Genomic DNA, 112,490 nt, shown 5'->3' on the forward strand with positions numbered 1-112,490 from the left:
ACGATGACGAGACCGTGCGCTTCCGTCACCGCATCGAGGCTTGCAATCCGGTCCACCGCCACGCCGGCATTGGCGAGCACGCGGGCATATTCGCCATAGGTGGGGGAAAGCACAGCGGCGCGGCGGCCGGGCGAAACGAGGCGCGGCAGGAGCTGGATGGCTGACTGCGTACCGGGCACGGGAAGCGGAAGGGCTTGCGGCGTCGCATAATAACGCTGCGCGGAGATGCGGGCGGCATCCTGGCGGTGGCGATCCGGCAGGCGGTGCCAGGCGGCGATGTCCACCTCGGGAACGGCGACGGGATGGGGGTTGATGCCGGTCGAGAGGTCGAGCCAGTCCTCGGGCCTTCCGCCGTAGCGGGCGGCGGCGGCGGCGATGCCGCCGCCGTGGACGATACGCGGCGCGCTCATGCGGCCTCCGGTGCAAGGTCGATCAGGTGCATGTAGGAGCCGCTGACGGCATCCCGGCGAAGCCCGGCCATGCCGAGATCCTCGCCGACGGCATCCGTGACGGCGAAGAGCCGTTCCGCCTCCCCCTCATGCACGAGAGTCGAATAATGGAACTCGTGCGCCGTCATCGGCGCGGCAAAGCCGGAACCCGCCAGCGGCGTGACGCGGCGATAGCCGAGATGGCGGCGACGCTCGGCGAAGCTGGTGACGAGCGGCAGCAGGCCGAGCATGGCATGGCGCACTCCCGCCGCATCGACCAGCCCCTCCCCGAGTGTCATGTAGCCTCCGCATTCGCCATAGATGCGCGCGCCACGGCGCGCGGCCTCCAGCATGCCCTGACGGAAACGGCCGGCAACGGCAAGCGTCCCGGCATGCAGTTCCGGATAACCTCCGGGCAGGTAGACCGCATCGGCATCGGCCGCGGGCGCCTCGTCGGCAAGCGGCGAAAAGAACGAAAGGCTCGCCCCCGCCATGCGCCAGCCGAGCAGCAGGTGCTGGTAGGTGAAGGCAAAGGCCCGGTCCTCGGCAATCGCGATGCGCTGGCCGAGCGGCGGAAGGTGCAGGACGGCAGAAGGCGGCGGCGAAGCGGCGTGGCCTGCAGCAAGGGCGGCAAGACGGTCGAGATCGCAGTCACGGGCCACCACGCCGGCGGCATGGGTGATGAAGGCTTCCAGCGCCTCATGCTCCCCCGCCTGGACGAGGCCGAGATGCCGCTCCGGCAGGGCAAGCGCCGGGTCGCTGCGCAGCACGCCGAAAATCGCGATGCCGGCGGTTTCCAGCGCCGCGCGCAGCATCGCCTCGTGCCGGGCGCTGCCGACCTTGTTGAGGATGACGCCGGCGACATGCACATCGCCGCGATGATCCCTGTATCCCCTCGCGAGCGCCGCGACGGACTGCGACATGCGGCTGCAATCGATGACGAGCACCACCGGCAGGTCAAGCGTTGCGGCCAGATCGGCCGGCGCGCCCGTGCCGTCGGCCGCCCCGTCGAAGAGGCCCATCATCGCCTCGACGAGCAGAAAATCCCCCCCGCCCGCCTGATGGGCGGCATTGGCGCGGACGAGGTCCGGGCGCATGGCCCAGGGATCGTAGTTGAAGCAGGGGTTTCCGCTCGCCGCGGCATGGAAGGCCGGGTCGATATAATCCGGCCCCGCCTTGCCGGAAACGAGGCGGAGGCCGGCATCGGCCAGCGCGCGGGCAAGGCCGAGCGTCACCGTCGTCTTGCCGGAACCGGAGGCGGGGGCGGCAATGAGCAGTCCGCTCATGCCGGATCCTTCCTTTCGCGCGAGCCGAAGGGGTCGGGCGCGAGCCTGCGGCCGGCAGTCAGCGCGCCGATCCAGTCGAGCGAGGAGCGAAGGCGCACGACCTCGCCCACCACTACGATGGCGGGCGGCTCGATGCCGGCGGCGGCGACATCCGCCTCCGCGCGGGCGAGCGTCGTCTCCAGCACTGCCTGCTCGCTCGTCGCCGCATTGCAGACGAAGGCGACCGGCTCGTCCGGCGAGCGCCCGCCGGCGACGAGATTGGCGGCGATCTGGCCGATATGCTTCATCGCCATGTACATGACGATGACGGGAGACCCCTTGGCGATGCCCTCCCAATTGATACGATCCGGCACGAGCCCGGAGGAATCGTGCCCCGTGAGGAAGGTGACGGCATGGTTGACCTCGCGGTGCGTCACCGGAATGCCGGCATAGGCAAGCCCGCCGATACCCGCCGTGATGCCCGGCACGATGCGGAAGGGAATACCGTGCTCGACCAGCGTCAGCGCCTCCTCCCCGCCGCGCCCGAAGACGAAGGGATCGCCGCCCTTCAGCCGCAGCACGCGATGGCCGGCGCGGGCGAGCTCGACGAGCCGCAGCGAAATGTCCCGCTGCCTGTGTGAGGGCTTGCCGCCGCGCTTTCCGGCAAATTCCAGCACGGCGCCGGGACGCGCCAGCGACAGGCACTCGGCATTGACCAGCGCATCATGCACGACGACATCGGCCTGCTGCAGCGCATTGGCGGCATGGAGCGTCAGGAGGCCCGGATCGCCGGGCCCCGCGCCGACGAGCCAGACGGTGCCTCTTTCCATCGGCGGGAGGGCGGAGAACAGGGCGTGCATCAGATGTGCTCCCGGCTTGAATCGAAATGCGAGGACATGGAATCGCCTTGCGAGGAAACGGCGGCAAGGGCTTGAAAGGATTCAGCCACCGCTGCCGTGGCATGGGCGGATTTCGTCTTCTCCACGACCAGCCGCCCGCCCGCACCTGCCTGCGCCAGCGCCGCCGCCTCGGCAACGCCGTGGCAGCCCGCATGGGCGAAGACGAGGTCAGACGGATTGGCAAGCCGCGGCGTTTCGGTTTCGAGGCGTGCGGCGGAGAAGGTCACGAGCGGCACGGAGAAGTGCCGCGCGACGGCCTGCATGGCCGGCTCCTCGGCGCGCATGTCCAGCGTCGCGACGAAGGCGACATCCTCCGGGCGGGTCACGATGGAAATGGCGAGATCGACGAGTTCGCCCGGCGGCGTTCCGCGCTCGCAGCCAAGGCCGAGAACGAGCGGTCGTCGTCCGGTGTCGGGTGATGGGGCCTCGGCGCTCATGGCGGTCTCTTGCTAAATTCCACGCGAAAGAGCCCGGCCTTGCCGTTTCCGACAGCTCCGGATGAAGCCCCTCTGGGTCAGCCGCACCGGACACCGCTCGGCCCGCTCGGGGCACCGTCGCGTCTCCTTAGTATCGAAGGGCGAAAGGCCGGTCAAACCGGATCGGCGGATCGCCGGCAGGCTTTGCTTTTGTCATGCAGTCTGACAGAAGAACGGCAGACCCCTCGTTTTCCCGAGTCCCGCCGTGGCCGATATCGCCCTCCACCTTCTCGTCTTCCTGTTCTTCGCCGCCTTCCTCGCCGGCTTCATCGATTCGATTGCCGGCGGCGGCGGCATGATCACCATTCCAGCCATGCTGCTCGCCGGCATTCCGCCGCTGGAAACGCTCGGTACCAACAAGTTGCAATCGCTCTTCGGCTCGGGATCGGCGACGCTCGCCTATGCGCGCGCCGGCCATGTGCGGCTCACGGAGCAATTGCCGATGGCCGCGCTCTCGGCGTTCGGCGCGGTTTTCGGCGCCCTCCTGGCGACGGTGGTTCCGGGCGACGTGCTGAAGGCGATCCTGCCCTTCCTGCTGGTGGCCATCGCCGTCTACTTCGGGCTGAAGCCGAATATCGGCGACGTGGACAAGCACCGGCGCATGAGCGTCTTCCTCTTCACCGTCACCATCGTGCCGGCGATCGGCTTTTATGACGGCGTCTTCGGCCCGGGCACCGGCTCGTTCTTCATGCTGGCCTTCGTGACACTCGCCGGCTTCGGCGTCCTCAAGGCGACGGCGCATACGAAGCTCCTGAACTTCGGCTCCAATGTCGGCGCCTTCGCCGTGTTCCTGCTCTACGGCGTCGTGCTGTGGAAGGTCGGCCTCGTCATGGGCGCCGGCCAGTTCCTCGGCGCGCAGGCGGGCTCGCGCGTGGCGATGAAGAGCGGCGCGAAGATCATCAAGCCGCTTCTCGTCGTCACCTCCATCGCGCTCGCCATCCGCCTGATGGCCGATCCGAGCCATCCGCTGCGGGTGTGGCTCGGCTGGTAGGCCGCACGGCCCCTCACCTGCCTGCCGGCATCCTCTCCCCGCAAGCGGGGCGAGGAGCGCTGGGCTCATCGTTTTCCTCCACTTGATCGTAAGGAGGAAAACGGTGCAGCATATCCCCTTCTCCCCGCCTGCGGGGAGAAGGTCCCGGCAGGGGGATGAGGGGCAAGACCGTCCCTCAGTACTCCACGCCCTGCTGCGCCTTGATGCCCGAGCGGAACGGGTGCTTCAGGAGCTCCATCTCGGTGGCAAGATCGGCGATCTCGATCAGTTCTTCCTTGGCGTTGCGGCCCGTCAGCACGACATGGGTCATGTAGGGCTTCTCGGTCTTCAGGAAGTCGACGACCTCCCTGATATCGATATAATCGTAGCGCAGCGCGATGTTGATCTCGTCGAGCAGCACCATGGAATTGCGCTCGTCGCGAATGAGTTCCTTGGCCTTTTCCCACGCCTTCTGCGCCATCGCCACGTCGCGGGCGCGGTCCTGCGTTTCCCAGGTGAAGCCCTCGCCGAGCGTGAAGAACTGGCAGAGATCGGCAAAATGCGCCTCGATCAGGTCGCGCTCGCCCGTCACCATCGCGCCCTTGATGAACTGCACGACGGCGCAGGGCTTCCCGTGGGCGATGTGACGGAAGATCATGCCGAAGCCGGCGGTCGACTTGCCCTTGCCCTTGCCGGTATGGACGATGACGAGGCCCTTCTCGTCCGTCTTGGTCGCCATGATCTTCTCACGCGCCTGCTTCTTCTTCGCCATCTTCTCCGAATGGCGGGCAAGCTCGGCTTCGCTCATGCCGGCGGTTTCGTCGTGGTTGTCTGTCATGTCAGCCTTCCCGTTTCGGCAGGTCGTCCTGGCAATGCAGCCAGGAAACCCGCTCGTTCCAAAACCCGTGCTGGGTGATTTCGACGCCCGCCGCATCGTCCAGCGAGGCGACGTAGAGATCGACGATGCCGGGCCGCTTCTCGCTCTCGTAGCTCATCGGCGAGCCGCAATTGCCGCAGAAGCCGCGCCGCACACCGGGCGAGGATGCGTAGTGCCGCAGCGTCCCGCCCTTGAACGCGACATCGCCCGCCGCCACGCAAAAGAAGGTCGTGACCGGCGAGGACGTGGCGCGCCGGCAACTCTCGCAATGGCAATGGCCCGTGCTGACGATATCGCCGGAAACGGAAAACGTCAGCGAACGGCAAAGGCAGCGGCCGGCAAGGTTCATCACGACGCCCTCCTCTTTCCCAGCATGGCGAGCTCATAGCGCGCCGAGTTGGAGCGCGGCGTCCAGAGGCCACGGTCGATCGCCTCGGCAAAGCGCGCCGCCATCTCGGCGAGCGCCGCCGGGTTCTTTTCCGCAAGGAAATCGCGCACGCGCGGATCCTGCACATAGGCCTGGTAGGCGGCCTCGAAATGATGATCCTTCACCGCGCCGGTCGTCGCCGCGAAGGCGAACATGAAATCGACCGTCGCGGCGATCTCGAAGGCGCCCTTGTAGCCATGGCGCATGACGCCGTCGATCCACTTGGGATTGACAACGCGGGCGCGCACGACGCGGCCGATCTCGTCCTCCAGCGTGCGCACGACGGGTCTTTCCGGGCGCGACAGGTCGTTGTGATAGACGACGGGCTGCTGGCCGGAAAGGTGCTCGGCGGCCGCCGCCATGCCGCCCTCGAACTGGTAGTATTCGTCGCTGTCGAGGAGGTCGTGCTCGCGGCTGTCCTGGTTCTGGATGACCGCCTGAAGGCTCTTCATGCGCGCCTCCAGCCGCGCGCGCATCGGCACGCCGTCGCCTGCGCCGTCATAGGCATGCGCGCCCCAGGCGAGCCACGCCTCGGCAAGATCGCCGCGCTCGCTCCACAGCCCCTCGTCCATCATGGTCTGGAGGCCCGCGCCGTAGCCGCCGGATTGCGCGCCGAAGATGCGGAAACCCGCCTGCCTCGCCGCCTCGTCATCGGAAGCCCCCTTCGCCGCCAGCGCCGCCGCCTCGGCGCGCATGCGCGCGGCGATGGGATTGTCCGCATCATCCTCTTCCAGCGCGCCGACAGCGCGCACGGCGCGGTCGAAGAGCGCGATCTGCTCCGGGAAGGCATCGCGGAAGAAGCCGGAAATGCGCAAAGTCACGTCGACGCGCGGATGGCGGAGTGTGGCGGGCGGGATGATCTCGAAGCCGGTGACGCGGCGGGAGGCCATGTCCCAGGTCGGCTTGACACCGATCAACGCCATCGCCTGGGCGATATCGTCGCCGCCGGTGCGCATGTTGGAGGTGCCCCAGGCGGTGATGCCGAAGGAGGTGGGCCATTCGCCGTGGTCCTGCGCATAGCGCGTGATGATCAGCTCGGCGGATCTGCGACCGAGCTCCCAGGCGGCGGGCGTCGGCACGGCGCGGCTGTCGACGGAATAGAAGTTGCGCCCTGTCGGCAGCACGTCAGGCCGCCCACGCGTCGGCGCGCCGGAGGGGCCGGGTTCGACGAAGCGCCCGTCGAGGCCGCGCATCAGCGCCGAAATCTCCGCCGGGCCGCAGGCGGCGATGGCGGGGCGGATGGTCGTGTCGATGGTGTCGAGGACGGCGCGGGTAGCCTGCCAGCCGTCCGGGCAAGGCAGCGTGCCGTCCACCAGCCTTGCCGCCAGAAGCTCGATACGCTCCACCGTGTCGCCATTGCTGCGCCAGGGGGCGTCGGACTGGGAGGCGAGGATGTCGGTGCGCGGCCCGGTCCACGGGTCGGAGGCGATGCAGTCGAGGGGATCGAAGCGGGGCGCCACCGCAAACGCATCCGCCGCGATCGCTCGCTGAAGGCTCGCCTCGCCCCCTTCACCCAATCCACGCGGCACCCGGGCAAGCGCCACCGTCAGGTCGGTGAGCAAACGCCCCTCCGGCGAGACGCCGAAGACATGCAGCCCATCGCGGATCTGCATTTCCTTGAGGTCGCAGAGATAGGCGTCGAGCTTCTGCAGCGCCGCCGCCTCGCCATCGGACCTGGCGATGCCGGCATCACTGTCGAGACCGATATCGCGCACCAGATCGAGGATCTGCTTCGAGAGCAGCCTGATGCGCCGGGGATCGCCACCGGAGGCGTCGTAATATTCGTCGACCAGCGCTTCGAGGTCCTTGAGCGGGCCGTAGGTCTCGGCGCGCGTCAGCGGCGGCGTCAGGTGGTCGACGATGACGGCGGCGGAGCGGCGCTTGGCCTGCGTGCCCTCGCCGGGATCGTTGACGATGAAGGGATAGAGATGTGGCACCGGGCCGAGCACGGCTTCGGGATAGCAGGTCTCCGACAGCGCCAGCGCCTTGCCCGGCAGCCATTCGAGATTGCCGTGCTTGCCCATGTGCACGATGGCATGCGCGCCGTAGTGCTGGCGCAGGAAGGCGTAGAAAGCGAGATAACCGTGCGGCGGCACGAGGTCCGGCGAATGGTAGCTTTCCTTCGGATCGATATTGTAGCCCCGCGCCGGCTGGATGCCGACCAGCGTCCCGCCGAAACGGGCAAGCGGCAGGGCGAAGACATCGCCGGTGACGAAGGGATCGTCCTCCGGCTCGCCCCAGCGGCCCGTCATCTCCTCCTGAACCACTTTCGGAAGCGAAGAGAAGAAGGTCTTGTAGTGATTCAGCGAAAGCGTCTCGCGAATTTCTCGCCCGTCGCGCGCCGCATTGGTCGGGCCGGCCATGAGATGAGCGATCAGCGCATCGCCGTCCTCGGGCAGGTCGGCAACCGCGTAACCTTCCGCCGCCATGGCGCGCAGCACCTCCATTGTGCCGGCCGGCGTGTCGAGGCCGACGCCGTTGCCGAGGCGGCCGTCGCGGTTCGGATAATTCGCCATGACGAGGGCGATGTGGCGCTCCGCCGGCCTTGCCCGCCGCAGCCGCGCCCAGCCGGCGGCGAGTTTCGCCACGAAACGGATGCGATCCTCCACCGGATCGAGGCTGACAATATTGGTCTCGACCCGCTCGTCATAGCGCGCCGCCGCCTTGAAGGAAACGGCGCGGGAAAGCGCGCGGCCATCGACCTCCGGTAGGGAAACGTTCATGCCAAGATCGCGCGCCGTCAGCCCCTGCCCCGACGCCTCCCAGGCTTCGCGCGAGGAGCCGGAGAAAATGACCTGGAGAACCGGCGCGCCGGTCTCGTCGAGCACCGTAGGCTTGCGGCCCGCGCCGGGGGCGGAGACAGCGAAGCTGGTAGCATTGAGGACGATGTCCGGCCGGACCTCAGCGAAGGCGGCGCGGACCGCCTCGATGGAGGCGGCTTCCTTAAGGCTGGAGACGAAAAGCGGTAGAGCACGGATGCCCTCGGCCGCCAGCGCCTCGATCAGCATCTCGACGGGGCGCGTCTCGCCGCTCTGGACATAGGCGCGGTAGAAGCAGACGGCGGCGGTTGGGATACCCCCCTCTGGCCTGCCGGCCATCTCCCCCACAAGGGGGGAGATTGGCAGGCGGCACGCATTTGCTTCCGTAGAAGCGCCTGAATTCCGGGAAACCGTTCCTCCATCGATCTCCCCCCTTGTGGGGGAGATGGCCGGCAGGCCAGAGGGGGGTGAAACGCCGGCAACCTGCCGCCACGTCCCGATATCGATAACACCCTGCCCCGGCCACCAGATGCCGGCCTTGTCCAGCGGCGTCGCCGGTTCCGGCTTTTCGCCGCCGAAGACCACGGCATCCGCATAGGCGAGGAAGCGATCCGCGTTCTCCGCGCCGCCCTCGTTGAGATAGGCCCAGAGCCGCTGGCGGTCCTCGTCGTCGATGCGGTTGAAGGGGATCAGGCCGTCGTCCGGCCGGTCGTCGCCCGGCAGCGCGACGAGCTTGACACCATTGGCGACGGCGGTCGCCAGAAGAGCTTCCAGCACGTAGCGGAAATAGCTGGCTCCGCCGAGGGCGCGGATGACGATGAGTTTGGCATGCCGAGCCGTGCGCTCGACATAGGTATCGACCGACATCGGATGCGACAGCGTGGCGAGGCTTGCGAGGCGAAGGCGCGTATCGCCGCCCCGCGCACGGTGGGTGGCGGCGATGGTGGCGAGTTCCGTGTCGGCGGCGGAGAGGAAGAGGATATCGCCCGGCGTCTGGCCGAGGTCGATGGCCTCCTTGCCGTCAGCGATGGTGCCTTTCTGGGCTAGCAGGAGGTGCATGCGGCGCCTCCTGTTCTGTGGCGTACCGTGCCGGTGGATCCTCGGGCCGAGCCCGAGGATGACGGAGAGGAGGACAGATCATGGAGCCTGTCGACCGGTGCGGCATGCGGAACCGTTGCTGCTAGCAACCATCCCTTCCTTCTATCGTCATCCTCGGGCTCGACCCGAGGATCCACCGGCACGGCAGGCCGAAAATGGCCCTGCCGAACCCGACGCACCGAAGAGAGGAACCACAGCACGCTCATGCCGAAATCACGCCGCCGCCGCGATGGCGGCGCGGACGGCTTGCTCGTCCATGTCGTGCAGGCCGATGACGACGAGGCGGGTGCCGCGCGCCTCGCCGGGCGCCCAGGCGCGCTCGAAATAGCTGTCGATGCGGCTGCCCACGGCCTGGACGAGCAGGCGCAGCGGCTTGCCGAGAACGTCCGCGAAACCCTTGAGACGCAGCACGTCATGCTCGGCGATCACGCCCTTGAGGCGCTCGATGAAGGCGGCCGGATCGGCGACGGCGCCGAGCTCGACGACGAAGCTGTCGAACTCGTCGTGGTCGTGCTCCTCGCCGTTCTCGTGCTCCAGCTCGTGGTGCGACTTGCGGTTGGCGATATCGTCCTCCGTGCCGACGCCGAGGCCGAGCAGCACGGCGGCGGCGACCTCGCCGTTCCGCGCCTCGATCATCGAGGGCTTGCGGGCGATGCGCGAGGCGACTTCGTCGCGCACGGCCTGAAGGCCGGCGGCATCGATGAGGTCCGTCTTGTTGAGGACGATGAGGTCGGCGGCGGTGAGCTGGTCCTCGAAGAGTTCCTCCAGCGGGCTTTCATGGTCGAGATTTTCGTCCGTGACGCGCAGCGCATCCACCTTGTCGTGATCGTCGGCGAAGCGGCCGGCGGCGACGGCGGCGCTGTCGACCACCGTGATCACGCCGTCCACCGTCACCTGCGTCTTGATCTCCGGCCAGTTGAAGGCCGCGACGAGCGGCTGCGGCAGGGCGAGGCCCGAGGTCTCGATGACGATGTGGTCCGGACGGTTCTCGCGCTCCAGCAGCTTCGCCATGGTGGGGATGAAATCGTCGGCGACGGTGCAGCAGATGCAGCCGTTGGTGAGCTCGATGATGTCGTCTTCGGTGCAGGCCTCCGCGCCGCAGCCCTTCAGCACATCACCGTCGATGCCGAGGTCGCCGAATTCGTTGATAATGAGCGCGATGCGTTTTCCCCCGGCATTCTGCAGGAGGTTGCGGATCATCGTCGTCTTGCCCGCGCCGAGGAAGCCGGTGATGACGGTGGCGGGGATTTTCTGTTGCAGCATGGCTCAACCCTTCATTTTCAGCGGCAGTCCGGCCGCGATAAAATAGACTTCAGGCACGAGGGCGGCCACCTGCTGGTGCAGCCGCCCGGCATGGTCGCGGAATTCGCGCGCCATGCGGTTTTCCGGCACGATGCCGAGACCGACCTCGTTCGACACGAGGACCAGCCGGCCGGGTACGGCAGCGATCGCGGCGAGAAGGCCGGCGAATTCGGCGGGAATGTCGCGCTCCTCCAGCATCAGGTTCGTGACCCAGAGCGTCAGGCAATCGACGAGCACCGCGCGGTCTTCCCGCGCCACCTCGGCGATGCGCGCGGCAAGGGCCAGCGGCTCCTCATGCGTCCACCAACCGCCGCCGCGGTCTTCCCTGTGTTTCGCGATGCGCTGGCGCATCTCGTCGTCGAAGGCACGGCCGGTGGCGATGTAATGGCGTTCGAGGCCGGTCCCGGCGACCAGCCTTTCGGCGAATGCGGATTTTCCCGAACGCGCTCCGCCAAGCACGAGCACGGCTCCGCTTTCAGGAACCGTCATCGTCCGGCTTTCCGGAAATTCATGTCGAAAGTGACCGCCATCGCGGCGGCCTCAGGCGGGCGCGATGGCAGGAGGCGCACACGCGGCCCCGGCCGGACCGGCCCGGAGCCAAAGGGATGATGTGGATAGCGCCATGACAACCTCCGTTCAGGCACAGGGGAAAAACTCCCCGGATCGGGCGACATGCCCTCTGTCGGATGGCAGGTTTCCTGGCTCGCGGCGTCAGGTGCCGAGGCACCGGCGGAACGCTCTCACCTTCCCGGGCAGGCTTTGCGAAAGGCGGACGATTCGTAGAGATAGAGGCGTCCAACCCCGGCTTATCGCAGTGCAGCCCAGTGGCTTTTCCGATGGTTCGCCGGCGCCTTGCCCGGGGTGGCACCATGCCGCCCCGCACGCCGTCGGTTCCATCGGCCGATCGTTCCTCGCCACTCTACAGTCGCGGGGTCGGCCGTGATTGCGGCGCCCGGTCTGGGTCCACCGTGTCACGTTCCCTTCTCTCCCGGGCCGGTTTGCGGCCGTCGGGAACCATCCGATGGTCGGATGATTAAGCGTGCCCCGCCGCCAAGTCAATCGAGCGGCGGGCATAAGGAGGTCCTGCGCCCCGGCCTCAATAGCCGGGGATGATCACCACGCCGCCACGGCGATTGTAATAGCCGTCGTCGCGGTAATACGGCCCGTCATAGTAACCGTCGACGGGACCTTCCAGCACGTCGTATTCGCGCTGCCGCTGGTAGCGCCGCTGGCGGGTCTGGCGCGCCTCGGCATATTGCGCGGCCTCGCGCAGCACGCGGTACTGCTGGCGCGTGAGATAGCCGCTGGTGCGATAGCCCGATGCCCCTTGCCAGGCGGAGATCGCCGCGCGGGTGCGCGGACCGAAGACACCGTCGGCACCGTAGGTGTTGTAGCCGAGCGCGCTCAGCCAGCGCTGGGCCTGGGCGCGCAGCGAGCGGTCCATATAGGCCTCGCGCGGATCGACCACGGGCTGCTCCACGGCCTTGCGCTCGGTGTCCGCGGTCGCCGTGCCGGTTTCCGGCCGCTTGGCCTTAGGGAGCGCGGCAAGGCGCTCGCGGGCGTCCGCGAGGAAGCGGCCGTTCGGATAGGCCGCGATATAGGCGCGGAACGCCTTTTCGGAACCGTCGAGCACCGCCTTCTGGAACGTCTCCTCCTCGCGCTTGGCGTCCTCCGCCTTGCGGGCCGCGATATCGCCGTCCTGGCCGCCGGCGGCTTCAGCCTTGCCGGCATTCGCCGCGGCAGCGCCGCCTTCGGCCTGCTTGCGGGCGGCCGCGGCCTCTTCCGCGCGCTTTTCGGCTTCCTTGGCAAGGCGGGCGGCTTCCGCGGCCTTGGCCTCAGCATCCGCCGCCGCTTTCGCGGCCTCGGCCTTCAGGCGCTCCAGTTCGGCCGCCTTCTCATCGGCAAGCTTGCGGGCGGCGGCAGCCTCCTGCTCGATGCGCGCCTTCTCGGCGGCAGCGGCCTTTTCGGCTTCGACGCGCTTCGCCTCGGCGTCCCGGCGGGCGGCAGCTTCCTGCTCGGCGCGGGCCTTTTCGGCCGCAGCGGCCTCCTCGGCCTTCCTGCGGTCCGCCTCGGCCTTGAGGCGCGCGGCTTCCTCCGCCTTCGCCTTGTCGGCGGCAGCCTGCGCTTTCGCCTTCAGGCGCTCGGCCGCGGCCGCCTGCTCTTCGGCAAGCTTGCGGGCCGCGGCTTCCTTCTCCTCGGCTTGAGCCTTCAGGCGGGCAGCCTCCTCGGCGCGGGCCTTTTCCGCGGCAGCGGCTTCAGCCTTCGCCTTTTCGGCAGCGGCGGCCTTCTCTTCGGCGAGCTTGCGGGCGGCGGCCTTCTTCTCCTCAGCCTCGGCCTTCAGGCGGGCAGCCTCCTCGGTGCGGGCCTTTTCCGCGGCGGCGGCTTCGGCTTTCGCCTTTTCGGCAGCGGCCTTTTCTTCGGCGAGCTTGCGTGCGGCGGCCTCTTCCTCGGCCTTCTTCGCCTCGGCTTCCGCCTTCAGGCGCGCGGCCTCGTCGGCGGCCTTCTTCGCTTCCGCCGCCTTGCGGGCCGCTTCGTCCGCTTTCGCCTTCCCGGCTTCGGCAGCCTTCCTGGCCTCATCCGCCTTGCGGGCGTCTTCGGCCTTGCGCGCTTCTTCCTCTGCCTTGGCCTTTTCGGCGGCGGCCGCGTCCTCCGCCTTTGCCTTCGCGGCAGCGTCGTCGGTCGCAGCCTGCGCGTCCTTCGTCTTCGCGGCGGCCTGCAATTCGGCGATGCGCAGCCGCGCCATGGAGGCGAAGGTGCCGGTCGGATATTGCTTCAGGTAGCGCTCGTACTGCGCAAGGTCGTTGCCGGACGAGGCCTTCTGCCAGAAGGAGAACTCCTCCTCCCAGCGCTTTCCGGCGCTCGTGTTTTCCTGGGCGCTTTGGGCGAAGCCGGCGGCCGGAAGACCGGCCAGCGACAGCCCCAGCAGACTGGCCAGAACGGAACGTGCGAGAGGTCCAGAACCCATATATTCACCCTTTCGGATCGCGCGCAGGCGTCGGCACCCGGCATGCCGGGCGGATTTTCGTCACTCCTTGCACCCAATTCTGGCGCAACTTTGGTGCGGCAGGCGGATGCAGAAGGAACCCGATGGCTGTACGTTTCAGACGGCCGGTTTAATCAGCCGCGCCGAGAAGACCTTCGAGCCAGCGGCGGTCGAGGACGACCTCCAGCTCGGCCGCGACGCCATCGAGCGCCGCATCGACACTCGCGCGGTAATCGAACCCGCCGCCCGCGATGCCGAAATCGGCGAGCAGCCGCGCCCGGTAGGCGTCGCTGGAGAGCAGCCCGTGCAGATAAGTGCCCATCACCCGGCCATCGGCAGAGAGCGCGCCGTCCGGCCGCCCGTCGATGCTGACGGCGGGACGCAGCGCATCCGGCCCCGTCGTGCAGCCGAGATGGATCTCGTAGCCTTCCAGCGGCACGTCATATTGCAGCGAACGGGCGGCGCTGTTGCGCACGGTCTTTTCCGGCGCCATTTCCGTCTCGACGGCAAGCAGGCCGAGCCCGGCCACCTCCCGCTCGCCGCCCTCGATGCCGAGCGGATCGGTGACGCGCTCGCCGAGCATCTGGTAGCCGCCGCAGATGCCGATGACGCGGCCGCCGCGCCGCATGTGGAGGGCGAGGTCGCGGTCCCAGCCGGCGGCGCGGAAGGCGCGAAGGTCCGAAATGGTGGATTTCGATCCCGGTAGCACGACGAGGCCGGCATCGGCCGGCAGCGGCTCGCCCGGCCGGACGAAGACGAGATCGACCTGCGGCTCGGCCTTCAGCGGATCGAGATCGTCGAAATTGGCGATGCGCGGCAGGACGGGCACGGCGACCTTCAAGGCCCCCGTCCCGCTCCGCGCAAGCCGTTCCAGCACGACGGAATCCTCCGCCGGCAGCCTGCCGGCCTCCTTCAGCCACGGCACGACGCCGAAGCACGGCCAACCCGTGAAGCGCCCGATCTCGGCGATGCCGCTGTCGAAGAGCGTCACATCCCCGCGGAACTTGTTGATGAGATAGCCGGTGACCATGCGCCGGTCCTCCTCCGGCAGGATGGCATGAGTTCCGACCAGCGAGGCGATGACACCGCCGCGGTCGATATCGCCGACCAGCACGACCGGCACGCCGGCACGCGTGGCAAAGCCCATATTGGCGATATCCCCGGCGCGCAGGTTGATCTCCGCCGGAGAGCCCGCCCCCTCGACGACGACGAGGTCCGCGCCCGCGCAAACCGTTTCGAAGCTTTCCAGCACCGCGCCCATCAGCTTCGGCTTCAGCACCTGATAGCCCCGCCCCTTCGCCTGTCCGAACACCTTGCCCTGCACGACGATCTGGCTGCCGGTCTCCGACTGGGGTTTGAGGAGGACCGGGTTCATGTGGACGGAGGACGGCACGCACGCGGCGAGCGATTGCAGCCATTGGGCGCGGCCGATCTCGCCGCCATCGGCCGACACGGCGGCATTGTTGGACATGTTCTGCGGCTTGAAGGGACGCACCTTCAGCCCGCGGTTGGCGGCGATGCGGCAGAGGCCCGCCACCAATACCGTTTTTCCGACATCGGAGCCGGTGCCCTGCAGCATGATCGTCCTGGTCATGGCGTCCTTCCAACACTCCCTTTTGCCGCCGGAAAAGCCTGATTTACCGCAATATTGCCGCAATCCGGCCATGCCACCCCGGCTTTATTCGCACGGCCCCGCCATGCGTTTCGAGCATGCCTGCCTTGATATCCTGTATGCGACATTTTGCGCCGTCGGCGATGGTGACTTTTCCCGCGTTCGAGCCTATATCCAATATATCGCACAGCCGAGGCAAGTGGCTTCGGGTTTCAAGGATCAAGTCCATGCTGTATATCTTCAGCAAGCCGAATTTCGTTCAGATCGCCTGGAATGGCCAAGCCCCCAGAAGCGAATCCCGCGTGCGCAACGTCGTCATGGACGCGCCGCTCGGCCCGCTCGGCGTCATCCGCACCGGCAACGTCGGCTGATCCCTTCGAGCCACCGTCAGGTCCGCCCGCATCCCGCGTCGCCTTTCCCCGGAAGGCGGCGTTTTTTATTGCCCTGAAATGGCGAAAGCCGTGCATCCCGGAAGGATGCACGGCTTGCCAAAATACGCATGGCGGCTTCGACAAAAACGCATCGAAGCCCAGGCACCCCGGTACGCAAAACCTTTCCGGAGCAGGCGGCGGTGTCCCCCGCCGTGACAACACCAATAGCGGCACATCGTTACCGGACCGTTATCGGGACCTTAAGCAATGGTGAATCGCGAACTTTTTCGGGTGATTTCGAAAAATTCCCGCCCGGCGGGCCGCTGGCGCCATCCTCGGGCCGCTTGCGAGGTGCAGGAGGTTGATTTCTCAATAGGAACCCGTAGGCTTGTCGGGTGACGCACGAAGACGGGCGCCGGCAGCAGGGTTCCGGCGGCAAACATAAAAAGCGCGGCGTCACCGCAACAGGCAGACCGGCTCACCGATAGCGCCGTGCTTTCCTGTCGGGCAAAACGTTCGGGCAGTCGGGACCACGCAGTAACCTGCGCTGCCATCCGGATCGATCGCTGCATGCCGAGACTGGGAGGTCTCCAGCCCATGAAGAAGCTCCTCGCCGCCGCCTTGCTTGCCGCCGGACTCTGCGGCCTTGCCGGTCCGGCCCGGGCGGCGGAATGCGGCGCGGTCTCCATCGCCGAAATGAACTGGGCCTCGGCCGGCATCGCCGCCCATCTCGACAGGTTCATCCTCGAAAAGGGATATGGCTGCACTGTAACCCTGGTGGCGGGCGACACCATGTCGACCTTCACCTCGATGAACGAGAAGGGCGAGCCGGACCTTGCACCCGAAATGTGGGTGAATGCCGTGCGCACGCCGCTCGACAAGGCGATTGCCGAAGGTCGGCTGATGCAGCTTGCCCCTCTCCTTTCCGAAGGCGGCGTCGAGGGCTGGTGGATCCCGAAATTCATCGCGGACGACAATTCGGACATCAGGACGGTGCAGGACGCGCTGAAGCATCCCGAGCTCTTCCCCGATACGCAGGACCCGTCGAAGGCAGCGATCCACAATTGCCCGGCGGGCTGGAACTGCCAGGTCACGACCGACAACCTCTACCGCGCGCTCGGCGCCGACAGGCTCGGCTTCCGCCTCGTCGAGACGGACTCCGCCGCCGGCCTCGATGGCTCCATCGCCGATGCCTTCGAAAAGAAGACCGGCTGGCTCGGCTACTACTGGGCGCCGACCGCGATCCTCGGCAAGTACCAGATGGTCAAGCTCTCCTTCGGCGTCGAATTCGACAAGGCCGAATGGGACAGCTGCACGGCGGTGCCGGCCTGCCCTCATCCAAAGGTCAACTCCTACCCGACCTCGGACGTCTTCACCGTCGCCACGAAGGACTTCGCCGAAAAGGCGGGTGGGGCGATGGACTACATGAAAGTCCGCCAGTGGGACAACGGTACCGTCGCCAAGGTGCTCGCCTGGATGGAGGAGAACCATGCCTCCACGGAAGACGCCGCGAAGTACTTCCTCGAGACCTTCCCGGAGATCTGGACCCCATGGGTCGCGCCCGACATCGCCGGCAAGGTCAAGGCCGCGCTTTGAACACAGCCGCGGGCTCCGATGCGCGTCAGGAAACCGAAGAGGTCGCAAATAGCACAATATGAACCCGCGGTTCATGCAATGAAGAAGAGGCAAGCCGGGAACCATAAGAAGAATATCCCGCGCGCGCCGTTCCGTTCGCAAGGTCATCGCGCCCTGCGGTACGGGGCAGTCACTGCCGGAGAAGAGGGGAAACGGATGGCAGGCCTGCGCGAAGCATCGCCAGACTTACTTTGCAGATTTTCAGCCTTTCGCGACGCCCGCTTCCGCGCGGCGGACATCATCCAAGGACGGATATCCGCGGGCGCTTCGCGCGCGTGGTCATCGCCATCATTTTCGACCGCCGCAGCCATTCCCACGGCGCGCGGCGCCAGAAGCACTGGGAGATAATTCATGGTTAGTCATGCAATCGAGGTCCGCAATCTCTACAAGATCTTCGGGCCGCGCGGCAGCGATTACGTCGACGCCGTGAAGAACGGCCTCGGCAAGGCCGAGCTGAACCAGAAATACGGCCACGTCCTCGGCCTTCGCGACATCAACATCTCCATGCCGGCGGGCGGCATCATGGTGGTCATGGGCCTTTCCGGCTCGGGCAAGTCGACGCTGATCCGCCACATCAACCGCCTGATCGACCCGACGGCCGGCGAAGTGCTCTATGACGGCGTCGACGTCTGTCGGATGAACGAGAGCGACCTGCGCCAGTTCCGCCGCCACAAGACGGCGATGGTCTTCCAGAAATTCGCGCTGCTGCCGCACCGCACCGTTCTGGAAAACACCGTCTATGGCCTGGAGATCCAAGGCGTCGCCGCCGCCGAGCGGGAAAAACGCGCCGGGGAATGGATCGCCCGCGTCGGCCTTGCCGGCTTCGAAAACCACTATCCGAACCAGCTTTCGGGCGGCATGCAGCAGCGCGTCGGCCTTGCCCGCGCGCTGACCAACGACGCCGACATCCTCCTGATGGACGAAGCCTATTCGGCGCTCGACCCGCTGATCCGCGTCGACATGCAGACCGTCCTTCTCGACCTCCAGAAGGAATTGAAGAAGACCGTCGTCTTCATCACCCACGACCTCGACGAGGCGCTCCGCCTCGGCGACAAGATCGCGATCCTGCGCGACGGCATGGTCGTGCAGCAGGGCACCGGGCAGGAAATCGTGCTGAACCCGGCGGACGAATACATCACCGCCTTCGTCAAGGAAGTGAACCGCGGCCGCGTGGTCAATGTCGAGACGATCATGGCGCCGCTTTCCGGCAATCCGGAAGGCATGCCGCTTGCCAAGGGCACCGTGCTCGAAACCGCCGCCCGCGCCATGACCGCCGCCAACCAGACGCTCGCCCATGTGGTGGACGAAGCCGGCCGGCCGATCGGCGCGCTCAGCATCAGCACGATCATCGCCGCCATGGTGACGCAGACGAGCCACGAGACCAAAGCCGCCTGAAGTCCGGGGAATACCGAATACGACAAGGGCGCCGAACGGCGCCCTTTTTCGTTCCGGCGTTCAGCGGTCCGCCTCAGCCCTCGGCCAGGAATTCCCGCCACGCCGCAAGTCCCGCATCGATATTGCGGCGCCCGACGCCGACGCGGAAACGGTCCATCGGCACGGGCAGCAGGTCGGAGACGAAGAGGCTGGAGGGCAGAAGCAGGACGCCCTTCTCCTCGACCAGCCGCCGGCAATGCTCCTCCACGCCGTCCCTGCCGAGATAGCGGGCAAAGGCGACGCAGCCGCCATCGGGCCGCGTCCACTCGTAGCGATCCGGATGGTCGGCGAAGAAGGCGTCGAGCTTTTCCATGTTTTCCGCGCAGAGGGCGCGAAGCCGGGCGAAGATCGTCTCGCGCGCCTTGATCGCGATGCCGGCAAGCACCTCCGAGGGACGCGCGTTGCAGATGGAGAGGTAGTGCTTCATCCTTTCCATGCGCGACAGCAGCGCGCGGTCGCGGCTGGCGATCCAGCCGATGCGCAGGCCCGGCAGGCCGTAGGCCTTCGACATCACGTTGAGCGAAATGCCCTTGTCGAAGAGGTCCGCCGCCTGCGGCAGGCGCTTTGCCGCATCGATCTCCAGCCCGCGATAGACCTCGTCGGAAAAGAGATGGATGCCGCGCTCGGCGCAGAGATCGGCCAGCGCGCGGAAAATATCCTGATCGGCGATCGCGCCTGTCGGATTGTTCGGGAAGTTGACGGCGATGACCTTGGTTTCCGGGCGCAGGGCCGCGCGCAGCTCATCGAGATCGAGCTGCCAGCGGTTCTCCGGCCGCAGCGCGACGCCCGTGACATTGCGGGTGATGGTGACTGGCATCGTCTCCATCGACTGGTAGTTCGGCACGGTGACGATGGCATGGTCGCCCGGCCCGAGCAGGGCCAGCATGGCGCAATAGAGCCCCTCCTCCGCCCCGGCGAAGGTGAGGATATCGGCGTCCGAAAGCGTCTCGTAGGTCGAGGCGATGGTATCGCGCAGCGCCGGCGCGCCCCAGGTCTCGGTATAGCCGAGCGAGACCCGGTCCCAGGCATCGAGGTCTTCGGGGCCGGCGAGCGCCAGCAGGTCCGACATGCGCATGGTCTCGGCGTCACTCGCCGTCATGTGGTGGCGAGCCTTGAATTCCCAGCGCGAGAAATGGGTTTCGAGGCGGAAATCCGGCAGCGTGGTCACGAGATGTTGTCCTTCTTGTTCTGGCGCCGGGCGTCGGCGAGATAGTTGTAGATCGAGGCGCGCGAGGCGCCCATGAGGCCGGCGAGATGATCGACGGCGTTGCGGGTCTGGAACAGGCCGCGCCGGTCGAGCTCGGCGACGAGCGCCACCCGGTCGCCCTTGCGCATCGCCGTCAGGGCTAGACCGCGGGTGCGCAGCCAGTCGTGCAACGCGGTGTTGATCTCCTCCCGCCAGTCGCCGGCAAAGAGCGAGGGCGGCCGCGGCGCGATAGCGCCGGTGAAAGCCGCCAGCAGCTTGGCCGCGGCCTCGAAATGCGAAACGTCCATGTTGATGCACAGAAGGCCGACGGCCTGGCCGAAATCGTCCTTCAGCACCGCCGTCACGGATTTGAGGCGCCGTCCATCCTCGCCGGTCTTTTCATAGGGCCCGTAGACGCCGCCCTCGCCCGCCTGGTCGAGCTCGTCCTCGACAAGTGATTCGGAACCCGGCTTGCGGCCGGAAAAGGCATTCCAGATGCCAGCGATAAGCCCCGTTTCGAGGTCGTGCAGCACGACTTCGGCATGGGGATAGAAGAGCGTGGAGATGGCCGCGGCAGTCGCGGCATGGTGGCGCAGAAGCGCATCGGCATTTGCTGTATCGAACATGGCGACAAACAATCCAATATTGGATGATTTGTCAATATTGGATTTTCAATCCAATTCCGCCTTCCCCGCTTGCGGGCCGGTCGGGTGCGTCCTATTCCCAAGGGGCGAACGATTCCAGGGGGACACCATGAACGCCGATCTTGCAGCCTTTCCGGACCGGGAAACCGTCGCCGACAAGCTTGGCACGCTCGGCGAGGCAGACCAGGCCTATCTCGCCCTCCTGATGGAAAACCCGCAACAGGACGAGAACCTGCTCGAAGGCCTGGACCTCTATCTCAACCGCGCCGCGACCGCCCGCTTCCTCAATTCGCTGAAGCTGGAAAAGCTCGGCGAATGGCTTGGCGAGGCGGCGCCCGCGCGCCTGCAGATAAGGCTCATGGAAGCGGCCCGCTCCAGCCAGCACGCGGCCTACGGCGCCTTCCGCACCGGCCTCACGCGCTCCGGCGGCCTCGAGCGCGCCTATCCGAAAGCCTGATCGCCCGTGGCCGCGAGCGGCCCGAAGGATTTGCGAATCATGTCCGCCATGCCCTCGATGGCCGGCCCGCCGCGGCGCGGATTGCGCTTGAGGATGACGCGGGAGGAATCGATCGGCGGAAAACCGTCCGCGATCGTCAGCTCCCGCGCGCCGGGCGGAATGTTGCTGCGCGAGAGCGGCGCGATGGAGAGCCCGCTGGTCACGGCCGAGCGCAGGCCGCCGCTCGTATCGCAGGTATAGGCGATGCGATAGGGGATGGTGTGCCGCTCGAGCGAGCGGAGCGCAAAGTCCCGGCACCAGCTTGAGCGCCAGTAGACCGCCACCGGCACCGGCCGTTCCACATGCCGGTCATGCGTGACCGAGGCCACCCAGACGGTGGGATCGACCGCCAGCAGTTCGCCCGAGATCCCGTCGCACCAGTCGAAGATGATGGCAAGGTCCAGCTGATCCGCTTCGAGCGCCGCCAATTGCTGCGCGGTATAACCGCAAAGCACCGTCACTTCGATATTGGGATGGATTTCGGCGAAGGCGGCCAGCGCGTTCGGCAGGACCGTCTGGTTGTATTCCTCCGGAATACCGACGCGCACGGGCCCGTCGAGCGGCGCCGTCCGCATGACCGCCGTCGTCTCGTCGACGAGCCCGACGATGCGCCGCGCATAGGGCAGCAGCCGCTTGCCCTCCGGCGTCAGCGAAACGCCGCGCGGACCGCGCTCGAACAGCACGGCGCCGACCGAATCCTCCAGCTTGCGCACCTGCATGCTGACCGCCGACTGGGTCCGCGCCAGCCTTTCCGCCGCATGGGTGACATTACCGGCCTGCGCGACGGCGACGAAGATGCGCAGGAGATCGCTTTCAAGGGGTGGATACATGACGCACCATCGCTTTTCCTGATACCTGCCATCATCGCTATTCGTTTGTGAAATGTCTATCGCCTTGCTTGACTGATGCACAGAACGAAGGGCAACGGCCATGGGCATCCTGAAAAAAGCGCTGGAAAGACTGAGAGAATGGCGTCAACGGCAGGCGGAGCGGGAGGCCTTGCGGCTGCTCGTCGCCCGCAGGGACCGGCGCTTGCTGCGCGATGCCGGACTGAACCTGATCGAGGCGGAAAACGACGTCCTGCGCTGCGAGCCCCTGCCGCAAACGAAGGAAAGGCGCTGGACCGCCCCCCTCATCCGCCTGCTGCCGCCCTCTCCCCGCAAGCGAGACGCAAGGGATGGGGCAAGCGCATCTGCGAGCAAGTCAGGCAAGGAGCGGGAAAAGCCCGCCGCATAATCCTGTCCACCGCGAGCCGCAGGGCTATCGAACGAGTTCGACATTGTCACTTTCCCCTTTCTCCCCTCGGGGAGAGGTGGCCCGAAGGGCCAGATGAGGGTGCGCGGCACGGAAAGACTTTTCTTTTTGCCTCCGGCATCCCCCTCATCCGCCTGCCGGCACCTTTGTAACTTCCCTTTATCCGCGAAAGCCGGTGTATTTGGCATTGCGGTGGCGGATGGCATCCCGCAGCACTTTTGGGACACCAAGCCCGCGGGAGAGCCCGGGTCTCCATCCGCCGTTCCATCGAACCCGAACAGTCGCCAGGGCCGCTCGACATTGCGAAGCCCGCTTAGGCAAGGATGGGATCGGATGGACAAGGTTGTCGTCGGTATCGACGTATCGAAGGACTGGCTCGACGTGCATGTCGCACCGTCGGGTGAACATTTCCGGGTCGGCAACGATCATGCCGGCGTGGAGGCGCTGATAGCCCGGCTGTCGTCGCACGGCCCCGCTCTGGTGGCGCTGGAGGCGACGGGCGGCTACGAGCATGTGGCGGTGGCGGCGCTTTCGGCGGCGGGGCTTGCCGTGGTGGTCGTCAATCCGGCACAGGTTCGCGCCTATGCGAATGCTCTGGGCAAACATGCCAAGACCGATCCGATCGACGCGGCAGTGATCGCGGCCTTCGTCGAAGCGGCCAAGCCCGACATACGTCCCTTGAAGGACGAGGCGGCGCGGGCCTTCGGCGAACTGGTGACACGGCGGCGCCAGATCGTGCAGATGATGGTGGCGGAAGAGAACCGCGAGCGGATGGCCGCATCCCCGCCCGCCCGCAAGAGCATCCGGCGCGTCCTGACGGCGCTGCGGCGCGAGCTGGAGAGCCTTGATGCCGATATGGACGACCGGATCCGCAAATCACCGTTGTGGCGGGTGCGCGAGAGGCTGTTGACCTCGGTGCCGGGCGTGGGACCGGCGGTGGCGCGCACGCTTTTGGCACATATGCCGGAACTGGGCAGCCTCGACCGGCGACAGATCGCGGCGCTGGCCGGGCTTGCACCGTGGACGCGGCAATCGGGCAAGTGGAAGGGCAGGAGCTTCATCGGCGGAGGCCGGAGCAACGTGCGGTCCGTGCTGTTCATGGCAGCCCTCGTGGCCAGTCGCCACAATGCGGTGCTCAAGGCCTTCCGCGATCATCTCGTGGCGGCCGGCAAGCCGAAGATCGTCGCCATCGTCGCAACCATGCGGAAGCTGCTGACCATGCTCAACGCCATCATCAGGGACCAAAGGCCATGGCAAAACACTTGACAACAAAGACAGTCGCTCTCCCCGCAAGCGGGGAGAAGGGAGATGGGGCAATGCTTCCTTTCATGTGTGACAGCCTTGCAGCAAGATACAGCCCCGCAAGGTATTGCTTGAGGAAAGCGGCGCCGCATATCCCCTTCTCCCCGCCTGCGGGGAGAAGGTGGCCGGCAGGCCGGATGAGAGGCGACCTGTCCTACTGCGCCGTCTCGCCCGAAAGCCCCCGCGCAAGCTGCACGAGCTTCAAGAACTCCGCCCGATAGCCGAACGGATCGTTGCCGCGCGCGGCTTCCGCAAGGCCGAGGATCGAGCCATAGGCATAGTCCTGCAGGGCCGTCACGCCCTTGAGCTTCTGCCCGAAGGCCGCGACGGCGACCGAGAAGCGGACATCGGCGGAAGCGGCATTCACGTCGGCGACCGCATCGGCATCCGTCACCGGCATCGTGGCGAGCTCGCTGGTATCGCCGTCCGGCTTCTTCCAGCGCATCTTGAGGAAGGCCAGCTCGCCGCTTTCCGCCGCCGGCGTCGCAGCCGCCTCGCCCTTGCCGTAGCGCAGCGGATCGTTCAGCACGGCGGCGCTGCCCTTCGGCGTCACCTCGTAGATCGCGGTGACGCGGTGGCCGGAGCCGATATCGCCGGCATCCACCTTGTCGTTGTTGAAATCCTCGCGGTTGAGCACGCGGGTCTCGTAGCCGATCAGGCGGTATTCGGCGATACGCGCCGGGTTGAACTCGATCTGGAACTTGACGTCCTTGGCGATGGGGAAGAGCGAGGACCCCGCCTCCTCCACCAGCGCCTTCTGCGCCTCGGCGAGCGTATCGATATAGGCGGCCGTGCCGTTGCCGTTCTGCGCCAGCGTCTGCATCATGCCGTCATTGTAGTTGCCGCGGCCGAAACCCAGCACGGAGAGGAAGATGCCGCTCTTGCGGCGCTCCTCGATGAGGCGCTTCAGGTCTTCGTCGCTGGCCGGGCCGACATTGAAGTCGCCGTCCGTCGCCAGCATGACGCGGTTGACGCCATCCTTCCTGAACGCCTTTTCGGCGAGCTTGTAGGCCGTTTCGATGCCCGCCGCGCCGGCCGTCGAGCCGCCGGGCTGGAGAGTGTCGATGGCATCGAGGATCTTCTGCCGCTCCTTTGCCGCCGTCGGCTCCAGAACGACGCCGGCATCGCCCGCATAGGTGACGATCGAGACCGTATCGGTGTCCTTCAGCTTGCCGACCAGGAGGCGGAAGGCGCTTTTCAGGAGTGGCAGCTTGTCCGGCTCGTCCATCGAGCCTGAAACGTCGATGAGGAAGACGAGATTGGCCGAAGGCTGCTCCGCCGGCGCGGTGTCGAACCCCTTGATGCCGATATGCAGGAGTTCGGTGCCCTTGTTCCAAGGCGTCGGCATGACGGTGACGGTGGCGTTGAACGGCTTTTCCGCCGTTTCCGGCCCCTTCCAGTCGTAAGGGAAGTAGTTCACCATCTCCTCGACGCGCACCGCCTCGGGATCGGGCAGGCTGCCGCCGAGCAGCGACCGACGCATATAGGAATAGGAAGCCGTGTCGACATCCGCCGAGAAGGTGGAGACCGGATCGGTCGCAACGCTCTTCACCGGATTGGGATCGGCGGAGGCGAAGCGCTCGCGATCCTCCACCGGCATCGGCATGGCAACAATGTCCGAGGACGGCACCGCCATGCGGCTCAGCGCCTGCATATGCGCAGCGCCGCCGACGGCAAGCGATTCCGGCATGGCGGCGACGACCTCCTCCTCGCGGCTTTCGGCAAGCGGTGCGGGCTCGGCCGCAAGCGTGCCGGCGGCCGTATCGGCGGTGGCCTTCGCCTTGGCATCCGCTTCCGCGGCGACCCGGGCCTCGGCCTTCGCCGCCTCCTCGACCGGCTTGCGGGCGCGCTGGTCCGCATCGGCGGGCTTTGCGGCGATCCCGGTCTCGGTTGTCAGCGGCACCGTGCCGTTGCGCACCAGCTCATAGGTGACGAGGCCGGCGACGGGGACGACGAGCAACGTGGCAAGCGCCGAGCCGGCGAGAAGTCTGCGGTTCATGATGGGGCTCCATATCCGGTTGAAGATGGAGCTTCGACGCCCGCCATCCGCCGAACCTTGGGGAGCATCCGCATTTTTTTCCGCACCGTCGAAAGCCTGCATGGCGGCGGCGAGCGCTTCGGCGCGGGCAGCGGCGATTGCGGCCGGCGGGCGGCGGCGGGAAAGTCTGTCGAGGTCGAGATCGGTCATCGTCTGTCCTTCCGTCACGCGGCCGTGTCGCGCAGCAGCACCTTCAGGCGCTTGCGGGCCTCGTGCACATGCCAGGAAATCGTCGTTTCGGCGCAGCCGAGCACATCGGCCGCCGCCGCATGGCTGAGCCCCTCGCCATAGATCAGCAGCACGGCGTCGCGCTGCTTGTCGGGAAGCCGGCGCACGGCCTGCCAGAGTTCCTCGCCGCCGTCGTCGCCGGAGCCGCCTTCCAGCACCGCCTGCTCGCGCAGATAGGCGGCGTCGCGCCACTCGCTCCGCCGCCGCTTGCGCATCTGGTCGCGCGCGGCGTTCAGCGTCACCGCATAGAGCCACGTGCCGAAGCGGCTCGCACCCTTGAAGCCGCGGATGGCGCTTGCGAGGCGTATGCACACCTCCTGCGCCACGTCCTCGGCATCCTGCCGGTCGCCGCACCATCGCCAGGCGACGGCATGGATGAAATCATAGCGGCTCTCGACCAGCGCGGCGAATGCCTGCCGATCCCCCAAGGCCGCCTTTTCGACGAGTTCTGTTTCCACGGGCCCATCCCGATTGCGTGCACTATCCCTTCAGACGTGCGCCGGACCGCAATCCTTGGGTCGCGGCTGCAAATTTTTTCTCACCAGGGCAGATTTTTGACGACGGCGATGATCGTGCCCATGACGGCGCGGCGGTCGTGCCGGCGGATTTCCGGGGAATAGAGGCTGGAAATGCTGCCGTCGAGAAAGAGCGCGTTTCGGCATTGCAGCCGGTCGCGGAAGAGCGTCGCGAAGTCGTGGAAGCGCACCCGGTCGTTCGAGATGGCGAAGGCGACGCGCCCGTCCGGCAGGATGCCGACGCCGTTGCGGATCTGCAGGCTCGTGGCATCCGGCAGGAAGCGCGGATGGATCTTGCCGTCGATCACCAGCATGGGCCCGGATTGCGTCGCCTCCTGCGGCGAAAGCCCGGCCTTGGCATAGGCCTCCGTTTCCATCACGCCCGCCTTGCCGTCCTCGATGAAGAAGACGCCGTTCGGCTTCATGAAGAAATTGCCGAAGGCATCCTGCCTGTTGAGCGCACCCGTCTCCCGGCCACTCTCGACCAGCAGGCCGACCGGCCCGTAGTCCGGGTGGTACATGCCGCCGTTCATGGCGAAGCTCATATGCTGGCCGTTGCGCAGGAGATACGTGTTGAGCTGGTCGTAGGTCGCGCCGCGCACGCCGAGCGTCTGCGTGCCGAAGAGCCGGATCGTCTCCTTCGCGGGATCGAAGGTGCAGACGGTGTAGCGGCCGGACAAATGCTCGATCGCGGCGCATTTCGGCGGTTCGGCCATGGCAACGCTCCACAGGGCAGGCGTGAGAAACAGGAAAAGGACAAACAGAAGCGCTCGCATGACCCTCTGGCTCCGCCGGCAATGCGGCGAATTTAGCGGCGATTCCCGCCGAAAGGTCAAAGTGAGAGGGCTGCCATGTGAAAGCGGAGCTGGGCATCGCCGTAGCGATAGTCCGCTCCGACGGGACAGGCCGCACGGGCAAGACAGCCGAGCATCATGCAGCCGCCCCGCCCCTCCGGCCCGCGCAGATGCGACCGGCAGGCGGCAACGTCGAAGGCCTCGGGACGGACAGCGCCGGCCGGACAGGCTGCAAGGCACGGCTTGTCCGGACAGTGCTCGCAGGGATGCGGGCGCGGCGGCAAGGCCCCGCCCTCGACCGGCACGGAAAAACCGAGCGCCCCGCGATAGCCGTGCCAGAGGCCGTAGACCGGGTGGATCAGGATGCCGAGCGGCGAGGCTTTCAGCCCCTCCGCGCGCATCGCCCATTGCTGGAAGGGCTGCCATGGCGGATCGGAGGGAAACCATGCCGTCGCCCCCGCGGACATCGCGACGGCGCCGATGACCGTCTTCGACCAGGCATCGAGCGGATCGCTGCCGCCGCCGTCCGGCTGCGCGGCGCGCCAGCGGGAAAAGGCCGGCCAGATCGAGCCGCCCACATTGCCGACAAGCAGCACGCTTGCGGCGGGACGCCCATCCGAAAGGGCCGGCGCCGCCTCGCCATCGGCGAAATTCACGGCACCGCGCAAAAAAAGACCGTGCGGCTCGAGAACCGCACGGATGCTCTCACTGTCGGGATGGCGGGTTCTCACCGGACCAGATCCCCTTCATGCGCCGGGCCGGTCATGACCGATCCCCGTACGCCGCCTCCTGAGGCCGGCGGCGTCGGGGCTTGCCCTCAGGCGTCTCAGTTCGCGGCGCGCGCGATGCGGTGGCCGGCATCCTTGGTCGCGTCCACGGTGTTCGCCGTGTCCCGGCCAAGGCCGCGGATCGTATTCCCGCAGGCGCTGAGCACCAGCAGCGCGGCAAACACGGCACCGAGACGGGCAAGATTCTTTGCGGTCATGGAAGATTCTCCTCGTGAATCACATCGAATGGAAATCTAGACCAGCCCGCGCCGGAGGGGAACGGGATCGGCAAGCAAAAAGTGCACTAACCAATCCTTAGCCCTGCCCGGCGATTCCCGCCGGCGGTTACCGCTTCCTAAGGCACCCCGGCCATCATGCCCGAAGGCAACGATGGAATGACGGACATGACGGAACGCGACGCGAGGATGGAGACGGTGGCCATGCTGATCCAGCCGGGCACCAATCCCGAAATCGTCGTCAATGCCGTCAAGGCCGCCTTCCCCAACCTCGTCGTCATCGAGGAGCAGCCCGAGCCGAAATCGCTCTTTCTGCGGCGGAGGGCGAGGACGCTCGGATGGTTCCAGGCGCTCGGCCAGTTCGCGACCATGGCCGTCTCGAAATTCGGCAAGCGCTTCACCGAGGGCCGCGCCCGGGAAATCCTCGCGGCCCATGGCGCCGACGCCTCGATCGACCCTGCCGTCCGCCGCATCGCCGTTCCCTCCGCCAACAGCCCGCAATTCCTGGAGGCCTTTGACAGAATCCGGCCCGCAGCGCTGCTGCTCGTAAGTTGTCGCATGTTGAAGGCGGAGACCCTCGCGGCCATTTCCTGCCCGGTGCTCAATCTCCATGCCGGCATCAATCCACAATATCGCGGCCTGCAGGGCGGCTACTGGTCGCGCGTGCTGGGGGACGAGGCGAATTTCGGCACGACCGTGCATCTCGTCGATGCGGGCGTCGACACCGGCGGCGTGCTCTACCAGCAGCGGATGAAACCCGGCAAACGGGACACGATGCACACCTATCCGCTCCTGCAGACGGCGGCGGCGACGGGGATCGTCCTTACGGCGCTGACGGATGCCGTGAACGGCACCCTGGCGCCGCGGGAAATCGAGGGGCCTTCGCGGCAATGGTATCACCCACCGGTCTGGACCTGGCTGTGGAACGGCATCACGCGCGGCGTCTGGTAGCCGCGCGCGAAAGGAAGGCCAGGCTTCAGCAGGCGACCTGCAGCATGTCCATGGGCCGGCGCTCCATGCGGGCGAAGGCCGCGCGGATATAGTCGGCCACGGCCTGCGCCGGCGCCTCGGCCTCCTCGTTGACGACGAGGCCGATGAGATAATGGCCGAGGTCCGGCAGGCCGTCCTTCTCGCCGAGCGCCACCATGTCGTCCCCCACCAGGAAGCGGGCAAGCGGCGCGACCGCGAGATCGGCCCGGATCGCGGCGCGCTGGCCCATGTGATGGGCGCAGAAATAGGCGACGCGGAAATCCCGGCCCGAGCGGCTCAGTTCCTCCAGCGCCCGCGCGCGCCAGATGCAGCCCTCCTCCCAGACGGAGACGGGCAGCGGGTTCTTCAGATGCGCGTTGCCGCAATTCTTGCCGGCCCAGACGAGCTGTTCCTTGAGCAGCACCTCGCCCGGAATCGGGATCGTGCCGTCCGTCGCGTTGAAGATGGCAAGGTCGAGCCGGCGCTCGGCAACCGCGCGGCGCAGGTTGCTGCTCGTCTCGATCGAGACGTTGACGGCAATCGACGGATAGGTTTCCGCAAAGCGCCTGAGCACTTCCGGCAGGATGAGCTCGCCGACGTCGTCCGGCGCGCCGAGCCGCACGACGCCGTTCATTTCCGGCATCATGAAGCGCGAGACGGCCTCGTTGCTGAGGGCGATCAGCCGGCGGGCATAGGAAAGCAGCACCTCGCCGTGATGGGTCAGCACCACCGACCGGGCATCGCGGCGGAAGAGCGTGCAGCCGAGAAGCTCCTCGAGCTTCTTGATCTGCATGGAAACGGCGGACGGCGTCCGGTGCACCGTTTCGGCGGCCGTGGTGAAGTTTCCGGTCTCGGCGATCGCCACGAAGGTCCTCAGGATATCGAGTTCCAGCAGCGGGAGCGTCTGGCGCATCAGAAGGTTCATTGTCGCCTCCATGGATCAGAAAATCTGAAGCAAAGCGTCACTTCATTTCGTTTGATTGAAAACCGAGACGGGCGGATAGTCAACCTGCAAAGCAAACGAACGTGAGGAAAACGCCATGAAAACGCAAAAGTCGCTGACCGACGGTGCCGATCTTGCCGTGCTCGCCCGCGGAAACGGATTCTACTACGCAATACGGCGCTTCGTAGGCGAGGCCATCGAGGCCCGCCGCCGGCGCGCCGTTGCGCGCCACACGGCAGAGGAACTGGCACAGCTGCCGGACTACCTCAAGCAGGACATCGACTGGCCCGCCGTCACGAAGCATGAAGACCGTTGATCAGTTCGATCAGTTATATTCGTTTGATTGATGCGTGAGGTTGAGGAATAGTCACGATCAAGGTCGCGACCTTTCGATACCTCCCAAGCTCGAAAGGAACCCTGAAAATGGCAATTGCACTGGAACATCGTCCGGCACGCATCGGGCGTGCAGGTGTCCGGCAGCCTCGTCCACCTCCTGCGGACCGTCACCGGCCGGCTCGCCTCGGCTTGGCAGCGTCATCGCGTCGAACGCGAACTGGAAAGCCTGCCCTTCGACCTGCGCAAGGACATCGGCTTTCGCGCATGGGACAAGACGACACGATGACGGATGACTGTCGCGGCGACATGCCGAAGGAAGACGACGCCCGATACCGCCGGAGATGACGAAAGCCCCTCCGGCGGTTTTTGATTCTAGAGCAGCGGAACCCCGGGCGCGACTGTCGCCGGCAATGCACCGGTCAGCCGTGGATCGTCGAAAACCTCGATCTGGCGCTTCACCGGCGAAAAGCCCGAGCGGATGTAGAAGTCGAGCGCCTGCGGCGAATCCAGCGTACAGGTGTGCACCCAGAAGCGTCCGATGGGCGGATGCCCCTCCCGCGACCACGCCCGCGCGATCGCATGGTTCATCAGCCAGCGGCCCGTGCCCCGACCGATAGCCACAGCGGTCAGTCCGAAGAAGGCGAGTTCACAGATCCCCTCCTCCCTGAAGTCGAGTTCCAGCAGCCCCTCCGCATGCCCATCCTTCATCACCGCGTAGACCTCCACGTCCGGATGATGGAGAATGGCGGCGAGGTCGTCTTCGGGAAGGACCAGGCGGGAGGCCCAGAGCCAGTCCGTGCCGATCCGCCGGTAGAGATCGCGGTACCAGGCCGGGTCCGCCCTTTCGACATGTTCCAGCGTGATGCCGGGCTGTCCCGGATCGGCCCGCCGGTCCGGCGGCTCGCGCATTTCGAGGCAGGTCACGACGGCCGCGAGCTTGCCCGCCGGCACGTCCGAATATCCGTCTGGCAGCATCGGCGTCATCCTTGAAAATCCGGCTCGTTTTGGCCGAGCGCGCCAGCCTTGTCAAACGACTCGTCAAACAGGCGGGAAGCACCGGGAGGCTTGTCGCAATCCGACGATGCGAAGGCGCTGGTCGCAAATGCGCCATCACTGGACAATCGTCATAATTCCGCCGGAACACGTTGACATTGCGGAGATACGAAGGATGTCGCAGTCGTATCCGTCCTTTTCAACGTCGCAAAAATGCTATCCGATCCCGGACCTGCCTGCGACCATTGCGACATCGCCCCATCAGCATGGACACACCGATGAACAAGCAAAACGTCAAGAAGCGCTCTCTCGTTTTCTTCCTCGTGCCCAACTTCTCCATGCTGCCCTTTTCGGCGGCGATCGAGACGCTGCGCATCGCCAACCGCATGCTCGGCTACGAGGCCTATAGCTGGCGCCTCGCCTCCAGCGACGGCCAGCAGGTGCTGTCCTCCGCCGGCATCGGCATCGAGGTGAACTCCTCGCTCGCCGACGAGCGCAAGCATCTCGGCGGCGAGAACCGCCCCTCCATGGTACTGGTCTGTTCCGGCGTCTATGTCGAGGATTTCAACAACAAGTCGGTCAATGCCTGGCTGCGCGAGGTCTATAATCGCGGCGTCGCCGTCGGGTCGCTCTGTACCGGCGCCCATGTGCTGGCCCAGGCGGGCCTGCTCGCGGGCAAGCGCTGTGCGATCCACTGGGAGAACCTGCCGGGCTTCGCCGAGGCCTTCCCGCAGGCCGACGTCTATGCCGACCTCTACGAGATCGACGGCAATATCTATACCTGCGCCGGCGGCACCGCCTCGCTCGACATGATGCTGAACCTCATCGACGAGGATTTCGGCGAGAACCTCGTCAACCGCGTCTGCGAGCAGGCCCTGACCGACCGCGTGCGCGGCCCGCACGACCGCCAGCGCCTGCCGCTGCGCGCCCGCCTCGGCGTACAGAACGCCAAGGTGCTGTCGATCATCGAACTGATGGAGAAGAACCTCTCCGAGCCCCTCTCCCTGCTCGATATCGCCGACGGCGCCGACCTGTCGCGCCGCCAGATCGAACGGCTCTTCCGCCAGGAAATGGGCCGCTCGCCCGCCCGCTACTATCTCGAGATCAGGCTCGACCGCGCGCGCCACCTGCTCGTTCAGTCATCCATGCCGGTGGTGGAAGTGGCGGTTGCCTGCGGCTTCGTCTCCGCCTCGCACTTCTCCAAGTGTTATCGCGAACTCTACAACCGCTCGCCCCAGCAGGAGCGCGCCGAGCGCAAGCTGACCCTTTCGGCCATCGCGCGCTGATCTAAAGCATGTCGCGCAAAAGTGTGCAGCGGCTTTGCGATAACGACATGCGAAAAATCAGCTGGTCAAAGCGCCCCGCCTCGAAGGCGGGGTCAGCTGGCAAGCGCGTTCATCAGCGACAGTTCAGAGAAGACGCGGTTCCGCCCGGCATGCTTGGCCATGTAGAGGAACTGGTCGGCGGCGTTGAGATAGTTGTCGAAGGTTTCCCGCACGGAAATGGCGGCAAGGCCTGCCGAGACGGTGATCGTCAGCGGCTCGCCGTCCGCGCTGATCGGCTGGGCGGCAAGCTCCGTGCGCAGCCGCTCGCAATAATCGAGCGCCTCCTCGAGCCCCAGCCCGTGGAAGATGATGCCGAACTCCTCGCCGCCGAGGCGCGCGAGAAGATGACGGTCGCCGACCCGATGCTTGAGGCGGCGCGACACGGCCTTCAGCACGACGTCGCCGACCTCGTGGCCATAGGTATCGTTGAGGCGCTTGAAATGGTCGATGTCGAGGATGGCGATGGACATCTGCTCGCCGCGCCGCAGCGCCTGGTCGACGAGCCGCGGGCCGGCCTCGAAGAAATAGCGGCGATTGTAGATGTCCGTCAGGTAGTCCCGCGCGGCGATGCGATGGAGCGACTGCACGCGCTTCTGGATGGCGGCCACATGGAAGATGCGGCTGTTGAACTCTTCGACCAGGAACGGCTTCTGGATATATTCGTCGCCGCCCGCCCGCAGGAACCGCGCGGCGACCATCCGGTCCTCCGACTTCGCGAGCCCCACGACACGCACGGTATCGTCCCCGTGCCGCTTGCGGATTTCCTGCAGCAGCGTGAAGCCGTCCATGTCGGAGAGATCGAGATCCGTGACGACGAGGTCGATGCCGCCATAGCTGTCGAGCGCTTCCAGCGCCGCCGCCCCGGTTTCGACCGCGACGATCTGGAAACGCTGCTTGGCGATGAGGCTTACCTGCTGCTGCAGGCTTTCCGGCTCGGAATCGACGATAAGGACCTGCGTCTTGCCGCTCGTCAGGATGCGGTCGACCGCGAGCACGAGCTGCTGCATGGCCGCCGGACTGTCCTTGACGACATAGTCGAGCACGTTCTTGGCCAGGATGGCGTCACGCGTCGTATCGCTGAAGGAGCCGGTGAAGACCAGCGGCGCGATGCCCTTGGAGATCACGTAATCGAGCGCTTCGCAATTGGGCGCGTCGGGCAGGTTGAGGTCGAGCACGGCAAGCGCGAATTCCGGCGCTTCCGACTGGAAGATCGCCCGCACCGCCGCCATGCTGGGGCAATGGGTGACGGAAAGGCCGAGCTCGGTCTCCAGGCGGTATTTCAGCGCCGTGGAGAACATGCGCGAATCCTCCACGAGCAGCACCTGCTGGCCGGAATGGCGCAGAAATGCAGGTCCCCGCTGCGAATTCGGTTCCACTCCCACCTCGTCCAATACCCCGTATTGCTCCCGTTGGGCCGCATTACAAACCAGCGGTTTTACCAAGTGGTTAACTCGCCGGGAAATATCTCACGTAACGTGAGGACAGTCTTGGGTGAATATGGCCTGCGCGCCGGTCAGCTCGCCAACTTGAGCTGCGCCGACCGGATCTGCGCGAGGGTATCGAGGTTCTGGTTGACGCGACAGTAGAATTCCTCGTCGATGAAGGGGCGCATGATGAAATCGTTGCCGCCGGCCTTCAGGAAGCGGGCGGAGAGCAGCCGGTCCGTCGAGGACGAGATGCCGATGATGCGCAGCTGGTGCGATCCGACCGTGCCGCGAATGCGCCGCGTCAGCTCGAAACCGTCGATATCCGGCATATTGTAGTCGGTAATCATCAGGCCGATATCGGGATTGGCCTTGAGCAACGCCAGCGCGCTTGCCCCGTTCTCCGCCGTGCTGACGCGGAAATTGTAGCGCTTGAGGCGCGTCGAAAGCAGCGCCCGCGCCGTCGCGCTGTCGTCGACGATCAGCACATGGTGCTGGTGATTGGTCAGGAACCGGCAGACGGACTCGGCCAGCATGTCGACCGCGAAGACATTGTCCTTGATGATGTAATCGACGATTTCCTTCGACAGCAACTGGTCGCGCGTCGCCTGCTGGAACGTGCCGGTGAAGACGATCGTCGGAATGGAAAGGTCGACCAGATAGTTCAGCGCCTCGCCGTTCTCGGCGCCCGGCAGGTTGATATTGGAGATCGCCAACGTGATCTTCTCGCTGGACTTGTCATAGGCCAGTTCCAGCTCCTCGAAGCTGCGGCAAATCTCGACATCGAGGCCGAGAAGCTCCTTCAGCCGCTTGGAGATCATGGACGTGAAGACATTGGAGTCTTCGGCAACAAGAATACGATGATGCGAAAGAGACGCGCCGGAATATTGCATTCCGGAAATGCCGATAAACGCCATGATATGCCTTCATAATATGGATTTTCCCCAGCTTAAGGCGTAACGGCAACCCTTTGCCAAAGCGTTAAATTCAGAAGGCATGAAAACACGGGGAAGCAGAATTGGCCCAACACCCGGACCAGCCTTCCGTATAAAGTAAAACGGCGCAGTTCTTCTTCCGCGCCGTCGTCATGAAATCAGGATTCCGGGTTTACTTGACCGAGGCGGCCCCGCCCTCGATCTCGACATTCTCGCCGCCATTGAGCGCGATGCGGTCGCCGTTCGGCAGGGTGACGAAGCAGCCGGAGGGGCAGATCGTCTCGGTCGCGCCGGGCTCCAGCGCGATTTCCATGCGGCTGCCGCCTTCGACGACCACGAGCACCTGCGTATCGGCATCCTTGTTGGTCACGGAGGCAGCCACGGCCGGAGCGGACATCGCAGCCGACACAAGCAGCATCATGATCATTCGCTTCATTTTTGCCCGGCGCCGAGCGCCGCCCCTGTTCAAGCCCGAGGGAACACTAACGTTCCCCGATCGGATTTGCATGTGTTTTATGGGGCAAGTGCTGAATGCAGCGTGAATGCGGCGTTCATGTGCCGGAAATCGGGCAAGCTGTCTCAGGCCGGCGGCGCCTCTCCGTCAGGCTTGCCGCGGCGCCGGGCCGGCGCGGGGCGAACCTTTTCCGTCGCCTGGTCGAGAAGCGCGGAGATGAGCTCGGCTCCCTCCTTCGAAATCTTGACCGGCACTTCCGGCGCGGCCGGTGCGCCGATGGCGATGCCTTCCGCGCGCAGTCGCTCAAGAATGGCCGCCCGTAGCTCCGATTTGACGCCGGTGCCGTTGAGAATATCCGCAAGAAAGGCGCGGATCTCGAAATCCAGCGTCGCGGCGGAAAATGCCTGGAACACGACCACCGGCTCGGGATTGCGCAGCAGCCCCTGCTGCGCCCGCACCACTTCGGTCAGGACCGCCTGCACGCGATGCGGATCGTTGCCACCATGCACGCTGATCGCCACCTCCACGCGGCCGAGCTTGTTGCGATGCGTCCAGTTGCCGACCTGCCCGTTGATCAGCACGGAATTCGGCACGATGACCGTCTGGCGCTGGAAGGTCTCGATCTCCGTGGCGCGCACCGAGATGCGGCGCACGAAGCCTTCCGTCGTGCCGGCCACCACCCAGTCACCCACCTTGAAGGGCCGCTCGGCCAGGAGGATCAGGCCCGAGACGAAATTCGACACGATGTTCTGAAGGCCGAAACCGATACCGAGCGAGAGGGCACCGGCGACGAGCGCGAGGCTGGAAAGGTTGATGCCCGCCGCCGAGATGCCGATGAGGCCGGCCAGCGCCACGCCCGCATAGCCGACCGCGGTGCGGACCGAGTTGCGCACGCCGGCATCGACCTGGCTGCGCGCCAGCACATTGCCGTCCACCCATTTCTGGAACCAGCGCGTGACGACGAGGCCGATGACGAACAGCAGGATGCCCGCGAGGATGCCGATCAGCGAGATGGTGATCGTGCCGATGCGGATTTCCGTGAAGATGCGATAGGTCCAGGATTCGATGTCCGCAACCTGGAAGCCCCATTGCAGCAGGATGAGCGGCACGAAGAAGACGAAGAGCAGCAGATAGATCGCCAGCCCCGCCGCAAGCCCGATCTGGTCGAGCGCGACCTGGCTGAGGCCGAAGCGCTCTTCCATCCGCTTGCCGACCGCCGTTTCCGCGAAGGCGTTGGGCCCGGAAACGGCGCGGCCGGACAGGAAGCCGATATACATCGTCACCACCACCGCGCCCGTCACGACGATCTGGGTGGCGACGAACCGGGCCATGCCGACATAGCCGAGCAGCGCCGAGAAGATGAGGCCGAGGCCGATCAGGATCAGGAAAACGAAGATCGAGCGCGGCCAGGGCCGCCCCTGCGAGCCGGGCATTTCACCCTGCCGCAGCACCGGCTTGATGAAGGCGGTCACCACCAGCAGGGCGCCGATGACGATGGAGGCGAAGAAGCTCTTCACCACCGTCAGAACCACCGGCGAGCCGAGCACCTCGCTGATCGTGCCGAGGAAGAAATCCGCGCCGTTGACGATGGCCATGCCGAAGATCAGCAACCAGAGAAGCCGGGCGCCCCGGTCGGAAACCCGCACCAGCCGCCAGTGGCCATCCCCCGGCGACAGCACCGCATTGGCGAGCTGCGCGACGAAATAGATGGCAACCGTCACGCCGAGCGCCACTGCGACCAGCGGCGCGATATCGCTCCGCAGCACCTTGAACGCGTCGAGGAAGAAGTAGCTGGCCCCCGCGAAGGCGCCGGCCGCCGTCGTCGGCAGCACCGTCGACCAGAAGGCGACGGAAAGGCGGGTAATATAGTGCGGCTTCTCCTGCCGGGCGGCACGCGTGATATAGGGCGAGAACAGCCGGTAGCTGCCGGAAAGCAGGATGAGCGCGGCCAGCAGCGACAGGGTGACCGCGCCCAGAAGCTGCATGCGCTTGTATTTCCAGACGAACTGCGTCCAGGCGGTGGCCGTGCGGCGAAGCGTCTGCGTCTCGTCGGCAAGGGCGCCGGAGGCTTCGGTAAAGAGCGTGGAGCTGATTTCGGTGCGCTTGAGGATCGCATCGGTGAAGAGTTGCCGGCGGATCTCGGTGACGCGGTTGGAGAGCTTCGTTGCCTCGATGGAGAGGTTCTCCGCCTCCCCGGTCAGCGCATTGATCTCGTTGCGCTCGGCCGCCAGTTTCTTGCGCTCGGCGACGACGACATCCGCCTCGGCCGGCGCGCCTTCGGCCGGCGGATCGCCAAGCTCCGTCTGGCGCGCCTTGATCGCCTCCAGCCGCGGCCGCGTCGCGACGGATATGGCAATGATCGACCGGTTCAGCGCCTCGACCTCGACCTTCAGGTCGACGAGGCGCGTATCGTCATCCTTGAACTTCTCGACCCGCTCGCGAATGGAGGCGAGCTGCTGGCCGGCCTTGTCGAGATCGGCGCTCGCCTGCTGCAATTGCGTCGTCGCATCGGCGGCGGGCGCGGCCGCCGTCTGCGCGGAGACAGGCGAAACCGCAAGCAGCAGCACCACGAAAAACATGGAGAGAAGGCGGAGTATAGGCAAAGGCCCCTCGCTGAAAGAACGACGCATCGCGATCATGCGATTCCGCACTCTTCTAGCCATGAATGCGGCCATTTTAAACTGGTGCTAGAATCCGGCGCCCGGCTCCGCGAGATAAGCCTCCTCATGATGGGTCGAGACCCGCCCGAGGAAGGCATTGCGGTGGGGGAAGCGGCCATATTCCGCAATGACGTCCCGATGCCGCACCGCATAGTCGAGATACATCTCGTCGCCATGCGCCTCGAACAGCGAAACGCAGAGGTCCTGGTCGGCAAGGTCCTCGGAATGTTCGAAGGGCATGTAGAAGAAATGCCGGCGCCCATAGTCCACCAGCTTGTCGGCCCCCGCCTCCAGCGCGAGCCGCGCCTCGCGTCGGGCGATCCAGTCTGTGGCGAAGGCCATCGGCGAGGCGCGATACATGTTGCGGGGAAACTGGTCGAGCACGATGATCGCCGCAAGCCGCGCCTCGGGGCTCGCCCGCCATTCCGGCGACACTTCGCGGGAAAGGGCAAGATGCGTGGCGGCGAACTGCTCGCGCACCCGCCCATCGAGCTCCGGCGTCCCCTGCCACCAGTCCTTCGCCGTCAGGGTCTCGCACCAATAGCCGACAACCTCTTCCGGCCGCCTGATCGCATCATAGCTCATCCCAAAACCTCCATTCGTCCTAGCCGCAATATGGCGTTATCCCGGGGCATGGCAAGCGCAAGGCGAAACGGCAGCCGCGTGCACGGACGAAGCCGTTAAAATCTTAGCTTTCCCTTCAACCGATTGCTGATTCCCACGCGCTATCCTCCGCCCGGCAAAGATGGATGGAGTTCCGATGAACTGGCAATTTGTTACCGCGACCGCAGCGATCGCAACTTCCCTCTACAGGGGCTACGCACCGATGCGTCCGGAGCCGGACACCTTCGTCGCCGCTGGTCCCGATACCTTGCCGATGGTGTCACGGCCGATCAATCCCGACTGGATACTGTCCGGCAACCCGGTCGCCCGCGCCGCCTTCCACTCCCAGCCGGCGGACAAATGCGCCTCGACGGTGGTCTGGGATTGCACGGCCGGCGAGTTTCGCTGGTTCTTCGGCTGGGATGAAATGGTCGTGATTCTCGAAGGCGAGGTCCATGTGACCGCCGAGGACGGCAGCGCCCGCACCCTGGCCGTCGGAGACGTCGCCTATTTCCGCGCGGGCAGCTGGGCGACCTGGCGCATCGACCGCTATGTCAGGAAAGCCGCCGTCACGCGCCGCCCCTTCCCGCTTCCCCTGTCGCTGTTCTACCGGGTCCTCGGGCGGTTGCGCTCCGTGGTCAAGCACGGGCTTTAACGGGAAGCCAGCGACCGGATGGCGTCGAGGTAGTGCGCGCGGGCATGGGCCGGCGTGAAATTATGGTCGGTGTCGGGAACGATCGAAAGGCGCATGTTCCCGAAGCGCCTTAGCCCTCGCCCATCCTTGCCGAAGAAAAGCGCGAACTCCTCCAGGCCGAACTCATCGGCTCCATATAGAAGGGCGACGCGAACGCCGCGATCCCGCAGCATGCGGAAATCCGAAAAGACGGCTCGCTCCCGCCGCGAAATGCCGCCGAAAACCCTCGTGAGCGGCCGGACGGCGCGTACCAGGAGCCGCCCCAGCACATCCCGGCCCTTCTGCACCACGTCGATCTCGCCTCTGAAGACACGCAGCAACGTTTCCTTCTCGATGAAGCGGCGGCCATAGTGTTCCAGGGTCTGAAGCGGATTGTCCAGCGCCTCGTCGACGGATTGCCCGTCGTGCCAGCGGAAGACGATCGGATTGACGGCCACTACACCGGTAATCCGCTCATCGGCCACCGCGGCCTGCAGCCCGAGATAGGCACCGCTGCAACGCCCCGCCAGGATCACGGACTTCGTCCCCGCTTCCGCGAGAAAGTCGGTCGCCTCGCGAACATCCCCGACCTGCACCGGATCGTAAAGGACCTGTCCGGCAAACCCCTCTACCGGCGGGCTATCGGCGATATTGGCGCAGTCGAAGCGCAATGAGCCGGTGCCTTCCTTGGCAAGAGCGCGTGCGAACTCGACGGTCGAACGCCCCCAGCCTGTGGATCGATCATAGCCCGACGACAGGAATAGCACCGCCGGACCAGCCGGAATATGCGCTTCCGCGGGCGCGCAAAGGATGCCGACCATCCGACCGCCCTCGCCGATTCGCACGGCGGTCTCTACATAGCCATCGCCGTAATGGCTCGCGGGCCATTCATGCAGCGGTGGCGCCTGCAAGGCAGGATCGCGCGGCGCCAGGCCTGCCACCCACGAGACCAGATTCGCAACGACCGGCTCGGGTACGACGGCAAGCGTCGGATTGGATGTGAGCTTCTCGAATCCTTCGAAGGGTGCTTCAAGGACATTCGCGCCGAGCGTGCGGACATAGGCGGCGAAAGCGGCGTCCTCCGGATGGTTGTCGCGCATGAAAACCGCAACGTTCCGAGCTGGCGCCTTGTCCGTCTTCATCAGATCGACACCGCGAAGACCTGCCTCGATCTCTTGCGGCAGGGCGAGCCCGGCGATCTCCAGAGCTGCCGCCGTATCCCTCTTCTTCAGCCCCAGCTTGTCCTCGATCAGGCGGGAAAAGACGGACAGCTCGCGCACATGCGCGCGTCCGGAAACGACGGGCGCGAGGAATGCGATGCCCTCGAGGTTCGCCAGCCGATCCGCCGCAAGACCTGCGACCACCGCTCCGACGCCCTCGGCGACGATCACCAGCTGTGCGCACCCCGAACGCTCCTGGAGCAGGCGCATGGCAGCGAGCAGCGACTCCGTCCACGTTTCCATCCCGGCGCGAAATTCGGTCCCGTCCAGCGCATCGCCCGTACCTGGATAATCGAAGCGCAAGCTCGCAATTCCCTCCTCAGCCAGCCGTTCGGCCAGGATGCGCCGAAATTTTCGCGTGCACATTTCCTCCAGCCCCCAGGGGCTGGCAAACAGCACTGCCAAGGGTCGCACCGCCCCCTGCGCCGCCGTGAACAGCCCGACCGTTCCGGAAAACGTCATCGGCTCCGCCGCCGGATGCACACCGGCGACCGGCGGGCGCTGCACGTCAAGCATGGGTGTCTCCTGTCATCGGCGGAAGCCGGTCGAACGGTCGAAATGCAATCCCGCTGAGACGCTTCGTCATTTACCGTTCCGCCAGTCTTTTAGATTAGGGATTACGCTCTAGGCCATTTGGGTTAACATCCAATTCAAGCGAGGTTATTCGGCATGATGCCGATTGTCATACTGCTCGACAGAACGCATATGCTGCCGGAGCCCTTGCGGCAGGGCCATGCAAGGCCCGATCTGCGAAAGACTTCTCCCGGCTTGACCGACAACGCCGCAGCCGGAATAGGGTTTTCTTCTTATTTTAAACCGTCGGGCGGCAGCACATAGCTGTTAACACTTTGCCACTAGGATTTCGCTAAATCCTGCATTCTGGCGCAGGCTCACGGCCAGCCATCCCAAGGAATACCCGTTGCTGCTCAAATCCACGCTCATATATGGCCCGGCCATCCTGCTGACGCGCATTTCCGCACTTCTGTTTCTCGTCATCGCCACGCGCCTGATAGATCAGACGGAATACGGTTTGCTGACGCTGGTGGTAACCGTCGGCGAAATGACGGACGTCGCGCTGACGAACTGGCTGCGCATTTCACTGTTGCGGCTCGGAGGCAAGGGAGACGTGACCAGCGGAAGCCTCTCGCGTGCCGGCACGATCCTGCTCTTCACGACGCTGCTCGCCATCGTCGTCTCCATCGTCGCCAGCGGCTATGTCGCGCCCGAGCGCTGGACCGATTTCTCGATCGCCGTCTGCGGCTATCTCGTCGCCGGCGCGGTCGCCCGCTACGGTCTCGTCATCCTCCAGATGCAGCAGCGGCATACGACCTACGCCATGATGGAATTCCTGCGGGCCCTGCTGCAGCTCGTCTTTCCGATCCTCGCCATGCTGGCGGAGCACGATACCTTTGTTGCGATCTCGCTCGCATCGAGCCTCGGCATGCTGACGGCCGGCGTCATCAGCGGCATTGTCGCCGCCCGGAAGATCGTTCCCGGTCCGCCGCGCTTCACCCATCGTGAGTTCTTCGCCCTCGGGCTGCCGATCATCGCGATCGCGCTCGTCAGCTTCGGCCTCGCCAACGCGGAACGAATCTTCCTCAAGATCTATCACGGCGCCTCCGCCGTCGCCGTCTTCGCGGCCGCCTATGCCCTCGCCCGGCAGCCCGTCGACATGATCGCGAATGCCATCAACATGGGGGCATTCCCCGAGGCGGTCGGCCGCTTCGACGAAGAAGGACCGGCGGCCGCCGCAGCCCTCTTCAAGCAGTTCCTTTCCCTTATCTTCACTTTCAGCCTTCCGGTCGCCGCTCTTCTCGCCGCGCTCGGCCATGACCTGACGGAGCTGCTGCTACCGGAAAATTACGACGGCCCCTACAACCTGCTGTTCGGGATCGTAGCCGTCAGCGCCGTCTGCACGAACCTTGCTGATTTCGTCTATGGCGCGGTGGTCTATGCCCACAAAAGACCCTGGCTGCTCATCGTCAGCAAGCTTTTCGGCTCGGTCAGCACCATCGGCCTTTCCTTCCTGCTCATCCCGACAATGAGCGAGGTCGGCGCCGCCGCGGCGCTCGCCGGAGGCGCCGTGATAAACCTCCTGGTCTCCGTGGTGATCAGCGAGAGGCTGACACCGGTGCCCCTGCCCTGGCGCGCGCTTGCGACGGCGCTCGCCACCTCGCTCGCCGTAGGCGGCGCGGCCGCGTTCATCAGCCATTCGCTCGGCGGCACACATGCCGTCTTCCGCCTGGCGCTGGCAGGATCGGCTGCGGGTCTCATCTTCTTCGCCGTCAATGCGCTGTGCTATCCCGCGGAAGCGCGGCGGGGACTTGCGGCCGTGCGCAGCCGGTTGTAGCGGCGCGCGGCCCAAGCCTTCGGGGGCTCCGCATATCGTCTTGCGAAGCTGGATATTTACGGTTCTACTGCCATGATCCGGTCATTGTGCGAGATTCGCCGTTCTCGTATCCGGATTCAACGCAATCGCCTTGAGTGAGCCATGAGCTACGCCAGATCCGTGCCGGATCAATCGCCATCGCTGAGCGCCTCCCGGCAGAAGACACTGGTCATGGCGATCTTCCTGTGCGCAGCCTTCTTCTTCCAGCTGCGCTTCTACATGTCGCCGCATGTGATGAACCTGTTCGTCACCTATACCGATACGGGCGGCGCGATATATGAGAAGCTGCATTTCGGAACGATCGGCATATTCCTGCTGCTCCCATTCGCCCTCGCCTCCCGGCCGTTCGTCCTCCAGGGCAGCGACATCGCCCTTTTCAGATCGTTGCTGCTCTTTTCGTGCCTGATGGTGGTGCTGATCTTCTATCTTGGCGCGGTGGGGCGCTCGGGGTCGGTCGGCTTCATCATAGATACCTATGTCATGGCCGGATGCGCCTGCATGATCATGCTCACGCTGCCTCCCGACATGCGCCGGCTGCTTGGCGATATCACGCTGGTCTTTCTGGTCGCGAGCGCGGTCATCGGCTTCGGCGAGGCGATCATGCAGGCACGCCTGCTCCCCTATCCCCCGATACGCGACGTGTTTCGCCCCATTGGATTGACGGGACATCCCTTGACCCTCGGCGCGATGTCCGCGACCGGCATCGGCTTCGTTGCCGCGACGCGCTGGCCACTCTGGATGCGGCTTCTCGCGATCTTCACGCTTTATATCGGGTCCGCCATCTCGACGGCCCGAACAGCCTTCGTGCTCGCTTCGGTCGAACTGCTCCTTCTCCTGCTCTTCACGCGCTGGCCGAAGCTGTCGAAACGGACGGAACGCCGGGCGAAGAGCATCGTCCTTCTCCTCCTCATTCCATTGAGCGTCGTTCTCATCGTCGTGCTCGCAGGTGCGGGTTTTCTGGAACGCTTCAGAGGCGGCATCGTGGACGACAGCTTCATGGCCCGCGTCACGATCTATCGTGTCTTCGAATATTTCAGCTGGTCGCAGATCATGATGGGCGTGCATATCGACGACCTGATGTTCGTCGTGAACAAGAAGCTGGGCCTGGAATTCATCGAGAGCGCTCCGGTCGTATTGACGATGCTATTCGGTCTGCCAGCCGCGATCGTGTTCACAGTGGCGCTCGTTCGCCTTTTTTCCCGGCTCATCCGCGGTGCGGCCGGCTCGGCGCAACTCGGCGCCGCCGTGTTCGTCATCGCCTCGCTGTCTAACAACACATTCACCGAGAAGACATCCGTGGTGGCGATGATCTTCGTCCTGTTGATCGCCTATCGGCGCCCTTCGCCACTCATGCCTTCATCCATATCGGCGGGCTTATCCGTGCCGACACCGGCCACTCGCACGCCAGGCTCCGCCGCAACCGGCGGCAAGCCCCGTATCGGGCGAACCTAACAGCCGTTCAGCCGCAGCTATCCACGACTTCGAGCCGCCCCTCTCGGTTGAGCGTATGCGTACCCGAGCGAACCCATGCCGGACCGCCTTCTATCGGAACGACCGAACCAAAGACGACCGCTGTCTCGTCCAGTCGCATAAGCTCCATTAGACCAAGGCCTCCCCCATATATTCGCGAGCAGTCCTGCACGGGCAGGAATATCCGCCCGTCCCGGCGAATGAACGCACCGCCTGGCCGTGCACCCGCTTCGTCGATCACTATGGGATTCATGGGATGCGGCACCCACGGCCCCTCAAGAGCAGGCGCACGGTAGACGACCATCGTGTCCGACGGGTTGCCGTTGCCGATTTTTTCGGTGCCGAACAGCCAGTAGGCTCCTTCCGAACGCAGGAGCGTCATGTCGTTCAGATTCCGCCCCTCGATGAGAACGGCCTGGCGCTCCCACCGGTCGGGAAACCGGGCGGCACGATAGAGAACGACCTCGCGTGCCGCGCCGCTTTCGGGGATCATGTATATCTCGCCGTTCTCGGCGAATATCTGGGGATAAGAAAGATGATGCGGCTCCTCGAGCACGACTTGCGGCAGGCTGAACCGGTCGTTGTCGTCCAGCACGGAGACGGAGATGACCCCTTTCCCGGTATTGTAGGGTAATTCCTCAACGAAGAGATAGTGACGACCGTCGTGCTCGAAAACAAATGGATCCGCATAGAAGCGTTCGCCGTCGTCGGCGAGAATAGAATAGGCTTCTCCATCGAGCCTGCCGGTTTCGGCAACGCCGGGCCCATCGATCATGCGATAGGCGACTTGCCAATGGACAGCGCGTTTGCGTCCGAGGCGAGCGAAAAGCGCGGCGGCAGCGAAGGAAAGATAGGCTCGTAGGAAGCCGCCACAGGGCGCGCGGTCGGCCGGCCGTTCCACAGCCGGTTTGAGCGTGCCGTCGAGGAAACGGTTCGCGACCTGCACGGTCAGCGAGATGGCGCCGACGAGCAGCTCATCGAGGATGCGCGATACCTGCAGTCCATTGGAAATGGCAGGACGAGCACGCCCGACCGCAACACCGTCGAGCCGGGCAACGAATTCCGCCGACTGCCGCGCCGCTGCCGCACGGGAGATTCCGTCGATGACATTGCCGGAGCCGAAAATCTCCAGGCTGAGCACGGGCTTGTCCTGCGCACCGGCCGTCCCGGTCAGATCGATGACGAGATCGTGTTTGTCGGAGCTCTTCGGCGCCATCGGGGCGGCCAATTGAGCGAGCGAGACATTGAAAAAATGGCGTTCGACCGCCAGGGCCCGATCGAGCGCATGCCGACCGGTTCCGGCTTCAGCCAGCTTACTGATGGAGATCTCGTGACCCGCCGCCTCAAGACGCTCGACGAGCGCGGCATGCCAGCGCCTCGAGTTCCTTTCACGGGTGAGAAGGAGAATTTTTCCCAACGTTAAACCTTATCAGGCGAAGAGCCCCTCGTATTTGTCAGCAATGACATTGATTTTGAACTCGTCGGCTCTTTGCCTGAGCAGTTCGGAATCGATTGGCCTCTCAAGCGAATTCTGCAATTGGCTGGCGAGGGCCGTTGGATCTGCGATGGGGACGAGAGGGCCGAAACGGCCGTCGTCGAGAATTTCGCGCGGCCCATGCGGCGCATCGGTGGACACGACCGGAACACCGTGAGCCATGGCCTCGATCAGCACGTTGCCAAAACCTTCACTGGTGGAAGAGAGGACGAGGAGATCGAGGGCAGCGTAGCACGCGGCGGGATCGTTGATGTAGCCGGCGAAGAGGACATCATCCGCGATGGAAAGATCGGTCGCCAGCGCCCTTGTCTCGGCTTCGAGGGGACCTTCGCCGAAGATCACGAGCCGGGCCTTACGGCTGGCGCGCAGGATCGCAAAGGCGCGCAGGAGGGTCGCATGATCCTTGACGGCGACAAGACGGCCGAGGGTGCCGATCACCGGGCCTTCGCCCATCGCCTCAAGCGCCTGAAGCCAGGGATGCGGACCCGGCATGCCCATGCCCTCGGGCGGCAGCGGATTGTAGATGACAGCGATCTTCTCGAGCGGATAGCCGTTTTGCACAAGGTCGCGGCCAACTCCCTTGGAGACGGCGATGGCACGCGTCGCACGCGCGGCCACGAAGCCGGTGAGGCGGTCTGCGAGGATCGCGCCGATCTTTTCCGACTTGAGGGCCGCTGCACCGTGAAAGCCCGGAAAGAAGCGTGCACGGCTTCGTGCAAGGGTCAGGGCGGCGGCCATGACGAGATTTGCGAAGTCGGGCGCGCTGAAAACGGCGTCCGGCCGGAAGGCGCGCAGCATCCGCACGGTTCTTGCCAGCCCCTGGAGCGTCTTCACCTTGCCGAACCCATCCCCGCGCATGGGGAAGTGGAGGTCGACGAGATCGACGACAGGTGACAGCAGGTCCGCATTCGGCCCCTGCCCGTTCCAGACCAGCAGCGTCACCTCATGGCCGCGCGCAGCCATCTCGTTGGCCATCAGCACGATTACCCGTTCGGCGCCGCCGCCGGCCAGACTGGGTGCGTGGAAGAGGATGCGCCTCACCATGAGGGATCAGGCGCGCTGCTCGGCGGCCGCCGGCTGAGGGTCCCGCAGTTCACGCAGCATGCCGCGCGCAAGCGCTAGGAAGAGGCCGGCAGCAAGGCCGAGAACGACGCCTACGACGATGAGAAGGCTGGTGCGCGGCGGCCAGGACCGGCTTTGCGGAGGCACGGCGGTGGAAATGACCCTTACATTGGTGGTGTCGATCTGCTCACGCTCGGCTATCTGATGCGCACGCGCGAGGAAGCTTTCATACACCGCGGTCTTGGAGGCGGCATCGCGTTCGAGTTCGCGCAAGGCGACCTGCACCTCGTTATCCGTGAAGACCGTGCCCGTCATGTCCTTCATCTTGGTGTCGAGCGCCTTGAAGGAAGCCTTCGCCTCCTCCAGGCTCGAGCGGGCCTTGGCAAGGATACGTGACAGCTCGGTCTTGATCTGTCCGTTGGCGGCATCGAGTTCGGCACGTAGCTGCGCCAGCCGCGGATAGCGCGGACCATAGGTCATCGACAACCCGTCGAGTTCCTGTTGCAGACCGCTCGCCCGGGTGCGCAATGCGGCAAGCGACGCAGAGGCGACAGGATCCTGGGTGGTAGCGTTGGAACCGGCGGCAAGGACGGCGTCATAGGCGGCCTGTGCGGCGATTACACGGGACTGGGCAGTGATCATCTCGCTGTTGACTTGGGTCATGCTTTGCGAGCTGACGAGCTGGCCCTGGCTCGAGGCGAGGTTATGCGTCCGTCGATAGGATTCCACCTTCGCCTCGGCCGCCTGCACCTCCTGCTTGAGCTGGTCGAGCCGGTCGTCAATGGCCCGCGCGGCCCGCGCGGCCCCGTCGGATTCGGCCTTGGCCAGTTCGTCCTGGAAGCCTGTCACCACGGACTGCGAGATACGGATCGCCTTGTCGACGGTTTCTGCGGAGACGGACAGGGTCGCGACAAACGAGGTCTCGTCGGCCTTAGCAACAATCCGCTTGCCGAGCACTTCCAGCACCGCAGTACGAGGATCCGAAGCGGCGCCACCGGAACGGGAGCCGATCAGGGAGGAAAGCAAGCCCGGCGAAGGATCGTTGAATTCGCGATCGCGCGTCAGGCCCAACTCGTCCACCACGTGCAGCAGCACGTTGCGGGAGGTCAGTACGCGCAGTTTGCTGCGCACCGCCAGCACCTGGTTGTCCCCTTGGGTCGGCGCCGCGTAAAGATCGTTGGCGACCACCTGGAGGTTAGACGGATTGATGAGGATATCGGTTCCGACGGTATAGAGCCGCTTGCTCAGGAGGCCGTAAGCTCCGCCCGCAAGGCCGCCGACAAGGGCGAGGACGACAGCGCCCTTCATCCCGGCGCGCAACCAATCGGACATCTTGCGAAAATCGAATTCGAGAAACTCGCCGACCTTGTCGATCGCGGTAGAGCTGTCCGTAGCCATTGGAATCGGCATCTGCCTTTCCACATGCGGCAAATCCCTGTCCTTGATCTTACGGCCAAGGGGCTTGGCATGGTCACGCGTGAGCGTGCGCACGACCGGACTTCCCTTGGGGACGTCTGAAAGCACTGACATGGATCAACTCCTGGCAAACGGCATGCCTGACGACTCACTTGGCATTCTCGCGGCGGTTCCTTGTTTTAGAATGCAATGCTCAATAGAAACTTAAGATATATATTCCGTACCGAAAACACGCCGCTGGAGAGCCCGTTCAGAGGCATAGGTGAGGCTGTTTCGCGCATGCAAACGACGACGTCACGGAACTCCAGCCGCGCCGCAGTAATAGCGGAAATGGCACAATCATTGATTGATTCGCGTGCCAGCGAAAAGAAGAGCAGCAAGCTCCCGCGAAAGCTGCACGATCACTATGGCAATCCCAGCGCATACAACATTCCGCCATCAGGAACGGCCGCCCCCCATGGCGCGATCAGACTGATGCCGTGGGGATTGCTGTATTCCCAGACGGCCCAAGGGATATCACGTCCTTCCGCCTCCAGCCGGACGGCCGCCAGGTAGCGCAACCGATCTTCGTCGCGCGCCCCCGAGCGTCCATCGGCGGCTAGGCCGTAGCAGCCGAATTCCCCCATGAACAGCCGGCTCGTCGGGATTCGGTGCCTTTCTGCCCAATTGACCGCCTCATTGATACGCGCCTGAAGTTGCGGAAAACCCCAGTTCTCCGCAAAATACCGGGCGATCGGGTCACGTGCCGCGGCAAGGTTCGCAGCCTGCTCCCCCTCGCCTATTCCGGCCGCCGTCATGTAGCTCTTCAGATGCGCGACGGCCTCGTCGGGCGAGCCGATGGCCGCCGGCCAGGGCAGGCTCGAATTGAACGGCTGCGTGGCGCTCGACAGTTGATGGGTGAAGCTGTGCGGCTCATACATGTGGAAACTGTAGTAAAGGCGGGGATCGTCGAAGCTCGGATCCAGGTCGACGAGGCCCGTGATGCTGCCGCCGCAGGCGCCCGTCACGATGATCGTCAAGTCCCTGCTGATCGCACGGATGTCAGCGACTGTCGCAGCCATGATGCGCTGCCAGTCGCCGGTATCGGTTTCGTCGCAAGGATAATATTCCGGCTCGTTGAACGGCTCCAGCGCGACCAGGCCGGCATCGAAGCGTGTCAGCATGGCCGCGACACGCCGAACCATCCCGCGATACTGCGCAACGCCAGGACTGTTGGCCCCGCGGCCTATCATGTCGATGCTGTAGGCAGGCACCTGGCGAGCAGCGTGTAGATCGAATACGACCTTCAGGCCAGCAGAGGTCACACGCTCGACGGCCCGTTCTAGAACCGCCAGCGCCTGCTCGCGCCGCTCTCCCTCACTGGCCAGGAGCGGACCGGGGTCGACGCTCAGCCTTACGAAATCGAAGCCCATCGCCCGAATGCGCTGGAACTGGTCGGACTGCGGCCAATCGGAGAGCGGGCGGGCAAGCGTCATCCATTCCGTCTCACTACGATAAGGCGGCCAGCGATAAGTGCCGTCCGAATCGAGCGGAGACCAGTTCAGCCAGTCCTGGACGCTGATGCCGCGATGAAGCGCCAACGGGGCAGCGTGCACTGCCGTGCCCATAGCCAGGGCGAAAAGAAGGGACAGGAGACTGAACAGCTTCATTGCGTTTGACCCCAAGTCCCGTTCCAAAGGATGAAGGCTATCCACAAGTCAGACGCCGGCAGCGAGACCTGAAGGCCACCTGCGAGCATAGATGCATCATGGTCTGTGTCATCGGGAATCGGACGGGAAGGTAAACACGGGGAACCGTCACACCTTGCGACGAACCGATTCCAGGGCGACGGCGAAGACGAAGCGCGGCGCCAGGACCAGATAGCGACGCCAGAGCCGCCGCGGCTCACTACTCAATCGATGCAGCCATTCAAGGCCGTTGTCGCGCATCCAGCGCGGCGCGCGCCTCACCGCGCCGGAATGGAAGTCGAACGCAGCGCCGACGCCGATCAATACGCCTCGCGGAAGCCGCTCGGCGGCCTGCATCATCCAGTATTCCTGCTTGGGGCTCGATATGCCAACCCAGATGAAATCCGGATTGGCCTGCCTGATTTCCTCCAACTCCGCCAGCGCCTGCCCCTCCATCTTGAAATCCGGGCCGATCTCCCTGAAGGGCGGCGACAAGGTTCCGGCGACGGCAAGGCCACGGTGGCGCTCGGCAAGGCGCTTGACCATCTCTTCGGCCACGCCCGGCTTGCCGCCGAAGAAATAATGCGATTGCCCGGTGGACAGCGAATGCCGGCAGACCGCATCCAACAGGTCCGCGCCCGGGACCCGGCCAAGCTCGCTGCCGATGCCACGCAGCCGTCCGGTCCAGACGAGCGGGACGCCGTCCGGCACGACCAGGTCGGCCTTCTGGTGCAGGGTTGCAAGGTAGGGCTCATCCACCGCGGCCATCAGGCTCGCCACCTCGCGCACGAATACGGTTTTGGCGCCGCTCCCGCCAGCCCACCGGCTTACGAGGTCGGCGCTGCGTTTCAGGTCGACGATACTCACTGGAATCCCCAGAATGGAGAACTGGCGAGGTTTGGGCGGTTGGTGCATATGCAAGGTTCTATTTCCAGGCGATAGGTACGGACGGAAAGGGAAGAGGCAGGCCCGGTGTGGCTTTGCGGCCGAAGGTACCCGCGATTAAGACTATCCTTGTGTTTACGAGATACGCATTTTTACTTCGCAAAGAAGAATCGGCAGTTAACTATAGGAGCCGGGGAGTGTTGTGCAGCAAAAAATTCCGGCTAGTGTAGCGCCGATTATCACGATCGGCGCATCGAGCATGTCGCCTTCCATCCAATTGAATGATTATATGAAAGACTGGGACCCGATGGGCAAGCGTGTAGAAAGTAATGGCAAGGTGGCCCTCGTCACCGGTGTGACGGGACAGGACGGGGCCTATCTGTCCGAACTTCTCCTCGAAAAGGGCTATACGGTTCACGGCATCAAGAGGCGTTCCTCCTCCTTCAACACCGATCGCATCGAGCACCTCTACGAAGACCCTCATGTCGAAGATCCGCGGTTCATCCTGCATTTCGGCGATATGACGGACAGCACGAACCTGATCCGCGTCGTGCAGGAAACCCAGCCCGACGAGATCTACAACCTGGCCGCCCAGAGCCATGTGCACGTCTCCTTCGAGACCCCCGAATACACGGCCAACGCCGACGGCATGGGCACGCTGCGCCTTCTGGAGGCCATCCGCCTGCTCGGCCTGACCGGCAAGACCCGCTTCTATCAGGCGTCCACGTCCGAGCTCTACGGCAAGGTGCAGGAAGTGCCGCAGAGCGAGACGACGCCGTTCTATCCACGATCCCCCTATGCCGCCGCCAAGCTCTACGCCTACTGGATCGTCGTCAATTACCGCGAGGCCTACGGCATGCACGCCTCCAACGGCATTCTGTTCAACCACGAAAGTCCCATTCGCGGTGAAACCTTCGTCACGCGCAAGATCACCCGCGCAGCGGCGGCCATTCGCCTCGGTCTCCAGGACAAGCTCTACCTCGGGAACCTCAACGCGAAACGTGACTGGGGCCATGCCCGCGAGTATGTTCGGGGCATGTGGCTGATGCTTCAGCAGGAAATCCCCGACGATTACGTCCTGGCCACCGGCGAAACCCATACCGTGCGCTCCTTCGTCGAAAAGGCCTTTGCGAAACTCGACATCGCCATCGAATGGCGTGGTGAGGGCGTCGACGAAAAGGGATACGACAAGGCCTCCGGACGCCTCCTCATAGAAGTCGATCCGCGTTACTTCCGCCCCACCGAAGTCGAGCTCCTCATCGGCAACCCGGCCAAGGCGCACCGCCAGCTCGGCTGGAAACATGAGATCAATCTCGACCAGCTCGTCGGTGAAATGGTCGAGCAGGATTTCAAGTCCATGCAGAGCAAGACCTTCAACGCACAGAGCAACCCTCATGCGTGAGGGCGCCTACAACCTTGCCGGCAAGAGAGTCTTCGTCGCCGGGCATCGTGGAATGGTCGGGGCCGCGATCGTCCGGCGTCTCGCGCAGGAAGATTGCGACATCCTGACCGCGACGCGGAAAGAGCTCGACCTCACCCGCCAGGCCGATGTCGAGGCATGGATGGAGGACCACCGCCCCGACGCCGTCTTCCTGGCCGCCGCGAAAGTCGGTGGCATCCTGGCGAACGACACCTATCCGGCGGAATTCCTGTACGAGAATCTCGTTCTCGAGACCAATATCATTCACGCCGCGCACCGGGTGAAAGTGCAGAAGCTGCTGTTCCTCGGCTCCTCCTGCATCTATCCGAAGTTTGCCGATCAGCCCATTGTGGAAGAGGCCCTGCTTAAGGGAGAGCTGGAGCCGACCAACGAGTGGTACGCGATCGCCAAGATCGCGGGCATCAAGCTTTGCCAAGCCTACCGCAAGCAGTATGGCGACGACTTCATCTCCGCCATGCCGACCAATCTCTATGGGCCGGGCGACAATTTCGACCTGACGTCCAGCCATGTGGTGCCGGCGCTGATCCGCAAGGCCCACCAGGCAAAGGTCGACGGTCTGCCGGAGCTTACCGTCTGGGGCACGGGAACACCGCGGCGTGAGTTCCTGCACGTCGATGACTGCGCCGACGCCTGCGTCCACCTGATGAAGAACTATTCCGGCGATGGGCACATCAATGTCGGGCTCGGCGAGGACGTGACGATCCTGGAACTGACCCGGCTCATCTGCAAGGTCGTCGGCTTCACGGGGGAAATCGTGCACGATCTCTCCAAGCCGGATGGCACGCCGCGCAAGCTGATGAGTGCGGCGAAGTTGCGCGCACTCGGCTGGAATCCGCGCATAGGGCTGGAAGAGGGCATCGCCGACGCATACCGGGCGTTTCTGGATGGAGACTATACCGAGCGCACACGGCAGGCCTCCTGACCGTCCTCCAAGCCGAAGCCGGAGAGCACTGGTGGATCATCCTATTCGAATCGCGCACTTCTCGCCTCTCGATGATACGCGGGGCGGGATATCGACGGTGGTTTCCAACTATCGGGGATCCGAGCTAGCCCGCGCGTTCGAGATGACCTTCAAACAGACCCATGCAGACGGCTCGCGTGTGAAAAAGCTTGCTGTGGCAGGTCGCGCCCTTATGCAAGCCGTGAGATTGGCCCTGCACCGCCCGCCGGACATGATCCATGTCCATGTCGGCGACTTTCCCAGCCTTTATCGCAAGGCGGCCGTCATCCTGCCGCTTCTGATGCGGAGAACGAAAAGCATCCTTCATTTCCACGGCGCGAACTTCATGGTCGAATATGCCAGGCTGCCGCATGGGCGTCGACGGTTCGTACGATGGTTCCTGCGGCGGTTCGATGTCGTTCTATGCCTGTCGGAAAGCTGGCGCCGCGACCTGACGGCGGAATTCGGGCTGTCGCAAGCCGTGGTGCTGCCCAACGCGGTATCCGTGCCTGCCCTGCAATCGCCAGGACGAACGTCGCCGGAAGAGCCGCTGGAACTGCTGTTCATGGGCTTGATCGGCGAGCGCAAGGGCCTCTTCGACCTTCTGGAGGCGATGGAAGCCGCATGCCGACGGGGCGTGGAAGTCCGCCTTGCCATCGGCGGAAACGGCGATGTGGAGCGTCTGACGGGCCGCCTGTCCGCATCTCCGGCGCTGGCCGGGCGTGTCCGCTATCTGGGCTGGATCGGGGGCAAGGAACGGGAGCAGGCTTTCCTTTCCGCTCACACCTACGTCCTTCCCTCCTATGCGGAAGGCATGCCGATGTCCGTACTGGAGGCCATGTCCTATGGATTGCCCGTCGTCAGTTGTCCCGTGGGAGGCATTCCCGAGTTGGTGGATGACCGTTCGGCCATCCTGGTTCAGCCCGGCGACACGGAGCGCCTCGCAGATGCCATCTGCCGGCTCGCGAAGGATGAAACGGCACGGCGGGAAATGGCGCAGGCAGCAGCGGATCGCGTGCGCGCGCATTTCGACCTGCATCACCACAACATGCGACTTGCTTCGATCTACCGCGCCCTGCATTCGCGTTAGGGCCCGGCACCATCTCCCGGACAAATCACGACCGCTAGCACGAAGAGAAAATCAGACTGATTTCGGAGCGTTCCGGTCAGTCTAGGGCGATGCTGAAGCAATCAGTCGCAAGCACTACCTGTTTCAGACAGGACGCAGGCTGAAAAGAGTAAAACTCTTGTTTTTGTAAAATGCGGGTTGGTAGAAAACCGCTAAGTAATTGTATTTGGTGGGTGATCACGGGCTCGAACCGTGGACCCGCTGATTAAGAGTCAGCTGCTCTACCAACTGAGCTAATCACCCACTTGACCGCTGCTGCGGTGCTGGAGGGGCGTATAAAGGCGTTCTGGGGGCTTGTCTATACCGCGGTTTGAAAAAAATGCGTCTTGGCGCAAATTTCTTCCGCAGCGCAAAAAAGACGTCACAAATCCAGCGTTCCGGTGGCGATGCGGACGGCTTCCCCGCCGATGCGTGCGCCGGCGATCGTTCCGCCCGAGATGTCGAGATGGAGGTGGATGAGCGACGGGCGGCCCATTTCGACGCCCTGCTCGATGAGGAACGGGTGGTGGCCGTCGACGAGCTTGTCGAAGAAGTGGATGGCGCCGGACATGGCGGCGACGGCCGAGCCGGTCGCAGGGTCCTCGGTGATGCCCATGTCGGGCGCGAACATGCGGGCGTGGAACTTCGCATTGTGGTTCACGCCGGCGCGGCAATAGAGATAGGCGGATGCCAGCCGCCCCTCGGCGAAGGGCGCGCAACGCTCCCAGAGCATCGGATCGAACTCCACGGCCGCCGCCGCGGCGAGATCATGCACCGGCACCATCACGAAGGCGACGCCCGCGCTCCACAGCGACGGAACGTGATTCTCGAAACCGATCTGCGCCGGCTTCAGGCTGAACGCATCCGCGAGCGCCTGTTTGTCGAAGGCGGCGTCGAGCCGAGCGGATTTGCGCGGCAGGTCGAATTCGGCAAAGGACGCCTTGCCGCCGGCAAGGCGCGTGGCGCAGCGCACCGGGCCGACATTCTCCTCCAGCACGCTGACCTGGTCGCGCGGCTCCCGCCCGCCCTCGCCCGCTTCGGCGATGGCGATCGCGGCCCCCACGGTCGGGTGGCCGGCGAAGGGCAGCTCGCGGCCGGGCGTGAAGATGCGCAGGCGCGCGGTATGCCCCGCCTTTTCCGGCGGCAGCACGAAGACGGTTTCCGACAGGTTGAACTCCCCGGCGATGCGCTGCATCGCATCATCGTCGAGACCCTCGGCATCGAAGACGACCGCCAGCGGGTTGCCGGCAAGCCGCGTGTCGGTGAAGACGTCGTAGATGGCGTAGCGGCGGGACAAGGCATTCTCCCTATTCGATTTTCGGCCGTAAGCCTGCCCGAGCGGCCGGCCGCGGGCAAGTGGAAATGAGCCGCGGGACGGCTCACAGGTCGAGTGTCATGACCACCGGGCAGTGATCGGAGGCCTTGGGCCGGTCCCAGCCGACGCGCGGATAGCGCTCCACCTCCTGCCCCGGCGGGAAGAGTGTGCGGAAGGGCTGGCCGGCACGGATGATTTCCGGAACATGGTGGGCATTGCGCTCGGCAAGCGACGGCGAAAGCCAGATATAGTCGAGCTGGCAGAGATGGCGCTCCTCCGGCCCGCGGCTGTGATAGAGCGTCCAGCGGTCGTCCACCGGCCGGCGCAGCATCGGGTTCACGGCAAAGCCATCCGCGGTGAAGGCATCAAGCGCGCTGACGTCCTCCTTGCGCGGGATGAAGCGATAGCCATTGCGCCTGTCGCCCTCGATGGCGAGTTTTTCCTGATAGTCGTTCATGTCGCCGCAGATGGCGAATGCCTTGTCCGCCGTGCGGCCGGGACCGAATCGGTCCTCGACGATGCGGCGCACGGCCCTCGCCTCCGCCATGCGCACGGGCATGGTGGACTGGCGGCCGTCCATGCCGTCCCGTCCCGGGCCCATCGATTTGAAATGCACGACATAGAGTGTCAGCGGCCGCCCGCCGATGCGCAGGTCCATCTCCAGGCAATCGCGCTTGAAAATCTTGTCGTTCTGGTCGATGCCCGGCCCGAGATCAGGCGTATAGAGACCGAAATCGCGATAGGTGACGCCGGCATGGCTGCGGATATCGACGCATTCGATGCGCTGGCCGTCGCGCGTTTCCTCGCGCATCAGCACGGAGACGTCGATGCCGCGGCTGTCATTGCCCTCGATGAGGTATTTCTGACGGTAGCCGTTGCCCACCATGCGGAAGAGATAGCCATATTCGAAGGCCTGCAGGGCGGCCATGTTGTCGGTCTCCTGCAGGCAGAGGATGTCGGCATCCGCATCGGCGATGGCGAGCGCCGAATGCTGGCGGGCATCGTCCGTATGCGCGATGGTGCGCGCCTCCTCCAGCCGCTGGTATTCCGCCTCGTTGCGGATGTCGAAAAGGCGCAGCACGCGATCCTGGCGAGTCTGATTGCGGAAACCCGTGAAATCGAAACGGGTCATGAGGTTTTCGATATTGAAGGTGGCAAGGCGTAGCGACATGAGGTCCTTCCGGATAGGCCCACCGAGTGTAACCGGCTGACCGGCAATGGAAAGCGCCTTTTCGCACCCACCGGACACGAAGCCTCAAAGCGTGGTCAGCAACAGGCTCGTCTCGGATTTCGACACGCCATCCATGGCACGCACGCCGCGCAGCACCCGCTCGAACTCGACGAGGTTCTCCGCCTGGATTTCCGCGATGAGGTCCCAGGCGCCGTTGGTGGTGTGGAGCGCGCGCACCTCCGGTATGCCGCGCAGCGCCTTTATCGCGGCGAGCGTCTTCTGGCCGGTGATCTCGATCATCATGACGGCGCGCACGGCATGGGGATCGTCTGCCTCGGTCACCCGCACGGTGAAGCCGGCGATGACGCCGTCGCGCTCCAGCCGGTCGATGCGGTTCTGCACGGTGCCGCGGGAAACCTTCAGCTCCGCCGCAAGCGCCGAAAGCGAGGCGCGGCCATCCTTGCGCAGAAGGGCGAGAAGCTTGCGGTCCGTCGTGTCCATCGATCCTGCCGAAATGCCAGTTTCACCTGCCGAAAGGACAATATTGCCTGCGATTTTTCCAGGAAATTGCCGTTTCGCCTGCCATCGCTCTTGGCTAGCCTTCCCCTTCCTTCAATGCAACAGCTTTCGGCAGGCCCGTCATGACCAACGAAACCGCCCTCGGCACCGCCGCCGCCCGCACGCGCGAACTCTCCCTTATGATGACCCGCTGGCCGAGCGTGACGGGCTCGCCGGACGAGGCGGACTTTTCCGAACGGCTGCGGGCGCATCTTGCCGAAACGCCCTATTTCCGCCGCCACCCGGACCGGCTCTTCACCGTAGACAGCCACGGCGAGCCGCTGACCCGGAGCGTCGTCGCGCTGGTGCGCGGAAGCGGGCGGAAAACCGTGGTGCTGGCCGGCCATTTCGATACGGTCTCCATCGCCAATTACGGCACGCTTGCGCCGCTCGCCTGCGATCCCGAGCCGCTGACGGAGGCCCTGACGAAGGAGCTTCGCAGCCGCCCCCTCAATGGAGCGGAGGAGAAGGCGCTCGAGGATTTCGAGAGCGGCGACTTCATCGCCGGGCGCGGCCTCCTCGACATGAAGAGCGGCCTCGCCGCAGGCATCGAGGCGCTGGAGCGCTTTGCCGGGCTGGAGGCGCCGGAAGGCAACATCCTCTTCGTCGCGACGCCCGACGAGGAGAACCGCTCGCGCGGCATGCGCAGCCTGCGCAACGCCCTACCCGCAATCGCGCGCCGCTTCGATCTCGACATCGTCGCCGGCATCAATCTCGATGCGTCGAGCTGCGAGCGCGACGGCGAGGAAGGCCGGGCGGTCTATCTCGGCTCCATCGGCAAGTTCGCGCCCTTCGCCTTCGTCATCGGCCGGCCGACCCATGCCGGCTATCCGTTCAACGGCACCAGCGCCCACCGCATCAGCGCCGAGATCACCCGCGCCATGGACACCGTGCCGGAACTCAGCGACGAGGCCTTCGGCGAGCGCTCGCCGCCGCCCGTCTGCCTCGAGGCCCGCGACATCCGCGACGGCTATGACGTGACGACGCCGGATCGCGTCTGGCTGTCCTTCAACTGGCTGACTCACCGCCGCAGCGCCGGCGATATCCTCGCCGAATTCCACACCATCGTTTCCGGCGCGCTGCGAACGGCGCTCGATGCGCAGGACGCCAACGCCGCCCGCTACCGGGGCCGCGAGCCCATCAGGACGGAAGGCCTCGTGCTGACCTATGCCGCGCTTGTGGAGCGGGTGGAGGCGCGCGGCGGGGCGGATGCACTGGCGCGTCTCGCCGCGCTCGACCGGGCGCTTTCCGGCGGCACCGATCCGCTGAAGGTCAGCCGCGAAATCGTCTCGGCCGCAACCACCGAGGCCGGCATCGAGGGGCCGGCCGTGATCGTCGGCTTCGGCAGCCTGCACTATCCGCTGGTGCATCTCGAACAGTCCGGGGCGGGACGCGCCCTCCGGGAAAGGTTCCGGCGCGTGATGGACGAGACCGCGCGCAGGCATGGCACCGCGATCAAGTTCAAGCAGATCTTCGCCGGCATTTCCGACATGAGCTTCTTCGGCCACCGGCCGGATGCGGGCGAGACAGGATTGCTGGCCGCCAACACCCCGTCGGCCGCCTTCACAGACGATGTGCCGGAAGGGCTGCTTTCCTTCCCGACGGTCAATATCGGGCCGTGGGGGCGCGATTATCACCAGAAGTGGGAGCGTGTGCACGCGCCCTACACGTTCGGGGTTCTGCCGGACCTGGTCTTCGAATCGGCGCTGGCCTGCTTACGTGAATAAGCTGCCCCTCATCCGGCCTGCCGGCCACCTTCTCCCCGCAAGCGGGGAGAAGGAGATATGCCGCCAAGGCTTCCCAACAAATGGCCCTTCATGGGGCAGGTTCCCTCTCCCCGCTTGCGGGGAGAGGGTTAGGGTGAGGGGCAACCCCGCACTGCCTTACGCCGCCATGCGCTCGCTGCCCAGCAGCCGGCCGAGGCGGGAAATGCCCTCCTCGATCGTCGCGGCATCGGCGCAGGAGAAGCTGAGGCGCAGCGTGTTGGCGCCGCTGCCGTCGGCATGGAAGGCCTGTCCCGGCACGAAGGCGACCTTCTCCGTCTCGATGGAACGGGCGAGCAGCTTCGCGCCGTCCATCCCGGCGGGCAGCGTCACCCAGACGAACATGCCGCCCTCGGGCCGCGTCCAGCTCACGCCCTCCGGCATATACCTGTCGAGCGCCGCCAGCATGGCATCGCGGCGCTGGCTGTAGGCGGCGCGGATCTTCGCGACCTGCGCGTCGAAACCGTGCGCGGCGACATGGGCGATGGCGATCTGGTTGATCGTGGAGGAGTGCAGGTCCGCCGCCTGCTTCATCAGCACCAGCTTGCGGATGACCGGCGCGGCCGCGACGATGTAGCCGACGCGAAGGCCCGGCGCGAGCGTCTTGGAGAAGCTGCCGCAATAGATGGTGCGCGCGGCGCCGATATTGCCCTTCCTGGCAATCTCCAGCGCCAGGATCGGCGGAATGGCCTCGCCGTCGTAACGCAGCGACTGGTAGGCCGCGTCCTCGATGACGGGAATGTCCAGCTCCTCGGCAAGCGCAAGCAGCTTTTCGCGGCCGGCGCGATCCACCGTCTCACCGGTCGGATTGGCGAAGTCGGCGGAAAGGTAGGCGAACTTGACCCGCCCGCCCGCCTCCGCCGCCGTCGCGCGGTAGGCTTCGGGCGTGCGGTTGCCGGAAAGGTTCAGCCGGTCATAGGTCGGTTCATAGGCGTTGAAGGCCTGCAGCGCGCCGAGATAGGTCGGCCAGGTGACGAGCGCCGTATCCTTCGGAGAGAGGAAGAGCTTGCCGAGATAGTCGAGCCCCTGCTGCGAGCCGGAGACGATGAAGACGTTCTCCGCCGTGCAAGGAATTCCGATGCTGCCCATCTCGCCGGCCAGCCAGTCGCGCAGCGGCCTGTAGCCCTCGCTGACGGAATATTGCAGGCCCGCCGCCGCGCCATCGCCTACAAGCGCCTCGGCATAGGCCGCCGCAAAGGCGTCCTTCGGAAACAGCGCGGGGTCGGGAATGCCGCCGGCGAAGGAGATGATGTCCGGCCGGTCCAGGAGTTTCAGCAATTCGCGGATTTCGGATGCCTTCATCCGCGACGCACGTGTCGCGAAGGCCTTGTCCCATTCGAACATAGGGTTTTCCTCGGGCTGTTGTTTGACCCGCACCTCATCACGACGATGAATTTATGTCAACAATGCTGACCTAAATATTCTCGCCAAGACAAAGCGGACAAACGCCCAAGGTTTTACGCAAAACTACTCTTGCCAGCCGAAGGGCCGGCCGGCGTCCGTTTCACGTGTACCGGGCTTTCAGGTTGCCCGGTCGGTATAAAGGCTAACCAGCACCAGTGCAGCTATACTGCAAAGGATGAAAAGGTCGAACCATGCGAAGTATTGAGCAATCGTGGTCATCGCACTATCCTCCTGACAGCCGAACGAAACACTCTCGTATTTTGTTCCTAAAGGGAGGTTTTCGCAAGGTTATTACTTGTTGCACCGCAATATTCGAAAATATGCACTGCAACATGGCTCGTCTGAAGAATGCGCGACCCGCATGAAAAAGCCGGGCGGAATATCCGCCCGGCTTCCTGTCCTGCAAAAGGCAGGGACGATCAGTTGACGGCCTTGTCGACCAGCTTGTTCTTGCCGATCCAGGGCATCATGCCACGCAGCTTGGCGCCGACTTCCTCGATCTGGTGCGCGTCGTTGTTGCGGCGGATACCCTTGAAGCGGGCGCCGCCGGCCTTCCATTCCTGCATCCAGTCCGAAGTGAACTTGCCGGTCTGGATATCGGTGAGGACGCGCTTCATTTCGGCCTTCGTCTCGGCGGTGATGATGCGCGGACCCGTGACGTATTCGCCCCACTCTGCCGTGTTGGAGATCGAGTAGTTCATGTTGGCGATGCCGCCTTCATAGATCAGGTCGACGATGAGCTTCACTTCGTGCAGGCACTCGAAATAGGCCATTTCCGGAGCGTAGCCGGCTTCGACCAGCGTTTCGAAACCAGCGCGGATCAGTTCGACGAGACCGCCGCACAGAACGACCTGTTCGCCGAAGAGGTCGGTTTCGCACTCTTCCTTGAAGTTGGTTTCGATGATGCCCGAACGGCCGCCGCCAACGCCGCAGGCGTAGGACAGAGCGACGTCAAGCGCGTTGCCGGAAGCGTTCTGGTGAACGGCGACGAGGCAGGGAACGCCGCCGCCCTTCTGGTATTCGCCGCGAACCGTGTGGCCCGGGCCCTTCGGCGCGATCATGACGACGTCGAGCGAAGCCTTCGGCTCGATAAGGCCGAAGTGGACGTTGAGGCCGTGGGCGAAGGCGATGGCAGCGCCGTCGCGGATGTTGCCGGCGATGTCGGCCTTGTAGATGTCGGCCTGGAGTTCGTCCGGCGTCGCCATCATCAGGAGGTCGGCCCACTTGGCGGCTTCGGCGACGGTCATGACCTTGAAGCCATCGGCTTCGGCCTTCTTGACGGTCGGCGAACCGGCCTTGAGCGCGATCACGACGTTCTTGGCGCCGGAATCCTTGAGGTTGAGAGCGTGCGCACGGCCCTGCGAGCCGTAGCCGACGATGGCGACATTCTTCGCCTTGATGAGGTTGAGATCGGCATCACGATCGTAATAGACGCGCATCGATGGTTCCTTCCCTTAGCTGGTCTGTTTGATCCGAACCGGCGGTTTCCTGCCGGCTTATCCTTTCGCACCGTGAAGCGTCAGGAAGGCTTCGACAGCCCTCTCCGCACGCGGCGAGAATTCCTTTTTGAGCGCTGCGGCATCTTCTCCCAGAAGCATGCGCAGGTGCATGTCCGAAACGATGAGGCCGTAGAGCGTGCCGTATGCCTCGTCTGCACTGTCGAAAGCAAGCAGCTTCGCCTTGCGGCCGGCTTCCAGCAGCGCCGCGGCGCGCTTGCCGATCTGCCGGCGGCCGCGCTCCTGCAGCAGGCGGCCGAGCCCGGCGCCCTCGCGGCTCGCCTGGCCGATGGCAAGACGGTTCAGCGCCAGAGAGACCTCGCCGGAAAGCACGTCGATCAGATCGCGCGCGAAGGCGACGAGATTCTGGCGCAGCGTTTCGGCCGTCAACTTGCCGGCATCGACCTCGACGGTGCGCACCTTGCCGGCCTGGTAGGTGATCATCGCGGAGATCAGCCCGTCGCGGTCGCCGAACCACTTGTAGAGGCTTTCCTTGGAACAGTTGGCCGCACGCGCGACACCGGCCGTCGTCAGCGCCCGCTCGCCGCCCTCGACCAGAAGGCCGAGCGCACGCTCCAGCACCGCGCCCTGACGTTCCGTCAGTCCCGCGGCGGCTGCGCCTGCCCTGCCCTGTTCCAGCGTCTGCAAGATATCATCCACTTTCGATGCGTACCGTACCGTACGGTTCGGCATGTTCTAGCGATGTCCCCCCTTCCGGTCAACAGCCTTCTTCGCCGGAAACGAAAGGAAGTGATTTGCGGATGATGTGCACCGGTTCACGGCGCAGGACAGCGGAGCGGCATCGCTGCAGCGCACAACGGGAACAAAAATATTCTTCCCGCTATGTCGCTGTTTTGAAACAGAACTCTATCGTTAACTGCCAGGCGGCCGGGAGCGGACAATATTTTTCGCTTCCCAATCCGTTTCCCGTTGTTAAGATTTGTGAGACCCGCGACGCAGCAATCCGTGCGCCGACCCGCCGGCAAGCCTGCATCCCGGGAATTCAGTAGGAGTACGAAGCGAAACGCCCTTACGCCAAGGAGACAGAAAATGTTGAATTTCCTGCCCGACCTTCACGAAGGACATGCTCCCATCACTCTGCAGCAACTTTTCGGCAATGCCCTCGAGGCGCTCGATGCCTGGGAAGACGAGCGCGCCGAACCGATGGTGATCTTCGAGGACCAGATCGTGCCCATCGGCACCGTTTTCGAACGCATGCATGACTGCACCGACATCCTGCCGCGCACCATGGCGGATATCGTGACCGACACCCTCACCCGCGCCCCCGAAAGCGCGGAGGCGGCAATCGTCACCTTCGGCGATGCCGCGCGCATCGCCACCGCCTTTACCCAGCAACGCCGCCTTTGCGGCGAGGCGGCTATCGCGGCCTTCCTCGACCACCATCGCGTCGACAAGCGGCGGCCCGCCTGAAGCGAATCGGAAGGCTCCGGAAACGGAGCCTTCTTCCGCCCGCCCTGCAGACGCCTTTTCTCCGGGGGCAGCCGGCGTGGCTTCATATTTTCAAGCTCGGCGACGCCTCGCACGCGCGCACGATCTTGACCGTTTCCACCGAACCCCCTATTTCTCCCGCATCGATTTGAACGTTGACTTCTGCATTTGCAGGCGACCGCCTGTACCTTGACGACTTCCCCTTCAAATTCGACCACCCATGGTCGCCTCAGGCGACCGACGATTGATTTGACGGTTCAGGAAAGGTTTCGTCATGGCAACTGGCACCGTAAAGTGGTTCAACACGACCAAGGGCTACGGCTTCATTCAGCAGGACAGCGGTGAACCGGACGTATTCGTCCACATCTCCGCCGTACAGCGCGCAGGCCTCGCAGGCCTCAACGAAGGTCAGAAGGTCAGCTTCGAGCTGATTCGCGACCGCAAGTCCGGCAAGATGTCGGCCGATCAGCTGTCCGCAGCCTGATCTTCGCAATATTCGCATCGGAAAGGGCCGGGAAACCGGCCCTTTTTGTTTTTGCGGTCAGGCAAGCCGCAGTTCGGGCCAGCGGCATTCCTGAAGGCCCGCCTGCGTGAACGGGTCGGCCAGCGTGCCGGAAACGATGGCCGCAAGGATCTGCGGCGCCGGCGGGATTCGCGCGACCGTCGCCACCAGCCGGTCGCGCAGCCAGGCGATCGAGCGCGAATCCGACTGGTAGAACGGCGTGAAGACGTAGGAGAGGAGCTGGAACAGACGCACATGGCTTCGACGCGCAGCGGCATAGGCGGCAAGCGCCTCGTCCAGCGATGCCGCCGACGAAAGGGTATAAGCCAGCGTCGCCGCGTCGAGCAGGGCCATGTTCGCCCCCTGCCCGAGCTGCGGGCTGGTCGAATGGGCGCTGTCGCCGATGAAGACAATGCCGTCCGCATGGGGCGGCAGCATCGTGCGGTGCGCGTAGCGCGCCAGCGTCAACTGGTCCCAGTCCGATATCTGGTCGAGGAACGGCATGGTCTCGGGCCAGTAATCGGCGATTGAGGCCTTCCAGCGGTCGAGCCCCGCCTGCCTCACCGCCTCGGCATTCGCCGTCTTGAGGCTCCAGAAGAAAGCGACCTTGTCGCCCTCGCCCGGATGCGCCCGGCCGACGGGCAGGACGCCGATCATCACCTTCGCGGCATCGTAGCGCTGGCTGAGCGCCCGCGGCTCGTGCGCGATCCCTTCGCAGTCGAGCGTCGCCCAGAACGCCCCCCACGGCAGTTCCTTCACGCGCGGCGCGGCGATGGAATCCGCCGCAAGCTGCGAGCGCGCGCCCGTCGCGTCGATCACCAGGTCGTAGTCGCCGACGATCTCGCCATCGTCATCATGCAGCGCCGTGCGGGCGTGCCGCGTCTCGGCCTTTGCCAGCGTGATGCCGGTGCGGATGGGAATACCCTCGGCGGCGACGGCGTCGTGCAATGTCGAGAACAGGGCGACGCGATGAACCGCAAGGCCATAGCGCCCACCGGCCAGCGCATCGTAGCGGACGTCGAGCACGGTGCGACCGCTGCGCGCATCCGCGCCATGCAGCCGGTCGATCCGGTTGCCGAGGGCATGGATTGCCGGGGAGAGGCCGAGCGCATCCAGCACGGTCAGGCCCGTCGGCTGCATCAGCAGGCCGGAACCGACCGGCGACGGCCGCTCGAACCGTTCGATAAGCTCCACGCGATGGCCGCGCCGGGCGAGAAACAATGCGGCGGCAAGCCCCGCCGGCCCCGCACCGGCAATGCCGATATCCAGTGGTTTCATGCCCTTCCCCGATAGACTCCGGGCTTACCGGAGCGTCATGCCTGTTCCGCGTCGTAGACCGCCCGCGCGGCCCTTATCGCGGCATGGTTCTCGGTAGACCACTGCACGAGGGAGCGCAGGAGCGCAAGGAAGGAGTGCCCGAGCGGCGTCAATTGATATTCGACGCTCGGCGGCTGCGTCGGATAGACGGTGCGCGTGAGATAGCCGTCGCGCTGCAGGTCGCGCAGCGTCTGGGTCAGCATGCGCTGCGAAATGTCCGGGATGAAGCGGCGAAGTTGCGAAAAGCGGCGCGGCCCGTCGGCAAGGCCGATGATCATCAGCGAGGTCCATTTGCCGCCGACGCTGGCCAGCACATCGCGGACGGGACAATCGTCCATCGACATGGCGACGCCATCGATGAGGATGACGCGCTCGCCCCGCGCGCTGTCGACGATCCTGTTCATAGCCGGTTCCCTCCAGGTAACCACCGCAGAAAAAACTGCCTTCTTTACACGCTCTATCAGATTACCAGATAAGAGCAAGTCTCAATAAGAGACCAATATGCAGCAGGATGAGGCCCTTTCGCCAGCCCTGCCAGAAAGGGAAAGACATGACCGACACGCTTCTCGTTACCGGCGCCTCCGGCCAGCTCGGCCGCCTCGTCCTCGACGACCTCCTCGCCTCCGGCAAGGTCGCCCCCGCCGGCATCGTCGCCACGACCCGCGATCCGGCAAAACTCGCCGACTATGCCGCCAGGGGCGTGACCGTTCGCGCGGCGGATTTCGACGATCCGGCCTCGCTCGACGCCGCCTTCGCCGGGGCCGGCAAGGTGCTGATCATCTCCACCGACGCGCTGATGGAACCCGGCAAGCGCCTTGTCCAGCACAAGGCCGCCGTCGCCGCCGCCAAGAAGGCCGGCGTGAAGCACATTCTCTATACGTCGATGCCGCAGCCGGAGGATTCGCTCGTCACATTCGCCCCCGACCACCTCGGCACCGAAGAGGCGATCAAGGCGACCGGCATCCCCTATACGATCCTGCGTGACGGCTGGTATGCGGAAAACCTCTTCCAGTCGCTGCCGCATGCGCTCACGACCGGCGCTTGGTACACCTCGACCGGCACCGGCAGGATCGCCCATATCACCCGCGCCGACACCGCCGCCGCGCTTGCGGGCGCGCTTCTGAAGGCGGAGAACGACAGCCGGACCTATACGCTGACCGGCACGAAGAGCCGCACGGCAGAAGAGATCGCCGCGCTGGTTTCCGGGGCGACCGGAAAGCCGCTGAAGGTCGTGCAGGTCACGGATGCGCAGCTTGCCGAAGGCCTGAAAGCCGCCGGCCTGCCGGAAGGCTTCATCCCGACCGTCGTCTCCTTCGATGCCAATACGCGCGAAGGCAAGATCGCCGCAGTCACCTTGGATGCCGAAGCGCTCTCCGGCCGCAAGACGACACCGCTGGAAGACTTTATCGCCGCCAGCAAGGCGGCCTTCCTCGGCTGACAGGCATGGCGGCGTCCCTCGGGGCGCCGCCGCGCACTCAGATATCCTGGCCGCAGGCGCGGCAGAAGCGGCGCACCGTTTCCGCCATGCCGTATTCCAGCGCATCGGCCGTCAGGCCATGACCGATGGACACCTCCGCCAAGCGGGGAATGCGCGCGACGAGTGCCGGCAGGTTGGCGACGGTCAGGTCGTGGCCGGCATTGACGCCAAGCCCGAGCTCGAAGGCGATGTCCGCCGTCTCGCCGAGCTCTTCAACGATGCGAGCCTCCTCGGCCGGATTGGCGTAACAGCCGCCATAGGGGCCGGTATAGAGCTCGATCCGGTCGGCCCCAACCTCCTTCGCGATCGTCAGCGCCTCGCGATCCGGCGTGCCGTCGGCGAAGACGGACACGCGCAGGCCCAGCTTCTTCAGCCGGCCGACGATATCGCCGAGCAGGGCGCGGTTTTTACGAAAATCCCAGCCGTGGTCCGAAGTCGCCTGCGACGGATCGTCCGGCACCAGCGTCACCTGCTCGGGGCGGTGCTCCTCGACGAGGCGCATGAAATTGTCTTCCGGAAAGCCCTCGATATTGAATTCCGCCTCCGGAAACGCGCTGTCGATGAGCGTGCGGATCGGCGCGAGGTCGCTGAAGCGGATATGGCGCTGGTCCGGCCGGGGATGCACGGTCAGCCCGCTCGCCCCTGCCTCGAGCGCGATACGGCCGAGGCCGATGACGCTCGGCCAGGGCAGGTCCCGGCGGTTGCGCAGCATGGCGATGGCATTGAGATTGACCGACAGCTTGGCAGGCATGGGACGCGGACTCCTCGTTGAAGGATCAACGTCTAGCTTGTTGTTTCCACAAGGGCAATCGCCGCAACAGCCTGGCGAACCGGCATTGCGGAAGATTCGCTCCGCCAGCCCGCGCTTGACCCTTGCCGTTGATCAAGAATCATCGATAAACTCGCTTCATCTGAGAAAGTATGCGCTGCGGCGCATTGCGAGGCGGGGACGAAGGGACATCAGGCGGCGACGATGGTCTTCTCTGTGGCGACACGATGAGCACGACCGACCGGCCGGCATGCGAGCGCGTGCGGTTTGCCCTTGATGCTGTCCTGACCAGCGAGACTTTCGCCCGCTCCGAGCGGCTGCGCTCCTTCCTCGCCTACATCGTCCAGAACGAGCTTTCCGGCAAGGCCGCCCAGTTGAAGGGCTACAGCATCGGCATCGACGTCTTCGGCCGGACCTCCGGCTTCGACGCCGGAAACGATCCGCTGGTGCGCGTGCAGGCCGGCAAGCTGCGCAAGCTGCTGGACCAGTATTACGAGACCGAGGGCGCCTCGGACAGCCTGCGCATCCGTGTGCCGCTCGGCAGCTACGTGCCGGAATACATGTTTCGCGAGACCCGGCAGGCCACCGCCCTCCCCGCCGCGACGACCACACGCGCCATCAGCCCGCCGCCGAAGGCGCGCCGCCCCTGGATCCCCGCGCCGGTCTCCTCGCCGCTGGCGCTCCTCTCCCTGCTGCCGCTGGTCTTCCTCGCACCCTTCGCCTATCCGGACCAGACCGATGCGGCGATCGCGAAAGCCCAGTTCGCGCTCGTCATGCAGTCGAAACTCGCCGGCAGCACGCAGGATCTTCCGCATCTGCACATCCTGCAATGCTGGCCTGCCGGCGGTGCCTGCAACGCCCTCGCGCGCGTCGTGGCCGATGCCGCCGCCTACCACAGGACCGTGCGCGTGATCGAAGCGCACACGCCCGACGAATTCCGTGCGCTCTCCTACGCCATCCGGATCGAGAACGGCCCGGATGGTCACGGCGTCTATGCGAAGCTCATTCACGAGCAATCCGGCGCAACGATCTTCGCCCGCCATTTTTCCAGCGAACAGTTGCGCAGCGAGGCGGGCATCGCCTTCGAAGCCGTGGGTTTCGTGGCGCGGGCGCTTTCGGCAAGCGGGCCGCTCTATCGCCACGCGCTGCGCAACGGCACCGCCAGCGACATCATGGAATGCCTCGCGCGCGAGGCGATGGCGCCGCAGGGCGTGCCCTATCCCGGCGGAAGGCACGCCTGTCCCCTGCTGGTACCGGAAGCACTGGCCGACGCGGCACCCGGGACCGGAACGGCGCTGACGCGATAGCGCTCTACAACCGGGCAAAAAAACACATCCCTAGATATAGCGATATGCAGATCGGCACCGGCATCCTATTTTAGGATAATGGGCGAAATGGTAATGTTTATCGCCCGGATTCGACGATCCTGAACATTCATGCACAATAGGGATCGGAAACCGCAGCAGGATCGTATACACTTGCCGGAGTGCACAGGCCGGCAAAACGCATGCGGTAAAGAGTACTATCCGCCGTCTCGACATCCAGCCTTCACAGGGAAGATGGCCTCGCGACGGCGACCGGGGGTAAATACATGACCGATCTTCTTTTTCGGGGGCCGCTTTCATGATGACGAGTGAGTCGAAGAAAGCCGGTGCCCGGTCGGGCGGGCGCAAGTCCATCCGGTTCCTGCCCGTCGCGCCTCTGCCGGAAAACCTGCCGGAAGGCCGCCTTGCCATTGCCGACATGGCCAATGCCTTCGGCGTCACCCACCGCACGCTGCATTTCTATGAGGAAAAGGGCCTGCTGACGGCAGCCCGTGTCGGTCCGATGCGGGTCTACGGCCCCGCGGAAATCCAGCAGATGGCCGTGGTCAATACCTGCCGCGAGACGGGAATGCCCGTCGCCGTGATCCAGGAACTGCTGGAGCGGCTCGCCGCGGCCGCAAGCCAGGAGGAAGCCGACGGCATCTTCCGCGCCGCCATGACCGCGCGCAAGCGCGAGCTCGCCGCCCAGCAATCGACGATCCGCCGCCAGATGCAGCAGATCAACGAACTGCTCGATTTCACCGGCGCGCTGGAAGTCGAGACCAACGACAATGTCCCGCAAGCCAACCTGACGCCGGTGGAGTTGCGCTGCATCGCCCTGATGGCCGAGGGCTACCCCACCAGCCGCATCGCCCGCGCACTCGAAATCGAGCCCGGCGAAGTGCAGGTGATGGAAAAGAACATCATCGCCAAGTTCAACAGCAACAACCGTTTCCAGGCCGTCGCCAAGGCGGTCATGCTGGGGATCGTCGGCCACTGAGGCCGGCGTAAGCGGCCGGACATGACGACCGGCCCTTCATCCGCTTCCTGAAAAGCGGTCCGTCGTGGGGATATGATTTACCGCACGATGGTGAGCGTTTCCGCGGCGCGCGTAATGGCGGTGTAGAGCCAGCGTTCGCGCGTGTCGCGGAAGGCGAAACTCTCGTCGAACAGCACGACATTGTTCCACTGCGAGCCCTGCGCCTTGTGCACGGTCAGCGCGTAGCCGAAATCGAATTCGTCATAGCGCTTGCGCGTCGACCACGGAATCTCCTCGTCGAGATTCTCGAAGGCCGCCTTGAGCAGCTTGATCTTGGCCGCGCCGCGATCCATGTCGTCGTCTTCCGGCCGGATCATCAGGTTGATGCCGGGCTTTACCGTCTCCTTGGACGAGCTCATCACCTGCCACAGCGAGCCGTTGAGCAGCCCCTTGGCCGGGTCGTTGCGCAGGCACACCAGCTTGTCGCCGGATTGCGGATAGTCGGTGGTGAAGCCCTTGAGCTCGCGGAGCCGCTGGTTGTAGCGCCGCCGCGTGCGGTTGGTGCCGACGAGCACCTGGTCGGCGTCGAGCACCAGCGCCTGGTCGACCTCGCCCCGCCCGATGACGCGTGCCGCGCCATAGTCGCCATAGGCGATGTCTCTGCCCTCGCGCACCTGCATGGCGAGCTGGATGATCGGGTTGTCGCGCGCCTGCCGGTGGATGTCCGTCAGCAGGTAATCCGGTTCCTGGTTGGTGAAATAGCCGCCGCCGGAGACGGGCGGCAGCTGGCCGGGATCGCCGAGCACGAGGATTGGCGTGCCGAAGCTCATCAGGTCGCGCCCGAGCGCCTCGTCCACCATGGAGCACTCGTCGACGACGACGAGCGCGGCCTTGGCGACCGGGCTCTGGCGGTTGATCGAGAACATCGGCGAGATCGACGTCTTGCCGGTCTCCTCGTCGGAGACCTCCTCCTCGCCGCGCGGGCGGTAGATCAACGAATGGATGGTCTTGGCGTTCGTCGCGCCCTTGGAGCGCAGCACCTGCGCCGCCTTGCCGGTGAAGGCGGCGAACAGCACCTCGCCGTCGACATTCTCGGCAAAGTGCCGGGCAAGCGTGGTCTTGCCGGTGCCGGCATAGCCGAACAGCCGGAACAGCGGCTCGCGCCCTTCCTTCAGCCACCGCGCGACGGCCTTCAGCGCTTCATCCTGTTGAGGTGCGAATTCCATGCCGGGACTTGGCAGGATTCGCAGCGGCGAAGCAAGAGGCAACGCCTTCCGAGGGGACCGCGGAGAAATCGCATCCCCCTTTATTTGGCCCTGTTCGCCGGCCCGCCGACGCGATATTCAGGGCGCAACTTCCGGAGCGATGATTTGCCCCCCGCCTCCCGCACCCCGAGCGACAGCCCGTCCCCGCATCCCGGCCTCGGCCGGCTGCCCGCAGCCCTGCAATGGGGCCTCGTCGCCATCCTTTCGGCGGCGGCCACCGCGCCGCTCGAGGCGGCCGGCTTCCCGGCGGCGCTGCTGATGGGGCCGATGCTCGCCGGCATCGTCGTTGCGCTTTGCGGCGGCACGATCCGCCTGCCCCGCATCTTCTTCTTCGTCGTGCAGGTCGTGCTCGCGCTGATGATCGCGACCATGGTGTCCGAGGATTTCGTCGGTACCTTTGCAGAGAACTGGCCGCTGATGCTGCTGGTCGTCCTCTCCGTCATCGGCGTCAGCACGCTGTCGGGCTGGCTGATCGCCCGCACCGGCATCCTGCCCGGCACGACGGCGATCTGGGGCTCCTCCGCCGGCGCCGCCTCGACCATGATGGTGATGGCGGAAGCCTATGGGGCGGATATCCGTCTCGTCGCCTTCATGCAGTATCTACGCGTGGTCTTCGTCGCGAGCTTCGCAACGCTCGTCGCCCATTTCGGCGGCCATGACGGCGCGGCGGTGCCGCCCCATGCCTGGTTCGAGCCCGTGCCGCTGCTGCCGCTCGCGGCCATGCTGGTCATCGGCGTCCTCGCAGGCGTCATCGGCCAGCGGCTGCGTATCCCGGCCGGCGCCTTCCTCGTTCCCTTCGCCCTCGCCTCGGTGCTGAATTCAGCGGGCACGGTGACGATCGTCCTGCCGCAATGGCTGCTCGTCGCCGCCTTCACCCTGCTCGGCTGGAACATCGGCCTCGGCTTCACCCGGGCGATCCTGCTGCACGCCCGCCGCGCGCTGCTGCCGACGGTCGTCTCGATCATCGCGCTGATCAGCTTTTCCGGCCTGCTTGCCGGCCTCCTGATCCTCGTCCTCGGCGTCGATCCGCTGACGGCCTATCTCGCAACCAGCCCGGGCGGCCTCGATTCCATCGCCGTCATCGCCGCTTCGAGCAAGGTCGACATCGCCTTCGTCATGACCTTGCAGACGGCGCGGCTGATCCTCGTGACGCTGATCGGCCCGTGGCTCGCCCGCTTCGTCGCGGATCGTGCCTAGAGCAATTCCAGCAAAAGTGCGCAGCGGTTTTGCTGGAATTGCGTAGAAACAAAAGGATAGAGCGTTTTCGCGATTCGGGGAAAAGCGGAAATGCTTTATCCGGACGCGTTTTCGAGCAGGATGGGCTTGCCGTGCGGCGTCGCCTCGGCCGCCCGGGCCCAGCGATCTGAAAGCGCGGCCTGCTCCCCCTCGCTCGCAACGCCTCGCTCGGAAAGCAGCACGGACAGTGCCGCCACCCAGCAGTCGAAATAATCCGCGCCATCGGCGGCGCGGCCCGGGCGGTGCACCTCGCGCGAAAGGGCCTCCGCCCATTCCGCCCAGGTGAAGACACCCTGCTCGTGCAGGCGGACGGTCATCGCGAAGGCCTGCGCCTGCCACGGCTCGGCAAAGACCGGATCGCCCTCGGCGGAGCGCGGCAGGCCGGGCGAATCGATCGGCGTCTCACACCGGCTCAAGATAGCTCTCCCAGGCATCGATCGAGACCGTCAGGCCGGGCTCGGCCCCCTCGCCCCAGATTTCCGCGCCATCGAAGACGACGGTATAGACCCATTGCGGGTTCTCGCCCCTGCCGTGGGCACTGTCGTCCGGGAAGACGAAGGAGCCCTGCACGGCCTCCACCACGCCCACCTTGTCGCGGGCGTAGCGCGGCAGGCGGGTATGCGTTGGCGGATTGAGGTTGCGGGTGCGCACGCGCGCGCCGGCAGCAAAGCGCGGCGCGGTGTCGAGCGGACGGTCGCATGGCCCGCCCCTCGCAAGCACCGCCGGCACCATCTCCGCCTTGAGAACGCGCTTCGGCTCCGCCCCCTTCTCCAGCATTCGCCCTTCGGCAAGCTCGGCGGTGCTGACGAAACCGTGCCGCTCAAGGAGCGTTTCAAGCGCGCGAATCCAGATCTCGTAATAGCTCGCCGAAAGGTAGGTGGCCGGCGGGATGCTTTCCCGCGCATGGCGGCTCTCGTCGATGCTCCAGGCGCCGAAGGCGCCGCAGGAGAGCGTCACGCCGAGCGCCCGCTTTTCCCATTCGGCATGGAAATAGGGCTCGCCCGGTTCCGACGCGACGGGGCCGAAGCCGTGCAGGCCGCCGAGATCGTGCGGCCCGTTCATGGCCGCGCCTCCAGCGGCAGCGCCAGCCCCGTGCCGATCATCGAATCGCGCGTGACGAGATCGGCCAGCGCCTCCTGGTCGAGCCCTTCCGTTCCCACCGGCCGCTCGGGCACGACGAGGTAGCGCAGCTCCGCGGTCGAATCCCAGACGCGGATTTTCCTGCCAGCCGGCAACGCCACGCCGAATTCCTCCAGCACGCCGCGCGGGTCCATGACCGCGCGCGACCGGTAGGCCGGCGCCTTGTACCAGACGGGCGGCAGGCCGAGCACGGACCACGGATAGCAGGAGCAGAGCGTGCAGACGACGAGATTGTGCGTCTCGGTATCGTTGAAAACCGCCCGCATATGCTCGCCCTGCCGGCCGGTATAGCCGAGGCTGGCGATGGCCGCCGTGGCGTCGCGCCGCAGCCAGTCGGCAAAGTCCGGCTCCGCCCAGGCCTTGGCGACGACGCGCGCGCCGTTGCGCGGGCCGATCTTCGTCTCATAGGTCTCGACGATGACGTCGATGGCCCCGGGATCGATCAGCCCCTTTTGCGTCAGGATGGTCTCCAGCGCGCGCACGCGCGCTTCCATCGGCGAGAAATGGTTGTCGTGATGGTGATGGTCGTCGTGATCGTGCGACACGGCAGTCCCTCCGGCTTTGCCCCGACCTTATGCTGTCAGCGCAGCATCGGCCAGAGGCTTGCGACGAGCAGGAGCGCCATCGTGATATTGAACCATTTCAGCCGCACCGGATCGGACAGCCACTGGCGCAGCGCCGAGCCGAAGCCGGCCCAGGTGGAAACGCTCGGGAAATTGACGATGGCGAAGGCAAGGCCGACCACGAGCACGCTCATCGTGTAGTTCGCGGCATTCGTATAGGTCGCCATGGCGGAGACGGCCATGACCCAGGCCTTGGGATTGACCCACTGGAAGGCGGCGGCCTCGAGGAAGCTCATCGGCCGGGTCGCGCCCGCGCTCTCGCCGAGGCTGCGCGAGGTGCCGATCTTCCAGGCGATCCAGACGAGATAGGCCCCGCCGGCGAATTTCAGCACCGTATAGACGAGCGGCACCGTCTCCAGCAGCGCACCGAGACCGAAGCCGACGGCCAGCAGCAGCACGAGGAACCCGACGCCGATGCCGCACATATGCGGGATCGTCCGGACGAAGCCGAAGTTCACGCCCGAGGCGAAGAGCATCATGTTGTTGGGACCGGGGGTGATGGAGGTCGTGAAGGCGAAGACGAGCAGCGCCAGAAAGATTTCGATCTGCATGGCAGACTCTTGTGATCCGGATTGTTTTTTCCGATTGATAGTCCATCTCTTGGTGACGGCCAGCCAATTCTTGTCATTGAGACAATTCCGGCTGGCGGCCCATTGTTCGCGGAGCGCAAGATGAAAGCGGAACTACCGGCAGTTACCCTCCCCGGCGGCCGGCAGGTGCCGGCGCTCGGCCTCGGCACCTGGCACATGGGGGAAGGCGACGCCTCCCGTGCCGAGGAGGCGGCAAGCCTTCGAGCCGGGCTCGACCTCGGCATGACGGTGATCGACACGGCGGAAATGTATGCCGACGGCGGGGCCGAAGAGGTGGTCGGCGACGCGATCGGCGGGCGGCGCGACGAGGTCTTCCTCGTCAGCAAGGTGCTGCCCTACAATGCCAGCCGCACCGGCACCGTCGCGGCCTGCGAGGCGAGCCTCAGGCGGCTCGGCACCGACCATATCGACCTTTACCTCCTGCACTGGCGTGGCCGCCATCCACTGGCGGAGACGGTCGAGGCCTTCGAGGGGCTGAAGGCCGCGGGCAAGATTGGCGCCTGGGGCGTTTCCAATTTCGACGAACCGGACATGAGGGAACTGCTCGGCGCCGCCGAGCCGGCCCGGCCCGCCGCCAACCAGATCCTCTACAATCTCGCCCGCCGCGGCATCGAATACGATCTCCTGCGCTGGAGCCAGGTGCAGGGCATCCCGCTCATGGCCTATTCGCCGCTCGACGAGGGCCGGCTGATCGGCCATCCGGCGCTGGAGGAGATCGGCCGCATCCACAATGCGACGAGCGCCCAGGTCGCCCTCGCCTTCCTGCTAACGCGGGCGAATGTCATCGCCATCCCGAAGTCCGGCTCGCCGGACCGGGTGCGCGAAAATTTCAAGGCCTCCGAGATCCGCCTGACTTCGGAAGACCTCCGCCTCCTCGACGAAGCCTTCCCGCCCCCGACGCGCAAGCGGCCGCTGGAGATGATCTGAAACGAAAAGGGCTTTCCGCCAAGACGGAAAGCCCTTCGTTTTTTCAGTCGCTTTTGCTGTCTTTCAACAGCTCACATTCCCTGCGGACCGCGGTTCATCGCGGCGATGCCGGTGCGGCAGACTTCCACGAGGCCAAGCGGCTTCATGATCGCTACGAACTGGTCGATCTTGGAGGACTTGCCGGTGATCTCCAGGATGAAATGCTCGGTGGTCGCATCGACGACCTTGGCATGGAAGGCGTCGGCGAGGCGCAGCGTCTCCTGACGCATCTCGCCGGAACCGACGACCTTCACCAGCGCCACTTCGCGCTCGATGGGACGCTCCTGGCCGAGCACCTTGGCGCGGACGGTAAGGTCGACCACGCGATGGACCGGCACGATGCGCTCGAGCTGCGACTTGATCTGCTCCAGCACGCCCGGCGTGCCGCGCGTGACGATGGTGATGCGCGAAAGATGCGCCTCATGCTCGGTCTCGGAAACTGTCAGGCTCTCGATATTGTAGCCGCGGCCGGAGAACAGGCCGATGACGCGGGCAAGGACGCCCGGCTCGTTGTCGACGAGCACCGAGAGCGTATGGCTCTCGGCAACCTGCGTTTCCTTGGCGATGAAATAGGCGGAGCCCGTGGGCTGAAGGTGTGCGTTCATGGGTTCTCTACCTTATATCAAACGAGCTGGCGGCCCTTGGCGTCGATCGCGTTGGCGACCGCTTCGTCCGTGGCCTCGTCGGGCAGCAGCATTTCGTTATGCGCCTTGCCCGAGGGGATCATCGGGAAGCAGTTCGCGAGATTCGCCACGCGGCAGTCGAAGATGACCGGGCGCTTGACGTCGATCATCTCCTGGATGGCCGCATCGAGATCGGCCGGCTTGTCGCAGGCGATGCCGACGCCGCCATAGGCCTCCGCCAGCTTGACGAAGTCGGGCATGGCTTCCGTGTAGGAGTTCGACAGGCGGTTGCCGTGCAGCAGCTGCTGCCACTGGCGCACCATGCCCATATACTGGTTGTTCAGGATGAAGATCTTGACCGGCAGGTTATACTGCACGGCGCAGCTCATTTCCTGGATGCACATCTGGATCGAGGCGTCGCCGGCAATGTCGATGACGAGGCTGTCGCGATGCGCGACCTGCACGCCGATGGCCGCCGGGAAGCCGTAGCCCATCGTGCCGAGGCCGCCCGAGGTCATCCAGCGGTTCGGCTGCTCGAAGCCGTAGAACTGCGCCGCCCACATCTGGTGCTGGCCGACTTCCGTCGTGATATAGGTATCGCGGTCCTTGGTCAGCTCGTAGAGCCGCTGGATCGCATATTGCGGCATGATGACGTCGGGGCTCGGCGTATAGGCGAAGGAATTGCGCGCCCGCCACTTGGCAATCGACGTCCACCAGTCGGCCTGGACTGCCTTGTCGTAGTCCTTCGCGCCGGCGCGCCACTGGCGGACCATGTCCTCGAGGACGTTGCCGACATCGCCCAGGATCGGAACGTCGACGCGGACGTTCTTGTTGAACGAGGACGGGTCGATGTCGATGTGGATCTTCTTCGAGTTCGGCGAGAAGGCATTCAGGCGGCCGGTGATGCGGTCGTCGAAGCGCGCGCCGATGCAGACCATGACGTCGCAATCATGCATCGCCATGTTCGCCTCGTAGGAGCCGTGCATGCCCAGCATGCCCAGCCAGTTCTTGCCGGAGGCCGGATAGGCGCCGAGGCCCATCAGCGTGGAGGTGATCGGGAAGCCGGTGATCTCGACCAGCTCGCGCAAGAGGCGCGAGGCTTCCGGACCGGAATTCACGACGCCGCCGCCGGAATAGATGATCGGCCGGCGGGCGGACTTCATCAGGCTGACGGCGGCCGCGATCTGGTTGGCGTCGCCCTGAACCTTCGGCTGGTAGCTCTTCTGGATGGGCGCGTCGGACGGCGGCGTATAGGTGCCGGTCGCGAACTGGACGTCCTTCGGGATATCGACGACGACGGGACCGGGACGGCCGGACTGCGCGACGCGGAACGCCTCGTGGATGATGCGGGCGAGATCGTTGACGTCCTTGACCAGCCAGTTGTGCTTGGTGCAGGGGCGCGTGATGCCGACCGTGTCGCATTCCTGGAAGGCGTCCGATCCGATGAGCGTGGTCGGAACCTGACCGGTGAGGCAGACGAGCGGGATGGAATCCATCAGGGCGTCCTGCAGCGGCGTGACGGCATTGGTCGCGCCGGGGCCGGAGGTGACGAGCATGACGCCGACCTTGCCGGTGGAGCGGGCATAGCCTTCGGCCATGTGGCCGGCGCCCTGCTCGTGGCGCACGAGGATGTGCTCGATGTCTTCCTGCTGGAAGATCTCGTCATAGATTGGCAGGACGGCGCCGCCCGGATAGCCGAAGATATGTTCAACGCCATTGTCTTTCAGGGCCTGCAAGACAATTTCGGCGCCCGTCATCTGGTTTTCTGTTCCGCTCATCGGATTTCCGTCCGTCTCTTTTCGCATTTCGGGTGATTATCGAATTTCTGGGCATAAAAAAAGGCCCCTGGAGGAGCCTGCTTACCGCGCATGGGTGCTTTCGCCGGGTGGTTACACCACCTTGCCCATGCGCCTTCCCACCACAAGAATGATAGCCGTCAGATTTTTCATGGGGCGAATTGTTAGACACAAAGCAAAGGCGCGTCAACGCCTTTCGGTTCGTTTCGCTACGGTACGCCCTCCATCCCGGCTGCAAAGACCCGCAAACGGCCGCCTCAACCCGAAACGTCTTATTAAGCGGCATTCGCTAGGCTGGCGGTTGGTGGCAAGGAGCGCCGGGCGTGCTGAACAATGATTTCCAGACCTCTCTGACGGCAGGCGAGCAGGATCGCCGCGACGGGCTGGCGCCTGGAAACCGCCTGCTCGGCCGCGTCGTCGCCTGCAACGGCTCGCGCGCGACGATCAGCGCCGTGGCCGAGGGCGGCGAGACGGCGCTGACGGAATTGTGGTCCGTCGGACGCCTCATCTCCATCTCCGTCGGCCGCAACCGCGTCGTCGCCCTTGTCTATTCCATGGCCGCCGACCAGCAGAACTGGATCGACAACCGCGACACGGTCTTCCGCATCGAGGTCGAGCTTCTGGGCGAGGTGAATGTCAGCGCGGACGGCCGGGAGGAATTCTCCGCCGGCATCACCGACTACCCTTATCTCGGCGCCATCGCGCACCGCATCCGCGCCTCCGACCTTGCCAAGGTCTACGACACCGGCAAGAACGACGTCTGCGTCATCGGCAAGCTGACGCAGGACGAGAGCCTCGATGCGACGATCCACGTGCCCTCCATGCTGGAGAAGCACTTCGCCATCGTCGGCACCACCGGCGTCGGCAAGTCCACCTCCGTGACGCTGCTCTTGCACAAGGCGATCCAGGCCGACCCGAGCCTGCGCGTGCTGATCCTCGATCCGCATAACGAATTCGCCTCCGCCTTCGGCGACCTTGCCGTCGTCATCGATACCGATACGCTGGACCTGCCCTTCTGGCTGTTCCGGCTGGAGGAACTGGCCGAGGTGATCTTCCGCGGCCGCCCGCCGGTGCCGGAGGAGATGGACATCCTGCGCGACCTCATTCCCGAGGCCAAGCGCGCCTTCCGCGGCTCCAACGAAAGCGGCGTGATGCGCCGCGCAAGCGAGAAGAGCTCGATCACCGCCGATACGCCGGTGCCCTTCCGCATCGCGGATCTGCTGGCGCTCGTCGACGAGCGCATCGGCCGCCTCGAAGGCCGGGCGGAGAAGCCGCACCTGCGCTCGCTCAAGGTCAAGATCATGTCGGCGATCAACGACCCGCGCTACCATTTCATGTTCTCCTCGAACACGATCACCGACACGATCCTCGACACCATCGCCCGCATCTTCCGCATTCCCGGCGAAGGCAAGCCGGTGACGACCTTCCAGCTCGCCGGCATCCCGTCGGAAGTGGTCAATTCCGTCGCCTCGGTGCTCTGCCGCATGGCCTTCGAGATCGGCCTGTGGAGCAATGGCGGCGTGCACATGCTGGTCGTCTGCGAGGAGGCGCACCGCTACGTGCCGGCCGACCCGAGGCTCGGCTTCGCCCCGACCCGCCAGGCCATCGCCCGCATCGCCAAGGAAGGCCGCAAATACGGCGTGTCGCTCGGCATCATCACCCAGCGCCCCGGCGAACTCGACCCGACCATCCTTTCCCAGTGCTCGACGATCTTCGCCATGCGCCTTGCCAACGAGCACGACCAGGAGATCATCCGCTCGGCGATCCCCAATTCGTCGTCCTCGACGACGAGCTTCATTTCCTCCATCGGCAACGGCGAGGCCATCGCCTTCGGCGAGGCCGTGGCGGTGCCGATGCGCATGCGCTTTTCCCGCGTGGAATCGAACCGCCTGCCGAAGGCCGGCAGCTCCGGCGTGAAGACCAGCGAGGACACCCCGCAAAGCGTCGACCTCCGATCGATCGTCGCCCGCATGCGCGCGGTCTCCGGCCCGGACATCTCCAACTTCCAGAATGCCTATCTCGCCTCGCAGGGCCAGGGCACCACGCTGCCGACGGGCTACGAAGATACGCCCTACGAGGACGAGGAAGACTATATCGAGACGCTCCAGGCCGCGGCGCCCGCCCGCCCGGCCGCGCCGCCGCCCGAGCCCTACCGGCCCGACATGCTCCCTGGCGCGGGTAGCGTCTACGAGCCCTCGCCGCAGGAGCGGTTCGACGCCATCCGCCGGGAACTGGCCGAGCCGCAACGCCCCGCCGCCGATCCCTATCGCCAGCCGCAGCGCCCCGCCTTCGGCGAGCAGCAGGAGCCGCGCCGCGAGGGCTCCATCCGCGAACAGCTCCTCAAGAAGCCGCTCAGCAGCCTGATCAGGCGCTAGAGGCCAGCGGATCGATCCGCCGCCAGCTCTCGTCGAGCTGGTTGCGGAACCAGGTCATCTGGCGCTTGGCATATTGCCGTGTCGCCGCCGCGCCGCGCTCGATGACCTGCGCCTCGCTCATATCGCCGGCCAGCATGGCCGCGATCTGCGGCACGCCGATCGCCTTCATCACCGGCATGGCGGGCGAAAGCTCCAGCGCCAGCAGTGCCTTCACCTCCTCCACCGCCCCCGTTTTCAGCATCCCGGCGAAGCGCCGGTCGATGCGGGCGGCAAGCACCGCGCGATCCGGCAGAACGACGATCTTTTCCGCCCGCGCGGCATCGATCACCGCCGGCCCCGCCGCCGCCTGGAAATGGGCAATCGACCGGCCGGTCGTCTCCAGCACTTCGAGCGCCCGCAGGATGCGCTGCCCGTCGCCCGGCATGAGGCGCCGGGCCGTTTCCGCATCGCGCTCGGCCAATTCCTTGTGCAGCGCCTCGGATCCTTCCGCCGCAAGCCGGGCGCGCAGGCGCTCGCGCACGTCATCGGAAATGACCGGCATGTCGGAAAGGCCGCCAGTCAGCGCGCGGAAATAGAGGCCCGTGCCGCCGACGAAGACGGGAAGCTTTCCCCGCGCCCGCAATTCGCCGACAAGGGCCGTCGCCTCGCGCAGCCAGTCGCCGGTGGAATAGGCCGCGCCCGCCGGCACATGGCCGTAGAGCCGGTGCTCGATGCCGCCCATGTCCTCCGGCTGCGGGCGGGCCGTCAGCACGTTCAGCGTGTCGTAGACCTGCATGCTGTCCGCATTGACCACGACGCCGCCGTGCTCGGCCGCCAGCCGCACGGCAAGCGCGGACTTGCCGCTCGCCGTCGGGCCCGTTATCAGGATCGCGTCCCGCATTCGATCAAGGTTTCTCATCATGGCTTTCGTTGCCACGCTTGTCGCCAATCCGTCAAATCCTGTTCTGACGCCCGCCATCGCCGAAAAGGCCGCGGATGCGGTCAAGGCATCCGGCCTCTACTGGCTCGCCGACGGCATCGCCTGCGATATCGCGCTGCGCGACGACAGCGACATCCACGCCACCCGCGACGCGATCCTCGCGGTCATCGCCGGCGCGCCAATCGACCTTGCCGTGCAGGAAGCCGAGACGCGGCGCAAGAAGCTGCTGATCGCCGACATGGATTCGACCATGATCGGCCAGGAATGCATCGACGAACTGGCGGCGGAAGTCGGCCTGAAGGACAAGGTCGCCGCCATCACCGCCCGGGCTATGAACGGCGAAATCGCCTTCGAGCCCGCCCTTCGCGAGCGCGTCGCGCTGCTGAAGGGCCTGCCGGTCTCCGTCATCGGCGAGGTGATCGAAAAGCGCATCACGCTGACGCCCGGCGGGCGCGAACTCATCTCGACCATGAAGGCGAAGGGCTATTACACCGCCCTCGTCTCCGGCGGCTTCACCGTCTTCACCAGCCGCATCGCCGAAACGCTCGGCTTCGACGAGAACCGCGCCAATATCCTGCTCGACGCCGACGGCAGGCTCACCGGCGAGGTCGCCGAGCCGATCCTCGGCAAGCAGGCCAAGGTCGATGCGCTGGTCGAGATTTCCGCGCGCCTCGGCATTTCGCCGGAGGAGGCCATGGCCGTCGGCGACGGGGCCAACGACCTCGGCATGCTGCACCTTTCCGGCGCCGGCGTCGCCCTGCACGCCAAGCCCGCCGTCGCGGCCGAAGCGAAGATCCGCATCGACCACGGCGACCTCACCGCCCTTCTTTATCTGCAGGGCTACCGCAAATCGGACTTCATGACAGGTTGATGATCATCACCACGACGACGCGCCTTACCCTGCGCAACTGGGAGGAGAAGGATCGGGAGCTCTTTCACGAGATCAATTCCGATCCCGTCGTCATGGAATTCTTCCCCTTCCTGCGCACGCGCGCCCAGTCCGACGAGCTCTTCGAGCGCCTTCGCGACATCATCGCGCAAACCGGCCTCGGCTTCTTCGCGCTTGCCAACCGCGTGACGGATGAAGCCATCGGCTTTTGCGGCCTCTCGCGCCTGACGGATCGGCTGGAGCCCTTCGTGCCCGCCGGTGCAGTCGAGATCGGCTGGCGCCTCGCCCGACGCCATTGGGGCAAGGGCTACGTCACCGAAGCCGCCGAAAGGCTCCTGGAGTTCGGCTTCGAGGATAAGGGCCTCGAGGAGATCGTTTCCTTTGCCGTGGCAGGCAACACACGCTCCATCGCGGTCATGAAGCGCATCGGCATGGTGGCCGCACCGGATCGCGATTTCGATATGCCCGGCATCGAGGACGAACGCGCGGAGCTTCGCCGGCATGTGCTCTACACGCTCGACCACGTCACATGGCAGAAGAAAAACCGCTGACGAGGGACAGGGTATAGGATGGCGGCAGCGCCCGGAGCGAGGGTAACGAGAAAAGGCCGCTGAAGCAAAGCTGCAGCGGCCTGAATCTCTTTCTCGGAAATTGATGCCAAACCCCTGACGGGACTCGGCTTTCCGTCAGTCGATGCGCACGGTGATGTAGCGCAGCGCGCCGGTGCGGTTGGAGACCATCATCAGCACGTTGCGCCGGTCCTCCGATTTCAGCTTGGCGACACGGCTCTTGACCTCTTCCGCCGTCGTGACGGCCTCCTGGCCGACCTCGACGATCACGTCGCCCGGCACGATGCCGCGCTCGGCGGCGGCCGAGCCCGGCGCGACCTCGGTGATCACCACGCCCTTGACGCTTTCGACGATGTTGAAAGTCTTGCGCGCATCCTCATCGAGTTCGCCGATGCCCATGCCGAGAACGGTCTCGATGTTCTTCGGCAGCGCCTGCTCCTCGGTATCGGGGGCCGTTCCCTCCTCGGTCGTGCCCTCGTCCGGCGTCGCCTCGTCGGCGGGATCCGCCTGCTTTTCCCCGTCTTCCAGGCGGCCGAGCGTGATCTTGACGGTCATTTCCTTGCCGCCGCGCAGAAGCACGACGTCGACCGCCTTGCCCACCGGGCTTTCGGCGACGACGCGCGGCAGGTCGCGCATCTCGTGCACGTCCTTGCCGTCGAAGCGGACGATGACGTCGCCCGTCATGATCGAGCCGTTGTCGACCGGCCCGCCCTTGATGACGCCCGCGACCAGCGCCCCCTTGGTCTCCGTCATGCCGAGGCTTTCGGCAATGTCGTCGGTGACCGGCTGGATGCGCACGCCGAGCCAGCCGCGGCGCGTCTCGCCGTAGTCGCGAAGCTGGAGGAAGATATTCTCGGCAAGCTCCGTCGGCACGGAGAAGCCGATGCCGATCGAGCCGCCCGACGGCGAAATGATCGCCGTGTTGATGCCGATGACCTCGCCCTTCATGTTGAACAGCGGGCCGCCGGAATTACCGCGGTTGATGGCGGCATCCGTCTGGATGAAGTTGTCGTAGGGGCCGGCATTGATGTTGCGGCCGCGCGCGGAGATGATGCCGACGGTCACCGAGCCGCCGAGGCCGAACGGATTGCCGATCGCCATCACCCAGTCGCCGATGCGCATGGTGCGGGAATCGCCGAAGGGCACGGCCTTCAGCGGCGCCTTCGGCTCCACCTTGAGGAGCGCGAGGTCGGTCTTCGGGTCGGTGCCGACCAGCTTGGCCTTCAGCTTGGAACCGTTGGCGAAGTTCACCTCGATGTCGTCGGCGCCCTCGATGACGTGGTTGTTGGTGGCGATGAAGCCCTTGGGGTCGATCACGAAGCCGGATCCCAGCGAATTGACCGTCTGGGGCTGGTTCGAGCCGTCCTCGCCCTTGAAGAAATCGTCGAAGAAATCCTGGAAGGGCGAGCCTTCCGGCACCTGCGGGATGGGCGCCTTGTCGTCGCTCTTGACGTTCTGCGAGGTGGAGATGTTGACCACCGCGTCGAGCAGGCCCTCGGCGAGATCGGCGACGGATTCGGGGCCTGCGGGCTTCACCTCGGCCCTTGCCGGAACGGCGAGCGGCCCTGCGCCGAGCGAAAGGCTCACCGCGAGCGCGAGTGCCGCATGGGCTACATTGGACCTGGTCTTCAAAGCCATGTTCGGCATCCTCTTTCGTCTGCTGGGTCGCGGCCAGTCTTTGCCTGCCATGAGGCGAAAATCAGTCGGCCGCGATGATTTGCCGTCAAGTCTTGCCCGCATTGGCCACCGGCCGCAAGGGCGGGCTTCACACCCCGCGGATGAACCATACCATCAGCACGCCAAGCGCGACGGCGACGAGCCCGGAGGTGCGCAACTGGTTCTCCGGAATCTGCGGCAGCATTTGCGCCATGCGCCTCAAAACCGAAGGGGCCAGTGCGTACACCAGCCCCTCGATGATCAGAAAGAACGCGATCCCCGTCAGGAAATCGGACACGGAAGCGTTCTCAGTTTGCCGTGGAGGGCGTCGCCGCCGCGCCGTTGGTCGCACCCGAGGCTGCCGCGGGCTTCTGGCCCGACGCATCCTCGAAGAAGCGGAAGAACTCCGAACGCGGCGACAGGACGAGCGTCGTGTCGGCCGAATTCATCGAGTTGCGGTAGGCGCTCATCGAGCGGTAGAACTCGAAGAAGTCCGGGTCCTGCGAGAAAGCTTCGCCGAAGACGCGGTTGCGCTCGCCCTCGCCCTCGCCTCGCAGGATTTCCGAATCGCGCTGGGCGGCCGCGACGAACTCGACGACCTGACGGTCGGCGATGGCACGGCGGCGCTGGCCTTCCTCGTTACCGCGGGCGCGGATGAGCTCGGCTTCCGCAAGACGCTCGGCCTTCATGCGGTCGTAGGTCTGCTGCGAGACCTCCTGCGTGAGGTCGGTACGGCGGATGCGCACGTCGGAGATGGTAAGGCCGAGGTTCGAAGCGTCGTTCGTCAGCTCGCCGCGAACTTCGCGCATCATCGAGGCGCGCTCTTCCGACAGCGCGGATTCGAAGCCGCGCAGACCGTAGACCCGGCGCAGGGCCGCGTCGAGACGGGTACGCAGGCGCGCTTCCGCCGCTTCGCGGTCGCCCGAGACCGCTTCACGGAAGCGGCGTGCATCGGTGATCTTGTAGACCACGAAGGCATCGACCTCGTAGAACTTGCCGCCCGAGACCTGGACACGGATATCGTCGAGGTCGAAGCGCAGCGCCTGGTCCTGGATGTACTGGACGCTGTCGGCGTCCATGAAGCCGAAGGGCAGCTTGAAATAGAGGCCGGGCTCCGTCTTGACGTCCTTGATCTGGCCGAAGCGCAGCACGATGGCCTGCTGCCGCTCGTTCACGACGAAGACGGACGAATAGGCGATGAAGAGAAGAACGCCGATGGCGATCAGGATTGCCGGTACGCGGTTACCCATCACTGCGTGCCTCCCGCCTGCTGCTGGCCGGTGGTCCGGCCGAGTTCGTTGAGGGGAAGGAAGGGAACGACACCCTGTCCGCCCTGCTTCTCGTCGATGATGACCTTCTTGGAGCTCTTCATCACGCCTTCCATGGTTTCAAGGAAGAGACGCTTGCGCGTGACGTCGGGAGCGGCCTTGTACTGCTCGTAGACGGAGAGGAAGCGTGCCGCCTCGCCTTCCGCTTCCTTGACGACGCGGTCCTTGTAGGCCGCCGCCTCTTCGCGGATCTGCGCCGACTGACCGCGGGCAAGACCGAGCTTCTGGTTGGCGTACTGGTTGGCTTCCTCGACGAAACGGTCTTCGTCCTGCTCGGCGCGCTGCACTTCGTCGAACGCATCGGCGACTTCGCGCGGCGGGGCCGCATCCTCGATGGCGACGGTGTTGATCGAGAGACCGGCGCCATAGGCGTCCATGGTCGCCTGGATGGTGGACTTCACGCCCTCGGCGATCGCCTGACGGTTGTCGCGGAAGATGTCCTGGGCCGGACGGCGGCCGACGACTTCACGCATCGCGCTTTCGGCGACCTGCTGCAGCGTCTCGGCCGGATATTCGAGGTTGAAGAGATAGGCCTGCGGGTCGGTGACCGAATAGAGCACCGAGAACTGGACGTTGACGATGTTCTGGTCGCCCGTCAGCATCAGGCCGGACTTGTCGGAATTCGCAGAGGCCGCGCGGCGGCCGATATTCTGCTGCTGCTCGGTGATCTTGACGAGCTCGACGGTCTCGAAGGGCCAGAAATGGAAATGCAGGCCCGGCATGGAGACTTCCTGCTTGGGCTTGCCGAAGCGCAGCTCGACGCCACGCTCGTCCGGCTGGACGGTATAGATGGCGTTCATCAGCCAGAAGACGCCGACGAGCAGCAGCGCGATAACGACGATGCCGCCGTTGAAGCCGCCGGGCATGACGTTCTTAAGCTGGTCCTGGCCACGCCGGATGATCTCCTCAAGGTCCGGCGGGCCGCCATTGCCGCCACCGCCGCCACCGCGGGGGCGGTTCGGTCCCTGCCCCCATGGCCCCTGATTGTTTCCGCCGCCGCCGCCCCAAGGGCCGCCGCCGCCATTCTGATTGCTCCAGGGCATCAATACCTCTTTCTTTGCATCCCCTTGGAGCGCTTCCGCGGATGCGGCAACGCTCCATCGTTTGTTCTAAGCATTTCGCAGATTGTTTCGCCGCGCAACGCTAGGTGAACCCGTTATAGGTATCCCTCGGGCACCTTTCAACAAATCCACGGCGCGTTGCGCGCCCGTGCGGCAAAATAGTTCGTGATCGGCGAAATTCAGGCGGTTTTCCGGCGCCGCCAGGTGACGAAGCGCATGGCGTGGCTGTCCTTCTCGCCCTGCGGGATGGGCTCCTCGACGACCTTGTCGAAAAGGCCGGGGTCGATATCCGGAAACCGCGTGTCGCCCTCGACCTCCGCCTCGACATACGTCACGTGGAGGATATCGGCGCGGTCGAAGACCTGCGCATAGATTTGCCCGCCGCCGATGACGCAGATCTCGTCGACGCCGAGCGCCTCGGCCGCGCGGCCCGCCGCCGCCAGTCCCTCGTCGAGCGAGGCGACCACCTCCGCGCCGGGCGCGGAAAAGGCCCTGTCGCGGGTGATGACGATATTCGGGCGCCCCGGCAGCGGCCGGCCGATCGAATCCCAGGTCCTGCGCCCCATCAGCACCGGCTTGCCGAGGGTCAGCGCCTTGAAGCGCTTGAGATCGGAAGGCAGCCGCCACGGCAGGTCGCCGTCGCGACCGATCACGCCGTTTCTCGCAACGGCCACGACGAGAACGATCCTGGCTTCACTCATGCGGCTCGGGCTCTCCTGGAAATCAGACGGCAATGGGTGCCTTGATATTTGAATCGGCTTCGTAGCCGATCAGGGTGAAGTCCTCGAATTTGAAGGAGAAAAGGTCCTTCACATCGGGATTGATCTTCATGAAGGGCAAGGGCTTCGGCCGGCGCTTCATCTGCTCGCGCACCTGCTCGAAATGGTTGGAATAGATATGGGCATCGCCCAGCGTGTGCACGAAGTCGCCCGGCTGCAGCCCGCTCACCTGCGCCACCATCATGGTGAGGAGCGCGTAAGAAGCAATATTGAATGGCACGCCGAGGAAGATGTCGGCGGAGCGCTGGTAGAGCTGGCAGGAGAGCTTGCCGTCCGACACGTAGAACTGGAAGAGGCAATGGCAGGGCGGCAGCGCCATATCATCGACGAGCGCCGGATTCCAGGCCGAGACGATATGCCGGCGGGAATTCGGATTGTTGCGGATGCTGTCGAGGACGGCGACGATCTGGTCGAGATGCCGGCCGTCATGGGTCGGCCAGGAGCGCCACTGGTAGCCGTAGACCGGGCCGAGGTCGCCGTTGTCGTCGGCCCATTCGTCCCAGATGGTGACGCCGTTGTCGCGCAGATAGGCGATGTTCGTGTCGCCCTTCAGGAACCACAGCAGCTCGTGGATGATGGAGCGCAGGTGCAGCTTCTTGGTGGTCAGCACCGGGAAACCTTCGGAAAGGTCGAAGCGCATCTGGTGGCCGAAGACGCCGCGCGTGCCGGTGCCGGTCCGGTCACCCCGGTCGGTGCCGTTTTCCATCACATGGGCGAGAAGGTCGAGATACTGCTGCATGGTCGCCGCCGATTCGTTGTCCAGCGTTCGATACTAGAGCCGAAGCGGCGGCGGCCAAAGGGCGAAATGGGATTTTCCCGGCTTTCCTCAGGCGAGCGCGCCGAGCTGTCCGAGTTCCTTGGCGGTGAGATAGTAGAAGGTCACGCGCGACTTGGAGCGGTCGTCGGCCATCGCCTTGCAGACGGCCTCGACGGCCTTGTCGGCGGCGTCGCCCGTGATGCCGAGCTTCTTGCCACACCACTTTTCCTTTACGCGGTTGAGTTCTTCGGGGTCGGAGCAGGAGACGAGCGAGGAGTCGCGGTTGCGCAGGGCGATGCCCAGATGGCTCACGATCTTCTTGACGATGGCCTCGTCGGCACCGCTGTCATACTTGCGGACATCTGCGAGATAGTCGGTCATGGTGTCTCCTCTACGATCATTCGGCTGCCGCCGTCATGGGGGTCCCGCCGCATGCCCATGTTTTTCAACGCATGGCGGCAAGTCAAGCGCTAATGAACGCCTGCCCGACCGCGGGGCAAAATCTCTGTCACAAAGCCCTTTTCTTGCGCGCCCGGAATGCCTATATGTGAAGTGCTGCTTCGGCAGCTATGGCAATAAACGGGCGGTGTAATAAACCCATTGGACCCGGGGGCGGTACCCGGCGCCTCCACCAAAAACCGGTCGATTTCGACGGACCGGCTTTTGATGGGGGCGAAATAGGATCGACAAGGGCGTAAAGATCGACTTTTTGCTCGGCATTGTACCACCGTTATCGGGCTAAACTTGTAGTTGCAAACGACAACTATGCGGAAGCTCGTCTCGCTGCCTAATGGCGGTGTGACACTTCACTCAAAGTCCTGACGGGTCGCACCGGCAGGCGGGGTCCGAAGGCACCTGGCAACAGAAGCCTTCACCTTCTCCAATCCCTTGAAATGGTCTATAGCTGTGCCAGATGACTCGTGCCGGAAGGCATGAAGCAAACGAAGAATGCCCGAATACAAGGGCAGGAAGAAAGACAGGAACGGATGGCGCAAGACCACATTCGCTACGACATTCTCGCCCAGGACGCGCTGCGCAGCGTCATTCGCAAGGTTCTGTCCGAAGTTGCGGTCACGGGCCATTTGCCCGGTGAGCACCATTTCTTCATCACCTTCCTGACCAACGCCCCCGGCGTGCGCATCTCGCAGCACCTCAAGGCGAAATATGCCGAGCAGATGACCATCGTCATCCAGCACCAGTTCTGGGACCTCAAGGTCACCGAGAGCCTGTTCGAGATCGGCCTCTCCTTCTCCGATACGCCGGAAAAGCTCGTCATCCCCTTCAATGCGATCCGCGGCTTCTACGATCCGTCCGTCAGCTTCGAACTGGAGTTCGACGTGCCGGCGGTCGAGGAGGAGGAGGATCATTCCGCAGAGGTGACGGCCTATCCCGCCGCGCCGGAAAAGGCCGAGGATGCCGCCGAAGAGCCGGCGCCCCCGACCGGCGGCGGCGACAACAAGGGCGGCTCGGTCGTCTCGCTCGATTCCTTCCGCAAGAAGAACTGAGCCCTTCCGATGAGCGGCGACGTCGTCAATCTCCGCCAGTTCCGCAAGCAGAAGGCGCACTCCGACAAGGAGAAGCAGGCCGAGCAGAACCGCATCGCCTTCGGCCGCACGAAGGCGGAGAAATCCCTGACCCGCGCGCTGAACGAAAAGGCGGAAAAGACGCTGGACCAGGGCCGCCTCAAGCGGCCCGGCGATGCCCCGGATGGCGAAAAAGGCTGACATCCCAGCACCTTGCCGGCATCCCCGGAATCGATCCGCCAACGGCCTGAATCATCCTGTGAGGACGGCATGATCCGCAAATATTCCACCACGCTGCATGGCCACCGCACGAGCTTCTCGCTCGAACCGGCATTCCATGACGAGCTGAAACGCATCGCGGACGCGCGCGCCATGCCGCTGGCGGCCCTCCTGCGGGAGATCGACGATGCGCGCGGTGTCGAGGGCAACCTGTCCTCGGCGCTGCGTCTCTTCGTCCTGCAATGGCTGAAGCAGCGGGCGGGCGACGCCCCGCTCAATTGACGCCGGGCAGCGCGTCGAAATTCAGGCTTTGCCCGTTGCCGACGGGCGGCAACTCGCCGCCGCGCTCGACGCCCTCCTCCGGCGAGACCGGCAGGCGGCGGCGTGCGGCCTCCTCTTCGGCCTTGCGCGCGTCCTCGGCGGCCTTCTGTTCTGCAAGGCGTCTCGCCTGCTCCTGCGTTTCCGCCTCGCGGCGCGCATCCTCGGCAGCCTTGCGCTTTGCCTCTTCGGCGGCCTGCGCGGCGCGCTCCTGCTCGGCCCGCGCGCGCGCTTCGGCGCGCAGGCGCTCTTCCTCCTCCATCCGCAGCCGCGCCGCCTCGGCCTCCGCCGCGCGTGCCTCGGCGCGTGCGCGATAGAGCGCGGCTTCCCGGCGCAGCCGCTGCTTCTCCAGCACGTTGGCCTGCAATGTCTCCACGCGCCGCCGCTCCGTCTCGAAACGGCGCAGCGACAGGTAATTGGCAAGCGGCTGGACATCGAGCTCGACGCCCGGCGCGTCCACAAGGCCGCGATAGCCGAGCGCCACTTCCGGCTCCGCCCCGGCGAGCGCCTCCTCGCCGGCCTTGTAGGTCACGGCGAGCCGGCCGGTCATGCTCTCATCGGCAAGGTCGATATCCGCATCGCCGGAAAGCGCCGCCTTGCCGTCTTCCGCCGTGACGTTCTGGACGCGCAGCTTGCCGCTGGCGATCGCGAAGGGAATGCGCACGGTCCCCAGCGCCGCCTCGCCTTTCAGCACGGCATCCGCGGCAAAGCCGGCGACCCGCTCGGGCGTGACATCGCCTTCGATCCGGTCCGCGGCCGAAAGCAGCGAAGGGAACGCCCCGGTATCGATGCCGCGCACGACGAAATCTGCCACCCGCGCCTCGCCCGAACCGCTCGCGCCTTCGGCCATGGCCTGCACACTCTTGCCGGACGCGTCCACGGCAAGCGTCACATCCGCCTTGCCGCCCGCGATCGCGCCGTCGGGGCTCGCCCAGACGATTTTCGACAGATCGGCCCCGGAAAGCGCGGCCCGCGCCTCGAACAACCCGTTCTCCTCGGAATTCGCCACCTTGAGGCGGCCCGAAAGCTTGCCGCCCAGCCAGTCACCGGCCATGTCCGTCAGCGTCAGCTCGCCGCCCTTCCAGGCAAGATTGCCCTTGAACCCCTCCACCGCGCCGTAAAGCCCCGGCCAGAATGCGCCGGCCTCGAGCGCAACGGTAAGGTCCGCATTCTCAAGCAGCGGCCGGCCGAGCGGCGCGGCATTGAGCCCGCCTTCCACGGCATCAGTCACGGGCCCCGCCACGGCCTCGGCAAGGAAGGCGAAGTCGAGGGTGTCGAATCGAAGGGCGCCGGTTCCGGCAAGCGTAGGAGCCGTCCGGTCGAGCGTCAGCCTGCCGGAAAAGCCGTTGCGGTCGGCCTCGCCGGCGATATCCGTGATGGCGACGGCTTCAGCGCTGTTGTCGACCGATGCCTGCAAGGTCAGCGGCAGCCCCGCGCCGCCCTGCGGCAATGCGATGCCGTTCATCATCAGATAGGGCTCGATATCGTCGCTCTTCGCCGAAAGGGTGAGCGCCCCCGTCAGGAAGTCCGCCGCCGAAAGCGCCGCCGTGCCCCTAGCCGAGATCGATGTCTTGCCGGCATTGAACGCCGCCGAGACCGTCGCCGGCCCCTCCTCCGGCTGCTCGACGCTGAAGGTGACGCTGCCGTCGGGATCGGCGTCGAAGGGAAGCGGATCGAGGCCCAACTGGCCGGCCAGCACCACGGATTGCGGATTGAAGAGGCTGCCCTCCAGCGCAAAGCCGCGCCCTTCCAGAAGCTGCGCAAGACCGGACGCCGAGAGCTTGAGATCGACACGCCCGTCATTGACCGGCCCCGCCAGCGCGAAGGTGGCGGGACCACCCTCCTCCCCGGAAACGGCGGCGCGCAGCGACAGGTTCGCATTGTCGTAGTAGCCGGCATCGGCGACGAAGCGGGTGAGCAGCGGATGGGCCGGCAGGTGGCGCGCCAGGAGATCGGCGACGGGCTGCATGGCATCCGCCTTGAGCGTCACGTCGAGCCCGGCGCTCGGCTCGGTCAGCGTGCCGCCGAGCGTGCCTTTCGCCGAAAGCCCAGCTCCCGCGAGCGAGGCGACATCGAAGCGGCTGAGCGTGAGAAGCCCGTCCTTGGCGGACAGCACGGCCTCGACGCCATCGGCCCTTTCGCCGAAGGCACTTAGATGATCCGCCTTGATATCGAGCGCGATGGAATGGCCGAGCACGGCCGGCAGCGAGGCATCGCCGGCAAAGAGCCCGGCAAGGGCCTGCAGCGAATCCAGCTCCACCTCGTCGCCGCGCAGTTGCAGCGAAAGCGTCGGGGCCGCGTCGGCGCGGGATTCGCGCTCCAGCCGGCCGGTGAGCGAGGCGCCGTCCACGGCGATTTCGAGGTTTTCGAAACGCTGCAAATCGTCGTTGAGGTTCACGTCGGCCGAAAAGCCCGCGGTCTTCAGCCTGCGAATTTCCGGATCGACGGAACCGGCCAGCCAGGTGGCAAGGCCGGATGGCTGATTGGACGCCACCAGCAGATTGCCGACGAAGCCGCGATTGTTCCGGAGCGTCAGGCGACCCTTGGCCTCCAGCGCTGTTCGGCCGGGCAATTGCGCATCCGCGCGGTCGATCCGCCAGCTATTGCCGTCCGGCTTCACATCGAGGCGGATCTCGCGCACCGTCGTATCTCCAACGACCACGGCGGGCAGGAACAGGCTCGCCCGCCCCGGCACCTGCGGAATGGGGATATCGGCGGCGATCGCCAGCAGCGCCTGGAGCCGCTGGCGGGCGGAGACCTGCGGGTTGCGGCCGGTCTTGCCGCCCTCTCCCTTGTTGCCGATGCGGCTGACGTCGATCTGCTGGCCGTCGGCGATCAGCAGGAATTCCGGCGCACGACCCGTATCGAGCGTCGCCTCGCCGGTCACCACATAGGGATCGTCCTGCGGTCCGGCCTCCAGCCGGTATTCGGGAACGCGGATGCGCTCGTTGGAAAGCTCGAATTTTCCGGCGACGCGGATCGGATCGGCCGTCGCCTCGCCCTTGGGACGGGGCTTTTCCGCAAGCGTGAAGCCGCCCTGGTATTGCGGCCGGAAGTCCACCACCTTCAGCACGCCGTCGAGATCGGCGCTGAAGGACAGCCGGTCCGGCACGATACGGGCGCGCATCGAGAGCTCGCCATTCTCCACCTGCCCGCTCGCGAGTTGGAAGGCGCCGGTCTCTCCGTCGAGCGCCGCACGCCCGTCGATGCGCCACGGCCCGCCGAGCGACTTGGCCGAAACCTGCGCGTCGAGGCCGGTGACGTGGCGCGTGCGGCCGGTCTGCTCGTCGACAAACTCGATCTCGCCGCCGGTGATCGCAACGTTTTCGAGGATGACCGTCTTGGCGGGAATGTCGGATTTCAGGCCGCGCGCCCAGTCGAGCGTACCATCGGAAAACAGCTTGACGCGCGCCTTCGGCTCCTCGATGCGCATGTCGAAGATCAGCGCCTCGCCGGAAAGGAACGGCGCAAGCTCCGCATCCATGGAAAAACGCGCGACCTCCACCAGCGGCTTGCCGTCCTCCGGCGCGCCGACGCGCACGTCGCTCAGCGTGACGGAGGGAAACGGCAGCAGCCGCGCATCGACGCTGCCATGCACGGTGACGGGACGCCCCATGATGCGGCTCGCTTCGCGCTCGAAATCCTGCCGGAAGCTGGTCCAGTCGACGAAGAGCGGGGCAAGCAGCGCCGCGAACAGCGCCACGACCACCACGCCGCCGACAAAGAGCCCGATCCTAGAAAGCACGCCGCATGCCTCGAATTCCGTTCAATCGCTTCACGATAACGTCTAATTCTCCGGCAGGGTCGAAAAAATCTTGCCGGGGTTGAGAATGTTGTCGGGGTCGAGCGCCTGCTTGATCTGCCGCATCAGATGCACCGCGCCGCCGAGCTCGCCCGGCAGGAAGGCCTGCTTGCCCTGCCCAATGCCGTGTTCGCCCGTGCAGGTGCCGTCCATGGCGAGCGCGCGCGCATTGAGCCGGGTGACGAAGGCCTCGACCCCGGCGATCTGCGCCGCGTCCTTGTCGTCGAAGATCAGGCTGACATGGAAATTGCCGTCGCCGGCATGGCCGACGATGGGCGCCAGCAGGCCGTGTTCCTCGATGTCCCGTTCCGTCTCGGCCACGCAATCGGCCAGCCGGGAGATCGGCACGCAGACATCCGTCGCGATGGCGGCATAGCCGGGATGCAGCGCCTTGGACGCCCAGTAGACATTGTGCCGCGCCTTCCAGAGCCTGGCGCGCTCCTCCGCGTCCGCCGTCCACTGGAACGCGCCGCCGCCGCATTCGGCCGCAATGGCGCCGAACTCCTCCGATTGCAGCCGGACATTTTCCTCATTGCCGTGGAATTCGAGGAAGAGCGTCGGCTGCTCCGGCAGGGCGAGGCCCGAATAGGCGTTGCACGCCTTGATCTGCAGCGTGTTGAGCAGCTCGATGCGCGCGACGGGAATGCCGAGCTGGATCGTCATGATCACCGCATTGCAGGCGTCCTTCAATGTCGGAAAGCCGCAGATGCCGCCGGCGATCACCGCGGGAATGCCCTGGAGGCGCAGCGTGACCGAGGTCAGGACGCCGAGCGTTCCCTCCGCGCCGACGAAGAGGCGGGTGAGATCGTAGCCGGCCGAGGACTTCCTGGCACGGCGGGCGGTGCGGATCTCCTCGCCCGTCGCCGTCACGGCGGTCACGGCAAGCACATTGTCCTTCATCGTGCCGTAGCGCACCGCATTGGTGCCGGAGGCGCGCGTCGAGGTCATGCCACCGATCGAGGCATTGGCGCCGGGATCGATGGGGAAGAAAAGGCCGGTGTCGCGCAAATAGAGGTTCAGCTCCTCGCGGGTGATGCCGGGCTCGACCGTGCAGTCGAGGTCCTCGGCATTGACCTCAAGCACACGCTTCATGTTACTGAAATCGATGGAGATGCCGCCCTCGGGCGCATTCACCTGCCCCTCCAGCGAGGAGCCCGTGCCGAAGGGAACGACCGGCACCTTGAGTTCGGCGCAAAGGCCGACGACCGCCTTCACCTCCTCGGCATTCTCCACGAAGACGACCCCGTCGGGAAGTTGGGCGGGAATATAGGTGGTGGTATGCGCGTGCTGGGCGCGCATCGCCTCGCCCGTCTGCAATCGCGGCCCGAAGCGCTCCGCAAGGCGCGCCAGCGCCTCGGCAATGCCAGCCTCGTTGCGCGCCCCGGTCCTGATATCCGCCAATGCCATCGTAACGTCCTCACATTCGTGGGGATTTACTCAGCAAATTGCCGCCCGGCTGTCCAGCCGCAATATCGGCTTGTCGCCACCTTTGCCGGCGGCGATCACTCGGCCGCCAGCGGCAGGACCTCGGCCTCATCGCCCTTTGCGAGCATGCGCGCATGCTCCAGCTCGGCGGCAAGACGCTTTTCCTCGTCGGCATGGGGGCTGGTGAAGCGGGCGATCACCAGATAGGCGACCGGCGTCAGGTACAGCGTCACCACCGTCGCAAGGCCGAGGCCGCCGACGAGCACCCAGCCGAGCGAGATGCGCGCTTCTGCGCCCGCCCCGCTTGCCAGCACCAGCGGCACCGCGCCGACGACGGTGGCGATCATCGTCATCAGCACGGGACGCAGGCGGATGTTCGAGGCGTTCTCGATGGCGCTGCGGATATCCTGCCCGCGGTCGCGGAGCTGGTTGGCGAATTCCACGATAAGGATACCGTTCTTCGCCATGATGCCGACGAGCAGCACGAGGCCGATCTGGCTGTAGATGTTGAGCGTCGTCCCCGTCAGGATCATCGCGAAGACGGCGCAGGCAAGCCCGAGCGGCACCGTCACCATGATGATGATGGAGCTGACGAAACTTTCGAACTGCGCCGACAGCACGAGGAAGATGATGGCGATGGCGAAGCCGAAGGTGATGACGAGGCCACTCGAATTCTCCTGCAGCGTCGCGGCTTCCGCCATCGGCATCAGGCGCGAGCCCTCCGGCAGCAGCGGTTCGGCCATGTCCTGCACCATCTTCAGCGCATCGCCGAGCGCCAGCCCGTCCTTAAGGCCGGCGGAAAGCGAGACGGCGCGAAGCTGCTGCTCGCGCGAGAGCTGCGGCGCGACGGCCTTTTCCTCCAGCGAGGCGATGGAGGACATCGGCACGATCTTGCCGTCGCCGGTCTTGAGGAAGATGTTCTCCAGGTCCATCGGGTCGTTGATCGGCGTCGTGGTGGAGGAGAGCTTGACCGGATAGGCCTGCCCCTCGACATAGACGTCGACGACGCTGGTGCCCTCCAGCATCGCCTGCAGCGCGGCGGCAAGGCCGGTGATGTCGATGCCGAGATCGGCGGCGCGCTCGCGGTCGATCGTCACCGAAAGCTGCGCCTGGTTGGCCTCGTAGTTGAGACGCACGTTCTGGAAGCGGCCACTATCCTCGATCTTGCGCACGAGTTCGGCCGCCGCACTGCCGAGCTTGGTATAGTCGTTGCCGACGAGGGCCACCTGCAGGCCGTTGCCGGCGCCGCGGATGCCGAGGCTGTTCGGCTGCATGGTGAAGGCGCGCACGGACGGCACCGTCGCCACGGCGGCGTTGATGTCCTGCACGATCTGCTGCTGCGTGCGGTCGCGCTCGCTCCACGGCGCCAGCGTCAGCACCATGAAGCCGCTGTTCGTCGAGCCGCCCTGCCCCGAAATGGAGAAGATGTTGACGATCTCGCCGTCGTCGTAGAGCGGACGCAGCTTGTTCTCGACCACCTTCATCTGGTCCTGCGCATAATCGAGCGACACGCCCTGCGGCGCGTTCACGCGCAGCATGACCATCGACCGGTCCTCGCTCGGCGTCAGTTCCGACTTGATCGTGAAGAACGAGGTTGCCCCCGCCGCCGTGAAGAGTAGCGCCACGAGGAAGACGACGAAGGGCGCGCCGAGGCAGGCACTCAGCGTCGAGCGATAGAAGCGCGAGGCCGCCCCGCCGATGCGGGCGAGAATGCCGGTATGCTCGTGCTTGACCTCCCTGGTCAGCATGCGCGAGGCGAGCATCGGGCAGAGCGTCAGCGCCACGAAGGAGGAGAGCAGCACGGCGAAGGCCAGCACGAAGCCGAATTCGCGGAAGAGACGCCCCGCTTGCCCCGGCAGGAACGAGAGCGGCACGAAGACGGCGGCGAGCGTCGCGGTCGTCGCGATGACGGCGAAGAACACTTCGAGCGTGCCGTGGATCGCCGCCGCGCGCGGCTTCAGCCCCTCGGCGCGCCGGCGCACGATGTTTTCCAGCACCACGATGGCGTCGTCCACCACGAGGCCCGTCGCCAGCACGATGGCCAGCAGCGTCAGGATGTTGACGGAGAAGCCGGCCATGTAGATGGCCGCGATTGTGCCGATCAGCGCGATGGGCATGCTGATCGTCGGAATGAGCGTCGCGCGCCAGTCGAGCAGGAAGAGATAGATGACGAGCGTCACGATCAGCACGGCGACGACGAGTGCGATCTCCACTTCGTGGATGGCGCCGTCGATGAAGACGGCATCGTCGCTGGTGATCTTGAGTTGGGTGCCCTCGGGCAGGATGGTACCGAGGCGCGAGACCATCTGCTTCACGCCCTCGGAAATGTCGAGGGTGTTGGACTGCGCCTGGCGGATGATGCCGAGGCCGATGCCCTGGCGGCCGTTGGAACGCAGCGCCGTCGAGCCCTCGTCCGGCCCCAGCGTCACCATGGCGATGTCGCCGAGGCGCACGCGGTTCTTGAGGATCAGGTTCTCGAAGTCGGAGGGCTTGGCAAGGTCGGCCGTCGCGCGCACCGTAATGTCCTGGCTGCGGCTCTTCAGCGAGCCGGCCGGCACGTCGAAGGCGGCGGTCGCCAGCGCGTTGCGCAGGTCCGCCACCGTCAGGCCGCGTGCCGCGAGCTTCGACTGGTCGACGTCGACGCGGAAGATCTTCTCCTGGTCGCCATAGACGGCGACGTCCGCGACCCCCTCGACCGAGGCGAGACGGTCGGTGATCTCGTTCTCGGCGAGCAGCGTCAGGTCTTCGAGCGACTGCGTGTCGGAGGTCAGCGCAAGCCGCATGATCGGCTGGCTGTCCGCATCGGCCTTCACGACGCGGGGCTCCTCGGCGCCGTCCGGAATCTTGTTGGCCACCCGGCCGAGCGCATCGCGCACGTCGTTGGCGGCCTGGTTGACGTCCGTCGTATCCGAGAACTGCAGCGTCACGCGGCTGCGCGCGAAGGACGAGACCGAGGAGATATCCTTGATGCCCTGCACGCGGGAGACCGCGCCTTCGATGACGTCGGTCAGCTCGCGGTCCACCGTCTCGGGCGAAGCGCCGTCGAAAGTGGTCGTCACGCTGATGACCGGCTGGTCGACGGAAGGAAGCTCGCGAATCTCCACGCCGTTGAACGCGGCAAGGCCGGCGACGACGATCAGCGTATTGAGGACGAGGGCGAAGATCGGCCGCCGAATGAAGAGCGCGGTAAAGCCCGCCGTGCCGGTATCGTTGAGCCCGCCTGCCTCACCCGACATCACGAGCCCTCCGTCACGGCGGGGGTCTTCTCCTCGGCCGTGCGCACCGCGCCGCCCGGGCGCAGCGTCTGCACGCCTTCCGTGACGACGGCGTCGCCCTCGGCAAGCGCGGCCTTCACCAGCACCTTGTCGGGATTGCGCTGGACGATATGCACCGGAACCCGCTCGACCGTGTCGCCCTTGAGCTTCCAGATATAGGAGCCGTCGGCGCTCCACTGGATCGCCAGCGGATCGACGCTCGGATAGAAGTCGCCTTCGAAGCGCATGTTCACCTGGAAGGACATGCCGGCGCGCAGCACGTCTTCGGGATTGCTGATGCGTGCCCGCACCCGCAACGTCCGGCTTTCCTGCTCGATGCGGTTGTCGACGGCCTGGATCTTGCCGGTGAAGGTCTCCCCCGGCCGCGCGACGGCCGTCGCCGTCAGGTCGCTGCCGACGCGCACGCTGGTGGCGAAGCGCTCCGGCACCCAGTAGTCGACGAGGATTTCCGAGCGGTCGTCGATGCGGGCGATCGCCGAGGCGGTGGTGACGTAATCGCCGGGATTGACCGAAATGATGCCGACCACGCCGCTATAGGGCGCGGTGATGTCGCGGCGGCGGAGCGTCAGTTCCGCATTCCTGAGGGCAAGTTCCGCCGCCTTCAGCACGGTCTCGGCATCCTGCAGGTCGGCAAGGCTGGTGGAGGAGCGCAGGTTCTGGATGCGCTTGAGCTTCTGCTCCGCGCTGTCGCGGGCGACGCGCGCCTGGTCGGCGGCGATCTTCTGCTCGTCGCTGTCGAGCCGGGCGATCACCTGCCCCTGTTCCACGCGCTCGCCGGATTCGACGAGGACTTCCGTGAGGTTGCCGGTCGAATAGGGCGTGACCGTCACGGTGCGGATCGCCTCACCGTCACCGATGGCGTTCAGCCGGTCGTTGACGACGGCCATGGCGACGGGCCTTGTGGCGACGAGCGTCGGCCCGCCGCCGAAACCGCGGCGTCCACCACCCTCTTTCCCGCCTTCGGCCTTGCCGTCACCGGCCGGCGCAATGGCCGCGACGAGCCCTTCGGGCAGACCCGCGGCCTCCAGCATGCCGTTCGCTCCCGGAACGAAGCGGCCCCAAAGCAACACCCCCGCCGCGATCACGCCAAGGCCGATGAGGAGCTGTTTCCAAACCCGCATGCACACACTCTCCGATGGAAGCGAAACATCGCCTGTTGCGACGCGACATAGAGCAAGTATCCCGCTTTGGAAATGAACCGGCAATGAAAGAGTACGATCATTACGAAATTGTAAGATAGCCGGGCCGGTCTGTTACCGAAATGTAAGAAAAAGTGGAGAATTCCGCCGAGCCGGACCTCCTCTCCCTCGACGGGGACGCCGTCTCCGCCGGCGGCCTCGCAAGGGCCCGGACGGCGGCGGTTTCCACAATCTTTCGGCCCTCGTCCTTCCCCGCGGAATAAAAGCAGAACGGAAAACTGGCCTTTCGGGACCGAATCACTACATTGAGCCGCATGATCAGCGGTTACGACGACATTCCCTTCTTCGACGAGGACCCGCAGCTCGGTGGAAAGCCCGCGGCACCGGCCAAGCCGGCCGGCGGCCTCGGCATCGCCGCACGCGCCATGGCGGCCCGCGATGCCAACCGGGCGCCGGACTATCTCTCCGGCCTCAATCCCGAGCAGCGCGAGGCGGTCGAGACGCTCGACGGCCCCGTTCTGGTGCTCGCCGGCGCCGGCACCGGCAAGACGCGGGTGCTCACCACCCGCATCGCCCATATCCTCGCCACCGGCCGCGCCTTCCCCAGCCAGCTCCTCGCCGTGACCTTCACCAACAAGGCGGCGCGCGAGATGAAGGAACGCATCGGCCTCCTCGTCGGCGGCGCGGTCGAGGGCATGCCCTGGCTCGGCACCTTCCACTCCATCGGCGTCAAGCTGCTGCGCCGCCACGCCGAACTCGTCGGCCTCAGGTCGGACTTCTCGATCCTCGACACCGACGACGTGGTGCGCCTGATCAAGCAGATCCTCCAGGCCGAGGGCATCGACGACAAGCGCTGGCCGGCCAAGCAGTTCGCCGGCATGATCGACACCTGGAAGAACAAGGGCCTCGACCCGGCGCAAATTCCGGAAGGCGATGCGCGCGCCTTCGCCAACGGCAAGGGCCGCGAGCTCTACGTCGCCTACCAGAACCGCCTGAAGACGCTGAACGCCTGCGATTTCGGCGACCTGCTGCTGCATCCGATCCGCATGTTCCGGGCCAATCCCGACGTGCTCGCCGAATATCACCAGAAGTTCCGCTACATCCTCGTCGACGAGTACCAGGACACCAACACCGCACAATATATGTGGCTGCGCCTCCTCGCCCAGCGCCCCAAGGGCACGCCGCAGAACGTCTGCTGCGTCGGCGACGACGACCAGTCGATCTATGGCTGGCGCGGCGCGGAGGTCGACAACATCCTGCGCTTCGAGAAAGATTTCCCGGGCGCCAAAGTCATCAAGCTGGAGCGCAACTATCGCTCCACCGCCCATATCCTCGGCGCCGCCGGCCATCTGATCGCCCATAACGAGGACCGGCTGGGCAAGACGCTCTTCACCGACAGGCACGACCCCGACGACGACAAGGTCGTCGTGCACGCCCCTTGGGATTCCGAGGAAGAGGCCCGCGCCGTCGGCGAGGAGATCGAGCAGCTCCAGCGCAAGGGCCACAAGCTGAACGACATGGCGATCCTCGTGCGCGCCTCCTTCCAGATGCGCGAATTCGAAGACCGCTTCGTCACACTCGGCCTCAACTATCGCGTCATCGGCGGCCCACGCTTCTACGAGCGGCTCGAGATTCGTGATGCGCTCGCCTATTTCCGCCTCGTCAGCCAGCCGGCCGACGACCTCGCCTTCGAGCGTATCGTCAATACGCCGAAGCGCGGCCTCGGCGACATAACGATCCGCGACCTACACAGCTATGCGAGAGCCCGCAACATCCCCATGCTCACGGCGGCGGGCGAGATCATCGAGACGGACGAACTGAAGCCGAAGGCGCGCAAGGCGCTCTTCGACGTCGTCACCGATTTCCGCCGCTGGCAGTCGCTGCAGGAGACGATGCCGCATACCGAGCTTGCCGAGCAGATCCTCGACGAGAGCGGCTATACCGCCATGTGGCAGGCCGACAAGTCGGCCGAGGCGCCGGGGCGGCTGGAAAACCTGAAGGAACTCATCCGCTCGATGGAAGCCTTCGAGTCCATGCGCGGCTTCCTAGAGCACGTCTCGCTCGTGATGGACGCCGAGCAGAACGAGAACCTCGACGCCGTTTCGATCATGACGCTGCACTCGGCCAAGGGCCTCGAATTCGAGACCGTCTTCCTGCCCGGCTGGGAGGAAGGCCTCTTCCCGCACCAGCGCGCGCTCGACGAAGGCGGCCGCTCCGGGCTGGAGGAGGAGCGACGCCTCGCCTATGTCGGCATCACGCGGGCGAAACGCCGCTGCCACATCTGGTTCGTCGAGAATCGACGCATTCACGGCCTCTGGCAATCCACAATACCATCCCGCTTCATCAACGAGTTGCCAGAAAGCCATGTCGAAGTGGCGGAGGTGGAACAGTCCTATGGCGGTTACGGCCGCGGCGGCTACGGCCAGTCGCGCTTCGACAAGCAGGAGCCGTTCCAGAACGCCTATTCGACACCCGGCTGGCGGCGCGCGCAGGCGAACCGCACGGATGCGACGCGGGATAACTGGGGCTCACGCTCCGGCCACGCGGTCGAGCGTATCGGCTACGGCGAGAGCGGCCCGCGCGGCCGCACCATCGAGGGCGAGCTGGTCGCCAAGTCGACCACGAGCGAGCCGTCGCAATTTTCGATCGGCGACCGGGTCTTCCACTTGAAATTCGGCAATGGCAACGTGGCGGCGGTCGAGGGCAACAAGCTGACGATCGATTTCGACCGCGCCGGCCAGAAACGCGTGCTCGACGGCTTCGTCGAGCGGGTGTGACGCGATCACCCTCTGCCTGCCGGCATTTCGCCCAGCGGGAGGCTTTCTCATCGTTCAAAATGGAATGCCAAGGACGCCGCACGTTAAGTCCCTCCCCCTTGTGGGGAGGGATTTAGGGAGGGGTCTCCCTTACGCCCCAGCCTTGCGATAGAGCGCGGCGAGTTGCGTGCGGGAGGAAGGCAGTTCCGGCACCACGACCATCATGGTGACATGGCCGCGCTTGAAGGCATTGAGGAACGGCTCGTAGTTCTGGAAGGCGACGCAGCCGTGCGAGCCCTTCTGGTTACGGAGCAGATTGGTATGCGTCAGCAGGCCCGTGCGGTTCTTCGGATCGCGGCCATCGACCGAGAGCATGCGGATCGCCTCGACGCCGTGGAAACGCTGCTCGCGCATCCTCAGGCGATAGATGCCCTTCGGCGTCGGGCCGCTCATCTTCACATGCTCGTAATTCGGATTGTCGCGCATCTTGCCGATGCCGGAATGGGCGCGCAGCTTGGTGCCGTCGGGCATGTAGACGGTCGCGGCCGAGACGTCGTAGATCGCGACCCGCGTGCCCTTGCCCGGCCAGCCGGTGCTGCTCTTGCCCGAGACGAGGCCGCCGAAGAGCGAGCGCTCCGGCTTGACGATGGCGGCGACGTCCTTGTCGTCGTCCTTGTCCTTGCTTTCCTCGCGGGCGGTGCGGGTGGCGGGCTTTTCCTCCGCCGGCTTGCGCTCGATGGTGACGGTCTCCAGCGCCGGCCGGGCTTCGGGCAGCGGGATTTCACCGAGGATCATATCCTCGTCGGACTTTTCCTCTTCCGGCTTCTTCATCACGAGGCCGAAGGGCTGGAGATCCTTGCGGGCGGAAACGTCATTCGGCAGCAGCGCCGTCACCAGCGCGGGCTGGCCGCTCATGGCCTTCTCCTGTTCTACCGAACGCTCGGCGCGGGCGAAGGCGGCTTCCAGCATCAGGGCCTTGGCCTTCTCGCGCTTGACGGCGGAAGCGAGCTGGACGGAAATCTTGCGCTGATGCGCGGCCTGGATCGCTTCGGCGGTGAGCTGCTTCTGGCGGATCTCGCTCTCGGAGGGCGGCGAAAGGCGCGAGAATTTCGCAACCTTGATCATGCGCGCCGGCTGGTTCTTCTCGACGCCGGGCGTGGCGGTGAGAAGGGAAGCGGCGATATTCTTCTTTCCGTCCGAAAGGGAGGAAGCGGCATCCTGCATCGCGCCGAGCGTCGAAACGACGGCCCAGGCGGACCCGGCAATGACGCCGCAAGCAATCAATGCACCGAGAAGGATACCCCCGGAGCGGCCCCCACGGGATTTCGACGCGGAACGCGCGGAATTGTACACAGACGCCATGATACTCGTTACCCGATACTCGTTACTCGACGCGGCCGCGGAAAAAACAGTCCGAAGGCCTTTACGCTGGCGGCAGTGGGGATCACGCGTCCCGGATGTCTGCCGAACGAGCAAAGAATGACGAAATATGGTAAGCAATTCCTAAACGGCGCCTCATGTTTTTGAAGGAATGCGGCCGGGCGGTCCTCAACACCCGGCAAGCGTGCCTTTCACGAAAATGCGGCGCTGGCGTGTCCGAAGGGCCGGACTCCCTAGAATTCGGGATATCGGGCCAGCCAGTCCGTCGCCCGCTCATAGGCGGCGGCTGCGGCGAGCACGTCCCGGTCGCCCCGCGCGCGGCCGATGATCTGGATGCCGGCAGGCAGCCCGTTCGCGCCGAAGCCGGCCGGCATGGCTGCGACGGGAAGCCCGGCGAGCGTCGGGCCGATCACCACCTCCATCCAGCGGTGATAGGTATCCATCGTCCGCCCGTCGATCGCCTTCGGCCAGTCCAGCTCCGCATCGAAGGGGAAGACCTGCGCGGCGGGCAGGATCAGGAAATCGTAGGTCTCGAAAAGCCCGGCGACATGGCGGTGCCAGTCGCTGCGGCCGAGCGAGGCGGCGTAGATCTCCGCTCCCGTAAGGTCGTGGCCGTGCTCGATCTCCCAGATCATCTCCGGCTTCATGCGCGCCCGGCGTTTCGGATCGGCATAGTCGGCGGCCTGCCCGCCGGAAACGAGGAAATGGCGAAGCGTGCGCCAGACCTGCCAGAGCCGCGCCATGTCGAAGCCCGGCGGAACATCCTCCACCGAGCAGCCGAGCCGGCGGAAGACGTCGAGCGAGGCACGGCAGAGCTCCAGCACGCCCGGTTCGAAGGGAAGATACCCGCCGAAATCGCCGAGCCAGCCGATACGGGCGCCGGAAAGATCGCGGCTTCCGTCCAGCGACAGGTCCTCGTCGCGCAGCGAAAGCGGATCGCGCGGGTCGTGCCCGGCCTGGGTCGCAAGGAGCGCGGCCACATCGGCGACGCTGCGTCCCATCGGTCCGTTGACGGCAAGCTGACCGAGGAAGAGCTCGCTGCCGAGCGAGGGAATCCGGCCGAAGGACGGACGGAAGCCCACGACATTGTTGAAGGCCGCAGGGTTGCGCAGCGATCCCATCATGTCGCTGCCGTCGGCGACCGGAAGGATCCGCGCCGCCAGCCCCGCCGCCGCGCCGCCGGAAGAGCCCCCGGCGCTCTTCGTCCTGTCATAGGGATTGCGGGTGACGCCGAAGACCGGATTGTAGCTGTGCGAGCCGAGCCCCATCTCCGGCGCGTTGGTCTTGCCGATGATGATGGCGCCGGCCGCGCGGATGCGCTCGACATGGATGTCGTCATAGTCCGGCACGAAATCCGCGTAGTTCGCAGAGCCGAAGGAGCAGAGGATGCCCCTTGCCTCGGAAAGGTCCTTTACCGCGAAGGGCATGCCATGCAGCCAGCCACGATAGTTCCCGGCCGCAAGCGCCCGGTCCGCCTCCTCCGCCTCGGCGAGCAGCGCCTCGGCCGGGCGAAGGCTGACGATGGCGTTGATGCGCGGATTGACCGCCTCGATGCGCGAAAGATAGGCGGCCATCACCGTGCGGCAATCGAGCCGGCGCTCGGCGATGGCGGCGGAAAGGGCAAGGGCGGAAAGATCGGTGATGTCCTGCAAGGTCGGCGCTCCGGCAATCGTCTGATGCTAGAGCTAGCAGGCAGAGGCAGGCAGCGCCAGCCCGTCCCTAGCGCCGCGCCGCGCGCCGTTCGTCCAGCACCTCGGCCGCCTCCAGCAAGGTGGCGAAAAGGTAGGAGATCTTGTCGCTGCGCGTCTCGCCGTACCAGATCTGCGGCACCATCACGCGGAAGCGCGTTTCGAGGAGGTCGGCCAGCGCCTCCGTGTCGCCCATCCATTCCAGCATGTCGGCATAGAGGTTCATCACGCTCGGCGCCGGGAAGCGCGCCAGAAGGTCCTCGAACCCCTGCTTGACGAGGGCGGGATCGCACAGCGTATCGGCAAGCTGGTGGTCGCCGACATTGGTGTTCGTCTGATGGATCAGCGCATAGAAGCCGAGGCCGAAGCGGTCACCGGTCAGTTCCGCCGCCCGCCGGGCGAAATCCTCGAGGTCCCGCGCGTTCCGGCCCAGCCAGCGCGGCAGGATCATGCGGGCATGGGCGCGGCAGAGGTCAATATTGTAGCGGTCGAGTAGCCATGCCCGCTCGAAGCGCGCCTTGAACGTCTCGAAACTGCCCTCGTTCGCCGAACGGCGATAATCGCTCATGCGCCAGCTGAAATCCTTCGGATCGGCATGGCTGTCGAGAACGGCGTCCGCCTCCTTCAGCAGCGCTTCGAAGCCCTTCCACTGGTCAGTCGTCACCTCGTGCCCCCAGGCCGTGCCGCGCCGCATGAAGGCGGCGGTGCGCAGCGCATCGGCATAGGTCGCAGCGGAAAAGGCCGAGGGACTGCGCTCGAAGAACGCCCGGAAGGGCGCCAGCATGTCGCCCTGCGGCGGCGCAGCACCCGCATCGTCCGGCAGGCCCGAAAAGGGCTCCAGGAACCAGTCCCTGACGAGCGCATAGAGCGGCTTGCCGTTCGCAGCGATGGTGCCGCTCGCCCGCGCCGTCTCGAAGGCCTGACGATAGGCCTCAAAATCCCCCCGTCCCCATGCGGCGCGCATCGCATCGCGCTGCGGAACGAGGTCCGGCAACTCGTCGTGCAGCTCGACGAGATAGAGGTCATAATCGCGGACGAGGCTGCCTTCCAGCGACAGCGGCTCTTCTCCCCCAACGCCGGTCGGGCGGGTGGCATTCCGGTTGCGCCAGGCGCTGAAAATATCCTTGAAACCCATGTCGCGTGATCCCCCCGCCAGCCGGGAAACGATCTACCCGTCCCGCAATCGGAGAGGCAGCAGGACAGACGTTCACAACCGGGCGACTATTCGTGGCTATCACCGTTTTTTGAAGAACGCACGCTCTTTCCGCGCTTCATGCGTGATGCATTTCTCGTCCGACAGGGACCGGAAGGGTGACGGCAAACATGTTCCCGGCGGAACAACCTTGCGGCGTCTTGCCTGCGAGAATGCCATCGGATGAATGGTTCATCCTTTGACATGAAGAGAGGATATTGAAATGCGCAAGTTCATCCTGTCAGCCGTGGTCGCCATCGCCGCAGCGCTCTCCTTCGCCGCCCCCTCGCAGGCCGCCGGTTCCTATGGCGGCGGCTATGGCCACGGCTGGGGCGGCCATCACCGCCATGTCTCGCACTATTACGGCCATCACCATCGCCACTGCCATTGGAAGAAGGTCAAGCGCTACAACAAGTGGGGCCATGTCGTCATCAAGCGCGTGAGGGTCTGCCGCTAAGCGCCGGCCTCATCGACGGAACCGCCATGCCCCGGTTGCGCCGCGACCGGGGTTTTCGCGACGGCCGGGATTTTAGCAAAGGTATGGGCGCATGCCTATTCCGGCCGCGGTCCCTGCGGGGTGATATGGTTCGGAAAGGCGGTGGCGAGGAAGGCGACAGCCGCCTCCAGTGCCTTCTCCCGCGTGGTGCCGTCACCCATCGTCAGGCGCAGCCACAGGCCTTCCAGCAGGGTGCAAAGAGCGAGTGCGACCGCTTCCGGCTGGAAGGCGTAGCCACCCTCCGCCTTGAGGCCGGCGCAGAGCGAGATCACCGTCTCCTGATACTTGACGTCGCGCGCGCCGCAGAGCGCCTGGTAGGTCGGCCGCGACTTCGCCTCGCCCCAGAAGGCGCACCAGGCCGCCAGCTTGCGTCTCGTGCAGATCCTGCGGTCGAAATCGGCGTGGACGAGTGCCCAGATCCGGGCCGCCGGGCTCTCTCCCGCCTTCTCCAGCGCCGCGTTCCAATGGTCCGAATACTCCTCGGACATGAACTGCAGCGTGGCGACGAGCAGGTTTTCCTTGCTCTCGAAATGGAAGTTCACGATGCCGCGGGAAAGGCCGGCGCCATCGGCGACGTCGGCAAGCGTCGTGTCGGAATAGCCGCGCTTGGCAAGCGAATCGATCGTCGCCTCGATGAGCTGCTGCCGGCGCGTCGCCTTTGGGGCCTTGCGTACCCGTTTCTCGCCTTCGCCCGAGCCCTGTTCAGCCCCGCCTGCCCGCATCTTCGCCGTCACCCTGCCTCGCTTGTGCGCAGAAGAGCGGGACAATGCGCCCCGCTGTCAAGAACCTTCTGCGACAGGCAGGCAGCGGGCGCCACTCAGCCGGAGGGCGCGTGCGAGCCATAGGTGCGGAAAAGGCGGCGCAGGGCCTCCGTCCCCTCGCCTGCGATATCGAACCTGCGACCGAACAGCAGCCATTCCGAACAGAGCCCCTTGAGGACCCAGCGCAGCATGGATGCGGCGGAGCGGGGCGTCCAGCAGGCGCAGAGCTGGCCCTGCCGCTCAGCCTTGGCGAAGGCCGTTTCCAGCGTCTGCATGTGCTCGTCGTCGATGTCGTTCTGGCGCTCGGAGATACGGGCGAATTCGCCGGTGGCGTCGCAACGCAGGAGGATCGACAGGATGCGCTGGCGATGCTCGTCGGCGGCCAAGAGTTCCAGCCATTCCTTGCCGACCCGCTCCAGAACGGCGAGCACGTCGACATTCTCCGCCTCCAGCTCGCGGGCGATCAGGTCTTCCTGCGGCAGGGGAAGCGAATCGTAGAGTTCCAGCACGAGGTCCGCCCGGTTGGCGAAGTGCCAGTAGATGGCGCCGCGGGTGACCCCCGCGGCGCGCGCCACATCCTCCATGGAGGCATGGGCGACACCTTTTTCGTAGAAGACCTTCTCGGCCGCCAGCAGGATCTGCTGGCGGGTTTCCTTGGCCTCCGCCTTGGTCCGGCGCATGGCGGCCTACTCCGCCGGGCTTGCGGCCGGAGCCGGCTCCTCTTTCTTCTTCCCGTAGCCGAACAGCTTCATCACGAAGACGAAGAAGACCGGCACGAAGAAGATGGCGAGCACCGTGGCGGTGATCATGCCGCCCATGACGCCGGTGCCGATGGCCCGCTGGCTGCCCGCGCTGGCGCCCGTCGCGATGGCGAGCGGCAGAACGCCGAGCGTGAAGGCGAGCGAGGTCATCAGGATCGGGCGGAAGCGCAGGTGGCAGGCCTCGATGGTCGCCTCGATCAGCGACCGGCCGTCCGCCATCAGTTCCTTGGCGAACTCGATGATCAGGATCGCGTTCTTCGCCGAAAGGCCGATGATCGCGATGAGGCCCACCTTGAAGTACACGTCGTTCGACATGTCGCGGAGCGTCACTGCGATGACCGCGCCGATGACGCCGAGCGGCACGACGAGGATGACCGCGAACGGGATCGACCAGCTCTCATAGAGCGCCGCAAGGCACAGGAACACCAGGAGGATCGAGAGACCGACGAGGATCGGCGCCTGCGAACCCGACTGGATTTCCTGCAGCGACTGCCCCGTCCACTCGTAGCCGAAGCCCGGCGGCAGCTGAGCGGCAAGCCGCTCCATCTCGGTGATGGCATCGCCCGAGGAGAAGCCCGGCTTGGTGTCGCCGCTGATGCGGATCGACGGATAGCCGTTATAGCCCACGGTCTGCGTCGGCGCCTTCACCCATTCGGCGGTCGCGAATGCCGAGATCGGAACCATCCCGCCCTTGGAATTGCGGACGTTGAGGTTGAGGAGGTCGGCGATCTGCATGCGTTCGTTCTGGTCCGCCTGGACCGTCACGCGCTGCATGCGTCCCGCATTCGGGAAGTCGTTGACGTAGGTCGAGCCCAGATTGGTCGAGATCGTCGTGTTGATGTCCGCGAAGGTCACGCCGAAGGTGTTGGCCTTCTCGCGGTCGATCACGATGTTGACCTGCGCGGCGTCCGGCATCCCGTCGACGCGCACGCCCGTGATGACGTTGCTCTTGCCGGCAAGATCGAGGAGCTGAGCCGTCGCGGCCGAAAGGGCCTGCTGGCCGAGGCCGCCGCGGTCCTGGAGACGGAAGGAGAAGCCGCCCGTCGTGCCGAGGCCCTGGATCGGCGGCGGCGACAGCGCGAAGCTGATCGCATCCTTGATCTGGCTCATCGCCATGCTGGCGCGCCCTGCGATCGACTGGGCCGAATCGTCCGGTCCGCGCACGCTCCAGTCCTTCAGCGTCACGAAGGCAAGACCTGCATTCTGGCCCGCGCCGAAGAACGAGAAGCCATTGATGCCGACGATGGTGTCGACCGCCGGCTCCTTGCCGAAGATCTTCTCGGTCTGCGAAAGCACTTCGTCCGTACGGTGGCCGGTCGCCTCCGAGGGAAGCTGCATCATGACGATCACGAAGCCCTGGTCTTCGTCCGGCAGGAACGAGGACGGCAGCTTCATGAACATGTAGCCGAGGCCGGCGAGGATCGCGAGATAGATCACCATCACGCGGCCTGCCTTGCGGACCAGCCAGCCGACCGTGCCGCTATAGCCTCTCGAGCTGCGGTCGAAGCTGCGGTTGAACCAGCCGAAGAAGCCACGCTTCTCGTGATGGTGTCCCTTCGGAACCTGCTTGAGGAAGCTGCCGGCGAGCGCCGGGGTCAGCGACAAGGCGAGGAAGGCCGAGAAGAGGATCGAGACGACCATCGTCAGCGAGAACTGCTGGTAGATGACGCCGACCGCACCGGGGAAGAAGCCCATCGGAATGAACACCGAGGCGAGCACCAGCGTGATGCCGATGACGGCGCCGGTGATCTGCTTCATCGCCTTGCGGGTCGCCTCCTTGGGAGGCAGCCCCTCTTCCGACATGATGCGCTCGACGTTCTCCACGACGATGATCGCATCGTCCACGAGAATGCCGATGGCGAGCACCATGGCGAACATGGTCAGGACGTTGATCGAGAATCCCATAGCGAGCATGACGGCACAGGTACCGAGCAGCGCGACCGGAACGACGAGCGTCGGGATGATCGTGTAGCGGATGTTCTGCAGGAACAGGAACATCACGAGGAACACGAGGCCGACGGCTTCGAGCAGCGTATGCAGAACCTTCTCGATCGACACCTTCACGAAGGGCGACGTGTCGTAGGGGATCGAATATTCTATGCCCGGCGGGAAGAACTTCGCCAGTTCATCCATGCGCGCCTTGATCGCTTCGGACGTCGCCATGGCGTTGCCGCTCGGCGAAAGCTGAACGCCGATGGCGGCGGAAGGCTGGCCGTTGAGGCGCGTCGAGAACGAATAGGTCTCGCCGCCCACTTCGACACGCGCCACGTCGCGCAGGCGCACGGCCGAACCGTCCGCATTGGCGCGCAGCACGATGGCGCCGAACTCCTCCGGCGTCGTGAGCTGGCCCTTGATGTTGACGGGAGCTGCGATCTGCTGGGTGATCGGGTTCGGCTGGGCACCGATGCTGCCGGCCGCGATCTGCGCGTTCTGCGCCTGCACGGCGGCGGTGACGTCCGCGGCCGTCAGGTTGAGGCCGAGCATCTTGGCCGGATCGAGCCAGACGCGCATGGAGCGCTGGGTCGCGAAGAGCTGCGCACGACCGACGCCGGGCACGCGCTGGATTTCCGACAGGATGTTGCGGTTCAGGTAGTCGCCGAGGCTGATGGCGTCCATCGAGCCGTCGGTGGAGGTAAGCGAGACAATCAGCAGGAAGCCGGAGCCGGCTTCTTCGACCTGCACGCCCTGGCGGCGGACCGAATCGGGAAGACGCGGCTCGACGCGGCTGACGCGGTTCTGCACGTCGACCGAGGCCTGGCTCGGATCGGTGCCCGGCGCGAAGGTGATGTTGATTTCGGCCGAACCGGCGGCACTGGAGGTCGATTCGAAGTAGAGCAGGCCGTCGACGCCGTTCAGCTCATCCTCGATGAGCTTGGTGACGCTCTGGTAGGTGTCCTGCGAGGACGCGCCGGAATAGGTCGTCGAGACCGAGATCTGCGGCGGGGCGACGTTCGGATATTGCGCGATCGGCAGGAGCGGGATGGAGATGGCGCCGGCGATCATGATGAAGATCGCGACGACCCAGGCGAAAATCGGCCTGTCGATAAAGAAACTGGGCATAGTCCGGATCCTTACTTTGCCTGCTCGGTCTTGGCGGCATCGCCGCCTTCGGCCTTGCCGGCATCGCCGGTCTTGGCGGCACCTTCGCCGCCCTCAGCCTTGCCAGCCGGGGCAGCGCCCTCGGTCTTGGCATCCTTGCCGGCTTCCGCAGCGCCGCCTTCGGCGGGCGTCTTGGCAGCGTTGGCGACAGCATTCGGGTCCCATTCGGACGGCAC

100 protein-coding genes, 1 tRNA gene, 1 other RNA gene and 1 riboswitch (2 of these 103 cut by a window edge) are annotated in these 112,490 nt (G+C 65.3%); of the genes, 34 read left to right on the forward strand and 68 right to left on the reverse strand.

From position 1 onward, the window contains the following. The 4 genes in view from cobD to ShzoTeo12_RS08660 are tightly spaced (each overlapping or abutting the next) and all read right to left on the reverse strand, a layout consistent with a single transcriptional unit that may run on beyond the window. On the reverse strand, positions 1 to 410 hold the 5' portion of the coding sequence (gene cobD / locus ShzoTeo12_RS08645; protein ID WP_318912246.1) for a threonine-phosphate decarboxylase CobD. The gene continues 601 nt to the left of window position 1, outside the view; only the first 410 of its 1,011 coding nucleotides appear in the window; it begins with the start codon at positions 408 to 410; its stop codon lies off the left edge, out of view. Further along, positions 407 to 1,714 carry a cobyrinate a,c-diamide synthase gene (locus tag ShzoTeo12_RS08650; protein ID WP_318912248.1) on the reverse strand — a complete coding sequence of 436 codons (1,308 nt, stop codon included), beginning with the start codon at positions 1,712 to 1,714 and terminating at the stop codon, positions 407 to 409. Before ShzoTeo12_RS08650 ends, cobD begins: the two co-directional genes overlap by 4 nt. Continuing rightward, complete coding sequence (gene cobA / locus ShzoTeo12_RS08655) at positions 1,711 to 2,553, reverse strand: uroporphyrinogen-III C-methyltransferase (protein ID WP_318912250.1); 843 nt, start codon at positions 2,551 to 2,553, stop codon at positions 1,711 to 1,713. Before cobA ends, ShzoTeo12_RS08650 begins: the two co-directional genes overlap by 4 nt. After that, positions 2,553 to 3,029, reverse strand: coding sequence for a cobalamin biosynthesis protein (locus tag ShzoTeo12_RS08660; protein ID WP_318912251.1), 477 nt, complete (start codon positions 3,027 to 3,029; stop codon positions 2,553 to 2,555). The genes cobA and ShzoTeo12_RS08660 overlap by 1 nt, the downstream gene beginning before the upstream one ends. 244 nt (positions 3,030 to 3,273) lie before the next feature. On the opposite strand from ShzoTeo12_RS08660, the gene ShzoTeo12_RS08665 reads away from it, so the two are divergent. Further along, positions 3,274 to 4,059, forward strand: coding sequence for a TSUP family transporter (locus tag ShzoTeo12_RS08665; protein WP_318912253.1), 786 nt, complete (start codon positions 3,274 to 3,276; stop codon positions 4,057 to 4,059). Between the two features lie 175 nt (positions 4,060 to 4,234). Here the strand turns inward: ShzoTeo12_RS08665 and cobO are convergent, their stop codons facing one another. From cobO to ShzoTeo12_RS08700, 7 genes are all read right to left on the reverse strand, one after another. Further along, a complete protein-coding gene (gene cobO, locus ShzoTeo12_RS08670; RefSeq protein ID WP_119256107.1) occupies positions 4,235 to 4,876 on the reverse strand; it encodes a cob(I)yrinic acid a,c-diamide adenosyltransferase in 642 nt (213 codons plus the stop codon). A gap of 1 nt (position 4,877) precedes the next feature. Next, complete coding sequence (locus ShzoTeo12_RS08675; RefSeq protein ID WP_318912421.1) at positions 4,878 to 5,264, reverse strand: GFA family protein; 387 nt, start codon at positions 5,262 to 5,264, stop codon at positions 4,878 to 4,880. Then, positions 5,264 to 9,160 carry a cobaltochelatase subunit CobN gene (gene cobN / locus ShzoTeo12_RS08680; RefSeq protein ID WP_318912254.1) on the reverse strand — a complete coding sequence of 1,299 codons (3,897 nt, stop codon included), beginning with the start codon at positions 9,158 to 9,160 and terminating at the stop codon, positions 5,264 to 5,266. Before cobN ends, ShzoTeo12_RS08675 begins: the two co-directional genes overlap by 1 nt. Positions 9,161 to 9,412: 252 nt before the next feature. Continuing rightward, complete coding sequence (cobW, locus tag ShzoTeo12_RS08685) at positions 9,413 to 10,462, reverse strand: cobalamin biosynthesis protein CobW (RefSeq protein ID WP_318912255.1); 1,050 nt, start codon at positions 10,460 to 10,462, stop codon at positions 9,413 to 9,415. Between the two features lie 3 nt (positions 10,463 to 10,465). Next, complete coding sequence (gene cobU, locus ShzoTeo12_RS08690; RefSeq protein WP_318912257.1) at positions 10,466 to 10,990, reverse strand: bifunctional adenosylcobinamide kinase/adenosylcobinamide-phosphate guanylyltransferase; 525 nt, start codon at positions 10,988 to 10,990, stop codon at positions 10,466 to 10,468. A gap of 181 nt (positions 10,991 to 11,171) precedes the next feature. Then, positions 11,172 to 11,535: riboswitch (cobalamin riboswitch) on the reverse strand. A gap of 62 nt (positions 11,536 to 11,597) precedes the next feature. Continuing rightward, positions 11,598 to 13,466: a peptidoglycan-binding domain-containing protein gene (locus ShzoTeo12_RS08695; protein ID WP_318912259.1), complete on the reverse strand. Its 1,869-nt coding sequence runs from the start codon at positions 13,464 to 13,466 to the stop codon at positions 11,598 to 11,600. A gap of 148 nt (positions 13,467 to 13,614) precedes the next feature. Beyond that, positions 13,615 to 15,078 carry a cobyric acid synthase gene (locus ShzoTeo12_RS08700; protein WP_318912261.1) on the reverse strand — a complete coding sequence of 488 codons (1,464 nt, stop codon included), beginning with the start codon at positions 15,076 to 15,078 and terminating at the stop codon, positions 13,615 to 13,617. A gap of 245 nt (positions 15,079 to 15,323) precedes the next feature. On the opposite strand from ShzoTeo12_RS08700, the gene ShzoTeo12_RS08705 reads away from it, so the two are divergent. From ShzoTeo12_RS08705 to ShzoTeo12_RS08715, 3 genes are all read left to right on the forward strand, one after another. Beyond that, positions 15,324 to 15,467: a hypothetical protein gene (locus ShzoTeo12_RS08705; RefSeq protein ID WP_162911322.1), complete on the forward strand. Its 144-nt coding sequence runs from the start codon at positions 15,324 to 15,326 to the stop codon at positions 15,465 to 15,467. A gap of 597 nt (positions 15,468 to 16,064) precedes the next feature. Next, the gene (locus ShzoTeo12_RS08710) at positions 16,065 to 17,063 is read left to right on the forward strand and encodes a glycine betaine ABC transporter substrate-binding protein (protein ID WP_318912262.1); all 999 of its coding nucleotides are present in this window, start codon (positions 16,065 to 16,067) and stop codon (positions 17,061 to 17,063) included. A gap of 390 nt (positions 17,064 to 17,453) precedes the next feature. Further along, entirely contained in the window at positions 17,454 to 18,497 is a 1,044-nt protein-coding gene (locus ShzoTeo12_RS08715; protein ID WP_318912263.1) for a glycine betaine/L-proline ABC transporter ATP-binding protein, read from the forward strand. Positions 18,498 to 18,570: 73 nt separating this feature from the next. Here ShzoTeo12_RS08715 and ShzoTeo12_RS08720 read toward each other — a convergent pair whose 3' ends face one another. Both ShzoTeo12_RS08720 and ShzoTeo12_RS08725 read right to left on the reverse strand, forming a co-directional pair. Beyond that, positions 18,571 to 19,704, reverse strand: a complete 1,134-nt coding sequence (locus tag ShzoTeo12_RS08720; protein WP_318912265.1) for a pyridoxal phosphate-dependent aminotransferase — start codon at positions 19,702 to 19,704, stop codon at positions 18,571 to 18,573. Continuing rightward, the gene (locus tag ShzoTeo12_RS08725) at positions 19,701 to 20,348 is read right to left on the reverse strand and encodes a transcriptional regulator (RefSeq protein WP_318912266.1); all 648 of its coding nucleotides are present in this window, start codon (positions 20,346 to 20,348) and stop codon (positions 19,701 to 19,703) included. Before ShzoTeo12_RS08725 ends, ShzoTeo12_RS08720 begins: the two co-directional genes overlap by 4 nt. A gap of 127 nt (positions 20,349 to 20,475) precedes the next feature. On the opposite strand from ShzoTeo12_RS08725, the gene ShzoTeo12_RS08730 reads away from it, so the two are divergent. Beyond that, a complete protein-coding gene (locus ShzoTeo12_RS08730; RefSeq protein ID WP_318912268.1) occupies positions 20,476 to 20,823 on the forward strand; it encodes a hypothetical protein in 348 nt (115 codons plus the stop codon). On the opposite strand, the gene ShzoTeo12_RS08735 is transcribed toward ShzoTeo12_RS08730, so the two are convergent. Further along, positions 20,808 to 21,692, reverse strand: a complete 885-nt coding sequence (locus tag ShzoTeo12_RS08735; protein WP_318912270.1) for a LysR family transcriptional regulator — start codon at positions 21,690 to 21,692, stop codon at positions 20,808 to 20,810. The genes ShzoTeo12_RS08730 and ShzoTeo12_RS08735 overlap by 16 nt on opposite strands. A 100-nt stretch (positions 21,693 to 21,792) precedes the next feature. Between ShzoTeo12_RS08735 and ShzoTeo12_RS08740 the strand changes: the two genes are divergently transcribed. Further along, a complete protein-coding gene (locus ShzoTeo12_RS08740) occupies positions 21,793 to 22,098 on the forward strand; it encodes a hypothetical protein (RefSeq protein WP_318912271.1) in 306 nt (101 codons plus the stop codon). A gap of 351 nt (positions 22,099 to 22,449) precedes the next feature. Continuing rightward, positions 22,450 to 23,382, forward strand: a complete 933-nt coding sequence (locus ShzoTeo12_RS08745) for an IS110 family transposase (RefSeq protein ID WP_318909409.1) — start codon at positions 22,450 to 22,452, stop codon at positions 23,380 to 23,382. A 190-nt stretch (positions 23,383 to 23,572) separates the two neighbouring features. Here ShzoTeo12_RS08745 and ShzoTeo12_RS08750 read toward each other — a convergent pair whose 3' ends face one another. The 5 genes from ShzoTeo12_RS08750 to ShzoTeo12_RS08770 all read right to left on the reverse strand — a co-directional run bounded on the left by ShzoTeo12_RS08750 (position 23,573) and on the right by ShzoTeo12_RS08770 (position 27,978). Beyond that, positions 23,573 to 25,606 carry a VWA domain-containing protein gene (locus ShzoTeo12_RS08750; RefSeq protein WP_318912273.1) on the reverse strand — a complete coding sequence of 678 codons (2,034 nt, stop codon included), beginning with the start codon at positions 25,604 to 25,606 and terminating at the stop codon, positions 23,573 to 23,575. Between the two features lie 14 nt (positions 25,607 to 25,620). Then, entirely contained in the window at positions 25,621 to 26,142 is a 522-nt protein-coding gene (locus ShzoTeo12_RS08755) for an RNA polymerase sigma factor (RefSeq protein WP_318912274.1), read from the reverse strand. A gap of 80 nt (positions 26,143 to 26,222) precedes the next feature. Next, positions 26,223 to 26,915 carry a phosphodiester glycosidase family protein gene (locus ShzoTeo12_RS08760; RefSeq protein ID WP_318912275.1) on the reverse strand — a complete coding sequence of 231 codons (693 nt, stop codon included), beginning with the start codon at positions 26,913 to 26,915 and terminating at the stop codon, positions 26,223 to 26,225. 116 nt (positions 26,916 to 27,031) lie between these two features. Further along, positions 27,032 to 27,724 (reverse strand): ferredoxin, encoded by a 693-nt coding sequence (locus tag ShzoTeo12_RS08765; protein ID WP_318912276.1) that lies wholly within the window; start codon positions 27,722 to 27,724, stop codon positions 27,032 to 27,034. A gap of 95 nt (positions 27,725 to 27,819) precedes the next feature. After that, the gene (locus ShzoTeo12_RS08770; protein ID WP_119256090.1) at positions 27,820 to 27,978 is read right to left on the reverse strand and encodes an entericidin; all 159 of its coding nucleotides are present in this window, start codon (positions 27,976 to 27,978) and stop codon (positions 27,820 to 27,822) included. 177 nt (positions 27,979 to 28,155) lie between these two features. Here ShzoTeo12_RS08770 and ShzoTeo12_RS08775 point away from each other — a divergent pair, with 177 nt between their 5' ends. Next, complete coding sequence (locus ShzoTeo12_RS08775; protein WP_413251130.1) at positions 28,156 to 28,947, forward strand: formyl transferase; 792 nt, start codon at positions 28,156 to 28,158, stop codon at positions 28,945 to 28,947. A 25-nt stretch (positions 28,948 to 28,972) separates the two neighbouring features. On the opposite strand, the gene ShzoTeo12_RS08780 is transcribed toward ShzoTeo12_RS08775, so the two are convergent. After that, complete coding sequence (locus ShzoTeo12_RS08780) at positions 28,973 to 29,890, reverse strand: LysR family transcriptional regulator (RefSeq protein ID WP_119256089.1); 918 nt, start codon at positions 29,888 to 29,890, stop codon at positions 28,973 to 28,975. A 115-nt stretch (positions 29,891 to 30,005) separates the two neighbouring features. Between ShzoTeo12_RS08780 and ShzoTeo12_RS08785 the strand changes: the two genes are divergently transcribed. Together ShzoTeo12_RS08785 and ShzoTeo12_RS08790 are read left to right on the forward strand one after the other, a co-directional pair. Beyond that, positions 30,006 to 30,224: a hypothetical protein gene (locus ShzoTeo12_RS08785; RefSeq protein ID WP_318912280.1), complete on the forward strand. Its 219-nt coding sequence runs from the start codon at positions 30,006 to 30,008 to the stop codon at positions 30,222 to 30,224. Positions 30,225 to 30,338: 114 nt separating this feature from the next. Continuing rightward, complete coding sequence (locus ShzoTeo12_RS08790; protein ID WP_318912282.1) at positions 30,339 to 30,530, forward strand: hypothetical protein; 192 nt, start codon at positions 30,339 to 30,341, stop codon at positions 30,528 to 30,530. Between the two features lie 86 nt (positions 30,531 to 30,616). Here ShzoTeo12_RS08790 and ShzoTeo12_RS08795 read toward each other — a convergent pair whose 3' ends face one another. Next, a complete protein-coding gene (locus tag ShzoTeo12_RS08795) occupies positions 30,617 to 31,219 on the reverse strand; it encodes a GNAT family N-acetyltransferase (RefSeq protein ID WP_318912284.1) in 603 nt (200 codons plus the stop codon). A 296-nt stretch (positions 31,220 to 31,515) separates the two neighbouring features. Between ShzoTeo12_RS08795 and ShzoTeo12_RS08800 the strand changes: the two genes are divergently transcribed. Further along, the gene (locus ShzoTeo12_RS08800; protein WP_119256086.1) at positions 31,516 to 32,523 is read left to right on the forward strand and encodes a GlxA family transcriptional regulator; all 1,008 of its coding nucleotides are present in this window, start codon (positions 31,516 to 31,518) and stop codon (positions 32,521 to 32,523) included. Between the two features lie 92 nt (positions 32,524 to 32,615). On the opposite strand, the gene ShzoTeo12_RS08805 is transcribed toward ShzoTeo12_RS08800, so the two are convergent. From ShzoTeo12_RS08805 to ShzoTeo12_RS08825, 5 genes are all read right to left on the reverse strand, one after another. Then, positions 32,616 to 33,938, reverse strand: a complete 1,323-nt coding sequence (locus ShzoTeo12_RS08805; protein ID WP_318912287.1) for a diguanylate cyclase — start codon at positions 33,936 to 33,938, stop codon at positions 32,616 to 32,618. A 137-nt stretch (positions 33,939 to 34,075) separates the two neighbouring features. Further along, complete coding sequence (locus tag ShzoTeo12_RS08810; RefSeq protein ID WP_119256085.1) at positions 34,076 to 34,903, reverse strand: response regulator; 828 nt, start codon at positions 34,901 to 34,903, stop codon at positions 34,076 to 34,078. A 190-nt stretch (positions 34,904 to 35,093) separates the two neighbouring features. Beyond that, positions 35,094 to 35,342, reverse strand: coding sequence for a hypothetical protein (locus ShzoTeo12_RS08815; RefSeq protein WP_413251131.1), 249 nt, complete (start codon positions 35,340 to 35,342; stop codon positions 35,094 to 35,096). A gap of 158 nt (positions 35,343 to 35,500) precedes the next feature. Beyond that, positions 35,501 to 37,978: a mechanosensitive ion channel domain-containing protein gene (locus tag ShzoTeo12_RS08820; protein ID WP_413251132.1), complete on the reverse strand. Its 2,478-nt coding sequence runs from the start codon at positions 37,976 to 37,978 to the stop codon at positions 35,501 to 35,503. An 84-nt stretch (positions 37,979 to 38,062) separates the two neighbouring features. Then, positions 38,063 to 38,620, reverse strand: coding sequence for a DUF924 family protein (locus tag ShzoTeo12_RS08825; protein WP_318912292.1), 558 nt, complete (start codon positions 38,618 to 38,620; stop codon positions 38,063 to 38,065). 175 nt (positions 38,621 to 38,795) lie between these two features. Here ShzoTeo12_RS08825 and ShzoTeo12_RS08830 point away from each other — a divergent pair, with 175 nt between their 5' ends. Further along, entirely contained in the window at positions 38,796 to 39,293 is a 498-nt protein-coding gene (locus tag ShzoTeo12_RS08830; protein ID WP_119256082.1) for a cupin domain-containing protein, read from the forward strand. On the opposite strand, the gene ShzoTeo12_RS08835 is transcribed toward ShzoTeo12_RS08830, so the two are convergent. Beyond that, positions 39,290 to 41,047, reverse strand: a complete 1,758-nt coding sequence (locus ShzoTeo12_RS08835) for a serine aminopeptidase domain-containing protein (protein ID WP_318912293.1) — start codon at positions 41,045 to 41,047, stop codon at positions 39,290 to 39,292. The two genes, ShzoTeo12_RS08830 and ShzoTeo12_RS08835, sit on opposite strands and share 4 nt — an antisense overlap. A gap of 403 nt (positions 41,048 to 41,450) precedes the next feature. Here ShzoTeo12_RS08835 and ShzoTeo12_RS08840 point away from each other — a divergent pair, with 403 nt between their 5' ends. Together ShzoTeo12_RS08840 and ShzoTeo12_RS08845 are read left to right on the forward strand one after the other, a co-directional pair. Continuing rightward, complete coding sequence (locus tag ShzoTeo12_RS08840; RefSeq protein ID WP_318912295.1) at positions 41,451 to 42,881, forward strand: lipopolysaccharide biosynthesis protein; 1,431 nt, start codon at positions 41,451 to 41,453, stop codon at positions 42,879 to 42,881. A 141-nt stretch (positions 42,882 to 43,022) separates the two neighbouring features. Further along, positions 43,023 to 44,372, forward strand: coding sequence for a VpsF family polysaccharide biosynthesis protein (locus tag ShzoTeo12_RS08845; protein WP_318912297.1), 1,350 nt, complete (start codon positions 43,023 to 43,025; stop codon positions 44,370 to 44,372). 7 nt (positions 44,373 to 44,379) lie between these two features. Here ShzoTeo12_RS08845 and ShzoTeo12_RS08850 read toward each other — a convergent pair whose 3' ends face one another. The 5 genes from ShzoTeo12_RS08850 to ShzoTeo12_RS08870 all read right to left on the reverse strand — a co-directional run bounded on the left by ShzoTeo12_RS08850 (position 44,380) and on the right by ShzoTeo12_RS08870 (position 50,897). Next, on the reverse strand, positions 44,380 to 45,807 hold the full coding sequence (locus ShzoTeo12_RS08850) for a hypothetical protein (RefSeq protein WP_318912298.1): 1,428 nt from the start codon (positions 45,805 to 45,807) through the stop codon (positions 44,380 to 44,382). A gap of 12 nt (positions 45,808 to 45,819) precedes the next feature. After that, positions 45,820 to 46,929, reverse strand: a complete 1,110-nt coding sequence (locus tag ShzoTeo12_RS08855; protein WP_318912300.1) for a glycosyltransferase — start codon at positions 46,927 to 46,929, stop codon at positions 45,820 to 45,822. Positions 46,930 to 46,935: 6 nt separating this feature from the next. Continuing rightward, entirely contained in the window at positions 46,936 to 48,477 is a 1,542-nt protein-coding gene (locus ShzoTeo12_RS08860) for a GumC family protein (RefSeq protein ID WP_318912302.1), read from the reverse strand. 290 nt (positions 48,478 to 48,767) lie between these two features. Then, the gene (locus tag ShzoTeo12_RS08865; RefSeq protein WP_318912305.1) at positions 48,768 to 50,012 is read right to left on the reverse strand and encodes a glycoside hydrolase family 5 protein; all 1,245 of its coding nucleotides are present in this window, start codon (positions 50,010 to 50,012) and stop codon (positions 48,768 to 48,770) included. Between the two features lie 147 nt (positions 50,013 to 50,159). Then, the gene (locus tag ShzoTeo12_RS08870; RefSeq protein WP_162911317.1) at positions 50,160 to 50,897 is read right to left on the reverse strand and encodes a WecB/TagA/CpsF family glycosyltransferase; all 738 of its coding nucleotides are present in this window, start codon (positions 50,895 to 50,897) and stop codon (positions 50,160 to 50,162) included. A 325-nt stretch (positions 50,898 to 51,222) separates the two neighbouring features. Here ShzoTeo12_RS08870 and gmd point away from each other — a divergent pair, with 325 nt between their 5' ends. The 3 genes from gmd to ShzoTeo12_RS08885 are packed head-to-tail and all read left to right on the forward strand — an operon-like array spanning position 51,223 to position 54,386. Next, positions 51,223 to 52,317 carry a GDP-mannose 4,6-dehydratase gene (gene gmd / locus ShzoTeo12_RS08875; RefSeq protein WP_318912423.1) on the forward strand — a complete coding sequence of 365 codons (1,095 nt, stop codon included), beginning with the start codon at positions 51,223 to 51,225 and terminating at the stop codon, positions 52,315 to 52,317. After that, positions 52,310 to 53,278 carry a GDP-L-fucose synthase gene (gene fcl, locus ShzoTeo12_RS08880; protein ID WP_318912307.1) on the forward strand — a complete coding sequence of 323 codons (969 nt, stop codon included), beginning with the start codon at positions 52,310 to 52,312 and terminating at the stop codon, positions 53,276 to 53,278. Before gmd ends, fcl begins: the two co-directional genes overlap by 8 nt. Before the next feature lie 31 nt (positions 53,279 to 53,309). Next, positions 53,310 to 54,386 (forward strand): glycosyltransferase family 4 protein, encoded by a 1,077-nt coding sequence (locus ShzoTeo12_RS08885; protein WP_318912308.1) that lies wholly within the window; start codon positions 53,310 to 53,312, stop codon positions 54,384 to 54,386. Positions 54,387 to 54,592: 206 nt separating this feature from the next. Here ShzoTeo12_RS08885 and ShzoTeo12_RS08890 read toward each other — a convergent pair. From ShzoTeo12_RS08890 to ShzoTeo12_RS08905, 4 genes are all read right to left on the reverse strand, one after another. Beyond that, positions 54,593 to 54,668, reverse strand: a tRNA-Lys gene (locus tag ShzoTeo12_RS08890). A 118-nt stretch (positions 54,669 to 54,786) separates the two neighbouring features. Continuing rightward, the gene (locus tag ShzoTeo12_RS08895) at positions 54,787 to 55,701 is read right to left on the reverse strand and encodes a PhzF family phenazine biosynthesis protein (protein ID WP_318912310.1); all 915 of its coding nucleotides are present in this window, start codon (positions 55,699 to 55,701) and stop codon (positions 54,787 to 54,789) included. Between the two features lie 82 nt (positions 55,702 to 55,783). Continuing rightward, a complete protein-coding gene (locus ShzoTeo12_RS08900; protein WP_119256070.1) occupies positions 55,784 to 56,890 on the reverse strand; it encodes an endonuclease/exonuclease/phosphatase family protein in 1,107 nt (368 codons plus the stop codon). 84 nt (positions 56,891 to 56,974) lie between these two features. Next, on the reverse strand, positions 56,975 to 57,391 hold the full coding sequence (locus ShzoTeo12_RS08905) for an Lrp/AsnC family transcriptional regulator (protein WP_119256069.1): 417 nt from the start codon (positions 57,389 to 57,391) through the stop codon (positions 56,975 to 56,977). Positions 57,392 to 57,531: 140 nt separating this feature from the next. Between ShzoTeo12_RS08905 and ShzoTeo12_RS08910 the strand changes: the two genes are divergently transcribed. Next, positions 57,532 to 59,175 (forward strand): M20/M25/M40 family metallo-hydrolase, encoded by a 1,644-nt coding sequence (locus ShzoTeo12_RS08910; RefSeq protein WP_318912313.1) that lies wholly within the window; start codon positions 57,532 to 57,534, stop codon positions 59,173 to 59,175. Positions 59,176 to 59,331: 156 nt separating this feature from the next. Here ShzoTeo12_RS08910 and ShzoTeo12_RS08915 read toward each other — a convergent pair whose 3' ends face one another. From ShzoTeo12_RS08915 to ShzoTeo12_RS08925, 3 genes are all read right to left on the reverse strand, one after another. Then, positions 59,332 to 60,555: a PLP-dependent aminotransferase family protein gene (locus tag ShzoTeo12_RS08915; RefSeq protein WP_318912314.1), complete on the reverse strand. Its 1,224-nt coding sequence runs from the start codon at positions 60,553 to 60,555 to the stop codon at positions 59,332 to 59,334. Positions 60,556 to 61,034: 479 nt separating this feature from the next. After that, on the reverse strand, positions 61,035 to 62,054 hold the full coding sequence (gene ilvC, locus ShzoTeo12_RS08920) for a ketol-acid reductoisomerase (protein WP_119256067.1): 1,020 nt from the start codon (positions 62,052 to 62,054) through the stop codon (positions 61,035 to 61,037). 57 nt (positions 62,055 to 62,111) lie between these two features. Then, a complete protein-coding gene (locus ShzoTeo12_RS08925) occupies positions 62,112 to 62,759 on the reverse strand; it encodes a TetR/AcrR family transcriptional regulator C-terminal domain-containing protein (protein WP_245424788.1) in 648 nt (215 codons plus the stop codon). Positions 62,760 to 63,161: 402 nt separating this feature from the next. Between ShzoTeo12_RS08925 and ShzoTeo12_RS08930 the strand changes: the two genes are divergently transcribed. Together ShzoTeo12_RS08930 and ShzoTeo12_RS08935 are read left to right on the forward strand one after the other, a co-directional pair. Next, on the forward strand, positions 63,162 to 63,542 hold the full coding sequence (locus ShzoTeo12_RS08930; RefSeq protein ID WP_318912316.1) for a hypothetical protein: 381 nt from the start codon (positions 63,162 to 63,164) through the stop codon (positions 63,540 to 63,542). 292 nt (positions 63,543 to 63,834) lie between these two features. Next, positions 63,835 to 64,044 (forward strand): cold-shock protein, encoded by a 210-nt coding sequence (locus ShzoTeo12_RS08935; RefSeq protein WP_119256064.1) that lies wholly within the window; start codon positions 63,835 to 63,837, stop codon positions 64,042 to 64,044. Between the two features lie 57 nt (positions 64,045 to 64,101). Here the strand turns inward: ShzoTeo12_RS08935 and ShzoTeo12_RS08940 are convergent, their stop codons facing one another. Further along, positions 64,102 to 65,340: an NAD(P)/FAD-dependent oxidoreductase gene (locus ShzoTeo12_RS08940; protein WP_318912318.1), complete on the reverse strand. Its 1,239-nt coding sequence runs from the start codon at positions 65,338 to 65,340 to the stop codon at positions 64,102 to 64,104. Between the two features lie 35 nt (positions 65,341 to 65,375). After that, complete coding sequence (locus tag ShzoTeo12_RS08945; protein ID WP_318912319.1) at positions 65,376 to 65,783, reverse strand: helix-turn-helix domain-containing protein; 408 nt, start codon at positions 65,781 to 65,783, stop codon at positions 65,376 to 65,378. A 146-nt stretch (positions 65,784 to 65,929) separates the two neighbouring features. Between ShzoTeo12_RS08945 and ShzoTeo12_RS08950 the strand changes: the two genes are divergently transcribed. Next, complete coding sequence (locus ShzoTeo12_RS08950) at positions 65,930 to 66,817, forward strand: NmrA family NAD(P)-binding protein (protein WP_318912321.1); 888 nt, start codon at positions 65,930 to 65,932, stop codon at positions 66,815 to 66,817. Positions 66,818 to 66,854: 37 nt separating this feature from the next. On the opposite strand, the gene ShzoTeo12_RS08955 is transcribed toward ShzoTeo12_RS08950, so the two are convergent. Then, a complete protein-coding gene (locus ShzoTeo12_RS08955) occupies positions 66,855 to 67,607 on the reverse strand; it encodes a pyridoxine 5'-phosphate synthase (RefSeq protein WP_318912322.1) in 753 nt (250 codons plus the stop codon). A 245-nt stretch (positions 67,608 to 67,852) separates the two neighbouring features. Here ShzoTeo12_RS08955 and ShzoTeo12_RS08960 point away from each other — a divergent pair, with 245 nt between their 5' ends. Both ShzoTeo12_RS08960 and ShzoTeo12_RS08965 read left to right on the forward strand, forming a co-directional pair. Then, positions 67,853 to 68,932, forward strand: a complete 1,080-nt coding sequence (locus ShzoTeo12_RS08960) for a hypothetical protein (protein WP_318912324.1) — start codon at positions 67,853 to 67,855, stop codon at positions 68,930 to 68,932. Positions 68,933 to 69,251: 319 nt separating this feature from the next. After that, positions 69,252 to 69,929 carry a MerR family transcriptional regulator gene (locus ShzoTeo12_RS08965; protein ID WP_119256386.1) on the forward strand — a complete coding sequence of 226 codons (678 nt, stop codon included), beginning with the start codon at positions 69,252 to 69,254 and terminating at the stop codon, positions 69,927 to 69,929. Between the two features lie 77 nt (positions 69,930 to 70,006). Here ShzoTeo12_RS08965 and ShzoTeo12_RS08970 read toward each other — a convergent pair whose 3' ends face one another. Further along, positions 70,007 to 71,134: an ATP-dependent RecD-like DNA helicase gene (locus ShzoTeo12_RS08970; RefSeq protein WP_318912325.1), complete on the reverse strand. Its 1,128-nt coding sequence runs from the start codon at positions 71,132 to 71,134 to the stop codon at positions 70,007 to 70,009. A 144-nt stretch (positions 71,135 to 71,278) separates the two neighbouring features. Here ShzoTeo12_RS08970 and ShzoTeo12_RS08975 point away from each other — a divergent pair, with 144 nt between their 5' ends. Beyond that, positions 71,279 to 72,370 carry an AbrB family transcriptional regulator gene (locus tag ShzoTeo12_RS08975; protein ID WP_318912326.1) on the forward strand — a complete coding sequence of 364 codons (1,092 nt, stop codon included), beginning with the start codon at positions 71,279 to 71,281 and terminating at the stop codon, positions 72,368 to 72,370. A gap of 95 nt (positions 72,371 to 72,465) precedes the next feature. Here the strand turns inward: ShzoTeo12_RS08975 and ShzoTeo12_RS08980 are convergent, their stop codons facing one another. The 4 genes from ShzoTeo12_RS08980 to ShzoTeo12_RS08995 form a co-directional block, all read right to left on the reverse strand. Continuing rightward, positions 72,466 to 72,825 (reverse strand): nitrile hydratase accessory protein, encoded by a 360-nt coding sequence (locus ShzoTeo12_RS08980; RefSeq protein WP_318912327.1) that lies wholly within the window; start codon positions 72,823 to 72,825, stop codon positions 72,466 to 72,468. Beyond that, complete coding sequence (gene nthB, locus ShzoTeo12_RS08985) at positions 72,812 to 73,471, reverse strand: nitrile hydratase subunit beta (RefSeq protein ID WP_318912328.1); 660 nt, start codon at positions 73,469 to 73,471, stop codon at positions 72,812 to 72,814. Before nthB ends, ShzoTeo12_RS08980 begins: the two co-directional genes overlap by 14 nt. Then, positions 73,468 to 74,043: a nitrile hydratase subunit alpha gene (nthA, locus tag ShzoTeo12_RS08990; RefSeq protein WP_318912424.1), complete on the reverse strand. Its 576-nt coding sequence runs from the start codon at positions 74,041 to 74,043 to the stop codon at positions 73,468 to 73,470. The genes nthB and nthA overlap by 4 nt, the downstream gene beginning before the upstream one ends. A gap of 86 nt (positions 74,044 to 74,129) precedes the next feature. Further along, the gene (locus ShzoTeo12_RS08995; protein ID WP_119256056.1) at positions 74,130 to 74,723 is read right to left on the reverse strand and encodes a LysE family translocator; all 594 of its coding nucleotides are present in this window, start codon (positions 74,721 to 74,723) and stop codon (positions 74,130 to 74,132) included. Positions 74,724 to 74,843: 120 nt separating this feature from the next. Here ShzoTeo12_RS08995 and ShzoTeo12_RS09000 point away from each other — a divergent pair, with 120 nt between their 5' ends. Continuing rightward, a complete protein-coding gene (locus tag ShzoTeo12_RS09000) occupies positions 74,844 to 75,689 on the forward strand; it encodes an aldo/keto reductase (RefSeq protein WP_318912329.1) in 846 nt (281 codons plus the stop codon). Positions 75,690 to 75,760: 71 nt separating this feature from the next. On the opposite strand, the gene ilvN is transcribed toward ShzoTeo12_RS09000, so the two are convergent. Then, the gene (ilvN, locus tag ShzoTeo12_RS09005; RefSeq protein ID WP_119256055.1) at positions 75,761 to 76,333 is read right to left on the reverse strand and encodes an acetolactate synthase small subunit; all 573 of its coding nucleotides are present in this window, start codon (positions 76,331 to 76,333) and stop codon (positions 75,761 to 75,763) included. 17 nt (positions 76,334 to 76,350) lie between these two features. Beyond that, positions 76,351 to 78,129 carry an acetolactate synthase 3 large subunit gene (locus tag ShzoTeo12_RS09010; protein WP_318912332.1) on the reverse strand — a complete coding sequence of 593 codons (1,779 nt, stop codon included), beginning with the start codon at positions 78,127 to 78,129 and terminating at the stop codon, positions 76,351 to 76,353. A gap of 341 nt (positions 78,130 to 78,470) precedes the next feature. Between ShzoTeo12_RS09010 and ShzoTeo12_RS09015 the strand changes: the two genes are divergently transcribed. Continuing rightward, complete coding sequence (locus tag ShzoTeo12_RS09015; protein ID WP_318912334.1) at positions 78,471 to 80,522, forward strand: ATP-binding protein; 2,052 nt, start codon at positions 78,471 to 78,473, stop codon at positions 80,520 to 80,522. On the opposite strand, the gene miaA is transcribed toward ShzoTeo12_RS09015, so the two are convergent. Further along, entirely contained in the window at positions 80,512 to 81,423 is a 912-nt protein-coding gene (gene miaA / locus ShzoTeo12_RS09020) for a tRNA (adenosine(37)-N6)-dimethylallyltransferase MiaA (protein WP_318912336.1), read from the reverse strand. The genes ShzoTeo12_RS09015 and miaA overlap by 11 nt on opposite strands. Between miaA and serB the strand changes: the two genes are divergently transcribed. Both serB and ShzoTeo12_RS09030 read left to right on the forward strand, forming a co-directional pair. Further along, positions 81,422 to 82,312 carry a phosphoserine phosphatase SerB gene (gene serB, locus ShzoTeo12_RS09025; protein WP_318909295.1) on the forward strand — a complete coding sequence of 297 codons (891 nt, stop codon included), beginning with the start codon at positions 81,422 to 81,424 and terminating at the stop codon, positions 82,310 to 82,312. The genes miaA and serB overlap by 2 nt on opposite strands. Next, positions 82,312 to 82,881 carry a GNAT family N-acetyltransferase gene (locus tag ShzoTeo12_RS09030; RefSeq protein WP_318909296.1) on the forward strand — a complete coding sequence of 190 codons (570 nt, stop codon included), beginning with the start codon at positions 82,312 to 82,314 and terminating at the stop codon, positions 82,879 to 82,881. Before serB ends, ShzoTeo12_RS09030 begins: the two co-directional genes overlap by 1 nt. Positions 82,882 to 83,016: 135 nt before the next feature. Here ShzoTeo12_RS09030 and ShzoTeo12_RS09035 read toward each other — a convergent pair whose 3' ends face one another. From ShzoTeo12_RS09035 to ShzoTeo12_RS09065, 7 genes are all read right to left on the reverse strand, one after another. Then, positions 83,017 to 84,537 (reverse strand): Do family serine endopeptidase, encoded by a 1,521-nt coding sequence (locus ShzoTeo12_RS09035; RefSeq protein WP_318909297.1) that lies wholly within the window; start codon positions 84,535 to 84,537, stop codon positions 83,017 to 83,019. A gap of 127 nt (positions 84,538 to 84,664) precedes the next feature. Then, positions 84,665 to 84,853 (reverse strand): DUF2065 domain-containing protein, encoded by a 189-nt coding sequence (locus tag ShzoTeo12_RS09040; RefSeq protein ID WP_318909299.1) that lies wholly within the window; start codon positions 84,851 to 84,853, stop codon positions 84,665 to 84,667. A gap of 10 nt (positions 84,854 to 84,863) precedes the next feature. Next, positions 84,864 to 85,805, reverse strand: a complete 942-nt coding sequence (gene hflC / locus ShzoTeo12_RS09045; protein WP_119256048.1) for a protease modulator HflC — start codon at positions 85,803 to 85,805, stop codon at positions 84,864 to 84,866. After that, entirely contained in the window at positions 85,805 to 86,926 is a 1,122-nt protein-coding gene (gene hflK / locus ShzoTeo12_RS09050; protein ID WP_318909304.1) for an FtsH protease activity modulator HflK, read from the reverse strand. Before hflK ends, hflC begins: the two co-directional genes overlap by 1 nt. A gap of 197 nt (positions 86,927 to 87,123) precedes the next feature. Further along, entirely contained in the window at positions 87,124 to 87,645 is a 522-nt protein-coding gene (locus tag ShzoTeo12_RS09055; RefSeq protein WP_119256046.1) for a dihydrofolate reductase, read from the reverse strand. 22 nt (positions 87,646 to 87,667) lie between these two features. Next, a complete protein-coding gene (locus tag ShzoTeo12_RS09060; RefSeq protein ID WP_318909306.1) occupies positions 87,668 to 88,462 on the reverse strand; it encodes a thymidylate synthase in 795 nt (264 codons plus the stop codon). An 87-nt stretch (positions 88,463 to 88,549) separates the two neighbouring features. Further along, entirely contained in the window at positions 88,550 to 88,861 is a 312-nt protein-coding gene (locus ShzoTeo12_RS09065) for a DUF2853 family protein (protein ID WP_318909307.1), read from the reverse strand. Positions 88,862 to 88,995: 134 nt separating this feature from the next. On the opposite strand from ShzoTeo12_RS09065, the gene ssrA reads away from it, so the two are divergent. From ssrA to ShzoTeo12_RS09085, 4 genes are all read left to right on the forward strand, one after another. Continuing rightward, positions 88,996 to 89,356, forward strand: a transfer-messenger RNA (tmRNA) gene (gene ssrA, locus ShzoTeo12_RS09070). A 110-nt stretch (positions 89,357 to 89,466) separates the two neighbouring features. Further along, a complete protein-coding gene (locus ShzoTeo12_RS09075; RefSeq protein WP_318909308.1) occupies positions 89,467 to 89,985 on the forward strand; it encodes an SspB family protein in 519 nt (172 codons plus the stop codon). 9 nt (positions 89,986 to 89,994) lie between these two features. Beyond that, the gene (locus ShzoTeo12_RS09080) at positions 89,995 to 90,204 is read left to right on the forward strand and encodes a DUF4169 family protein (protein WP_318909310.1); all 210 of its coding nucleotides are present in this window, start codon (positions 89,995 to 89,997) and stop codon (positions 90,202 to 90,204) included. Positions 90,205 to 90,273: 69 nt separating this feature from the next. Next, positions 90,274 to 90,504, forward strand: coding sequence for a ribbon-helix-helix domain-containing protein (locus ShzoTeo12_RS09085; RefSeq protein ID WP_313192806.1), 231 nt, complete (start codon positions 90,274 to 90,276; stop codon positions 90,502 to 90,504). Here the strand turns inward: ShzoTeo12_RS09085 and ShzoTeo12_RS09090 are convergent. The 4 genes from ShzoTeo12_RS09090 to ShzoTeo12_RS09105 all read right to left on the reverse strand — a co-directional run bounded on the left by ShzoTeo12_RS09090 (position 90,497) and on the right by ShzoTeo12_RS09105 (position 100,163). Further along, positions 90,497 to 94,285 carry an AsmA-like C-terminal region-containing protein gene (locus ShzoTeo12_RS09090; protein ID WP_318909313.1) on the reverse strand — a complete coding sequence of 1,263 codons (3,789 nt, stop codon included), beginning with the start codon at positions 94,283 to 94,285 and terminating at the stop codon, positions 90,497 to 90,499. The genes ShzoTeo12_RS09085 and ShzoTeo12_RS09090 overlap by 8 nt on opposite strands. Before the next feature lie 42 nt (positions 94,286 to 94,327). After that, a complete protein-coding gene (locus ShzoTeo12_RS09095) occupies positions 94,328 to 95,749 on the reverse strand; it encodes an FAD-binding oxidoreductase (protein WP_318909314.1) in 1,422 nt (473 codons plus the stop codon). A 95-nt stretch (positions 95,750 to 95,844) separates the two neighbouring features. Further along, the gene (locus tag ShzoTeo12_RS09100) at positions 95,845 to 99,003 is read right to left on the reverse strand and encodes an efflux RND transporter permease subunit (protein ID WP_318909315.1); all 3,159 of its coding nucleotides are present in this window, start codon (positions 99,001 to 99,003) and stop codon (positions 95,845 to 95,847) included. Beyond that, entirely contained in the window at positions 99,003 to 100,163 is a 1,161-nt protein-coding gene (locus ShzoTeo12_RS09105) for an efflux RND transporter periplasmic adaptor subunit (protein ID WP_318909316.1), read from the reverse strand. The genes ShzoTeo12_RS09100 and ShzoTeo12_RS09105 overlap by 1 nt, the downstream gene beginning before the upstream one ends. 332 nt (positions 100,164 to 100,495) lie before the next feature. Here ShzoTeo12_RS09105 and ShzoTeo12_RS09110 point away from each other — a divergent pair, with 332 nt between their 5' ends. Continuing rightward, entirely contained in the window at positions 100,496 to 102,958 is a 2,463-nt protein-coding gene (locus tag ShzoTeo12_RS09110; protein ID WP_318912425.1) for an ATP-dependent helicase, read from the forward strand. A gap of 129 nt (positions 102,959 to 103,087) precedes the next feature. Here ShzoTeo12_RS09110 and ShzoTeo12_RS09115 read toward each other — a convergent pair whose 3' ends face one another. From ShzoTeo12_RS09115 to ShzoTeo12_RS09125, 3 genes are all read right to left on the reverse strand, one after another. Beyond that, positions 103,088 to 104,299 carry a DUF2778 domain-containing protein gene (locus tag ShzoTeo12_RS09115; RefSeq protein WP_318909318.1) on the reverse strand — a complete coding sequence of 404 codons (1,212 nt, stop codon included), beginning with the start codon at positions 104,297 to 104,299 and terminating at the stop codon, positions 103,088 to 103,090. A gap of 251 nt (positions 104,300 to 104,550) precedes the next feature. Next, complete coding sequence (locus ShzoTeo12_RS09120; protein WP_318909319.1) at positions 104,551 to 105,969, reverse strand: amidase; 1,419 nt, start codon at positions 105,967 to 105,969, stop codon at positions 104,551 to 104,553. 67 nt (positions 105,970 to 106,036) lie between these two features. Further along, entirely contained in the window at positions 106,037 to 107,140 is a 1,104-nt protein-coding gene (locus ShzoTeo12_RS09125; RefSeq protein WP_318909321.1) for a hypothetical protein, read from the reverse strand. 280 nt (positions 107,141 to 107,420) lie between these two features. Here ShzoTeo12_RS09125 and ShzoTeo12_RS09130 point away from each other — a divergent pair, with 280 nt between their 5' ends. Beyond that, the gene (locus tag ShzoTeo12_RS09130; RefSeq protein WP_318909322.1) at positions 107,421 to 107,654 is read left to right on the forward strand and encodes a hypothetical protein; all 234 of its coding nucleotides are present in this window, start codon (positions 107,421 to 107,423) and stop codon (positions 107,652 to 107,654) included. A gap of 95 nt (positions 107,655 to 107,749) precedes the next feature. On the opposite strand, the gene ShzoTeo12_RS09135 is transcribed toward ShzoTeo12_RS09130, so the two are convergent. From ShzoTeo12_RS09135 to ShzoTeo12_RS09150, 4 genes are all read right to left on the reverse strand, one after another. Beyond that, positions 107,750 to 108,415, reverse strand: a complete 666-nt coding sequence (locus tag ShzoTeo12_RS09135; RefSeq protein ID WP_318912426.1) for a TetR family transcriptional regulator C-terminal domain-containing protein — start codon at positions 108,413 to 108,415, stop codon at positions 107,750 to 107,752. Positions 108,416 to 108,510: 95 nt separating this feature from the next. After that, positions 108,511 to 109,134: a TetR family transcriptional regulator gene (locus ShzoTeo12_RS09140; protein WP_119256026.1), complete on the reverse strand. Its 624-nt coding sequence runs from the start codon at positions 109,132 to 109,134 to the stop codon at positions 108,511 to 108,513. A 6-nt stretch (positions 109,135 to 109,140) separates the two neighbouring features. Beyond that, on the reverse strand, positions 109,141 to 112,275 hold the full coding sequence (locus tag ShzoTeo12_RS09145; protein WP_119256025.1) for an efflux RND transporter permease subunit: 3,135 nt from the start codon (positions 112,273 to 112,275) through the stop codon (positions 109,141 to 109,143). 11 nt (positions 112,276 to 112,286) lie between these two features. Next, positions 112,287 to 112,490: the end of an efflux RND transporter periplasmic adaptor subunit gene (locus tag ShzoTeo12_RS09150; protein WP_318909325.1), read on the reverse strand. It continues 1,125 nt past the right edge of the window; 204 of the gene's 1,329 nt are visible here — the last part of the coding sequence; the start codon falls outside the window, past its right edge; its stop codon occupies positions 112,287 to 112,289.

The organism is Shinella zoogloeoides (genome assembly GCF_033705735.1).
Lineage (GTDB): Bacteria > Pseudomonadota > Alphaproteobacteria > Rhizobiales > Rhizobiaceae > Shinella > Shinella zoogloeoides_A.

Excerpts from the sequence above, each read along its gene's own strand:
- ShzoTeo12_RS08650 (WP_318912248.1), bottom strand. The coding sequence starts at position 1,714 with ATGAGCGGACTGCTCATTGCCGCCCCCGCCTCCGGTTCCGGCAAGACG.
- cobA (WP_318912250.1), bottom strand. The coding sequence starts at position 2,553 with ATGCACGCCCTGTTCTCCGCCCTCCCGCCGATGGAAAGAGGCACCGTC.
- ShzoTeo12_RS08660 (WP_318912251.1), bottom strand. The coding sequence starts at position 3,029 with ATGAGCGCCGAGGCCCCATCACCCGACACCGGACGACGACCGCTCGTT.
- cobO (WP_119256107.1), bottom strand. The coding sequence starts at position 4,876 with ATGACAGACAACCACGACGAAACCGCCGGCATGAGCGAAGCCGAGCTT.
- ShzoTeo12_RS08675 (WP_318912421.1), bottom strand. The coding sequence starts at position 5,264 with ATGAACCTTGCCGGCCGCTGCCTTTGCCGTTCGCTGACGTTTTCCGTT.
- cobN (WP_318912254.1), bottom strand. The coding sequence starts at position 9,160 with ATGCACCTCCTGCTAGCCCAGAAAGGCACCATCGCTGACGGCAAGGAG.
- cobW (WP_318912255.1), bottom strand. The coding sequence starts at position 10,462 with ATGCTGCAACAGAAAATCCCCGCCACCGTCATCACCGGCTTCCTCGGC.
- cobU (WP_318912257.1), bottom strand. The coding sequence starts at position 10,990 with ATGACGGTTCCTGAAAGCGGAGCCGTGCTCGTGCTTGGCGGAGCGCGT.
- ShzoTeo12_RS08695 (WP_318912259.1), bottom strand. The coding sequence starts at position 13,466 with ATGGGTTCTGGACCTCTCGCACGTTCCGTTCTGGCCAGTCTGCTGGGG.
- ShzoTeo12_RS08700 (WP_318912261.1), bottom strand. The coding sequence starts at position 15,078 with ATGACCAGGACGATCATGCTGCAGGGCACCGGCTCCGATGTCGGAAAA.
- ShzoTeo12_RS08705 (WP_162911322.1), top strand. The coding sequence starts at position 15,324 with ATGCTGTATATCTTCAGCAAGCCGAATTTCGTTCAGATCGCCTGGAAT.
- ShzoTeo12_RS08710 (WP_318912262.1), top strand. The coding sequence starts at position 16,065 with ATGAAGAAGCTCCTCGCCGCCGCCTTGCTTGCCGCCGGACTCTGCGGC.
- ShzoTeo12_RS08715 (WP_318912263.1), top strand. The coding sequence starts at position 17,454 with ATGGTTAGTCATGCAATCGAGGTCCGCAATCTCTACAAGATCTTCGGG.
- ShzoTeo12_RS08725 (WP_318912266.1), bottom strand. The coding sequence starts at position 20,348 with ATGTTCGATACAGCAAATGCCGATGCGCTTCTGCGCCACCATGCCGCG.
- ShzoTeo12_RS08730 (WP_318912268.1), top strand. The coding sequence starts at position 20,476 with ATGAACGCCGATCTTGCAGCCTTTCCGGACCGGGAAACCGTCGCCGAC.
- ShzoTeo12_RS08735 (WP_318912270.1), bottom strand. The coding sequence starts at position 21,692 with ATGTATCCACCCCTTGAAAGCGATCTCCTGCGCATCTTCGTCGCCGTC.
- ShzoTeo12_RS08740 (WP_318912271.1), top strand. The coding sequence starts at position 21,793 with ATGGGCATCCTGAAAAAAGCGCTGGAAAGACTGAGAGAATGGCGTCAA.
- ShzoTeo12_RS08745 (WP_318909409.1), top strand. The coding sequence starts at position 22,450 with ATGGACAAGGTTGTCGTCGGTATCGACGTATCGAAGGACTGGCTCGAC.
- ShzoTeo12_RS08750 (WP_318912273.1), bottom strand. The coding sequence starts at position 25,606 with ATGACCGATCTCGACCTCGACAGACTTTCCCGCCGCCGCCCGCCGGCC.
- ShzoTeo12_RS08760 (WP_318912275.1), bottom strand. The coding sequence starts at position 26,915 with ATGGCCGAACCGCCGAAATGCGCCGCGATCGAGCATTTGTCCGGCCGC.
- ShzoTeo12_RS08770 (WP_119256090.1), bottom strand. The coding sequence starts at position 27,978 with ATGACCGCAAAGAATCTTGCCCGTCTCGGTGCCGTGTTTGCCGCGCTG.
- ShzoTeo12_RS08775 (WP_413251130.1), top strand. The coding sequence starts at position 28,156 with ATGACGGACATGACGGAACGCGACGCGAGGATGGAGACGGTGGCCATG.
- ShzoTeo12_RS08780 (WP_119256089.1), bottom strand. The coding sequence starts at position 29,890 with ATGAACCTTCTGATGCGCCAGACGCTCCCGCTGCTGGAACTCGATATC.
- ShzoTeo12_RS08785 (WP_318912280.1), top strand. The coding sequence starts at position 30,006 with ATGAAAACGCAAAAGTCGCTGACCGACGGTGCCGATCTTGCCGTGCTC.
- ShzoTeo12_RS08795 (WP_318912284.1), bottom strand. The coding sequence starts at position 31,219 with ATGCTGCCAGACGGATATTCGGACGTGCCGGCGGGCAAGCTCGCGGCC.
- ShzoTeo12_RS08800 (WP_119256086.1), top strand. The coding sequence starts at position 31,516 with ATGAACAAGCAAAACGTCAAGAAGCGCTCTCTCGTTTTCTTCCTCGTG.
- ShzoTeo12_RS08810 (WP_119256085.1), bottom strand. The coding sequence starts at position 34,903 with ATGGCGTTTATCGGCATTTCCGGAATGCAATATTCCGGCGCGTCTCTT.
- ShzoTeo12_RS08815 (WP_413251131.1), bottom strand. The coding sequence starts at position 35,342 with ATGATGCTGCTTGTGTCGGCTGCGATGTCCGCTCCGGCCGTGGCTGCC.
- ShzoTeo12_RS08825 (WP_318912292.1), bottom strand. The coding sequence starts at position 38,620 with ATGAGCTATGATGCGATCAGGCGGCCGGAAGAGGTTGTCGGCTATTGG.
- ShzoTeo12_RS08830 (WP_119256082.1), top strand. The coding sequence starts at position 38,796 with ATGAACTGGCAATTTGTTACCGCGACCGCAGCGATCGCAACTTCCCTC.
- ShzoTeo12_RS08835 (WP_318912293.1), bottom strand. The coding sequence starts at position 41,047 with ATGCTTGACGTGCAGCGCCCGCCGGTCGCCGGTGTGCATCCGGCGGCG.
- ShzoTeo12_RS08845 (WP_318912297.1), top strand. The coding sequence starts at position 43,023 with ATGAGCTACGCCAGATCCGTGCCGGATCAATCGCCATCGCTGAGCGCC.
- ShzoTeo12_RS08855 (WP_318912300.1), bottom strand. The coding sequence starts at position 46,929 with ATGGTGAGGCGCATCCTCTTCCACGCACCCAGTCTGGCCGGCGGCGGC.
- ShzoTeo12_RS08860 (WP_318912302.1), bottom strand. The coding sequence starts at position 48,477 with ATGTCAGTGCTTTCAGACGTCCCCAAGGGAAGTCCGGTCGTGCGCACG.
- ShzoTeo12_RS08865 (WP_318912305.1), bottom strand. The coding sequence starts at position 50,012 with ATGAAGCTGTTCAGTCTCCTGTCCCTTCTTTTCGCCCTGGCTATGGGC.
- gmd (WP_318912423.1), top strand. The coding sequence starts at position 51,223 with ATGGGCAAGCGTGTAGAAAGTAATGGCAAGGTGGCCCTCGTCACCGGT.
- fcl (WP_318912307.1), top strand. The coding sequence starts at position 52,310 with ATGCGTGAGGGCGCCTACAACCTTGCCGGCAAGAGAGTCTTCGTCGCC.
- ShzoTeo12_RS08900 (WP_119256070.1), bottom strand. The coding sequence starts at position 56,890 with ATGTCGCTACGCCTTGCCACCTTCAATATCGAAAACCTCATGACCCGT.
- ShzoTeo12_RS08905 (WP_119256069.1), bottom strand. The coding sequence starts at position 57,391 with ATGGACACGACGGACCGCAAGCTTCTCGCCCTTCTGCGCAAGGATGGC.
- ShzoTeo12_RS08910 (WP_318912313.1), top strand. The coding sequence starts at position 57,532 with ATGACCAACGAAACCGCCCTCGGCACCGCCGCCGCCCGCACGCGCGAA.
- ShzoTeo12_RS08915 (WP_318912314.1), bottom strand. The coding sequence starts at position 60,555 with ATGTTCGAATGGGACAAGGCCTTCGCGACACGTGCGTCGCGGATGAAG.
- ilvC (WP_119256067.1), bottom strand. The coding sequence starts at position 62,054 with ATGCGCGTCTATTACGATCGTGATGCCGATCTCAACCTCATCAAGGCG.
- ShzoTeo12_RS08930 (WP_318912316.1), top strand. The coding sequence starts at position 63,162 with ATGTTGAATTTCCTGCCCGACCTTCACGAAGGACATGCTCCCATCACT.
- ShzoTeo12_RS08935 (WP_119256064.1), top strand. The coding sequence starts at position 63,835 with ATGGCAACTGGCACCGTAAAGTGGTTCAACACGACCAAGGGCTACGGC.
- ShzoTeo12_RS08940 (WP_318912318.1), bottom strand. The coding sequence starts at position 65,340 with ATGAAACCACTGGATATCGGCATTGCCGGTGCGGGGCCGGCGGGGCTT.
- ShzoTeo12_RS08945 (WP_318912319.1), bottom strand. The coding sequence starts at position 65,783 with ATGAACAGGATCGTCGACAGCGCGCGGGGCGAGCGCGTCATCCTCATC.
- ShzoTeo12_RS08950 (WP_318912321.1), top strand. The coding sequence starts at position 65,930 with ATGACCGACACGCTTCTCGTTACCGGCGCCTCCGGCCAGCTCGGCCGC.
- ShzoTeo12_RS08955 (WP_318912322.1), bottom strand. The coding sequence starts at position 67,607 with ATGCCTGCCAAGCTGTCGGTCAATCTCAATGCCATCGCCATGCTGCGC.
- ShzoTeo12_RS08960 (WP_318912324.1), top strand. The coding sequence starts at position 67,853 with ATGAGCACGACCGACCGGCCGGCATGCGAGCGCGTGCGGTTTGCCCTT.
- ShzoTeo12_RS08965 (WP_119256386.1), top strand. The coding sequence starts at position 69,252 with ATGACGAGTGAGTCGAAGAAAGCCGGTGCCCGGTCGGGCGGGCGCAAG.
- ShzoTeo12_RS08970 (WP_318912325.1), bottom strand. The coding sequence starts at position 71,134 with ATGGAATTCGCACCTCAACAGGATGAAGCGCTGAAGGCCGTCGCGCGG.
- nthB (WP_318912328.1), bottom strand. The coding sequence starts at position 73,471 with ATGAACGGGCCGCACGATCTCGGCGGCCTGCACGGCTTCGGCCCCGTC.
- nthA (WP_318912424.1), bottom strand. The coding sequence starts at position 74,043 with ATGGAAGCGCGCGTGCGCGCGCTGGAGACCATCCTGACGCAAAAGGGG.
- ShzoTeo12_RS08995 (WP_119256056.1), bottom strand. The coding sequence starts at position 74,723 with ATGCAGATCGAAATCTTTCTGGCGCTGCTCGTCTTCGCCTTCACGACC.
- ShzoTeo12_RS09000 (WP_318912329.1), top strand. The coding sequence starts at position 74,844 with ATGAAAGCGGAACTACCGGCAGTTACCCTCCCCGGCGGCCGGCAGGTG.
- ilvN (WP_119256055.1), bottom strand. The coding sequence starts at position 76,333 with ATGAACGCACACCTTCAGCCCACGGGCTCCGCCTATTTCATCGCCAAG.
- ShzoTeo12_RS09010 (WP_318912332.1), bottom strand. The coding sequence starts at position 78,129 with ATGAGCGGAACAGAAAACCAGATGACGGGCGCCGAAATTGTCTTGCAG.
- serB (WP_318909295.1), top strand. The coding sequence starts at position 81,422 with ATGGCTTTCGTTGCCACGCTTGTCGCCAATCCGTCAAATCCTGTTCTG.
- miaA (WP_318912336.1), bottom strand. The coding sequence starts at position 81,423 with ATGATGAGAAACCTTGATCGAATGCGGGACGCGATCCTGATAACGGGC.
- ShzoTeo12_RS09030 (WP_318909296.1), top strand. The coding sequence starts at position 82,312 with ATGATCATCACCACGACGACGCGCCTTACCCTGCGCAACTGGGAGGAG.
- ShzoTeo12_RS09035 (WP_318909297.1), bottom strand. The coding sequence starts at position 84,537 with ATGGCTTTGAAGACCAGGTCCAATGTAGCCCATGCGGCACTCGCGCTC.
- hflC (WP_119256048.1), bottom strand. The coding sequence starts at position 85,805 with ATGGGTAACCGCGTACCGGCAATCCTGATCGCCATCGGCGTTCTTCTC.
- hflK (WP_318909304.1), bottom strand. The coding sequence starts at position 86,926 with ATGCCCTGGAGCAATCAGAATGGCGGCGGCGGCCCTTGGGGCGGCGGC.
- ShzoTeo12_RS09055 (WP_119256046.1), bottom strand. The coding sequence starts at position 87,645 with ATGAGTGAAGCCAGGATCGTTCTCGTCGTGGCCGTTGCGAGAAACGGC.
- ShzoTeo12_RS09060 (WP_318909306.1), bottom strand. The coding sequence starts at position 88,462 with ATGCAGCAGTATCTCGACCTTCTCGCCCATGTGATGGAAAACGGCACC.
- ShzoTeo12_RS09065 (WP_318909307.1), bottom strand. The coding sequence starts at position 88,861 with ATGACCGACTATCTCGCAGATGTCCGCAAGTATGACAGCGGTGCCGAC.
- ShzoTeo12_RS09075 (WP_318909308.1), top strand. The coding sequence starts at position 89,467 with ATGGCGCAAGACCACATTCGCTACGACATTCTCGCCCAGGACGCGCTG.
- ShzoTeo12_RS09080 (WP_318909310.1), top strand. The coding sequence starts at position 89,995 with ATGAGCGGCGACGTCGTCAATCTCCGCCAGTTCCGCAAGCAGAAGGCG.
- ShzoTeo12_RS09085 (WP_313192806.1), top strand. The coding sequence starts at position 90,274 with ATGATCCGCAAATATTCCACCACGCTGCATGGCCACCGCACGAGCTTC.
- ShzoTeo12_RS09095 (WP_318909314.1), bottom strand. The coding sequence starts at position 95,749 with ATGGCATTGGCGGATATCAGGACCGGGGCGCGCAACGAGGCTGGCATT.
- ShzoTeo12_RS09100 (WP_318909315.1), bottom strand. The coding sequence starts at position 99,003 with ATGTCGGGTGAGGCAGGCGGGCTCAACGATACCGGCACGGCGGGCTTT.
- ShzoTeo12_RS09105 (WP_318909316.1), bottom strand. The coding sequence starts at position 100,163 with ATGCGGGTTTGGAAACAGCTCCTCATCGGCCTTGGCGTGATCGCGGCG.
- ShzoTeo12_RS09110 (WP_318912425.1), top strand. The coding sequence starts at position 100,496 with ATGATCAGCGGTTACGACGACATTCCCTTCTTCGACGAGGACCCGCAG.
- ShzoTeo12_RS09115 (WP_318909318.1), bottom strand. The coding sequence starts at position 104,299 with ATGGCGTCTGTGTACAATTCCGCGCGTTCCGCGTCGAAATCCCGTGGG.
- ShzoTeo12_RS09125 (WP_318909321.1), bottom strand. The coding sequence starts at position 107,140 with ATGGGTTTCAAGGATATTTTCAGCGCCTGGCGCAACCGGAATGCCACC.
- ShzoTeo12_RS09130 (WP_318909322.1), top strand. The coding sequence starts at position 107,421 with ATGCGCAAGTTCATCCTGTCAGCCGTGGTCGCCATCGCCGCAGCGCTC.
- ShzoTeo12_RS09135 (WP_318912426.1), bottom strand. The coding sequence starts at position 108,415 with ATGCGGGCAGGCGGGGCTGAACAGGGCTCGGGCGAAGGCGAGAAACGG.
- ShzoTeo12_RS09140 (WP_119256026.1), bottom strand. The coding sequence starts at position 109,134 with ATGCGCCGGACCAAGGCGGAGGCCAAGGAAACCCGCCAGCAGATCCTG.
- ShzoTeo12_RS09145 (WP_119256025.1), bottom strand. The coding sequence starts at position 112,275 with ATGCCCAGTTTCTTTATCGACAGGCCGATTTTCGCCTGGGTCGTCGCG.